The organism is Streptomyces sp. NBC_00224 (assembly GCF_041435195.1).
In the GTDB taxonomy this organism is placed as follows: Bacteria; Actinomycetota; Actinomycetes; order Streptomycetales; family Streptomycetaceae; genus Streptomyces.
On the sequence record NZ_CP108106.1, the window covers coordinates 2,740,180 to 2,855,522 of the forward strand.

93 protein-coding genes, 1 tRNA gene and 1 pseudogene (2 of these 95 only partly in view) are annotated in these 115,343 nt (G+C 71.2%); 38 read left to right on the forward strand and 57 right to left on the reverse strand.

Annotation, left to right across the window (positions count from 1 at the left end; translation table 11 throughout):
- Both sufB and OG965_RS12255 read right to left on the reverse strand, forming a co-directional pair.
- Nucleotides 1–563, reverse strand: partial view of a Fe-S cluster assembly protein SufB gene (gene sufB / locus OG965_RS12250; RefSeq protein WP_371652009.1) — the 5' portion only. The gene continues 859 nt to the left of window position 1, outside the view; the window shows 563 of its 1,422 coding nt (coding positions 1–563); its start codon is at nucleotides 561–563; its stop codon lies beyond the left edge, outside the window.
- Complete coding sequence (locus OG965_RS12255; RefSeq protein ID WP_371652010.1) at nucleotides 560–1,309, reverse strand: helix-turn-helix transcriptional regulator; 750 nt, start codon at nucleotides 1,307–1,309, stop codon at nucleotides 560–562. The genes sufB and OG965_RS12255 overlap by 4 nt, the downstream gene beginning before the upstream one ends.
- A 350-nt stretch (nucleotides 1,310–1,659) precedes the next feature.
- Here OG965_RS12255 and OG965_RS12260 point away from each other — a divergent pair, with 350 nt between their 5' ends.
- The 3 genes from OG965_RS12260 (at nucleotide 1,660) to OG965_RS12270 (ending at nucleotide 4,553) form a co-directional block, all read left to right on the forward strand.
- Nucleotides 1,660–2,586: an ABC transporter ATP-binding protein gene (locus OG965_RS12260; protein ID WP_371652011.1), complete on the forward strand. Its 927-nt coding sequence runs from the start codon at nucleotides 1,660–1,662 to the stop codon at nucleotides 2,584–2,586.
- Between the two features lie 88 nt (nucleotides 2,587–2,674).
- Entirely contained in the window at nucleotides 2,675–3,448 is a 774-nt protein-coding gene (locus tag OG965_RS12265; RefSeq protein WP_371652012.1) for an ABC transporter permease, read from the forward strand.
- Between the two features lie 109 nt (nucleotides 3,449–3,557).
- Nucleotides 3,558–4,553 carry a heme A synthase gene (locus OG965_RS12270; protein WP_371652013.1) on the forward strand — a complete coding sequence of 332 codons (996 nt, stop codon included), beginning with the start codon at nucleotides 3,558–3,560 and terminating at the stop codon, nucleotides 4,551–4,553.
- Here OG965_RS12270 and OG965_RS12275 read toward each other — a convergent pair.
- The 3 genes from OG965_RS12275 to OG965_RS12285 all read right to left on the reverse strand — a co-directional run bounded on the left by OG965_RS12275 (nucleotide 4,527) and on the right by OG965_RS12285 (nucleotide 7,087).
- A complete protein-coding gene (locus OG965_RS12275) occupies nucleotides 4,527–5,630 on the reverse strand; it encodes an amidohydrolase (RefSeq protein ID WP_371652014.1) in 1,104 nt (367 codons plus the stop codon). The genes OG965_RS12270 and OG965_RS12275 overlap by 27 nt on opposite strands.
- A gap of 71 nt (nucleotides 5,631–5,701) precedes the next feature.
- A complete protein-coding gene (locus OG965_RS12280) occupies nucleotides 5,702–6,043 on the reverse strand; it encodes a hypothetical protein (protein ID WP_371652015.1) in 342 nt (113 codons plus the stop codon).
- A 90-nt stretch (nucleotides 6,044–6,133) separates the two neighbouring features.
- Nucleotides 6,134–7,087 carry a heme o synthase gene (locus tag OG965_RS12285; protein WP_371652017.1) on the reverse strand — a complete coding sequence of 318 codons (954 nt, stop codon included), beginning with the start codon at nucleotides 7,085–7,087 and terminating at the stop codon, nucleotides 6,134–6,136.
- Nucleotides 7,088–7,417: 330 nt separating this feature from the next.
- Here OG965_RS12285 and tkt point away from each other — a divergent pair, with 330 nt between their 5' ends.
- From tkt to pgl, 5 genes are read left to right on the forward strand one after another with little or no spacing between them, the layout of a single operon-like run.
- On the forward strand, nucleotides 7,418–9,520 hold the full coding sequence (gene tkt / locus OG965_RS12290) for a transketolase (RefSeq protein WP_371652019.1): 2,103 nt from the start codon (nucleotides 7,418–7,420) through the stop codon (nucleotides 9,518–9,520).
- A gap of 35 nt (nucleotides 9,521–9,555) precedes the next feature.
- Nucleotides 9,556–10,674: a transaldolase gene (gene tal, locus OG965_RS12295; protein WP_371652020.1), complete on the forward strand. Its 1,119-nt coding sequence runs from the start codon at nucleotides 9,556–9,558 to the stop codon at nucleotides 10,672–10,674.
- 12 nt (nucleotides 10,675–10,686) lie between these two features.
- Nucleotides 10,687–12,210, forward strand: coding sequence for a glucose-6-phosphate dehydrogenase (gene zwf / locus OG965_RS12300; protein ID WP_371656924.1), 1,524 nt, complete (start codon nucleotides 10,687–10,689; stop codon nucleotides 12,208–12,210).
- Nucleotides 12,207–13,259 (forward strand): glucose-6-phosphate dehydrogenase assembly protein OpcA, encoded by a 1,053-nt coding sequence (gene opcA, locus OG965_RS12305; protein ID WP_371652023.1) that lies wholly within the window; start codon nucleotides 12,207–12,209, stop codon nucleotides 13,257–13,259. The genes zwf and opcA overlap by 4 nt, the downstream gene beginning before the upstream one ends.
- Entirely contained in the window at nucleotides 13,256–14,038 is a 783-nt protein-coding gene (gene pgl, locus OG965_RS12310) for a 6-phosphogluconolactonase (RefSeq protein WP_371652024.1), read from the forward strand. The genes opcA and pgl overlap by 4 nt, the downstream gene beginning before the upstream one ends.
- Nucleotides 14,039–14,121: 83 nt before the next feature.
- Here the strand turns inward: pgl and OG965_RS12315 are convergent, their stop codons facing one another.
- The 17 genes from OG965_RS12315 to OG965_RS12395 form a co-directional block, all read right to left on the reverse strand.
- Complete coding sequence (locus OG965_RS12315) at nucleotides 14,122–14,961, reverse strand: poly-gamma-glutamate hydrolase family protein (RefSeq protein ID WP_371652025.1); 840 nt, start codon at nucleotides 14,959–14,961, stop codon at nucleotides 14,122–14,124.
- Between the two features lie 59 nt (nucleotides 14,962–15,020).
- Entirely contained in the window at nucleotides 15,021–16,589 is a 1,569-nt protein-coding gene (locus OG965_RS12320) for a PH domain-containing protein (protein WP_371652027.1), read from the reverse strand.
- Nucleotides 16,586–17,083: a PH domain-containing protein gene (locus tag OG965_RS12325; protein WP_371652028.1), complete on the reverse strand. Its 498-nt coding sequence runs from the start codon at nucleotides 17,081–17,083 to the stop codon at nucleotides 16,586–16,588. The genes OG965_RS12320 and OG965_RS12325 overlap by 4 nt, the downstream gene beginning before the upstream one ends.
- Before the next feature lie 4 nt (nucleotides 17,084–17,087).
- On the reverse strand, nucleotides 17,088–18,740 hold the full coding sequence (gene pgi, locus OG965_RS12330; RefSeq protein WP_371656925.1) for a glucose-6-phosphate isomerase: 1,653 nt from the start codon (nucleotides 18,738–18,740) through the stop codon (nucleotides 17,088–17,090).
- A 68-nt stretch (nucleotides 18,741–18,808) separates the two neighbouring features.
- A complete protein-coding gene (locus OG965_RS12335) occupies nucleotides 18,809–20,032 on the reverse strand; it encodes an MFS transporter (protein WP_371652030.1) in 1,224 nt (407 codons plus the stop codon).
- A gap of 122 nt (nucleotides 20,033–20,154) precedes the next feature.
- Nucleotides 20,155–20,490 (reverse strand): RNA polymerase-binding protein RbpA, encoded by a 336-nt coding sequence (locus OG965_RS12340; protein ID WP_003976875.1) that lies wholly within the window; start codon nucleotides 20,488–20,490, stop codon nucleotides 20,155–20,157.
- Between the two features lie 109 nt (nucleotides 20,491–20,599).
- The gene (gene secG, locus OG965_RS12345) at nucleotides 20,600–20,836 is read right to left on the reverse strand and encodes a preprotein translocase subunit SecG (protein ID WP_266978384.1); all 237 of its coding nucleotides are present in this window, start codon (nucleotides 20,834–20,836) and stop codon (nucleotides 20,600–20,602) included.
- Nucleotides 20,837–20,945: 109 nt separating this feature from the next.
- Nucleotides 20,946–21,722: a triose-phosphate isomerase gene (tpiA, locus tag OG965_RS12350; protein ID WP_371652033.1), complete on the reverse strand. Its 777-nt coding sequence runs from the start codon at nucleotides 21,720–21,722 to the stop codon at nucleotides 20,946–20,948.
- Nucleotides 21,723–21,727: 5 nt separating this feature from the next.
- Nucleotides 21,728–22,939, reverse strand: coding sequence for a phosphoglycerate kinase (gene pgk / locus OG965_RS12355; protein ID WP_371652035.1), 1,212 nt, complete (start codon nucleotides 22,937–22,939; stop codon nucleotides 21,728–21,730).
- A gap of 117 nt (nucleotides 22,940–23,056) precedes the next feature.
- Nucleotides 23,057–24,064, reverse strand: coding sequence for a type I glyceraldehyde-3-phosphate dehydrogenase (gene gap / locus OG965_RS12360; RefSeq protein ID WP_371652037.1), 1,008 nt, complete (start codon nucleotides 24,062–24,064; stop codon nucleotides 23,057–23,059).
- A gap of 247 nt (nucleotides 24,065–24,311) precedes the next feature.
- A complete protein-coding gene (locus OG965_RS12365; RefSeq protein WP_371652039.1) occupies nucleotides 24,312–27,260 on the reverse strand; it encodes a M14 family zinc carboxypeptidase in 2,949 nt (982 codons plus the stop codon).
- Between the two features lie 202 nt (nucleotides 27,261–27,462).
- Nucleotides 27,463–28,452, reverse strand: coding sequence for a DNA-binding protein WhiA (gene whiA, locus OG965_RS12370; RefSeq protein WP_371652041.1), 990 nt, complete (start codon nucleotides 28,450–28,452; stop codon nucleotides 27,463–27,465).
- Entirely contained in the window at nucleotides 28,443–29,465 is a 1,023-nt protein-coding gene (gene yvcK, locus OG965_RS12375) for a uridine diphosphate-N-acetylglucosamine-binding protein YvcK (RefSeq protein WP_101387790.1), read from the reverse strand. Before yvcK ends, whiA begins: the two co-directional genes overlap by 10 nt.
- A complete protein-coding gene (gene rapZ, locus OG965_RS12380) occupies nucleotides 29,462–30,406 on the reverse strand; it encodes an RNase adapter RapZ (RefSeq protein WP_371652042.1) in 945 nt (314 codons plus the stop codon). The genes yvcK and rapZ overlap by 4 nt, the downstream gene beginning before the upstream one ends.
- The gene (uvrC, locus tag OG965_RS12385) at nucleotides 30,403–32,448 is read right to left on the reverse strand and encodes an excinuclease ABC subunit UvrC (RefSeq protein ID WP_371652043.1); all 2,046 of its coding nucleotides are present in this window, start codon (nucleotides 32,446–32,448) and stop codon (nucleotides 30,403–30,405) included. Before uvrC ends, rapZ begins: the two co-directional genes overlap by 4 nt.
- Before the next feature lie 126 nt (nucleotides 32,449–32,574).
- Nucleotides 32,575–33,402 (reverse strand): hypothetical protein, encoded by an 828-nt coding sequence (locus tag OG965_RS12390; RefSeq protein WP_371656926.1) that lies wholly within the window; start codon nucleotides 33,400–33,402, stop codon nucleotides 32,575–32,577.
- Between the two features lie 5 nt (nucleotides 33,403–33,407).
- The gene (locus tag OG965_RS12395) at nucleotides 33,408–34,076 is read right to left on the reverse strand and encodes a papain-like cysteine protease family protein (protein WP_371652045.1); all 669 of its coding nucleotides are present in this window, start codon (nucleotides 34,074–34,076) and stop codon (nucleotides 33,408–33,410) included.
- Nucleotides 34,077–34,391: 315 nt separating this feature from the next.
- On the opposite strand from OG965_RS12395, the gene OG965_RS12400 reads away from it, so the two are divergent.
- Nucleotides 34,392–35,315, forward strand: a complete 924-nt coding sequence (locus tag OG965_RS12400) for a hypothetical protein (protein ID WP_371652046.1) — start codon at nucleotides 34,392–34,394, stop codon at nucleotides 35,313–35,315.
- Nucleotides 35,316–35,352: 37 nt separating this feature from the next.
- Here the strand turns inward: OG965_RS12400 and OG965_RS12405 are convergent, their stop codons facing one another.
- Nucleotides 35,353–35,781 carry a Rieske (2Fe-2S) protein gene (locus OG965_RS12405; protein ID WP_371652047.1) on the reverse strand — a complete coding sequence of 143 codons (429 nt, stop codon included), beginning with the start codon at nucleotides 35,779–35,781 and terminating at the stop codon, nucleotides 35,353–35,355.
- A 131-nt stretch (nucleotides 35,782–35,912) separates the two neighbouring features.
- Between OG965_RS12405 and OG965_RS12410 the strand changes: the two genes are divergently transcribed.
- Nucleotides 35,913–36,818 (forward strand): carbohydrate kinase, encoded by a 906-nt coding sequence (locus OG965_RS12410; protein ID WP_371652048.1) that lies wholly within the window; start codon nucleotides 35,913–35,915, stop codon nucleotides 36,816–36,818.
- A 423-nt stretch (nucleotides 36,819–37,241) separates the two neighbouring features.
- Here the strand turns inward: OG965_RS12410 and uvrA are convergent, their stop codons facing one another.
- Nucleotides 37,242–40,199: an excinuclease ABC subunit UvrA gene (gene uvrA, locus OG965_RS12415; protein ID WP_371652049.1), complete on the reverse strand. Its 2,958-nt coding sequence runs from the start codon at nucleotides 40,197–40,199 to the stop codon at nucleotides 37,242–37,244.
- 195 nt (nucleotides 40,200–40,394) lie between these two features.
- Between uvrA and OG965_RS12420 the strand changes: the two genes are divergently transcribed.
- From OG965_RS12420 to OG965_RS12430, 3 genes are all read left to right on the forward strand, one after another.
- Entirely contained in the window at nucleotides 40,395–41,081 is a 687-nt protein-coding gene (locus tag OG965_RS12420; RefSeq protein WP_371652050.1) for a maleylpyruvate isomerase family mycothiol-dependent enzyme, read from the forward strand.
- Nucleotides 41,082–41,102: 21 nt separating this feature from the next.
- Nucleotides 41,103–41,759, forward strand: a complete 657-nt coding sequence (locus OG965_RS12425) for an MBL fold metallo-hydrolase (protein WP_371652052.1) — start codon at nucleotides 41,103–41,105, stop codon at nucleotides 41,757–41,759.
- A gap of 133 nt (nucleotides 41,760–41,892) precedes the next feature.
- Nucleotides 41,893–43,170 (forward strand): MFS transporter, encoded by a 1,278-nt coding sequence (locus tag OG965_RS12430; RefSeq protein ID WP_371652054.1) that lies wholly within the window; start codon nucleotides 41,893–41,895, stop codon nucleotides 43,168–43,170.
- A gap of 39 nt (nucleotides 43,171–43,209) precedes the next feature.
- Here OG965_RS12430 and OG965_RS12435 read toward each other — a convergent pair whose 3' ends face one another.
- From OG965_RS12435 to OG965_RS12460, 6 genes are all read right to left on the reverse strand, one after another.
- Complete coding sequence (locus OG965_RS12435) at nucleotides 43,210–43,515, reverse strand: hypothetical protein (RefSeq protein ID WP_371652055.1); 306 nt, start codon at nucleotides 43,513–43,515, stop codon at nucleotides 43,210–43,212.
- A gap of 139 nt (nucleotides 43,516–43,654) precedes the next feature.
- Nucleotides 43,655–44,635, reverse strand: coding sequence for a TerC family protein (locus OG965_RS12440; RefSeq protein WP_371652056.1), 981 nt, complete (start codon nucleotides 44,633–44,635; stop codon nucleotides 43,655–43,657).
- Nucleotides 44,636–44,911: 276 nt separating this feature from the next.
- Entirely contained in the window at nucleotides 44,912–46,834 is a 1,923-nt protein-coding gene (locus OG965_RS12445) for a TerD family protein (RefSeq protein ID WP_371652058.1), read from the reverse strand.
- Nucleotides 46,835–46,956: 122 nt separating this feature from the next.
- Nucleotides 46,957–47,535 carry a TerD family protein gene (locus OG965_RS12450; RefSeq protein WP_067157856.1) on the reverse strand — a complete coding sequence of 193 codons (579 nt, stop codon included), beginning with the start codon at nucleotides 47,533–47,535 and terminating at the stop codon, nucleotides 46,957–46,959.
- 118 nt (nucleotides 47,536–47,653) lie between these two features.
- A complete protein-coding gene (gene uvrB, locus OG965_RS12455) occupies nucleotides 47,654–49,786 on the reverse strand; it encodes an excinuclease ABC subunit UvrB (protein ID WP_371652060.1) in 2,133 nt (710 codons plus the stop codon).
- Nucleotides 49,787–49,858: 72 nt separating this feature from the next.
- Nucleotides 49,859–50,719, reverse strand: coding sequence for an MHYT domain-containing protein (locus OG965_RS12460; protein WP_371652061.1), 861 nt, complete (start codon nucleotides 50,717–50,719; stop codon nucleotides 49,859–49,861).
- Nucleotides 50,720–50,997: 278 nt separating this feature from the next.
- On the opposite strand from OG965_RS12460, the gene OG965_RS12465 reads away from it, so the two are divergent.
- Nucleotides 50,998–51,576 (forward strand): methylated-DNA--[protein]-cysteine S-methyltransferase, encoded by a 579-nt coding sequence (locus tag OG965_RS12465; RefSeq protein WP_371652062.1) that lies wholly within the window; start codon nucleotides 50,998–51,000, stop codon nucleotides 51,574–51,576.
- Nucleotides 51,577–51,621: 45 nt separating this feature from the next.
- Here OG965_RS12465 and OG965_RS12470 read toward each other — a convergent pair whose 3' ends face one another.
- Nucleotides 51,622–52,011, reverse strand: a complete 390-nt coding sequence (locus OG965_RS12470) for a cupin domain-containing protein (protein ID WP_371652063.1) — start codon at nucleotides 52,009–52,011, stop codon at nucleotides 51,622–51,624.
- A gap of 196 nt (nucleotides 52,012–52,207) precedes the next feature.
- Here OG965_RS12470 and OG965_RS12475 point away from each other — a divergent pair, with 196 nt between their 5' ends.
- Nucleotides 52,208–53,113, forward strand: coding sequence for a pseudouridine-5'-phosphate glycosidase (locus OG965_RS12475; RefSeq protein ID WP_371652064.1), 906 nt, complete (start codon nucleotides 52,208–52,210; stop codon nucleotides 53,111–53,113).
- A complete protein-coding gene (locus OG965_RS12480) occupies nucleotides 53,110–54,069 on the forward strand; it encodes a carbohydrate kinase family protein (RefSeq protein WP_371652065.1) in 960 nt (319 codons plus the stop codon). Before OG965_RS12475 ends, OG965_RS12480 begins: the two co-directional genes overlap by 4 nt.
- Before the next feature lie 22 nt (nucleotides 54,070–54,091).
- Here the strand turns inward: OG965_RS12480 and OG965_RS12485 are convergent, their stop codons facing one another.
- Both OG965_RS12485 and OG965_RS12490 read right to left on the reverse strand, forming a co-directional pair.
- Nucleotides 54,092–54,733 carry a uridine kinase gene (locus OG965_RS12485; protein ID WP_371652066.1) on the reverse strand — a complete coding sequence of 214 codons (642 nt, stop codon included), beginning with the start codon at nucleotides 54,731–54,733 and terminating at the stop codon, nucleotides 54,092–54,094.
- A gap of 90 nt (nucleotides 54,734–54,823) precedes the next feature.
- On the reverse strand, nucleotides 54,824–55,477 hold the full coding sequence (locus OG965_RS12490) for a winged helix-turn-helix transcriptional regulator (protein ID WP_371652068.1): 654 nt from the start codon (nucleotides 55,475–55,477) through the stop codon (nucleotides 54,824–54,826).
- Nucleotides 55,478–55,601: 124 nt separating this feature from the next.
- Between OG965_RS12490 and OG965_RS12495 the strand changes: the two genes are divergently transcribed.
- The 4 genes and pseudogenes from OG965_RS12495 (at nucleotide 55,602) to OG965_RS12510 (ending at nucleotide 60,629) form a co-directional block, all read left to right on the forward strand.
- Nucleotides 55,602–56,813, forward strand: coding sequence for a pyridoxal phosphate-dependent aminotransferase (locus OG965_RS12495; protein ID WP_371652069.1), 1,212 nt, complete (start codon nucleotides 55,602–55,604; stop codon nucleotides 56,811–56,813).
- Nucleotides 56,814–56,899: 86 nt separating this feature from the next.
- Complete coding sequence (locus OG965_RS12500; protein WP_371652070.1) at nucleotides 56,900–57,580, forward strand: DUF2293 domain-containing protein; 681 nt, start codon at nucleotides 56,900–56,902, stop codon at nucleotides 57,578–57,580.
- Nucleotides 57,581–57,774: 194 nt separating this feature from the next.
- Nucleotides 57,775–58,349, forward strand: a pseudogene (locus OG965_RS12505) (DNA/RNA helicase domain-containing protein); the annotation flags it as partial.
- A gap of 201 nt (nucleotides 58,350–58,550) precedes the next feature.
- On the forward strand, nucleotides 58,551–60,629 hold the full coding sequence (locus OG965_RS12510) for a TerD family protein (RefSeq protein ID WP_371656927.1): 2,079 nt from the start codon (nucleotides 58,551–58,553) through the stop codon (nucleotides 60,627–60,629).
- Nucleotides 60,630–60,656: 27 nt separating this feature from the next.
- Here the strand turns inward: OG965_RS12510 and OG965_RS12515 are convergent, their stop codons facing one another.
- The 5 genes from OG965_RS12515 to OG965_RS12535 all read right to left on the reverse strand — a co-directional run bounded on the left by OG965_RS12515 (nucleotide 60,657) and on the right by OG965_RS12535 (nucleotide 68,853).
- Entirely contained in the window at nucleotides 60,657–61,892 is a 1,236-nt protein-coding gene (locus tag OG965_RS12515) for an SWIM zinc finger family protein (RefSeq protein ID WP_371652072.1), read from the reverse strand.
- Between the two features lie 76 nt (nucleotides 61,893–61,968).
- Nucleotides 61,969–64,797: a DEAD/DEAH box helicase gene (locus OG965_RS12520; protein ID WP_371652074.1), complete on the reverse strand. Its 2,829-nt coding sequence runs from the start codon at nucleotides 64,795–64,797 to the stop codon at nucleotides 61,969–61,971.
- 101 nt (nucleotides 64,798–64,898) lie between these two features.
- Nucleotides 64,899–66,410, reverse strand: a complete 1,512-nt coding sequence (locus OG965_RS12525) for a carboxylesterase/lipase family protein (protein ID WP_371652076.1) — start codon at nucleotides 66,408–66,410, stop codon at nucleotides 64,899–64,901.
- A gap of 7 nt (nucleotides 66,411–66,417) precedes the next feature.
- Nucleotides 66,418–67,467, reverse strand: a complete 1,050-nt coding sequence (locus OG965_RS12530) for an alpha/beta fold hydrolase (RefSeq protein WP_371652078.1) — start codon at nucleotides 67,465–67,467, stop codon at nucleotides 66,418–66,420.
- Between the two features lie 99 nt (nucleotides 67,468–67,566).
- Nucleotides 67,567–68,853, reverse strand: coding sequence for an esterase/lipase family protein (locus OG965_RS12535; protein ID WP_371652079.1), 1,287 nt, complete (start codon nucleotides 68,851–68,853; stop codon nucleotides 67,567–67,569).
- A 300-nt stretch (nucleotides 68,854–69,153) separates the two neighbouring features.
- Between OG965_RS12535 and OG965_RS12540 the strand changes: the two genes are divergently transcribed.
- Nucleotides 69,154–69,588, forward strand: coding sequence for a hypothetical protein (locus tag OG965_RS12540; RefSeq protein WP_371652081.1), 435 nt, complete (start codon nucleotides 69,154–69,156; stop codon nucleotides 69,586–69,588).
- Nucleotides 69,589–69,619: 31 nt separating this feature from the next.
- Here OG965_RS12540 and OG965_RS12545 read toward each other — a convergent pair whose 3' ends face one another.
- On the reverse strand, nucleotides 69,620–70,528 hold the full coding sequence (locus tag OG965_RS12545) for an acyltransferase domain-containing protein (RefSeq protein WP_371656928.1): 909 nt from the start codon (nucleotides 70,526–70,528) through the stop codon (nucleotides 69,620–69,622).
- A gap of 138 nt (nucleotides 70,529–70,666) precedes the next feature.
- Between OG965_RS12545 and OG965_RS12550 the strand changes: the two genes are divergently transcribed.
- A complete protein-coding gene (locus OG965_RS12550; RefSeq protein ID WP_371652083.1) occupies nucleotides 70,667–70,927 on the forward strand; it encodes a DUF6343 family protein in 261 nt (86 codons plus the stop codon).
- Here OG965_RS12550 and OG965_RS12555 read toward each other — a convergent pair.
- From OG965_RS12555 to OG965_RS12570, 4 genes are all read right to left on the reverse strand, one after another.
- Nucleotides 70,924–71,295 (reverse strand): tetratricopeptide repeat protein, encoded by a 372-nt coding sequence (locus OG965_RS12555; protein WP_371652084.1) that lies wholly within the window; start codon nucleotides 71,293–71,295, stop codon nucleotides 70,924–70,926. The two genes, OG965_RS12550 and OG965_RS12555, sit on opposite strands and share 4 nt — an antisense overlap.
- Before the next feature lie 93 nt (nucleotides 71,296–71,388).
- The gene (locus tag OG965_RS12560; protein ID WP_371652085.1) at nucleotides 71,389–71,775 is read right to left on the reverse strand and encodes a DUF3592 domain-containing protein; all 387 of its coding nucleotides are present in this window, start codon (nucleotides 71,773–71,775) and stop codon (nucleotides 71,389–71,391) included.
- Nucleotides 71,776–71,841: 66 nt separating this feature from the next.
- Nucleotides 71,842–72,444 (reverse strand): dephospho-CoA kinase, encoded by a 603-nt coding sequence (gene coaE, locus OG965_RS12565; protein WP_371652086.1) that lies wholly within the window; start codon nucleotides 72,442–72,444, stop codon nucleotides 71,842–71,844.
- Nucleotides 72,445–72,522: 78 nt separating this feature from the next.
- On the reverse strand, nucleotides 72,523–73,404 hold the full coding sequence (locus OG965_RS12570; RefSeq protein ID WP_371656929.1) for a PAC2 family protein: 882 nt from the start codon (nucleotides 73,402–73,404) through the stop codon (nucleotides 72,523–72,525).
- Nucleotides 73,405–73,727: 323 nt separating this feature from the next.
- On the opposite strand from OG965_RS12570, the gene OG965_RS12575 reads away from it, so the two are divergent.
- A complete protein-coding gene (locus OG965_RS12575; protein ID WP_371652087.1) occupies nucleotides 73,728–74,693 on the forward strand; it encodes a right-handed parallel beta-helix repeat-containing protein in 966 nt (321 codons plus the stop codon).
- 93 nt (nucleotides 74,694–74,786) lie between these two features.
- On the opposite strand, the gene rpsA is transcribed toward OG965_RS12575, so the two are convergent.
- On the reverse strand, nucleotides 74,787–76,295 hold the full coding sequence (gene rpsA / locus OG965_RS12580; protein ID WP_371652088.1) for a 30S ribosomal protein S1: 1,509 nt from the start codon (nucleotides 76,293–76,295) through the stop codon (nucleotides 74,787–74,789).
- Nucleotides 76,296–76,671: 376 nt separating this feature from the next.
- Here rpsA and OG965_RS12585 point away from each other — a divergent pair, with 376 nt between their 5' ends.
- Together OG965_RS12585 and hrpB are read left to right on the forward strand one after the other, a co-directional pair.
- A complete protein-coding gene (locus tag OG965_RS12585) occupies nucleotides 76,672–77,490 on the forward strand; it encodes a class I SAM-dependent methyltransferase (protein WP_371652089.1) in 819 nt (272 codons plus the stop codon).
- A gap of 142 nt (nucleotides 77,491–77,632) precedes the next feature.
- The gene (hrpB, locus tag OG965_RS12590) at nucleotides 77,633–80,215 is read left to right on the forward strand and encodes an ATP-dependent helicase HrpB (RefSeq protein ID WP_371652090.1); all 2,583 of its coding nucleotides are present in this window, start codon (nucleotides 77,633–77,635) and stop codon (nucleotides 80,213–80,215) included.
- 49 nt (nucleotides 80,216–80,264) lie between these two features.
- Here hrpB and OG965_RS12595 read toward each other — a convergent pair whose 3' ends face one another.
- The 4 genes from OG965_RS12595 to polA form a co-directional block, all read right to left on the reverse strand.
- Entirely contained in the window at nucleotides 80,265–81,254 is a 990-nt protein-coding gene (locus tag OG965_RS12595) for a DUF3068 domain-containing protein (protein WP_371652091.1), read from the reverse strand.
- 15 nt (nucleotides 81,255–81,269) lie between these two features.
- A complete protein-coding gene (locus tag OG965_RS12600) occupies nucleotides 81,270–81,425 on the reverse strand; it encodes an SPW_0924 family protein (RefSeq protein ID WP_371652092.1) in 156 nt (51 codons plus the stop codon).
- A 153-nt stretch (nucleotides 81,426–81,578) separates the two neighbouring features.
- On the reverse strand, nucleotides 81,579–83,270 hold the full coding sequence (locus tag OG965_RS12605) for a lytic murein transglycosylase (RefSeq protein WP_371652093.1): 1,692 nt from the start codon (nucleotides 83,268–83,270) through the stop codon (nucleotides 81,579–81,581).
- A 420-nt stretch (nucleotides 83,271–83,690) separates the two neighbouring features.
- Nucleotides 83,691–86,399, reverse strand: coding sequence for a DNA polymerase I (polA, locus tag OG965_RS12610; RefSeq protein ID WP_371652094.1), 2,709 nt, complete (start codon nucleotides 86,397–86,399; stop codon nucleotides 83,691–83,693).
- A 132-nt stretch (nucleotides 86,400–86,531) separates the two neighbouring features.
- Between polA and OG965_RS12615 the strand changes: the two genes are divergently transcribed.
- The 8 genes from OG965_RS12615 (at nucleotide 86,532) to OG965_RS12650 (ending at nucleotide 96,785) form a co-directional block, all read left to right on the forward strand.
- The gene (locus tag OG965_RS12615; protein WP_371652095.1) at nucleotides 86,532–88,832 is read left to right on the forward strand and encodes an FdhF/YdeP family oxidoreductase; all 2,301 of its coding nucleotides are present in this window, start codon (nucleotides 86,532–86,534) and stop codon (nucleotides 88,830–88,832) included.
- A gap of 83 nt (nucleotides 88,833–88,915) precedes the next feature.
- Nucleotides 88,916–89,383, forward strand: a complete 468-nt coding sequence (locus tag OG965_RS12620; protein ID WP_371652096.1) for a PaaI family thioesterase — start codon at nucleotides 88,916–88,918, stop codon at nucleotides 89,381–89,383.
- Nucleotides 89,384–90,077: 694 nt separating this feature from the next.
- Nucleotides 90,078–90,491 carry a hypothetical protein gene (locus OG965_RS12625; protein WP_371652097.1) on the forward strand — a complete coding sequence of 138 codons (414 nt, stop codon included), beginning with the start codon at nucleotides 90,078–90,080 and terminating at the stop codon, nucleotides 90,489–90,491.
- Between the two features lie 477 nt (nucleotides 90,492–90,968).
- Nucleotides 90,969–92,198, forward strand: coding sequence for a branched-chain amino acid ABC transporter substrate-binding protein (locus OG965_RS12630; RefSeq protein ID WP_371652098.1), 1,230 nt, complete (start codon nucleotides 90,969–90,971; stop codon nucleotides 92,196–92,198).
- A 132-nt stretch (nucleotides 92,199–92,330) separates the two neighbouring features.
- Entirely contained in the window at nucleotides 92,331–93,263 is a 933-nt protein-coding gene (locus OG965_RS12635; RefSeq protein ID WP_371652099.1) for a branched-chain amino acid ABC transporter permease, read from the forward strand.
- A gap of 5 nt (nucleotides 93,264–93,268) precedes the next feature.
- Complete coding sequence (locus OG965_RS12640; protein ID WP_371652100.1) at nucleotides 93,269–95,053, forward strand: branched-chain amino acid ABC transporter permease; 1,785 nt, start codon at nucleotides 93,269–93,271, stop codon at nucleotides 95,051–95,053.
- Nucleotides 95,054–95,058: 5 nt separating this feature from the next.
- Nucleotides 95,059–96,072: an ABC transporter ATP-binding protein gene (locus OG965_RS12645; RefSeq protein WP_371652101.1), complete on the forward strand. Its 1,014-nt coding sequence runs from the start codon at nucleotides 95,059–95,061 to the stop codon at nucleotides 96,070–96,072.
- Nucleotides 96,069–96,785 (forward strand): ABC transporter ATP-binding protein, encoded by a 717-nt coding sequence (locus OG965_RS12650; RefSeq protein ID WP_371652102.1) that lies wholly within the window; start codon nucleotides 96,069–96,071, stop codon nucleotides 96,783–96,785. Before OG965_RS12645 ends, OG965_RS12650 begins: the two co-directional genes overlap by 4 nt.
- A 119-nt stretch (nucleotides 96,786–96,904) precedes the next feature.
- Here the strand turns inward: OG965_RS12650 and OG965_RS12655 are convergent, their stop codons facing one another.
- Complete coding sequence (locus tag OG965_RS12655; protein WP_371652104.1) at nucleotides 96,905–97,555, reverse strand: ANTAR domain-containing response regulator; 651 nt, start codon at nucleotides 97,553–97,555, stop codon at nucleotides 96,905–96,907.
- Between the two features lie 103 nt (nucleotides 97,556–97,658).
- Between OG965_RS12655 and OG965_RS12660 the strand changes: the two genes are divergently transcribed.
- Nucleotides 97,659–97,731: transfer RNA gene (locus OG965_RS12660), tRNA-Leu, on the forward strand.
- A 100-nt stretch (nucleotides 97,732–97,831) separates the two neighbouring features.
- Here the strand turns inward: OG965_RS12660 and OG965_RS12665 are convergent.
- Together OG965_RS12665 and pyk are read right to left on the reverse strand one after the other, a co-directional pair.
- Nucleotides 97,832–98,785 (reverse strand): DUF4331 family protein, encoded by a 954-nt coding sequence (locus OG965_RS12665; protein WP_371652105.1) that lies wholly within the window; start codon nucleotides 98,783–98,785, stop codon nucleotides 97,832–97,834.
- Between the two features lie 153 nt (nucleotides 98,786–98,938).
- On the reverse strand, nucleotides 98,939–100,375 hold the full coding sequence (gene pyk / locus OG965_RS12670) for a pyruvate kinase (protein WP_371652106.1): 1,437 nt from the start codon (nucleotides 100,373–100,375) through the stop codon (nucleotides 98,939–98,941).
- 238 nt (nucleotides 100,376–100,613) lie between these two features.
- Between pyk and OG965_RS12675 the strand changes: the two genes are divergently transcribed.
- Nucleotides 100,614–102,746: an NPCBM/NEW2 domain-containing protein gene (locus OG965_RS12675; protein WP_371652107.1), complete on the forward strand. Its 2,133-nt coding sequence runs from the start codon at nucleotides 100,614–100,616 to the stop codon at nucleotides 102,744–102,746.
- Nucleotides 102,747–103,001: 255 nt separating this feature from the next.
- A complete protein-coding gene (locus OG965_RS12680) occupies nucleotides 103,002–104,807 on the forward strand; it encodes a bifunctional UDP-sugar hydrolase/5'-nucleotidase (RefSeq protein ID WP_371652109.1) in 1,806 nt (601 codons plus the stop codon).
- Between the two features lie 110 nt (nucleotides 104,808–104,917).
- On the opposite strand, the gene OG965_RS12685 is transcribed toward OG965_RS12680, so the two are convergent.
- The 5 genes from OG965_RS12685 to OG965_RS12705 all read right to left on the reverse strand — a co-directional run bounded on the left by OG965_RS12685 (nucleotide 104,918) and on the right by OG965_RS12705 (nucleotide 111,662).
- Complete coding sequence (locus tag OG965_RS12685) at nucleotides 104,918–106,330, reverse strand: lysine N(6)-hydroxylase/L-ornithine N(5)-oxygenase family protein (protein ID WP_371652110.1); 1,413 nt, start codon at nucleotides 106,328–106,330, stop codon at nucleotides 104,918–104,920.
- Nucleotides 106,327–107,691 (reverse strand): aspartate aminotransferase family protein, encoded by a 1,365-nt coding sequence (locus OG965_RS12690; protein WP_371652111.1) that lies wholly within the window; start codon nucleotides 107,689–107,691, stop codon nucleotides 106,327–106,329. The genes OG965_RS12685 and OG965_RS12690 overlap by 4 nt, the downstream gene beginning before the upstream one ends.
- 183 nt (nucleotides 107,692–107,874) lie before the next feature.
- The gene (pepN, locus tag OG965_RS12695) at nucleotides 107,875–110,364 is read right to left on the reverse strand and encodes an aminopeptidase N (protein WP_371652112.1); all 2,490 of its coding nucleotides are present in this window, start codon (nucleotides 110,362–110,364) and stop codon (nucleotides 107,875–107,877) included.
- 96 nt (nucleotides 110,365–110,460) lie between these two features.
- Nucleotides 110,461–110,763 carry a chorismate mutase gene (locus OG965_RS12700; RefSeq protein WP_101387841.1) on the reverse strand — a complete coding sequence of 101 codons (303 nt, stop codon included), beginning with the start codon at nucleotides 110,761–110,763 and terminating at the stop codon, nucleotides 110,461–110,463.
- An 11-nt stretch (nucleotides 110,764–110,774) separates the two neighbouring features.
- Nucleotides 110,775–111,662 (reverse strand): helix-turn-helix domain-containing protein, encoded by an 888-nt coding sequence (locus OG965_RS12705; RefSeq protein WP_371652113.1) that lies wholly within the window; start codon nucleotides 111,660–111,662, stop codon nucleotides 110,775–110,777.
- A 119-nt stretch (nucleotides 111,663–111,781) separates the two neighbouring features.
- Between OG965_RS12705 and OG965_RS12710 the strand changes: the two genes are divergently transcribed.
- Together OG965_RS12710 and OG965_RS12715 are read left to right on the forward strand one after the other, a co-directional pair.
- Nucleotides 111,782–113,533, forward strand: a complete 1,752-nt coding sequence (locus OG965_RS12710; RefSeq protein WP_371652114.1) for a beta-galactosidase — start codon at nucleotides 111,782–111,784, stop codon at nucleotides 113,531–113,533.
- A gap of 59 nt (nucleotides 113,534–113,592) precedes the next feature.
- The gene (locus OG965_RS12715; protein WP_371652116.1) at nucleotides 113,593–114,015 is read left to right on the forward strand and encodes an enediyne antibiotic chromoprotein; all 423 of its coding nucleotides are present in this window, start codon (nucleotides 113,593–113,595) and stop codon (nucleotides 114,013–114,015) included.
- 60 nt (nucleotides 114,016–114,075) lie between these two features.
- Here OG965_RS12715 and OG965_RS12720 read toward each other — a convergent pair whose 3' ends face one another.
- Nucleotides 114,076–115,343 carry the final stretch of an endo-alpha-N-acetylgalactosaminidase family protein gene (locus tag OG965_RS12720; RefSeq protein ID WP_371652117.1) on the reverse strand. 1,801 nt of this gene lie beyond the right edge of the window, so the window shows 1,268 of its 3,069 coding nt (coding positions 1,802–3,069); its start codon lies off the right edge, out of view — the gene reads right to left on this strand; its stop codon occupies nucleotides 114,076–114,078.

Here is a 115,343-nt window from a genome sequence, read left to right on the forward strand (position 1 = left end):
CACACGGCCGTGTTCAGCGACGCGAACTTGTTGTCGCCGACCGGGATGACGGTGCCGAAGTACTCCTGGAAGAGCTCCGGGTGCTCCTTCAGCGCGGTGTCCGTGTCGAGGAAGATGACGCCCTGCTCCTCCAGGTCCTCACGGATCTGGTGGTAGACGACCTCGGACTCGTACTGGGCCGCGACACCGGCGACGAGGCGCTGCTTCTCCGCCTCCGGGATGCCGAGCTTGTCGTACGTGTTCTTGATGTCCTCCGGCAGGTCCTCCCAGGAAGCGGCCTGCTTCTCGGTGGAGCGCACGAAGTACTTGATGTTGTCGAAGTCGATGCCCGAGAGGTCGGAGCCCCAGTTCGGCATGGGCTTCCTGTCGAACAGCCGAAGGCCCTTGAGGCGCAGCTTCAGCATCCACTCGGGCTCGTTCTTCTTCGAGGAGATGTCGCGGACGACGTCCTCGGAGAGCCCGCGCTTGGCAGTGGCGCCCGCCGCGTCGGAGTCGGCCCAGCCGTACTCGTAGTTGCCCAGGCCCTCAAGTTCGGGGTGGGCAGTCTCCGTGGGGAGAGTCATGCGGGGTTCCTCCCGGCCGTGCTTGTGGATGCTGATTCGGTGGTGGTCTGTGGTGCGCTGTGCGGGATGAACGTCGTGCACACCCCGTCGCCGTGGGCGATGGTGGCCAGACGCTGCACATGGGTCCCGAGGAGGCGGGAGAAGAACTCCGTCTCCGCCTCGCACAGCTGCGGGAACTGCTCGGCGGCGTGGGCGACCGGGCAGTGGTGCTGGCAGAGCTGCTCGCCCCGTCCGGGGAGGGGCGCGCTGCGCGCCGTAGCAGCGTACCCGTCGGCGGTCAAGGCCTTGGCCAGCGCCTCGGTGCGCTCCTCGGGCGGTGCCGCCTCGACGGCCTCGCGATAGCCCTCGGACTGGGACTCGATCCGCGCCCGGGCGAAGGCGACGACGGCTTCCTCGCCGGCCGCGCCGCCGCCCGCGGACTTCTCGATCCAGCGGAGCGCGTCCACGGCCAGCTTGTCGTACGACTGGTCGAAGGCGTCCCGCCCGCAGTCCGTGAGGGCGAAGACCTTGGCGGGCCTGCCCCGGGTCCGTGCCCCGTACACCCGCTGTTCGCGGGGGGCCACGACCTCGTCGGCCACCAGGGCGTCGAGGTGGCGGCGGACGGCGGCCTGGGTGAGGCCGAGGCGCTTCGCGAGGTCCGCGACGGTCGAGGGCCCGTGGTCCAGGACGGAGCGCGCGATCCGGTTGCGGGTGGACCGCTCACCGGTCGCGAGTTCCTCCTGCGGAGCCTCGCCAACGTTTTTCACAACACCATTGTTGCGTAATTCCTCAGAGCCTGACAAGCCACCTCTTGATCATTGAACGGTGCGGTGCATCACTTAGGCATACCTAAGCTGACCTGCGGAAACGATCTCTGATCGATCAAATGAGGCACCTCGCAAAAAGACCCCGCCGACCGGTTTGACCTCGGGGTATGGCGTGCGGGGACCCCTTTCGCACACCTCTCCGAACGCCCTTCCGGACGGGTCCGCACAGGGCACCCGGCCGGGCCTGCGGTGGCCGAAAAAGAGAGGTCGCGCGTTCGCGCGTCCGTGCCCCCGTACGACCCCCGCCCCACGGTCCGGGGCGCCGTCCGCCCTGCCTAGACTTGCCGGTCATGAAGAGCGAGTCCGTCGTCCAGGTCAGCGGCCTGGTCAAACGGTACGGATCGAAGACCGCCGTGGACGGCCTCGACCTGCGGGTCGCCGCCGGGACCGTCACCGCTGTCCTCGGCCCCAACGGTGCCGGCAAGACCACCACGATCGAGATCTGCGAGGGCTACCGCAGACCGGACGCCGGCACGGTCCGCGTCCTGGGCCTCGACCCGGTCACCGAGGCCGAGCGGCTCCGCCCGCGCATCGGCGTGATGCTCCAGTCCGGCGGCGTCTACTCCGGCGCCCGCGCCGAGGAGATGCTCCGCCACATGGCCAAGCTGCACGCCCACCCGCTGGACGTGCCCGCGCTCATCGAGCGCCTCGGCCTGGAGAGCTGCGGGCGCACCACCTACCGCCGACTCTCCGGCGGCCAGCAGCAGCGCCTCGCGCTCGCCATGGCCGTGGTCGGCCGCCCCGAGCTGGTCTTCCTGGACGAGCCGACCGCGGGCCTGGACCCGCAGGCCCGCCGCGCCACCTGGGACCTCGTACGGGAACTGCGCGCCGACGGCGTCTCCGTGGTCCTGACCACGCACTTCATGGACGAGGCCGAGGAGCTCGCGGACGACGTGGCGATCGTCGACGCGGGCAAGGTCGTCGCCCAGGGCTCCCCCGAGGCGCTCTGCCGCGGCGGCGCCGAGAACACGCTCCGCTTCACCGGCCGCCCCGGACTCGACCTCGCCTCCCTCCTCAAGGCACTGCCCGACGGCTCGGCCGCGGCGGAGCTCACCTCGGGCGCGTACCGCATCAGCGGCACCGTCGACCCGCAGCTGCTCGCCACCGTCACCTCCTGGTGCGCCCAGCACGGCGTGATGCCCGACGGCATCGCGGTCGAACGCCACACCCTCGAAGACGTCTTTTTGGAACTGACCGGTAGGGAGCTGCGCTCGTGATGCTGGAGGACACCTGGATCGGCCGGGGGTCCGGGGGTTGTCCCCCGGGAAGACACAGCCTGGAACTCACGGGCAGGGAGCTGCGCCGATGAGCGCCGGTACCGGTACGTACACGCCGAACCCGGGGGCCGCGCCCGTCGGCCGGATGATCGGCGCGCAGACCGCCCTTGAGACCCGGATGCTGCTGCGCAACGGCGAGCAGCTGCTGCTCACCGTGGTCATCCCGGCGCTGCTGCTCGTGCTGTTCAGCGCGGTCGACATCATCGACACCGGCGCGGGCGAGTCGGTGGACTTCCTCACCCCCGGGATCCTCGCGCTCGCCGTGATGTCCACCGCCTTCACCGGCCAGGCCATCGCCACCGGCTTCGACCGCCGCTACGGCGTGCTGAAGCGGCTCGGTGCCTCCCCGCTGCCGCGCTGGGCGCTGATGACCGCCAAGACGCTGTCGGTGCTGGTCACCGAGGTCCTCCAGGTCGTCCTGCTGACGGTGATCGCCTTCGCGCTCGGCTGGTCGCCGCACGGCAACCCGTTCGCCGTACTGCTGCTCCTGGTGCTCGGCACGGCCGCGTTCTCCGGGCTCGGGCTGCTGATGGCGGGCACCCTCAAGGCCGAGGCGACGCTCGCCGCGGCCAATCTGGTGTTCCTGCTGCTGCTCGTGGGCGGCGGGGTCATCGTGCCGATGGACAAATTCCCGGACGGCGTGCAGACGGCGCTCGGCCTGCTGCCCGTCTCGGCCCTCTCGGACGGGCTGCGGGACGTCCTTCAGCACGGGGCGTCGATGCCCTGGGGCGACCTGGGGATCCTGGCGGTCTGGACGGTCCTGGGCCTGGGCGCGGCGGCGAAGTTCTTCCGCTGGGAGTAGGCGGCCCACCGGGTGCGCGGACCCCTCGTGCTGTGTTCTCCCGGGGGAGACGACTCCCCCGGACCCCCCTCGTGAAAACGTGCACAAACGGCCCCCTACGATAGGGCGCATGCCGAACGTGACCCGAGCCGATGTGGCTCAGGCGGTGCGCAACCCGCTCGCCTTCATCGCCGAGCGGTGGACACCGTCCCCGCGGACCGTCCAGCGCGCGGCGCTCATCGCCGTCGTCATGGCCGTCGTCATCGTGGTGACCGGCGGCGCGGTCCGGCTCACCGGGTCCGGGCTCGGCTGCCCGACCTGGCCCAAGTGCACCGACCAGAGCCTGACGCCGACCGGCGAGATGGACTTCCACAGCGCCGTCGAGTTCGGCAACCGGATGCTGACGTACGTGCTGTGCGCGGCCGTCGGCTGGGCGATCATCGCGGCCCGGGCCGCGAGCCCGTGGCGGCGCGGTGTCACCCGGCTCGGCTGGATCCAGTTCTGGATCGTCATGGGCAACGCGGTCCTGGGCGGCATCGTCGTCCTGGTCGGCCTCAACCCGTACACCGTCGCGGCGCACTTCCTGCTCTCCACCGCGCTCCTCACGGTCGCGATGACGACCTGGCAGCGCACCCGCGAGGGCGACGGCGAGCCGCGCCCGCTGGTGGGCAAGGCCGTGGTCCAGCTGACCTGGCTGCTCGTGGTCGCGGCGGGCGCGCTGGTCGCGGTCGGCACGGTCGTCACCGGCGCCGGGCGCCACGCGGGCGACTCCAGCGACGTGGAGCGCATCCCGCTGAACTGGACGATGATCAGCCAGCTCCACGCCGACCTCGCCTGGGTCGTGGTGGCCCTGACCGTCGCGCTCTGGTTCGTCCTGAAGGCCGTGGACGCCCCGGTCGGCCCGCGCAACCGGGCCCGTGACCTGTTCCTGGTGCTGATGAGCCAGGGCATCATCGGATACGTCCAGTACTTCACCAAGACCCCCGAGGCCCTGGTCGCGCTGCACATGTTCGGCTCGTGCCTGGTGTGGATCGCCGTGGTGCGGGTGCTGCTCTCGCTGCGCGAGCGGCCGGAGGTCACCGCGCCCGTCCCGGCCCAGTCAGACCCGGCGCTCACCCGCGCCTGACAGCCCGTACACCCGCCGCGCGTTGCCCGCCCCGATCATCGCGGCGACCCGCTCCGCGTCCGTACGGGCCCACGCGCCGTCGGCCACCCAGGCGCCCAGGACGCGGCTCAGCGCGTGGGTGAACAGCCGCGCGCCCACCACGTGCAGTTCGGGCAGCCCGCGCGCGCCGCTGGAGTAGAGCAGCTTCCCGAACGGCGCCAGCTCCAGGAGCTCCGCCAGCACGTCGGCGGCCCTCGCCCCCGTACGCACCAGGGCGGGCCCCACGTCCGCGTACACATGCGGGAAGACGCTCGCCAGATGGGCGGCCTGGCGGTGGTACGGATAGCCGTGCAGCAGCACCAGGTCCGTGCCCAGGCCGTTGGTCGCGGCGGCGAAGGAGGCGAGCCCGGTCGCGTCGTCCATGCCGAGCCTCAGCTGGAGCGGCCGCCCCGAGGCGACCGCGCTCCACAGCAGGTGCCGCAGCAGCACGGGGTCCTCCAGCGGCTCCTGGATGCGGCGCCGGGTGAGCCAGCGGCCCGCCGCCCCGCGCACCTCGCCGGGCCCGGGCGGGTCCGGGTCGAGGCACTGGCGCACGGCCGTGACGGAGATGAAGGCGACGGCCGAGGCGGCCGCGGTGTGCACGGCCTCGGCGAGGTTGGCGAGGAACGCGTCGACGGTGCCCGAGGTGTCGGCGACCTGCTCGGCGAGGAGTTCGAGCCGGACGATCTCATGGGCGTCGGCGGCCCCGGCGGCGGCCAGCTCGCCCGGCCCGGTCAGATCGCCCGGCAGGCCGGTGTCCACCAGATAGGTGGAGACGCCCGAGCCGCGCAGGAGCCTTCTGACGGTCTCCAGGACGCCCAGCTCGCGCCGGCGGGCGAGATAGCGGGCCGGGGCGCAGTGCGCCTCCAGGCCCAGCAGTGGCGGGCACCAGCGGCGGACGGCGAAGCCGGTCTGGGTGTCGAAGAACGTGGTGCCGGGGGCGGGCGGACCGCCGGTCCTGCCGAGCTGGGTCTCGAACGTGCCGAGCCCCAGCTCGGTGCGGAGCACTCCATGGCAGTACTGGTCCACCAGCTCCGGCTGCGGCACGGCGAGGATCATCCGGGGCTCCCTGGGTGGTGTGCTTCCACCTCACTAACGGGTGAGCCCCGGATGAGTGTTGCTGTTGCCGTTCAGCCGTTCTTAGGACCGCCGAGCTGGATCCCGGCCATCCGGGTCCACTCGTAGCGACCGGTCTTCACCTTGGCCGCGAACTCGCCGTCGAAGTCCTCGTGGACGGTGATCCCGGCCTTCTCGACCGCGCTCAGCGCGATCGCGTGGCTGGGGGCCACCAGGTCGCCCCAGCCGCCGTCCTCGCCGACGAGCACGATCCGCGCGCCGCGCTGGCCGATGTACGCCACCTGGCCCTCGGCGCCGCCGTGCTCCTTGGCGAAGTGGCCGATCTGCTTGGCGAGGCGCGCCGCCCGCCGCTCGGCCTTGGCGGCCTGCTTCTCGTCAACCTGGGTTTCTGCCATGTCCAGGATGCTACTCGCGAGTAGATCCACATGCGACGGGAGGGCCCAGTGGTTTCCACCACTGGGCCCTCCCGTCGAAGAGTGGGCCGACTACCGCAGGAACGGGTCCACCGCGACCGCCACGAACAGCAGCGAGACGTATGTGATCGACCAGTGGAACAGGCGCATCTCCTTGAGCTTGCCGCCTGTCACCTCCGCCTTCGCCCGGTTCTGCAGCCCGTGCGCCTCCCACAGCCAGAAGCCGCCGGCCAGCAGCGCCACCAGCGTGTAGAACCAGCCGGTGTAGCCCAGCGGGGTCAGCAGCAGGGAGACGGCGACCATCAGCCAGCTGTAGATCACGATCTGCTTGGCGACCACCTTGTTGGAGGCGACGACCGGCAGCATCGGCACGCCCACGCGCGCGTAGTCCTCCCGGACCTTCATGGACAGCGGCCAGTAGTGCGGCGGCGTCCAGAAGAACATCACGAGGAAGAGGATGACCGGCGCCCACGACATGGAGTTGGTGACGGACGACCAGCCGATGAGCACCGGGAGGCAGCCGGCGATGCCGCCCCACACGATGTTCTGCGAGGTGCGGCGCTTGAGGATCATCGTGTAGACGACGACGTAGAAGAGGAGCGCTCCGAGTGACAGCCAGGCCGACAGCCAGTTGACGGCGAACCCGAACAGCAGCGTGGAGACGACCGCGAGGGTGATGCCGAAGGCGAGGCACTCGCGCGGCGACACCATCCCGGTGACCAGCGGCCGCTGCGAGGTGCGGTCCATCAGGGCGTCGATGTCGCGGTCGATGTACATGTTCAGCGCGTTGGCGCCGCCCGCCGAGAGGAAGCCGCCGACGGTGGTGGTCAACACCAGCCAGAGCGACGGCACCCCCTGCTCGGCCAGGAACATCACCGGAATGGTGGTGATGAGGAGCAGTTCGATGATCCGCGGCTTGGTCAGTGCCACGAACGCCTTGACGCGGGCCCCGAACGGCCGATGGGCCCCCGGGCTGGGAGTCAAGACGACCCCTGCGGGTCGGGACTCGACGGCCGTCACGTACACCCCTGACAGAGAATTCCCAGCAAGTCCCGGGGCAATCGGTCGGATGGGCCCGGACGTTCCGGGCATGAGAGCCCGGTGAAGACTTGCGCGTACCACGCCACTGTAGACGTTGCCCATACGCCGCCCTTCGCGGGGGTGGGCTCGTGTTGGGGCCGGGTCGCGAAGACTACGCCGTGAGGCGGAAGTGACCGGTCTTGGGCACTCTGGAGGTGTGTGTCCCAACCGGTGGGCAGTCGAAAAAATGAGCGTTCCGGCGGGGGTAGGCTCGACAGCGCCCGGTGCGCCCACAGTCACCGGGATCGAACATGTGGAGAGGAGCCCTGACTCAGGGTGAGCACCAAGCCGACCACCACAGACCTTGAGTGGACCGAACTGGACCAGCGGGCCGTAGACACCGGCCGCGTCCTGGCCGCGGATGCCGTACAGAAGGTCGGCAACGGCCATCCTGGTACGGCCATGAGCCTGTCCCCGGCCGCGTACACCCTCTTCCAGAAGGTGATGCGCCACGACCCGGCGGACGCCGACTGGACCGGGCGCGACCGCTTCGTGCTGTCCGCGGGCCACTCGTCCCTCACGCTGTACATCCAGCTCTACCTGGCCGGGTACGGCCTGGAGCTGGACGACCTGAAGGCGTTCCGCACCTGGGGCTCCAAGACCCCGGGCCACCCGGAGTACGGCCACACCACCGGCGTGGAGACCACCACCGGCCCGCTGGGCCAGGGTGTCGCCAACGCGGTGGGCATGGCCATGGCCGCCCGCTACGAGCGCGGCCTGTTCGACCCGGAGGCGGCCCCCGGCACCTCCCCGTTCGACCACTTCGTCTTCGCGATCGCGGGCGACGGCTGCCTCCAGGAGGGCATCTCCGCCGAGGCGTCCTCGATGGCCGGTCACCAGAAGCTGGGCAACCTGGTCCTGCTCTGGGACGACAACCACATCTCGATCGAGGGCGACACCGAGACCGCCGTCTCCGAGGACACCCTGAAGCGGTACGAGGCGTACGGCTGGCACGTCCAGCGCGTGGCGCCGCAGGAGAACGGCGACCTCGACCCGCAGGCGCTGTTCGAGGCGATCGAGGCCGCCAAGGCCGAGACCGAGCGCCCGTCCTTCATCGCGATGCGCTCGATCATCGCCTGGCCCGCCCCGCACGCGCAGAACACCGAGGCCGCGCACGGCTCGGCGCTCGGCGACGACGAGGTCGCGGCCACCAAGCGCGTCCTGGGCTTCGACCCGGAGCAGACCTTCGAGGTCGCCGACGAGGTCATCGCGCACACCCGCGCCGTCCTGGACCGCGGCCGTGAGGCCCGCGGCGAGTGGGAGAAGTCGTTCGCCGCCTGGCGCACCGCCAACCCCCAGCGCGCCGCCGAGTTCGACCGCGTCAACGCGGGCGAGCTGCCCGAGGGCTGGGAGAAGAAGCTCCCGGTCTTCGAGTCCGGCAAGGGCGTCGCCACCCGCGCCGCCTCCGGCAAGGTCCTGCAGGCGCTGGGCGCGGTCATCCCCGAGCTGTGGGGCGGCTCGGCCGACCTCGCGGGCTCGAACAACACGACGATCGACAAGAACTCGTCGTTCCTGCCCGAGGGCAACCCGCTGCCGGAGGCCGACCCGTACGGCCGCACGATCCACTACGGCATCCGCGAGCACTCGATGGCCGCCGAGATGAACGGCATCGCGCTGCACGGCAACACCCGTATCTACGGCGGCACCTTCCTGGTGTTCTCCGACTACATGCGCAACGCGGTGCGTCTGTCGGCCCTGATGCACCTGCCGGTGACGTACGTGTGGACGCACGACTCCATCGGTCTGGGCGAGGACGGCCCGACCCACCAGCCGGTCGAGCACCTGGCCTCGCTGCGCGCCATCCCGGGCCTCAACGTCGTCCGCCCGGCGGACGCCAACGAGACCGCGATCGCCTGGCGCGAGATCCTCAAGCGCTACACCAAGGTGTTCGGCAAGGGCGCCCCGCACGGCCTGGTGCTGACCCGCCAGGGCGTGCCGACGTACGAGGCCAACGAGGCCGCGGCCAAGGGCGGTTACGTGCTGTTCGAGGCCACTGGCCCGTCGGGCGAGACCGCTGACGCCCAGGTCGTTCTGATCGGCACCGGCTCCGAGGTCCAGCTCGCCGTCGAGGCGCGCGAGGCGCTCCAGGCCGAGGGCGTCCCGACCCGCGTGGTCTCGATGCCGTCCGTCGAGTGGTTCGAGGAGCAGGACCAGGCGTACAAGGACAGCGTCCTGCCGCCGTCGGTCAAGGCGCGGGTCGCGGTCGAGGCCGGTATCGGCCTGACCTGGCACCGGTACGTGGGCGACGCGGGCCGCATCGTCTCGCTGGAGCACTTCGGTGCTTCCGCCGACGGCAAGGTGCTCTTCCGCGAGTTCGGCTTCACCGCCGAGAACGTGGCCGCCGCCGCCCGGGAATCTCTCGCCGCCGCCGCGCGCTGACGCCGGTATACGAACTAGTAGGAGATGCATTTCTCATGACAGACGCACTCAAGCGCCTCTCCGACGAAGGCGTCGCGATCTGGCTCGACGACCTGTCGCGCAAGCGGATCACCTCCGGCAACCTCGCCGAGCTGATCGACCAGCAGCACGTCGTGGGCGTCACGACCAACCCGTCGATCTTCCAGAAGGCGATCTCCTCGGGTGACGGCTACGAGCAGCAGCTCGCCGACCTCGCCGCCCGCAAGGTCACCGTCGAAGAGGCCATCCGCATGATCACGACGGCGGACGTGAGGGACGCCGCCGACATCCTGCGCCCGGTCTTCGACGCCACCGAGGGCCAGGACGGCCGGGTCTCCATCGAGGTCGACCCGCGCCTGGCGCACAACACCAAGGCCACCGTCGCCGAGGCCAAGCAGCTGGCCTGGCTGGTGGACCGGCCGAACACGCTCATCAAGATCCCGGCGACCAAGGCGGGCCTGCCCGCGATCACCGAGGTCATCGGCAAGGGCATCAGCGTCAACGTCACGCTGATCTTCTCCCTCGCGCGCTACCGCGAGGTCATGGACGCCTACCTGGCCGGCCTGGAGAAGGCCAAGGAGCGCGGCCTGGACCTGGCGAAGATCCACTCCGTGGCGTCCTTCTTCGTGTCCCGCGTGGACACCGAGATCGACAAGCGCATCGACGCGCTGGGCACGGACGAGGCCAAGGCCGCCCGCGGCAAGGCCGGTCTCGCCAACGCCCGCCTGGCCTACGAGGCGTACGAGGAGGTCTTCTCCTCCGACCGCTGGGCCGCGCTGGACAAGGCGCACGCCAACAAGCAGCGCGCGCTGTGGGCCTCCACCGGCGTCAAGGACAAGGCGTACAAGGACACCCTGTACGTGGACGACCTGGTCGCCCCCAACACGGTGAACACCATGCCGGAGGCCACCCTGGAGGCGGCCGCCGACCACGGGCAGATCACCGGCGACACCGTCTCGGGCACCTACGAGCAGGCGCGCGCCGAGCTCGACGCCGTCGAGAAGCTGGGCATCTCGTACGACGAGGTCGTGCAGCTCCTTGAGGACGAGGGCGTCGAGAAGTTCGAGGCCGCCTGGAACGACCTGCTCAAGTCCACCGAGGCGGAGCTCCAGCGCCTCGCACCCTCGGAGGCGTAAATCTTGACTGCGATTCGCCAAGCGAATCCGCTTCGTGACGCCGCAGACCGACGGCTCCCGCGTATCGCGGGGCCGTCGGGCCTGGTGATCTTTGGCGTCACGGGCGATTTGTCCCGTAAAAAGCTGATGCCCGCTGTCTATGACCTCGCCAACCGGGGTCTGCTTCCGCCGGGCTTCTCCCTGATCGGCTTCGCCCGCCGCGAGTGGCAGGACGAGGACTTCGCGCAGGAGGTCCACGACGCCGTCAAGGCGCACGCGCGGACCCCCTTCCGCGAGGAGGTCTGGCAGCAGCTCATCCAGGGCATGCGCTTCGTCCAGGGCGACTTCGACGACGACGACGCCTTCGAGCAGCTGAAGTCGACGATCGCCGAGCTCGACAAGGCGCAGGGCACCGGCGGCAACTTCGCCTTCTACCTCTCGGTGCCGCCGAAGTTCTTCCCCCAGGTCGTCCAGCAGCTCAAGAAGCACGGGCTCGCCGACCAGAAGGACGGCTCCTGGCGCCGCGCGGTCATCGAGAAGCCCTTCGGCCACGACCTGATCTCCGCCCAGGAGCTCAACAAGGTCGTCCACGAGGTCTTCCCGGCGGACGAGGTCTTCCGGATCGACCACTACCTCGGCAAGGAGACCGTCCAGAACATCCTGGCGCTCCGCTTCGCCAACACCATGTTCGAGCCGCTCTGGAACCGGTCGTACGTCGACCACGTCCAGATCACCATGGCCGAGGACATCGGCATCGGCGGCCGGGCCGGCTACTACGACGGCATCGGCGCGGCCCGTGACGTCATCCAGAACCACCTCCTCCAGCTGCTCGCGCTGACCGCGATGGAGGAGCCCGCCTCCTTCGACGCGGACGCGCTGGCGGCGGAGAAGACCAAGGTCCTGGGCGCCGTGCGGCTGCCGAAGGACCTGGGCGCCAACGCCGTGCGCGGTCAGTACGCGGCGGGGTGGCAGGGCGGCGAGAAGGCCGTCGGCTACCTCCAGGAAGACGGCATCGACCCCAAGTCGAAGACCGACACCTACGCCGCGGTCAAGCTGGAGATCGACAACCGCCGCTGGGCGGGCGTCCCGTTCTACCTGCGCACCGGCAAGCGCCTGGGCCGCCGGGTCACCGAGATCGCGGTGGTCTTCCAGCGCGCCCCGCACTCCCCCTTCGACCACACGGCGACGGAGGAGCTGGGGCAGAACGCGCTGGTCATCCGGGTCCAGCCGGACGAGGGCGTCACCGTCCGGTTCGGCTCCAAGGTGCCGGGCACCTCGATGGAGGTCCGGGACGTGTCGATGGACTTCGCCTACGGCGAGTCCTTCACCGAGTCCAGCCCCGAGGCGTACGAGCGGCTCATCCTCGACGTCCTGCTCGGCGACTCCAACCTCTTCCCGCGCTTGGAGGAGGTCGAGCTGTCCTGGAAGATCCTCGACCCGATCGAGCAGTACTGGGACGCCCACGGCAAGCCCGCGCAGTACGCGTCGGGCACCTGGGGCCCGGTCGAGGCGGACGAAATGCTCGCACGAGACGGACGGAGCTGGCGCCGGCCATGAAGATCGACCTTACGGACACCACGGCCAGCAAGATCAACAAGGCGCTCGTCCAGGGCCGCCGCGCCGTCGGCACACCCGCCGTCGGCATGGTCCTGACCCTGGTCATCGTCACCGACGAGGAGAACGCGTACGACGCGCTCCGCGCCGCGAGCGACGCCTCGCGCGAACACCCCTCGCGCACCCTCGTGGTCATCAAGCGGGTCTCGCGCTCGCCGCGCGACCGCACCCAGTCGCGCCTGGACGCCGAGGTGCGGGTCGGCGCGGACGCGGGCACCGGTGAGACGGTCGTCCTGCGGCTGTACGGCGAGGTGGTCAACCACGCCCAGTCGGTGGTGCTGCCGCTGCTGCTGCCGGACGCGCCGGTCGTCGTCTGGTGGCCGGTGAACTCGCCGATCGACCCGGCCAACGACCCGCTGGGCGCGCTCGCCCAGCGCCGGGTCACCGACACCTACTCGGCCGAGCAGCCCATAGAGGAGCTGACCGGCCGCGCCGAGACCTACACCCCGGGCGACACCGACCTGTCGTGGACCCGCATCACGCCCTGGCGCTCGATGCTGGCCGCGGCGCTCGACCAGGTGTCGTGCAAGGTGACCTCGGTCGAGGTGGAGGGCGAGGAGTTCAACCCGAGCTGCGAGCTGCTGGCCATGTGGCTCGCGGACCGGCTGGACGTGCCGGTGCGGCGCTCGCAGTCCTCGGGCCCGGGCCTGACCGCCGTACGGATGGAGACGGACTGCGGCCCGATCGTCCTGGGCCGCTCCGACGGCTCGCTGGCCACGCTCTCGATCCAGGGCCAGCCGGACCGCGCGGTGGCGCTCAAGCGGCGCGAGACGGCCGAGCTGATCGCCGAGGAGCTGCGGCGCCTCGACCCGGACGACACCTACGCCTCCGCGCTGAGGTTCGGCGTGGACCGGCTCAGCGATCCGACAAACGGGAAGGCAGCGGCCCCGGCCGCGGTCGCGGGTCCCGCTTCCGCCTCCGCTTCCGGTGACTCCTCGGACGCCAAGCCCGCCGCGAAGAAGGCTCCGGCCAAGAAGGCGGCGGCGAAGTGAGTACCCCTCAGCTCGTCGTCCACCGCGACAAGGAGCTGATGGCGCAGGCCGCGGCGGCCCGGCTGATCACGAAGATCGTGGACGCCCAGGCCGCCCGCGGCTCGGCGTCCGTGGTCCTCACCGGCGGCCGCAACGGCAACGGGCTGCTCGCGGCCCTCGCCTCCTCGCCGGCCCGGGACGCGATCGACTGGTCGCGGCTCGACCTGTGGTGGGGCGACGAGCGGTACCTGCCCGAGGGCGACCCGGAGCGCAATGTCACCCAGGCCCGGGCGGCGCTGCTCGACGCGGTGCCGGTCGACCCGAAGCGGGTGCACGCGATGCCCGCCTCGGACGGCCCGTACGGCAGTGACGTGGATGCGGCCGCCGCCGCGTACGCGGAGGAGCTGGCCGCCGCGTCCGGCCCGGAGGACCACGGCGACGTGCCGACGTTCGACGTGCTGATGCTGGGGGTCGGCCCCGACACCCATGTGGCGTCGCTCTTCCCGGAGCTGCCCGCGGTGCGCGAGACCGAGCGGACGGTGGTCGGGGTGCACGGTGCGCCCAAGCCGCCGCCGGTCCGGGTCTCGATGACGCTGCCGGCGATCCGGGCGGCCCGCGAGGTGTGGCTGCTCGCGGCGGGCGAGGACAAGGCGCAGGCCGCGGCCATCGCCCTGTCGGGCGCGGGCGAGGTGCAGGCTCCGGCCGCGGGTGCGTACGGCCGTGGCCGCACCCTGTGGCTGCTCGACTCGGCGGCCGCGTCCCGGCTGCCGCGCGCGCTGTATCCGCCGGCGTCGCCCTGACACCGGCGCCGCCGACGCGGACGGGCCCGGTCCACCTTCAGGTGGGCCGGGCCCGCTGCTTTTCCCCTGGTGCGGCGCGAGCGTCAGAGGATGATCTGCTCGCCGCCGGACGCCTCCAGGCGGGCGACGGCGGTACGGACCGCCGCCACGAAGCCGTCGTAGACGGCGGTGGTGCTGGTCGCCCGGCCCGCGATGGTGTTCACGGTGAACATGGCCTTGCGCAGCTCGGTGGTGATCTCCAGCTGGGCGCCCTTGCCGAGCAGCGTCCTGTTGCAGATGTTGGTCGGATCGACGCCCGCCAGGTCCGGCTCGGTCGAGCCGTCGATGGTCTGGAAGCCCGCGGCGCGCAGCGCGTCGTGCAGATACGTCTTGAGGGTGGCGTTGAGACCGCCGACCACGACGGCCTCCGGGCGCGAGGTGGGCGCCCCGGCCTGGCTCGCGGTGCAGCCGTGCAGGCTCACCACGTTGAGGTTCGCGGCGGCGATGGACAGGGCCACCTTGTCGTCGCAGTTCTTCGACGTGACGTGCAGCTCGGCGTTGTTGCTGCTCCGGATCGCCTCGAACATCCAGTAGTCGTACGCCGGGCCGCCCTTGGGCGCGAGCGTGGCCGGGTCGTATCCGGCGATGCCGAGGCAGAGCTCGGAGGTGCCGCCCTCGATGCCACCGCCGTGCAGCGCGAGGATCGCGGTGCGGCCGTAGGCAACGGCCGTCTTCTGGTCGCTGTCGACCTGCTCGTGCCGCTTGTAGCGTCTGCCGAAGTCGGTGCCCTCCGTGAGCTGGGTGTAGAGGTCGGTGTTGGACGAGTAGAGGTCGTTCGTCCCGGTGGCGTGCGCGGCACTCGCGCCGAGCCCGCCCATCAGCGGACCGGCGACAGTGGCGGTGGCCAGAGCGGTGAGAACCGTACGACGGCTGGTGGAAGTCATGCGCGTAATAATCCATACGCTGTACCTGCGCACGGCACCGGGGTCGGTTTCCGGCCGGATCAGCACGCGTCGGCCGACCCGCCGGGCCCCGGCTCCCGTATCAGGAACGGCTCCAGGAGCCCCGGGACCGCCTCCGCCGCGAAGGCCAGGCCCTCGGCCTCGGCGGCGTCGCGCACCGAGTACGCCCCGGCTCCGGCGGCCGTCGTGGCGGTCAGCGTGAGAAGCCCGGCGCGGCGCTGGAAGACGGACTGCTTCACCGTCCAGCCGATGACGCCCCCGCGCTGGAGGGCCACCGTGGCCCGGCGGACCGTGCCCGAACGGGCCACCAGATACGCCCCGTCGAGGCCGTGCCCCAGGTTCCGGTACGCGTCGAGGGCGAGGGCCACCGCCGGCGGCGCCCCCGCCGCCGCGCACCCGGCCGCCACATAGAGCAGGACCGGTGTCAGCAGCACCCCGAGCAGGGCAAGCACCGCCACCGGGACGAGGACGGCGAGCAGCGCCCACCGCAGCCGCCGGGCCCGCGCCGCACGCGGGTGCGCGGTCAGGGCGGCGCCGGTCGGGGCCGCCGGTTCGCGCAGCACCCGGGCGGCCACCTCGGCCGCGACCGCCCGGGGCGCGGGCGGCAGCAGCGTCTTGTGGTCGGCGTGCTCGTCGTCCTCGCTCTTGGCCAGGCCGGTGGCGATCGCGTCGAGCCGGGCCGCGCCGCACAGCCGGATGCCCAGCGGCTCGACCAGCTCGACGCCCCGCAGCCTGCGCTCCTCGATGGAGATCGAGCGGGAGGTGAGCAGCCCCCGGCGCACCCGCAGGGTGCCGCCGGGCTCCCGCTCCAGGCGGTAGTTCCACCACATCTCGACCCAGAGGCCGAGCGCGCCGCCCACGCCCACGACCAGGGCGGCGACGACGAGGGTGAGGACGATCCAGCCGAGCGGGGTGTCGTGGAAGCGGTCCCCGGCCCAGTGCACCACCTTGCCCTGGACTCCGAACCAGTCGCTGATCTGCATCAGTCCGCCGAACGCGGCCCCGGCGAGCGCGGGGGCCACGAACGACACCGGCGCGTACCGGATCCAGCCGGGGTCGAGCGCCGCCAGCTCGCCCGTGCGGTGGGCGTCTTCGGGCCCGGCCGTCTCACGGGCGAGCAGCACCCGGCGCAGCCGCTCGCCCTCGGCCCGGGTGACCGCGTCGAGTTCGAGCGTGGACTCGCCGCCGCTCTGCTCGCCGGTGCCGATCCTCACGTGGACCAGACCGAGGATGCGCAGCAGCGGGTTGGCGGTGAGGTCGACGCTGCGGATCCGCTCACGGGCCAGCGAGCGGCGCTTCACCAGGAGCAGTCCGGTGTGCAGCTCGGCCCGTTCGGGGCCGATCCGGTACCGGGTGCGGCGCCAGCCGACGTATCCGGCGAGGGCGCCGCCGCCGAGCGGGAGCACGATCCAGCCGAAGAGCACCGCGAAGGCCCACCCGGCCGGTGCCCTGCCCAGCATGGCGAGCGCCGTGGGCAGCCCGGCGCCCAGGGCGAGACCGGCCCCGAGCACCGTGGAGACGAGCACCCGCCGTCGGTCGAGCCGCAGCCAGGCGTCGGCGGGGGCCGGTTCGGGAACGGAGCCGGAGGCGCCCGGGAGGTCGCCGCTCATGTGGCGTCGCCCGGGGTCGCCCCCGTGATCCTGGTCAGCCGTTCGGCCAGTTCGGCCGCCACCTCGTGGTGCAGGCCCTCGATCTTCAGGGCGCCCTTGGCGGAGGCGGTGGTGACGGTGACCGTGGCCAGCCGGAACGACCGCTCCAGCGGGCCGCGTACGGTGTCCACGGTCTGGATGCGGGACATCGGCGCGATCCGCGACTCCCGCCAGAAGTAGCCGGTCCGTACGTACACCGCGTCGTCGGTGACCTCCCAGCGGTGCACCCGGTACCACCACGGGGGCAGCACGGCGGCGCAGAGCGCCCCGAGGACGGCGAGCGCCGCCGCCACCGCGAGCAGCCACGGCCGGGCGGGGGCGATGAGCGCGCCGAGCACGGCCAGGACCACCACCGGCGCCGCGGTGAGAGCCAGCCACTGCGCCCGCCACCAGCCGACGACCGCGGGGTCCAGCTCGTTCTTCGGCGGTCTCAGCACCGCCCCCTCCCCCGTCATGGCCTCAACGGCCCCGCAGCGCCCGGTACTTGGCGACCAGGGCCTTGCTGGACTGGTCCAGGCCCGGCACGTCGGCCCCTTCGCTCAGCGCGGGCTCGACACGCTTGGCGAGGACCTTGCCCAGCTCCACGCCCCACTGGTCGAAGGAGTCGATGTTCCAGATCGCGCCCTGGACGAACACCTTGTGCTCGTACAGCGCGATGAGCTGGCCGAGGACGGACGGCGTCAGCTCGCGCGCCAGGACGGTGGTCGTGGGGTGGTTGCCGCGGAACGTCTTGTGCGGCACCAGCTCCTCGGCCACGCCCTCCGCCCGGACCTCCTCCGGCGTCTTGCCGAAGGCCAGGGCCTGCGTCTGGGCGAAGAAGTTGGCCATCAGCAGGTCGTGCTGGGCGGCCAGGCCGGGCCGGAGGTCGGCGACCGGCTCGGCGAAGCCGATGAAGTCGGCCGGGATGACCTTGGTGCCCTGGTGGATCAACTGGTAGTAGGCGTGCTGCCCGTTGGTGCCCGGGGTGCCCCAGACGACCGGGCCGGTCTGCCACTCGACCGGGTTGCCGTCGCGGTCCACGGACTTGCCGTTGGACTCCATGTCGAGCTGCTGGAGGTAGGCGGTGAACTTCGACAGATAGTGGCTGTAGGGCAGCACGGCGTGCGACTGGGCGTCGAAGAACGCCCCGTACCAGACGCCGAGCAGGCCGAGCAGGAGCGGCGCGTTGGCCTCGGCGGGGGCGGTGCGGAAGTGCTCGTCGACCAGGTGGAAGCCGTCCAGCAGCTCGCGGAAGCGGTCCGGGCCGATGGCGATCATCAGCGAGAGGCCGATCGCCGAGTCGAACGAGTAGCGCCCGCCGACCCAGTCCCAGAACTCGAACATGTTGGCCGTGTCGATGCCGAAGTCCGCGACCTTCTCGGCGTTGGTGGAGAGCGCCACGAAGTGCTTGGCGACCGCGTCCTGACCCGCGCTCAGCCCGGTGAGGAGCCAGTCGCGCGCGGAGGTGGCGTTGGTGATGGTCTCGATGGTGGTGAAGGTCTTGGACGCGATGATGAACAGCGTCTCGGCCGCGTCCAGGTCGCGGACCGCCTCGTGGAGGTCGGCGCCGTCGACGTTGGAGACGAAACGGACCGTCAGACCCCGGTCGGTGAACGAGCGCAGCGCCTCGTACGCCATCGCCGGACCGAGGTCGGATCCGCCGATGCCGATGTTGACGACGTTCTTGATCCGCTTGCCGGTGTGCCCGGTCCACGCGCCCGACCGGACGCGCTCGGAGAAGGCGGCCATCTTGTCGAGCACCGCGTGCACGCCCGGCACCACGTTCTCGCCGTCGACCTCGACGGCCGCGTCGCGCGGGGCGCGCAGCGCGGTGTGCAGCACCGCGCGGTCCTCGGTCGTGTTGATCTTCTCGCCGCGGAACATGGCGTCGCGCAGCCCCGCCACGTCGGCGGCCGCGGCCAGCTCGCGCAGCAGCTCAAGCGTCTCGTCGGTGACGAGGTGCTTCGAGTAGTCGAGATGCAGATCGCCGACCGTCAGGGTGTATCCGGTGCCGCGGCCGGGGTCGGCGGCGAACAGCTCGCGCAGATGGGTGTCCCCCAACTGCTCGCGGTGCTTGCCCAGTGCGGTCCACTCGGGCATCTGGTTGAGCCTGGTACGGCCTTCTGCGTTCATCTCGGACATCAGCCCACTTCCTCGTACTCGCGTACGTACCTGCCCCGCTGCCCTTCCAACCTAGTTGATCAGGACGTAAGGGCAGGAATCAGAGCGGCCACGGCGGCCAGGAACAATCCGGACGCCACCAGGGCGGGGGTGTTGAGCCCCCAGGAGGAGGCCGCCGCGCCGCCCATCAGGGCGCCCAGCGGCGTCCCCGCCACGGCGAGCGTGCGGAAGGCCGCGCTCGTCCGTCCCAGCATGGCCTGCGGGGTGCGCTCCTGCATCAGGGTCACCTGGTTGACGTTCCACACCATTCCCATCACCGCGAACACCGCCATGGCCGCGATCGATACCCACAACTCCCGTATGGACCCCATCGCCGCAAGGCACACCGTCTGGACCGCGCCCGCGAGGAGCACGCTCCCCATCCGGCCCAGCCGGCGGGCCAGCCGGTGGGTGAGCAGACCGCCCGCCACACTGCCCGCCCCGTACGCCGTGATCGCCGCCGCGTAGCCGCCGTGGCCCGCGTGGAGCCAGCCGGTGATGTGCAGGACCAGGGTGGCGATGAGCGCGCCCATGCCGATGTTGCAGAGCGTCGTGGCCACGCAGAGCGCGCGCAGGCTCCGCTCGCCCCACAGCGCGCGCAGCCCCTCGGCCGTCTCGCTCCGCAGGGTGGAGCCGGGCTTGCGGGCGGGCCGCTCCGGGGCGGTCCGGCGCAGCGAGGCCACCAGCGCCGCCGCAAGTCCAAAACTCAGGGCGTCCGCCACGTACGGCACGCCCGCCCCTGCCGTCAGGAGCAGCGGCACCAGCGGCGCGGCGAGGAAGCCGCCGGCTATCTGCTGGCCGGTCATCAGGCGGGCGTTGGCGCGGCCCAGCGCGGGCTGCGGCACCAGCGAGGGCAGCAGGGCGGTGGCCGCGTTGTCGAAGAGCGTCTGGAGCGAGGTGAGCGCGAAGGCGAGCGCGATGAGCAGGGCTATCGAGGCGTGCCCCAGGGCCACGGCCGCGGCGAAGGCGGCCATGAGCGCGCCGCGCACCAGGTCGACGGCCCACATCGCCCGGCGCTGGTCGACCCGGTCCGCGACGGCGCCGCCGAGCAGCCCGAAGAGCAGCCACGGCAGGAAGCCGCACGCCGTGACCAGCGCGACCAGCATCGGATCGCTGGTCAGCGAGGCCGCCAGCAGGGGCAGCGCGGCGGCGCGCAGCGAGTCCCCGAACCGGGACACGACCGCGGCCGTCCAGAGTCTCCCGAACCCCCCGCGCCACGCGGGCACCTCGGCTGCCGCGTCGGCGGCACTCTCCAGCGTTGCCACAACTCCCCCATGCGATCGACTGATTCACACGGTAGGGGGAGCCACTGACAATCCCCTTTGACCTGGGGTGATACCGAAGGGCCCGGCAGACGAACCGAGTTCGTCTGCCGGGCCCTTCGCTGTCAGATCTCGCCGCGGAGCTTGGCGAGCGCCTCCGCGAGGATCGCCTCGCCGTCCGCGTCGCTGCGCCGCTCCCGTACGTACGCGAGGTGGGTCTTGTACGGCTCCGTGCGCGGCGGGTCCGGCGGGTTGTCCCGGTCCTGACCGGCCGGGAAACCGCAGCGCGGGCAGTCCCACGTCTCCGGAACCTGTGCGTCACTGGCGAAGCTCGGCTGCGTCTCGTGCCCGTTCGAGCACCAGAAGGAGATGCGGAGACGCGGCGCGGACTCGCCGCGCTCGGCCTCACCCATCGGCCCCGCTCCGACCCGGCTTCCCCGGATCGCGTTGCCACTTGCCACGGTCGTAACTCCCTGCGTGATGGTGCTCGAAGATGCCCCAGTCTACGTAAGGCCCAACGCGCGTCCAGTGATTGTAGTTACACCCACCCCTGAACGCGGAGACGACAGATCAGCTGTCCAGCTTCATCAGCAGACCAAGTACGACAATGCTCGCGAACCACAGCAGACCGACCACGACGGTGATCCGGTCCAGGTTGCGCTCGGCGACCGAGGAACCGCCGACGGACGACTGCATTCCGCCACCGAACATGTCGGAGAGGCCGCCGCCCTTTCCCTTGTGCATCAGCACCAGCAGCATCAGCAGCAGGCTGAAGACGATCAGGGCAATCGAGAACCCGACAATCACGGCTGGACCAACTTCCTAGGACTGATATGGCGACGGGGGCCGGGGGGACGTCTTCCTGATCCCGAGCCCGACCCCCGCAAGGGTACGACGGATCCGCGCTACCGCATACTCACTGGTCGCGGAAGCGGACGATCTTGACGAACTCCTCGGCGTCCAGCGCCGCGCCGCCCACCAGGGCCCCGTCCACATCCGGCTGCGCCATGATCGCGGCCACGTTCGAGGCCTTGACCGAGCCGCCGTACTGGATGCGGACCTTGTCGGCCAGCTCCTGCGAGTAGAGCTCCGCGAGGCGGCCGCGGATGGCGCCGCACACCTCCTGGGCGTCCTCGGGGGTGGCGACCTCGCCGGTGCCGATGGCCCACACCGGCTCGTACGCGATCACGATGGACTCGGCCTGCTCGGCCGGGACGTCCTGGAGGCCGCCGTCCAGCTGGGCCAGCGTGTACGGAACCTGCTGGCCGGCCTTGCGGACGTCCAGGCCCTCGCCGACGCAGAGGATCGGGGTCAGACCGTGCTTGAACGCGGCCTTCACCTTGGCGTTGCAGAGCTCGTCGCTCTCCTGGTGGTACTGACGGCGCTCGGAGTGGCCCACGGCCACATAGGTGCACTTCAGCTTGGAGAGCATCGGGCCCGAGATCTCGCCGGTGTAGGCACCGGAGTCCTGCGCCGAGATGTCCTGGGCGCCGTACTTGATCTTGAGCTTGTCGCCGTCGACCAGGGTCTGCACCGACCGCAGGTCCACGAAGGGCGGCAGGACCGCGACCTCGACTGCGTCGTAGTCCTTGTCGGCCAGGGCGAAGGCGAGCTTCTGGACGTGCGCGATGGCCTCAAGGTGGTTGAGGTTCATCTTCCAGTTGCCGGCCATCAGCGGGATACGCGTGGTCACGGTGTTCAGTCCTCCAGTGCGGCAAGGCCGGGAAGCGTCTTGCCCTCAAGGTATTCGAGGCTCGCGCCGCCGCCGGTCGAGATGTGACCGAAGGCGTTCTCGTCGAAGCCGAGCGTGCGCACGGCCGCGGCGGAGTCGCCGCCGCCGACGACGGTGAAGCCGTCGCAGTTCAGGAGCGCCCGGGCGATGGCCTGGGTGCCGCCGGCGTAGTCGGGGTGCTCGAAGACGCCGACCGGACCGTTCCAGAACACGGTCTCGGCGTCGGCGATCTTCGACGCGTACAGCTCACGGGTCTTGGGACCGATGTCCAGACCCTCCTTGTCGGCGGGGATCTGGTCCGCGTCGACGGTGACGAAGTCGGCCGGGGCCTTGGTCTTCAGGTCCGGGAAGTCGCCCGAGGCCAGGATGTCCAGCGGCAGGACCAGCTCGACGCCGTTCTTCTCGGCGCGCTCCATGTACTCCGTGACGACCGGGATCTGGTCCTCCTGGAGCAGCGAGATGCCGACCTCGTAGCCCTTGGCCTTGAGGAAGGTGTACGCCATGCCGCCGCCGATGAGGATGCGGTCGGCCTTGCCGAGCAGCTGGTCGATGACGGCGAGCTTGTCGGAGACCTTGGCGCCGCCGAGCACCACCACGTACGGGCGCTTGACGTCGGCGGTGAGCTTCTTCAGGACGCCGACCTCGGTGGCGATGAGGAAGCCGGCCGCGTGCGGCAGCCGCGCGGGCAGGTCGACGACCGAGGCGTGCTTGCGGTGCACCGCGCCGAAGCCGTCGCCCACGTAGACGTCGGCGAGTTCGGCGAGCCGGTCGGCGAAGGCGCCGCGCTCGGCGTCGTCCTTGCTCGTCTCACCGGCGTTGAAGCGCAGGTTCTCCAGGACGGCGACCTGGCCGTCGGCCAGCGCCGCGACGGTCTCCTTGGCGGAGGCGCCCACGGTGTCGGTGGCGAACGCGACGTCCGCGCCCAGCAGTTCACCGAGCCGCGCGGCCGCCGGGGCGAGCGAGAAGGCCGGGTCCGGGGCACCCTTGGGGCGGCCCAGGTGCGAGGCGACGACCACGCGCGCGCCGGCCTCGGCGAGCTTGGCGATCGTCGGCTGGACGGCGCGGATGCGGCCGTCGTCGGTGATGGCGGTGCCGTCGAGCGGCACATTGAGGTCGGCGCGGACGAATACCCGCTTGCCGGAGACGCCCTCGGCGAGAAGTTCGTCGATCGTCTTCATGTGTTTCTGCGACTCCTTGGAGAAGGACGAGGCAAGCGACAGGGCTCGTGCGGCGCATCGTTGCGCTGCCCGAGCCCTGTGCTCACATCGAGATGCCTGCCCTGAGACTTATCAGACTTAGAGCTGGCCGCCGACGAAGACGGTGAGGTCGACGAGGCGGTTCGAGTAGCCCCACTCATTGTCGTACCAGCCGAGGATCTTCACCGACTTGCCCTCCTGGACCATGGTCAGGGAGGAGTCGAAGGTGCAGGAGGCCGGGTCGCCGACGATGTCGGAGGACACGATCTGGTCCTCGGTGTACGCCAGGATGCCCTGCAGCTCGCCCTCGGCGGCCTTCTTGAACGCGGCGTTGACCTCGTCCTTGGTCACCTCGCGCTCCAGCTCCACGACCAGGTCGGTGGCCGAGCCCGTCGGAACCGGGACGCGCATCGCGATGCCGTCGAGCTTGCCCTTGAGCTTGGGGAGCACCAGCGCGGTGGCCTTCGCGGCACCGGTGGTGGTGGGGATGATGTTCTCGGCGGCGGCGCGGGCGCGGCGCAGGTCCGAGTGCGGGAAGTCCAGGATCCGCTGGTCGTTCGTGTACGCGTGGACCGTCGTCATCAGGCCCTTGACGATGCCGAAGTTCTCGTCGAGAACCTTGGCCATCGGCGCCACACAGTTGGTGGTGCAGGAGGCGTTGGAGATGACGTGGTGGTTGGCCGCGTCGTACTTGTCCTGGTTGACGCCCATCACGATGGTGATGTCCTCGTCCTTGGCCGGAGCCGAGATGAGGACCTTCTTGGCGCCACCGGCGATGTGCTTCTCGGCGTCGGCCTTCTTGGTGAAGATGCCGGTCGACTCGATGACGATGTCGACGCCCAGCTGACCCCAGGGGATGTCGGCCGGGTTGCGCTCGGAGAGCACCTTGATGGTGTGGCCGTCGACGCTGATGGTGTCGGCGGTGTGCGTGACCTCGGCCTTGAGACGACCCAGAATCGTGTCGTACTTCAGCAGGTGAGCAGTGGTCGCGGTGTCACCCAGGTCGTTGACAGCCACAATCTCGATGTCAGCACCCTGCTCCAGCAGCGCGCGGAAGTAGTTGCGCCCGATGCGGCCAAAGCCGTTGATGCCTACGCGGATCGTCACGAACCGATCTCCTCGTTAGGTACGCCGGTTTTCGACGCCGGCGAGTTGTATGGGATGTCCCCGACCGCTTATGACCCTACCTCTCCCGGAGCCGTGGAGTGACATCGAGCGCACCCCCATGAGCGGCCACAACACGCCGGACATGGCCGACGGCCCATACCTACCAACGGGTAAGGGCCGCCGGGGGGACCTTCGTCCCGACTACGGAGCGTGATGTCCGGGTGTGGCCCCGGACCGGATCAGTCGATCAGTCCCTCAGCGCGCGGAGGGCCTTGCCGATCACGTTCTTGCGGTCGGCCGCCGACGGCACGTGCTCAAGGCCGAAGCCGAGCAGCACGGTGTCGTGGGTGGTGACGGCCGCCTGGGAGTGGAAGAGCGCCTGGGAGCGGGCCCAGTCGCCGGCGTTGCCGGGGCTGCCGGCCGGCGGTCCCGGCACGCTCCACGGGCCGAGCGCCGTCTCGAAGCCCTCGGCGCCCTGTGCGGTACCGCCGATGACCAGCTTGGTGTCGTCGACGAAGGCGCCCACCCCACCGCTGCCGGGGTCCGACACATAGGAGAGGGAGAGCTCGACCTGCTTGCCCGCGTAGGCGCTGAGGTCGACCGAGACCGGCTGCCAGCCGTTGGAGGAGCCGGTGAAGCGGTTCCACGCGCCCGAGGTGCCGGTCGCCGTGCAGGCGCCGGAGCCGACGGTCAGGTAGTGCGCCAGGAACGGGTGGCCCTGGACGTAGTAGCCCTGCTCGCACTGGGTGGGCACCGCGGTGCTGGTGCCGCCGTTGGCGTCCGGCAGGGTCGTCCAGTCGTCCTGCCCGGCCGTGTGCGCCTCGACGATCACGTTGTCGAAGCCGGGCTCGGTGTCATAGCTGAGCTGGAACTGCAGGCTCGGCTTGGCGGCCGCCGCCGTGCCGCTCAGGTCGACGGACCTGGACAGCCGCATATAGGCGCCGTCCTGGTGCTTGGCCGCAGCGAACCAGTCGCCGACGGCAGGCTCGAACGGGGTGCGGATCCCCGGGTAGCTGCCCGCGGCCGCGCTCTTGAACTGCGGGAACTGGTCGGGCTTGAGCGTGTCCGAGGTGATCGTGTACGCCCCGGCCAGATCCAGCGGGTTGCCGCCCGCGTCGCCGAGGGCAGCCTTGGCGCCCGCCAGGCTCCCGGTGCCCTCGAAGGCCGGCGGGGACTTCAGGCCGACGCGGTTGTAGGCGCCGAGGTAGTACTGGGCGAAGTCGTCGGAGTCGGCGCCGCCGAGGTCGACGGTGCCGCCCGCCTTCTCACCGGCGTTGACGAGCCGGCCGCCCTCGTTGAGGTAGTCGCGCACGGCCACGGTGACCGCGGCGGTGGGCCGCTCGGCGCCCGTGTACCAGACGGCCGTCCGGAAGTGGCTGAGCACGCCGAGCGCGCTCGGGATGCCCTGGGTGGCCACGTCCCAGACCGCGGACTTGCCGCCGTTGTCGGCGAGCGCCTTGGTGTACGCGCCGACGTGCTGGGCGGGCGCGGTGCCGCCCTCCTCCGCGATCACCAGGGTGTCGCCCTTGGGCCGGGCGGCCACGGTGTAGGTGAACGGCGTGCTGGAGGTGCGCTCGCCGGCCCGGGTGCGCCCGGTGAACCAGACCTCCACCTTGGAGCCGGTGTCCGCGCCCTCGACGGTGGCCCGGTACTGGTCGAAGTGGATGTTGTCCTCGCCGCCGTAGACGTCGCCGCCCTCCCAGGCCTTGAGGTCCTCGGTGTGCGTACGGCCGCCGTCGATGCGGTAGTTGAGGGTCTTGTCGCGCACCGACTTGCGTACGGTGACGGCGACTTCCTGGTCCTCGCCGCGGGCGTACGAGGTGGTGAAGGCGTTCGGGGTGAAGTCGGGGGCCTCGATGCCGACCGGGGAGACCGGCTGGTCGGGCCGGCGCGCGGAGTCGGCGACGGCCAGCGCGAACGGAATGTTCTTGGTGAACTCCTGCTGGATCAGCTTCTCGTCGTCCGGGAAGTTGAAGACCGACTGGCAGTCACCGGGCTTCCACTGGTCGCCCGGGTCGATCCGGGAGACGGTCTGGCAGGTCGACATCTCCGGGGTGAACATGTGGATCCCGTTGACGTTCCCCGCGTGGCCGTCGGCCTCGCCGTTGGTCGTGTACAGCTCGGAGGAGAGCTGGGAGTGGTAGCCGGGGATCGCGGGCTTTTCGGGCGTGCCGGCCAGCGACTTGTAGAGGACGTCGTCCGGGGTCGGGCTGGCGACCTGCCAGCCCACGCCGTACAGCAGCAGCTCCGCCGCCGAGTGGTAGTTGATCGCGTAGGAGAAGCCGAGCCGCTTCTCGAAGGAGTCCAGCGCGCGGGTCTCCGGCTCGGAGCCGGCGGAGGGGCCGCGGTAGGTCTCGTCGGCGGGGTCGGGGGACGAACCCTCGTTGTCGTAGCCCCACTTGTACGGGAAGTTGCGGTTGGGGTCGACGCCGTCGCCGGGGGCGGTCTTCCCGTCGCCGTTGTTGTCGCGCAGGTTCTTGCGCCACAGGCGCTGCTGGGTGCCGGTGAAGGTGTAGTCGTACCCGTCGGGGTTGGCGGAGAGCACGAACCACAGCTCGGTGGAGTCCACGATCTTGGTGATCCGCGGGTCCTTGCCGTAGTTGTCGAGGTAGTAGTGCATCAGCCGCCGGGTCATCTCCGGGGTGATCCACTCACGGGCGTGCTGGTTCGACATGTACAGCACGGAGGGCTTGGAGCCGTCGCGGCTCTTGGCCGCGCCCTTGGTGAGCCTGAGGGCGAGGATGTCCTGGCCCTTGACGGTCTTGCCGATCGACTCGACCTTGGTGAGGTCCGGGTGGGCGAGCTGGGTGTCGACGATCTCCTTCCGCAGGCCGTTGTCCCCGCTGTAGGGGCGGAAGACGCCGTCTCCCTGGGCCTTGAGGCGCTTCTCGGTCGCCGTCGAGAGCGTGTGCTCGGTGAGGTCGACGCCCTGCTTCTTCAGCGTGCCGGCCTGCTTCTCGGTGAGGTAGAGCTCGACCTTGGCGGTCCCCCGGTCGGGTACCTGCGCGGTCAGTTCCTGACCGTCCGCGCCCTGGCGGAGCAGCAGTGGCAGCTGCGCCTTGGTGACGTTGGCGTACCAGACGGAGAGTCCTTCGCCTCCGCCGCCGCCCGGGCTGGCGTGGGCGGCTGGTACCGCCACCAGTCCGGCCGTGAGCAGTGAAGCCGCGGCGAGGATCGCTCTCGCTCTGCGTCTCATTGGCCCCCCTTGCTGTTGTGTGCCACGAAAGTGGACAGACGCCAGGCTCATGACACTTCATGATCATGTCAATACCGTGGAAGGGTGGTGAAACCGGAACCGGCGCCCACCAAGTGGGCGCCGGTCACGGCGAGTTGAACTCTAGGGCCTGACAGCGGTACGAGAGGGAAACCGACGCGAAGCGGAGGGAGCGGTCCCCCGATCAGCCGACCAGGCCGTCCGCCATCTCCTCGGTCAGATTGGACTCGGTGCCGGGGATGCCGAGGTCCTGGGCCCGCTTGTCCGCCATCGCGAGCAGCCGACGGATCCGGCCCGCGACCGCGTCCTTGGTCAGCGGCGGGTCGGCGAGCGCGCCCAGCTCCTCCAGGGAGGCCTGCTTGTGCTCCATGCGCAGCCGGCCCGCCGCCGCCAGATGCTCGGGCACCTCGTCGGCGAGGATCTCCAGGGCGCGCTGGACGCGGGCCCCGGCGGCGACGGCGGCCCGCGCCGAGCGGCGCAGATTGGCGTCGTCGAAGTTGGCGAGGCGGTTGGCGGTGGCGCGCACCTCGCGCCGCATCCGCCGCTCCTCCCAGGCCAGCACCGAATCGTGCGCGCCGAGCCGGGTGAGCAGGGCGCCGATCGCGTCCCCGTCCCGCACGACCACCCGGTCCACACCGCGCACCTCGCGGGCCTTGGCCGGGATCTGCAGCCTGCGGGCCGCGCCGACCAGCGCGAGCGCTGCCTCCGGACCCGGGCACGTCACCTCCAGGGAGGAGGAGCGGCCCGGCTCGGTGAGCGAGCCGTGGGCGAGGAAGGCCCCGCGCCAGGCCGCCTCGGCGTCACAGGTGGCCCCCGAGACCACCTGGGGCGGGAGACCCCGGATGGGGCGGCCCCGGCCGTCCACGAGGCCGGTCTGGCGCGCCAGCTGGTCGCCGCCCGCCACCACCCGTACGACGAAGCGCGAACCGCGGCGCAGCCCGCCCGGAGCCATCACGATCAACTCGGAGCTGTGGCCGAAGATCTCCAGGATGTCCCGCTTGAGCCGACGCGCCGCCATCGCGGTGTCCAGCTCCGCCTCGATCACGATGCGGCCGCTGACCAGGTGGAGGCCGCCCGCGAACCGCAGGATCGACGAGACCTCCGCCTTTCTGCAGCAGGTCCGGGTGACGGGGAGCCGGGAGATCTCATCCTTCACCGCTGCCGTCATCGCCATGGGCCGATCCTTCCATGCATCCGAAAAATACGGTCGTACGCGGCGGCCAACAGCTCCCGGTCGTGCTTCGGGGACCCGTCGGGCGCGGCGACCGCCGCCAGCTCGACCACGGCACCGAGCTGCTTGGCGGCATCGGCGAGGGACTCGCGGTCGGGCACGGCGGCCTCGTCGGCCAGCACCACGTCCAGGGCGAGTTTAGGGGCGTGTCGTCCCAAAACCTCCAAATGACGCTGCGGAGAGAAGCCATCGGTTTCGCCGGGCTGGGGCGCCAGGTTCAACGAGAGCACCTTGCGGGCCTTGGTGACCGTGAGCGCGTCGAGCAGCTCGGGCACCAGCAGGTGCGGGATCACCGAGGAGAACCAGGAGCCCGGGCCGAGCACCACCCAGTCGGCGTCCAGGACGGCCTCCACCGCCTCCGGGACCGCCGGCGGGTCGTGCGGAACCAGGTTGACGGACTGCACCTCGCCGGGGGTGAGCGCCACCGTGGCCTGGCCACGGACCGTGTCCACATCGGTGGGGCGGGCCGGGTCGTGGCCCCGGACCAGCGCCTCCAGCTCCAGCGGGACGGCGGACATCGGCAGCACCCTGCCGTGCGCCCCGAGGAGCTTGCCGACCAGGTCGAGCGCCTGGACGTGGTCGCCCAGCTGCTCCCACAGGGCCACGATCAGCAGATTGCCGACCGCGTGCTCGTGCAGCTCGCCCTGGGACTGGAAGCGGTGCTGGATGACCCGGGCCCAGGTCTGACCCCAGTCGTCGTCGCCGCAGAGCGCCGCCAGCGCCTTGCGCAGGTCGCCCGGCGGCAACACGCCCAGCTCCTCCCGGAGCCGGCCGCTGGAACCGCCGTCGTCGGCCACGGTGACGACGGCGGTCAGGTCGCCGGTGATCCGGCGCAGCGCCGCGAGCGACGCGGAGAGACCCATGCCGCCGCCGAGGGCGACGACCTTGGGCTGGGCGCCACGTTTGCGGCCGGTGCGCAGCACCGGTCCGCTCGTGCGCCGTCGGTACACCTTCACTCGCGCCCCATGTCCCGGTGTACGACGACGGTCTCGATCCCCTCGGAGGCGAGGCGGGCGGCCAGCTTCTCGGACATCGCGACGGAGCGGTGCTTGCCGCCGGTGCAGCCCACGGCGACCGTCACGTACCGCTTGCCCTCGCGGCGGTAGCCGGTCGCGATCAGCTGGAGCAGCTCGCTGTACTGGTTGAGGAACTCCTTGGCGCCCGGCTGGTTGAAGACGTAGCCGGACACCTCCTCGTTCAGACCCGTGAACGGGCGGAGCTCCGGCACCCAGTGCGGGTTCGGCAGGAAGCGGCAGTCCACCACCAGGTCGGCGTCGACCGGCAGGCCGTACTTGTAGCCGAACGACATCACCGTGGCGCGCAGCTCCGGCTCCTCGTCCCCGGCGAACTGGGCGTCCATCTTGGCGCGCAGCTCGTGGACGTTGAGGCTGGAGGTGTCGATCACCAGGTCGGCGTCGCCGCGCAGCTCGCGCAGCAGATCGCGCTCGGCCGCGATGCCGTCGACGATCCGGCCGTCGCCCTGGAGCGGGTGCGGGCGGCGGACCGACTCGAAGCGGCGCACCAGCGCGTCGTCGGACGACTCCAGGAAGACGATCCGCCGGGTGACCTGCTTGGAGTCCAGGTCGGCCAGCGACTCGCGGAGGTTGTCGAAGAAACGGCGGCCGCGCACGTCGACGACGACGGCGATGCGGGCCACATTGCCCTGGGACCGGGCGCCGAGCTCCACCATGGTGGGGATCAGCGCGGGCGGCAGGTTGTCGACGACGAACCAGCCGAGGTCCTCCAGGCACTTGGCGGCGGTGCTGCGTCCGGCGCCGGACATCCCGGAGATGATCACCAGCTCGGGGATGGCCGCCTCTGCGGCGGCGTCGTTCGTCGTGCCCGTACTCACGTGTTCGGCTCCAGCTTCTGCTTCTGTTCGGTCGTGCTCAGTCATTTCGCGTCTCCCCCGTCGTCTTCAATGATCTCTCCTGTCGCCGTGTTCACGGCGGGTGCGGCCGGGGCTGTCCGGGCCAGGGCCGCTGCCACGGTCTCGGCCGTCTTGCGGCCTATCCCGGGAACTTCACAGATCTGCTCGATTGTCGCCGACCGGAGCCGTTTCACCGAGCCGAAATGCTTGACCAGAGCCTGTTTGCGGGACTCGCCGAGGCCCGGCACCTCGTCCAGGGGGCTCGCCTTGAACCGCTTCGTCCGCTTGACCCGCTGATAGGTGATGGCGAACCGGTGAGCCTCGTCACGCACGCGCTGGAGCAGATACAGCCCCTCGCTGGAGCGGGGCAGGACGACCGGGTCGTCGTCGTTCGGCAGCCAGACCTCCTCCAGACGCTTGGCCAGCCCGCAGACCGCCACGTCGTCCATCCCCAGCTCGTCCAGGGCCCGCTTGGCGGCCGCCACCTGCGGCTGCCCGCCGTCGACCACCACGAGCTGCGGCGGGTAGGCGAACCGCTTGGGCCGCCCGTCCTCGGTGCGGGGCCCGGCCTCCACGGAGGCCTCGCCGGGCGCCGGGACCTCGCCGGAGGGAGCCGGGCCCGCCTCGGTGCCCTCGCCCTCCTCGCCGTCCGCCCACTCCCCCAGCCGGGCGCTCTCGGCCAGATAGCGCTTGAAGCGGCGGGTGATCACCTCGTGCATGGACCGGACGTCGTCCTGGCCCTCGAAGCCCTTGATCTGGAAGCGCCGGTACTCGCTCTTCCTGGCCAGGCCGTCCTCGAAGACGACCATGGACGCCACCACGTCCTCGCCCTGGAGGTGCGAGATGTCGAAGCACTCGATCCGCAGCGGGGCGCTGTCCAGCTCCAGCGCCTGAGCGATCTCCTCCAGGGCCCGGGAGCGGGTGGTCAGGTCGGAGGCGCGCTTGGTCTTGTGCAGCGCGAGCGCCTGCTGCGCGTTGCGCGCGACCGTCGCCATCAGGTCCTTCTTGTCGCCGCGCTGCGGGATCCGCAGCGACACCTGCGACCCGCGCCGCCCGGCCAGCCAGGCGCCGACCGACTCGGCGTCCTCGGGCAGCGCCGGGACCAGTACCTCCTTCGGTACGGAGTCGCCGGTCTCCTCCCCGTACAGCTGCTGGAGGGCGTGCTCGACCAGGCCCGCCGTGTCGACGGCCTCGACCTTGTCGGTGACCCAGCCGCGCTGGCCCCGCACGCGCCCGCCGCGCACGTGGAAGATCTGGACGGCCGCCTCCAGCTCGTCCTCGGCGACCGCGATCAGGTCCGCGTCGGTGGCGTCGGTGAAGACCACCGCGTTCTTCTCCAGGGCGCGGCGCAGCGCCCCTATGTCGTCGCGCAGCCGCGCGGCCCGCTCGTACTCCATCTCCTCCGCCGCCGCCGTCATGTCCTTCTCCAGGCGGCGGATGTACGTGCCGGTGCGCCCGGCCATGAAGTCGCAGAAGTCGTCGGCCAGTTCGCGGTGCTCCTCGGGCGTCACCCGGCCGACGCAGGGGGCCGCGCACTTGCCGATGTAGCCGAGCAGACAGGGCCGGCCGATCTGGGCGGAGCGCTTGAACACCCCGGCGGAGCACGTCCGTACGGGAAAGACGCGGAGCATCAGGTCCACGGTCTCGCGGATCGCCCACGCGTGTCCGTACGGACCGAAGTAGCGCACGCCCTTCTTCTTGGCGCCGCGCATCACCTGGACCCTCGGGAACTCCTCGTTGAGGGTGACCGCCAGGTACGGATAGCTCTTGTCGTCGCGGTACTTGACGTTGAAGCGGGGGTCGAACTCCTTGATCCACGAATATTCGAGCTGAAGCGCCTCGACCTCGGTGGAGACGACCGTCCACTCCACGGACGCGGCCGTGGTGACCATCGTCGCCGTGCGCGGGTGCAGGCTCGTGAGCGGCTGGAAGTAGTTCGCGAGCCGCTGGCGCAGGGACTTGGCCTTGCCGACGTAGATCACCCGGCGGTGTTCGTCCCGGAACTTGTAGACCCCCGGCGAGTCGGGGATCTGTCCCGGCTTGGGGCGGTAGGTGGAGGGGTCTGCCATGCCCACCACCCTACTGGCGGGGACCGACAACGCGGTTTCACGGGGCTGCGCCCCTTTGCGGGGCGCGGGGAACCGCGCGACCAGCCACGCACGATCCGCGGCTGGTCACACAGTCCGAGGGACGGCTTACGCCTGGCTCACCCGCCGCCTACGGCGACGCAGTAGGGCCCCCGACAGTCCGAGCGCGGCGAGCGCACCCGCACCGGCGGTCACCGAGGTGGCCGTGGCCGTGCCGCCGTGGCCGGCGGAACCGGACGACGTGGCCGCCGCCTGGGCCCGCGCTTCCTCAGGGCTCTGCCCGTACCCCCCGGCCTTGCCGGACTTCGCGTACGCGGAGCCGGGCAGCTTGTCGCCGTAGGCCCGCTGGACGCGCTGCCGGTAGGCGGCCAGGGTGGTGCCCTTGGCGCCGACCGCACGCACCGCGTCCTCGTCCAGGGGGAGCACGGTGGCACCCTTCTGGACGTACCAGGCGTTGATCTGCGGCTCCTGGAAGACGGTGCCGCCCGGCAGCCTGCTCGCGCCCGCCGCGGCATAGCGGGACTCGTCGTCACCGGTGGCTATGTTCACCACCTTCCAGGTGGTGCCCTGCGGAACGGACCACAAGGAGGCCTTCTGCCCGTCCGAGGAGACGGCCGTGGAGGCGAGGTACTCCAGCTTCGCCACGGGAGCACCCGCCCGCCCGGCGACGAACTCCGGGGAGAGCGTGTAGACGGGCACCGCGTCGCCCTGGATGCGCGGGGCGGCGGCGGTCAGGGACACCTTGCCGTCCCGGGCGAAGAAGCGGGAGAGCGTGTCGAGAGTCGCGGGGGCCGCGGCCGCCCGGTGGGCTGCCGCCTTGGAGTCGGCCGTCGCGGTGGGGTTGTCGGCGGCCGACGCGTACGGGGCGCAGAGGCCGGCGAGGCCGGTGAGCAGCGCCGCGACGGCGGCGGCGGAGGACAGACGTCGCTGGGTCATCGTCGTCACGCCCCGATCCGGTAGAGCGAGTGGGTCCAGGAGAACGAGTCGTTGTCGACGTACCAGTCGTGCGAGGCCCAGTTGTAGCGGTTGCTGGAGGGCCAGGGGTCGCCCCAGTAGACCCAGCTGCTGGCGGTGTCGTACCCGTAGATCACATGCATGTGACCGCCGCCGCTGGACCACTGGATCCGGCTTTCCATGGGCCGGTTGGCGTTGATCTCGGTCTGTACGGTCGAGTAGCGCAGCCAGCCGGTGACGTACGAGCCGGAGTTGATCCCGGCCCAGCCCAGGGCGTTCTGCACATTGCCCAGGTCCGCCTGCCAGTTGGGGCAGTCGTAGCCCTGCTGACGCCCGAAGGCGGCGTTGCAGAACTGGTTCTGGCTGTAGTTGCGCCCGAACCAGGTGGCGATGGTGTTTCCGCTGGCGGCCCAGCACCAGTTGTTCTTCTGCTGGGCCTGCATGGTGATGTTGAGCCGCTTCGACGTGGCTGCCGTGGCGGACGGCGAGTCGGCGGCGGTACGGGTGTCGGATGTGCGGGTGTCGGCGGCGGTCGTGGTGGCGGCTGTGGTGGTGCCGTGCTCGTGCGGGGATGCGACGGCGCTCGCCGTGGGGGCGACGAGCAGGGCCGTCACCACGAGGGCGAGGGCCGAAAGCCGTCTCTTGCGGTTGTGCATCGCGTTCCTCCCGAAGCGGGGGGTGTGGGGATTGGAGGAGCGCGTCCGGACGCTTTCGGTGAGCATCGAACGTTGTCGTGGGCTGGTCAACGCGCTTCAATGCGGGGTGAGACGCGGGTGTGAACGGAGTGGCCTCCATGTGAACAGGCCTTCCGGGCCCACCAGGCCGCCCGGGTCCCGCGGCGACCCGTGACCACCCCCCGCCGTGAACGTTCACTGTGCGGCCCGACCCCCCGGACCAGCAGCGCAGTTGAACCAGGCCGCCCTGTACGGCCACCCCCCACCGAGATCCGAGCAGTCCCGAGGGAGTCCCCCATGCTCCACACCGATGCCGATCTGGCACAGGTGCTGCACACCGGCCCGTTCCATCTGGCGCTGCGCGCCGCGCTCGCCGTCCGCGGACTTCCGCTGCAACGCGTCCAGCACCATCTCGCCGGGCGCGGCGTCAAGGTCGGCGTGACCAGCCTGAGTTACTGGCAGCAGGGCGCCCGGCGGCCGCAGCGCGCCGAGTCGCTGCGGGCGGTGCGCGCCCTGGAGGAGGTCCTCGGGCTGCCGGAGCGGTCGCTGCTGCGGCTGCTCGACGACGGCGAGGCGCGCGAGGCGGAACGCCCGGCGGGCCGCTCCTACCGCTCCCTGGTGGAGGCCTCCGGCGTCGTCGAGCGGCTGATAGCGGGCCTGGAGTCGCCGGTGGACGGCGGGCTGCACACCGTCGGCCACCAGGAGCGGGTGAGCATCGGGGCGCACCGGGAGCTGCTGGGCCGCGACTCCCAGCAGGTGGTGCGGGCCCACCGCGACGGCGTCGACCGCTATCTCGCCATCCACCACGGCGATCCGGGCTGCGACCCGTCCCGGGTCCAGGTGCGCGCCGCCGAGAACTGCCGCACCGGCCGGGTGCGCTGGGACACCGAGACCGGCGTCCTGGTGGCCGAGCTGCTCTTCGACGCCCGGCTGCGGGCCGGTGAGACGTACTTCTTCGGCTACGGCTTCGAGGACGGCACGGCGGGGTCGAGCAGCGAGTACGTACGCGGCTTCAGCTTCGCGGGCGGGCAGTACGTGCTCCAGGTCCGCTTCGACGAGCACGCGCTGCCCGCACGGTGCCGCCGCTTCGCGCAGACGTCGGCCGGCTCGACCCGCTCACCCCGCGGCGACCTGACGCTGAGCGGCCGGCACCGGACGGTGCACCTGGTCGAGCAGGGGGTACGGCCGGGGATCCTGGGGATCGACTGGGACTGGGCGTAGCGGTCCGCCTACGTACTACGTACGTAGGCAGCAGAGGCTAGGCGTCCGGACCCGCGACGAGCTTGCCGTCCTTGACCTTCACCGGGACGGAGGGCAGCGGGACGGTCGCCGGGCCGTGGACCGGCTGTCCGGTCATCACGTTGAAGCGGCTGCCGTGGCAGGGGCAGTTCCCGTGCCCGTCCTCGATCTTGTCGAGGACGCAGCCGGCGTGGGTGCACTGGGCGCTGAACGCCTTGTACTCGCCCTTGGCCGGGCAGGACACCATCACGCGCTGCTCGCGGTAGAGCTTGGCCCCGCCGACCGGGATCTCCTCGGGCGCACCCAGGGCGACCGGCTCGGTCGGGGTCGGCGTCTCGGCGTGGCCGAGCTTGGAGTCGGTGGAGCAGGCGGCCACTCCCAGCCCGGCGGCCCCGGCGAGGGCCGCGCCTTTCAGCACGGTACGACGGGCGGCGGGCTGGCCGGACATGGGGTCTCCACAGGTCATGGGGGGTTGGTGACGTATCCGACGATACCGGCGGGAGCTGTGGGGCTGAGGGGTGGGTGGTGGCGGGGCCGGGGCTGGACGGGACCGGTCCGGATGGGTGTACGTTCGGCCGCGTGATCGTCGTCGCCGGAGAAGCCCTCATCGACCTCGTCCCCGAGCGCCCCGGCGACCGGCTGGGTCCCCTGTCGCCCCGGCTCGGGGGCGGCCCGTACAACACGGCGGTGGCCCTCGGGCGGCTCGGCGCCGAGGCCGCGTTCTGCTCCCGGGTGTCGACGGACGGCTTCGGCGAGGCCCTGCTCGACGGCCTGCGCGCCGCCGGTGTCGACACCTCCCTGGTCCAGCGCGGCCCCGAGCCGACGACGCTGGCGGTGGCGGCGGTCGGGGCGGACGGGGCCGCCGGATACGGCTTCTACGCCTCCGGCACCGCGGACCGCCTCTTCGAGCTGCCGCCCGAACTCCCCTCCGGTGTACGGGCGCTGGCGCTCGGCACGTGCTCGCTGGTCCTGGAGCCCGGGGCGAGCGCGTACGAGGCGTTGCTTCGGCGGGAGTCGGGGCGGGGCGTGTTCACCCTGCTCGACCCGAACGTCCGCCCCGGCCTGGTCCCGGACGCGGACGCCTACCGGGCCCGCTTCCGCTCCTGGCTGCCGTACGTGTCCCTCCTGAAGCTGTCCGAGGAGGACGCGGCGTGGCTGGGCGGCGGGGTTCAGGAGTGGCTGGCGGCGGGGCCGGAGGCGGTGGTACTGACGCGGGGCGCGGCGGGGATGACCGTGTGGACCCGGTCCGGCGAGGAGGTCTCCGTCCCGGGCGAGCGGGTCGAGGTGGTCGACACGATCGGGGCGGGCGACACGGTGAACGCGGCGCTGCTGCATGCGGTGGCGGGGCGGGGTCCGCTGCCCGCGTCCGCGTGGTCCGCCGCGCTCGCGTACGCGGCCCACGCGGCGGCCCTGACCTGCGCGAAGCGGGGCGCACAGCCGCCACACGCCGAGTCCCTGAGAACCCCCACCCCGCCCGTTCCCTAAACCCTCCGGGGGTGGGTGGGGGCTGAGGTGGTTCTCCCGGGGGCTACGCCCCCGGACCCCCGAGCGGGGCTACGCCCCTGCACCCGCTTGCGGGGCCTGCGGCCCCTGCACCCCGCTCCCGGGGGCCTTCTCGCCCCCGATACCCCCGCCGGGGCTGTGCCCCGGACCTCCGTTCGTCTGCGGGCCGTATGTGGCTGGTCGCGCAGTTCCCCGCGCCCCTGAAGGGGCGGGGCCTGCGGCCCCTGCCCCGCTCCTCGCACACCGGAGGGGCTGGAGGTGCCTTAAGGGGCGCGGGGAACTGCGCGACCAGCCCCCACCGGGCCCGCAGACAAACACGGGATCCGGGGCACAGCCCCCGCGGGAGCCGGGCCCGCAGCCGGAGAACCGGGGCCCCGGGGGCCGAAACCCCCGGGACCAAGGGGCTCAGGCCTTCCGGGCCCGGGATGCCGTCTTCTTGGCCGGGGCCTTGGCCACCGCCTTCTTCGCCGGCGCCCGCTTCGCCGCCCTCCGCACAGGAGCCGACTCCGCGTCGCTGATCCGGTCCGCGCCCAGAATGTCGCGCAGGAACTTCCCCGTGTGGCTCGCGGCCACCGACGCGACCTGCTCCGGCGTGCCCTCGGCGATCACCAGGCCACCGCCGCTGCCGCCCTCGGGGCCCATGTCCACGACCCAGTCCGCCGTCTTGATGACATCGAGGTTGTGCTCGATGACGATCACCGAGTTCCCCTTGTCGACGAGTCCCGACAAGACCTTGATCAGCTTCGAGATGTCCTCGAAGTGGAGGCCGGTCGTCGGCTCGTCCAGGACGTACACCGTCCGCCCCGTCGACCGCTTCTGCAGCTCCGACGCGAGCTTCACGCGCTGCGCCTCGCCGCCCGACAGCGTCGGGGCCGACTGGCCGAGCCGGACGTAGCCGAGCCCCACCTCGTTCAGCGTCCGCAGGTGACGGGCGATCGTCGGCACCGCCTCGAAGAAGTCCAGCGCCTCCTCGATCGGCATGTCGAGGACCTCGGCGATGGACTTGCCCTTGTAGTGGACCTCCAGCGTCTCCCGGTTGTAGCGCGCCCCGTGGCAGACCTCGCACGGCACGTACACGTCCGGAAGGAAGTTCATCTCGATCTTGATCGTGCCGTCGCCCGAGCAGTTCTCGCAGCGGCCACCCTTGACGTTGAAGGAGAACCGGCCCGGGAGGTACCCCCGCACCTTCGCCTCCATCGTCTCGGCGAACAGCTTGCGCACGTTGTCGAAGACGCCCGTGTACGTCGCCGGGTTCGACCGCGGCGTACGGCCGATCGGCGACTGGTCGACGTGGACGACCTTGTCGACCAGGTCGTCGCCCTCCACGCGCGTGTGCCGCCCGGGCACCGCCCGCGCGCCGTTCAGCTCGCGCGCCAGGTGCGTGTAGAGGATGTCGTTGACCAGGGTCGACTTTCCGGAGCCGGAGACACCGGTAACCGCGGTCAGCACGCCGAGCGGGAACGAGACGTCGATGTCCCGGAGGTTGTTCTCCTTGGCCCCGTGCACGGTGAGCTGGCGCGAGGGGTCCGCGGGGCGCCGTAGGTCCGGCAGCGGGATGGACTTCTTGCCCGACAGATACTGCCCCGTCATCGACTCCTTGTTGGCGAGGAGCTGCTTCAACGGGCCGCTGTGGACGACCTTTCCGCCGTGCTCACCGGCGCCCGGGCCGATGTCGACGACCCAGTCGGCCACCTTGATGGTGTCCTCGTCGTGCTCGACGACGATGAGCGTGTTGCCCATGTCGCGCAGGCGGACCAGCGTCTCGATCAACCGGTGGTTGTCCCGCTGGTGCAGACCGATCGACGGCTCGTCCAGCACGTACAGCACGCCGACCAGGCCCGAGCCGATCTGGGTGGCGAGGCGGATGCGCTGGGCTTCGCCGCCCGACAGCGTCCCGGCGGCGCGGTTGAGCGAGAGGTAGTCGAGGCCGACGTCGACGAGGAAGCGCAGCCGCTCGTTGACCTCCTTCAGGACCCGCTCGGCGATCTTCTTGTCGCGCGCGTTGAGCTTGAGCTCGCCGAGGAAGTCGGCGCAGTCGCTGATCGACATCGCGGAGACCTCGGCGATGGAGCGGTCCATCACGGTGACCGCGAGGACCAGCGGCTTCAGTCGCGAGCCCTCACAGGTCGGGCAGTGGACCTCGCGCATATAGCCCTCGAAGCGCTCGCGCGCCCCGTCGGACTCCGCCTCCGAGTGACGCCGCTTGACGAACGGCACGGCGCCCTCGAAGGAGGTCGTGTACGCGCGCTCCCGCCCGTACCGGTTCCGGTAGCGCACCTCGATCTGCGTCTTGTGGCCGTACAGCAGCGCCTTCTTGGCGCGCTGCGGCAGTCCCGCCCAGGGGATGTCCGTACGGAAGCCGAGCTCTTCGGCGAGCGCGCCGACCAGGCGGGCGAAGTAGTCCTTGGTGTGGCCGAGCGACCACGGGGAGACCGCGCCCTCGTCGAGGGACTTCTCCTCGTCCGGGATGATCAGCTCGGGGTCGACCTCCATGCGCGTACCGATGCCCGTGCAGTCGGGGCAGGCGCCGAAGGGCGAGTTGAAGGAGAAGGAGCGCGGCTCCAGCTCCTCGAAGGACAGGTCGTCGTACGGGCAGTACAGATGCTCCGAGTACATCCGCTCGCGCTCGGGGTCGTCGGCGGCCAGGTCGACGAAGTCGAGCACCACCATGCCGCCGGACAGGCCGAGCGCGGTCTCCACCGAGTCGGTGAGGCGGCGCTTGGCGGAGTCCTTCACGGTGAGGCGGTCGATGACCACCTCGATGGTGTGCTTCTCCTGCTTCTTGAGCTTGGGCGGCTCGGAGAGCTGGATCGTCTCGCCGTCCACGCGCGCGCGGCTGTAGCCCTTGGTCTGGAGGTCGGCGAAGAGGTCGACGAACTCGCCCTTGCGCTCGCGCACCAGCGGCGAGAGCACCTGGAAGCGGCTGCCCTCGGGGAGTTCGAGCACCTTGTCGACGATGGCCTGCGGCGACTGGCGGGTGATCGGCCGGCGGCACTCGGGGCAGTGCGGCTTGCCGATGCGCGCGAAGAGCAGACGCAGGTAGTCGTAGACCTCGGTGATGGTGCCGACCGTCGAGCGCGGGTTGCGCGAGGTCGACTTCTGGTCGATGGAGACCGCGGGCGACAGACCTTCAATGAAGTCGACGTCCGGCTTGTCCATCTGGCCGAGGAACTGGCGGGCGTACGAGGAGAGCGACTCGACGTAACGGCGCTGCCCCTCGGCGAAGATCGTGTCGAACGCGAGGGACGACTTGCCCGACCCCGAGAGCCCGGTGAAGACGATGAGGGAGTCGCGCGGGAGGTCGAGCGAGACGTTCTTGAGATTGTGCTCGCGCGCGCCACGGACGATGAGACGGTCGGCCACGCCGGTCCGCACCTTTCTTGAAGAGAAGCAGGGGGCTGAGCCCCCGTCTCAGACTATGGGGGGCCGCCAGGGCGATGGATCGTTTTACAGCCAAGGATGCCTGATGCCACTGACGAGCCTATAGCACGCGCATTCGATTTACGGACTCGTCCAAGCGGCTTCACCCGAATGAGTGGCGGGACTATCGTCGGCGCCATGATTGATCATGCGCACGACCTGGCATCTGTACGGGAAGCCACCGACCGGCTGCTCACCGCAGCCGCCGAACTGGACAACGCGGCAGTCGCCGAGCCGTCACGGCTGCCGGGCTGGAGCCGCGGGCACGTGCTCGCCCATGTCGCCCGCAACGCGGACGCGCTCGTCAACGTGCTCGCCGGCCGCCCCATGTACGAGAGCGCCGAGGCCCGGGACGCCGACATCGCGCGCGACGCGGCGCGCCCGCTCGACGCCCACCTCGCCGACCTGCGCGAGAGCGCGGCCCGCTTCCAGGAGGAGGGCGCCCGGCCCGCCGACTGGACCCGCACGGTCGAGCTCCGCAACGGCGTCCTCGACCAGGCCGCCCGCATCCCCTTCCGGCGGCTGATCGAGGTCGAGCTGCACCACGTCGACCTGGGGGTCGGCTACGACCTTGAGGACCTGCCGGACGAGTTCGTCCGGCGCGAGATCCAGTTCCTGGCCGACCGCTTCTCGGGGAGCGCCTCGGTTCCGCCGGTCACCCTCACCGGCAACAACGGCCACACCCTGCGCACCGGCGGCACCGAGGGCACCCCGGTGACCGTCGGCGGCCCGGCATGGGACCTGCTGGGCTGGCTCGCGGGCCGCAGGGACGGCGCCGCCCTGGAGGCCTCGGGCGGCCCGCTGCCCGCCCTGCCGCCCCTGTAGGCCCGGCGTTACGCTGAGCCCATGACGTACAGCGGCACGGTGAAGGTCGGCGGTCCGGCGGATGTCCACGAGCTCGGGGATCTGATGATCTCCAAGGTCGCGGTCGGCCCGATGGACAACAACGCGTATTTGCTGCGCTGCCGGGCCACCGGCGAGCAGCTGCTGATCGACGCGGCGGCCGAGCCCTCGACCCTCCTGACGCTGATCGGTGACGACGGCATCAAGTCCGTCGTCACCACCCACCGTCACGGCGACCACTGGCAGGCGCTCGCCGAGGTCGTCGCCGCCACCGGCGCGACGACCTACGCGGGCCGCTACGACGCCGAGGGGATCCCCGTGCCGACCGACGTCCCCGTCGAAGACGGGGACACGATCCGCGTCGGCCGGGTCGAGCTGACCGCCCGCCGCCTGGTCGGCCACACCCCGGGCTCGATCGCGCTGTTCTACGACGACCCGCACGGCCACCCGCACCTGTTCACCGGCGACTGCCTGTTCCCGGGCGGGGTCGGCAACACCCACAAGGACCCGCAGGCCTTCGCCAGCCTCATCCACGACGTGGAGACCAAGCTCTTCGCGGTCCTGCCGGACGAGACCTGGGTCTACCCGGGCCACGGCAACGACACCACGCTCGGCGAGGAACGCCCCAAGCTGCCGGAGTGGCACGCGCGCGGCTGGTAGCCCCATCGGGCCGAGCGCTCGTTCACGGCGCGGGCGTGCTTCCGCACGCCCCCCGTAACCGCCCGTAAGCACGGGTAGTTGGCGCGGCATGCGCTTCTCCCCCGCCTCTCCCCCCACACACGCACCACCGTCGATGACCCGGCTCGCCGCCGCCTCGCTCGCCGGGACGGCGGTCGAGTTCTACGACTTCTTTGTGTACGGGACGGCCGCCGCGCTCGTCCTGGGCCCGCTCTTCTTCCCGACGTTCTCCCCGCTCGCCGGCACCTTGGCCGCTTTCGGCACCTTCGGGATCGGGTTCATCGCCCGTCCGCTCGGTTCTGTCGTCTTCGGTCATATCGGTGACCGGTACGGACGACGACCGGTGCTGTTCCTCTCGCTGCTCCTGACCGGTCTCGCCACGGTCGCCATCGGCTGTGTGCCCTCGTACGCGACGATCGGGGCCGCCGCCCCCGTCCTGCTGCTCGTGCTGCGCTTCCTTCAGGGGCTCGGGCTCGGCGGCGAGTGGGGCGGGGCGGTGCTGCTCACCGTGGAACACGCGCCCGCGCGGCGCCGCGCCCTGTGGTCGTCCATTCCGCAGATGGGCCCGTCCCTGGGGTTCCTGCTGGCCAACGGCGTGATGCTGGCGCTGTCGGCGGGGCTGACGGACGCCGAGTTCCGGGCGTGGGGGTGGCGGATCCCGTTCTGGGGGGCGGGGCTGCTCGCGGCGGGCGGGCTGCTGCTGCGCTCCTCCCTCACCGAGACCCCGCAGTTCCAGGAGCTCGGCGAACGCGCCCGGCTGCCGCTGGCGGAGGTGCTCCGCGACCACTGGCGGCTGGTGCTGCTGACGGCGGGGGCGCTGTCGGTCGGGTACGCCGTCTTCTACGCGGTGACCACCTGGGCCCTGGCGTACGCCACCGAGCGCCTCGGCGTGAGCCGTACGGTCATGCTCGTCTGCGTCATGGCCGCCGTCGCCGTCAAGGGCGCGCTGACCCCGGTCTCGGCCATGCTCGCCGACCGCTACGGGCGGCGGCCGCTCTGTCTGGCGGGGTGCACGGCCTGCGCGCTGTGGATGTTCCCGACGGTCGCGCTGCTCCAGACCGGCGAACCGCTGCTGATGTTCGCCGGGATCCTGGGTGCGCTGCTCGCGTTCATCACCATGTTCGCGGTGATCGCGGCCTATCTGCCGGAGCTCTACGAGCCCCGGGTGCGCTGCACGGGCGCGGCCGTCGGCTACAACCTGGGCGGGGTGCTGGGCGGCGCGCTGACCCCGCTCGTGGCGACCGCGCTGGCACGGGGCGAGGGGCCGCCGTGGGGCGTGGCGGCCTATCTGACCGGGGTCGCGCTGCTGAGCCTCGGCTGTTTCGCTCTCCTGCCGGAGACCCGGCCGGTGCCCGAGCCGGCGGAGACCGGCCCGGAGGCGGCACCCGCCTGACCGCCTGGGGCGCCCGCCGGATCCGGCGGGCGCCGGGCGCTACAGGGACTCCGACTCCGCCACGTCGCAGTCCGTGAAGGCGGGCGGTCGCGTCGACAGCGCCGCGAGCTGCTTGGCGAGCTCGGTCGTCTCCGGCGCGTCGCTGTTGGCCATCGCGTCCTCGTACGAGTCGAACTCGACCACGGCCAGATAGCGGTTCGGATTGGCCCGGTCGCGCAGCAGGGTGCGGTGCGAGGGGCCGAGCTTGCGGCCCTCCGCCCGGGCCCTCTCCTCGTACTGGCGGATGAGCTCGCGCATCTCGTCCGCACGCTCGGTCTCGAAGTCGATGATCTGCGCGAACTTCATGGGGTCCTCCTGGTCCGCGGCGCCCCCGCGGACCGGGAGCTCTCCCCGTCCAAGCAAGCACCGGCCGACGGGCACGGCAACTCCGCGCCCGGCCGACCGGTGCGCGCGCCGGTGCGGTTGCACCGCGCGCCCCCGGGGGTCAGACCCCGACGCTCTTCTTCTCGGACTCCTCGGCCGCCGTCTGCTTCTTGGCGGCCATCAGGCTGGTGATCGTGGTGACGACCAGCACGCCGCAGATGACAGCGAGCGAGACGGGGATGGAGATCTCGGGGACGTCCACCCCGTTCTCGTGCAGGGCGTGCAGCACCAGCTTCACACCGATGAAGCCGAGGATCACCGAGAGGCCGTAGCTGAGGTGGACCAGCTTCTTGAGCAGTCCGCCGATGAGGAAGTACAGCTGGCGCAGGCCCATCAGCGCGAAGGCGTTGGCGGTGAAGACGATGTACGGGTCCTGGGTCAGGCCGAAGATCGCGGGGATCGAGTCCATCGCGAACAGCACGTCGGTCATGCCGATGGCGAGCATGACGACGAGCAGCGGCGTCATGACCTTCTTGCCGTGCTCCTGGATGAAGAGCTTGGTGCCGTGGTACCGGTCGGCGACACCGAACCGCTTCTCGATGGTCTTGAGGAGGCGGTTCTCCTCGAACTCCTCTTCCTCGTCGTCGGAGCGTGCCTCCTGGATGAGCTTCCAGGCGGTGTAGATCAGGAAGGCGCCGAAGAGGTAGAAGACCCAGGAGAAGCTGGCGATGATGGCGGCGCCGGCCGCGATGAATATCGCCCGCAGCACCAGGGCTATCAGCACACCGAAGAGCAGCACGCGCTGCTGGAGGTGGGTCGGCACCGAGAACTTCGCCATGATCAGGATGAAGACGAAGAGGTTGTCGACGGAGAGCGACTTCTCGGTGATGAAGCCCGCGAAGAACTCGCCGGACGCCTTGCTGTCGCCGAAGACCAGCAGGCCGACGCCGAAGAGCGCGGCGAGCACGATCCAGACGACCGTCCAGATTCCGGCTTCCTTGACCGACACGTCATGGGGTTTGCGCCCGATGAAGAAGTCGGCCGCGATCAGGGCGCACAGACCGAGAATGGTCAGCACCCAAAGGGTCAGGGAAACGTCCACAGTGCCTCCGGCTTCGTACCGCTACAGATCAGCGTCGTCGCTGCCGGAGGTCTCCTCCACCCGGGCACATCACGTGCCGTGGGCCGACGCCCCGGAACCGGTCACTTCGGTCCGTACTGACGGGAACGCCGCAGTCGGGAGTACTCCCCTCCGCACCAAGAACCCTACCCCAATCACCAAGAGAAGGTAAAGGGGAGGGTAAAGGATAGCCAAGTCCGTGAATGGGTAAGGGAGTACGGCCGGGCGCGCGCCGGATCGCGCGCGCCCGGCCGGAGGTCAGCGCGGCGAGGCGCGCCGCGCGTCCGCGACCTGGCCGAGCACCTGCCCCAGGATCGCGCTGCCGGACGGGACCAGTGGCGGCTCGTACGTCCACGCGTGCCCCACCCACGGATCGGCGAGATGATCGTCCGGGACCGGTGTGAGCCGCAGCAGCGAGCGCCACAGCGGTTGCAGCACCGGCCCGTACGCGCTGGCGTCCTCGCGGTCCGCGACCATCAGCAGATGGACCCCGACCGACGGGCCCTCGTCCGCGAGATAGCGCAGCTGGTTGACCGCGCGGTCGTCGAAACCGTGCGGGAAGTCATTGACGATCAGGAGCTGCTCGGCGGTGTCCATACCGGGCGGCAGCGCGTCCGCCCCGGCGCCGCCTCGCGCGGCCATCTGGAGCAGGTCGACGCGCTGGGTGAGCCGGGCGAGCACGGCCGCCACTCCCTGGGCACCGGCCGCGGGCGGCTCACCGAGCACCCCCGCCCCCGTGAGGGGCGCGAACGCCCCGGCCGCCGACCCTGCCGGGTCCACGACGTGCACGGCGAACTCGTGCGCCGGGTACACCGCGAGCAGCCGGGCCGCCAGCGCCACCGCGGTCTCCACGGCGAGCCGCTTGACCTGCTCGGCGTCCATGAAGGCGGCGGCCTCGGAGGCCGAACGCCCGGAGTCGATCCACAGCCCGCGCTCCAGCGGCAGCCGCACCAGCATCGGAATCCGCAGCTCCGGCCGCTCCGGCAGCCGCAGGTCCCCGACGCGCAGGGCCATCGGGATCTCCATCGGCACCCGGTAGGCGTGCCAGACGGGGTTGTCCCAGCGGGCGTAGGCGGGCGGCAGGGCGGGCTCGACGACCCCGGACTCGGCGGTCAGCTGCGCGAGGTCCCGGTCGAAGGCCTCGCGCGCGCGCTCGACCAGCTGCTCGCGCCGGGCCGAGGCCTCCTCGCGGGCCCGGTCGCCGGTGGAGCCGATCCGGCTGCGCGGATCCGCGAGGGCCCGGTCGAGCTCCTGCTCCATCCGCGAGTCCGCGAAGTCGACGGCGCTGCGGTACGAGGCGGTGGTGCGGGCCAGGTCCTCGAACATGCCCCACACCTGGTTGTAGAGCCGCTCGTCCATGGACCAGCCGGTGGCGTCGCCCGCCACGGGGGACGGCGGCTCGCCGGGGGCGCCGGGCGGCGCGGTGGGAGGCGGCGGCGGAGGCGCGCTGGTCGTGCGGCGCGGGTGCGCGTAGTCGATCGGCCCGCCGTCCGTCAGGGGCTGCTGGGCGGCCTCCGGCGGGGGTGCGGCGCCCGCCGGACCGGCGTCGCTCCCGCCCGTGCCGGGCGCGCCGGCCCGTACCCGTGCCTCGTCGGACGTACGGGGCGGGGGCGCCGCGACCGAGCGGGAGGCGCCCAGGGCGACCGCGTCCAGGATGACGGCGGCGAGCTCACGGGCCTGCGGCAGGCCCTGGTCGACCAGCATGTCGGCGAGGCCGCCCGCGTAGCCCTGGCCGATCGCGCGGACCTTCCAGGCGCCGCCTCGCAGATAGAGCTCCAGCGCGACGACCGCCGACTCCGCGTCCAGGCCGGTGATCGTGTAGCTGGCGACCTCGCTGCCGTCGAGGCCGGTGACGGCCACGAAGGGCGCGGCGACGGCGGCGAACCGGCTCGGGCCCGCCGCCCCGGGCGGCAGCGCGAGCAGCACGCTCACCCGGTGCACGTCCTGCGGCAGCGCCTCCAGGTCCACGGCGAGGCGGTGGTCGGCGGCGGCCTGCCGGGAGACCTCCAGGCCCGGCAGCGTGGGCGTGCCGGGGTGGGCCACCCACTCCGTACCGCGCACCGTGCCGCTCTCGTCTCCCAGAGTGGCGCCGGCGACGATCGGTGTGCCGGCCGACACCCGGATCTCCAGTCGGGTCCGGGGCAGGGGATGGTTCTGTCCCCGTACCAGCTCGGCCGTCATCGCTCTGTCCCCTCGTCGAGTTGCCGGTGGTGCACGGTGGTGCGGGGCAGCTCCCGGCGGCCTGGCCTCCGGGAGCTGCGGTTACGGCCGTGATGGCCGGTGGTGCCTGCGTACGGCCGCGTCTACAGATGCGGCAGGATCGCCGGCATCAGGTCCTGGAAGGTGCGGCCGTTGGACGGGTTGCCGATGGCGGTCATCTGCCAGCCCGTGCCCGCGCGGTGCACCTTGGCCATGATCTGCGCCGTGTACTGACCGCCGCCGTCCAGCGTGTAGCGCGCCAGCTCCTGGCCGTTGCTCTCGTCGACGATGCGGCAGAACGCGTTCTGCACTTCCTGGAACGTCTGGCCGGTGAACGAGTTCACCGTGAAGACGATCTGGTCGATGTGGACCGGGACGCGCTGGAGGTCGACGAGGATCGACTCGTCGTCGCCGCCCTGGCCCGCGCCGCCCACCAGGTTGTCGCCGGTGTGCCGGACCGAGCCGTCGTCACTGACGAGGTGGCGGAAGAACACCACGTCCACCGGCTGCTTGTCGGCGAAGAGCACCGCCGAGGCGTCCAGGTCGATCTCCCGGGTGCGCGAGCCGAACAGGCCGCGGCGCGGCGCCGCCTGCCAACCGAGCCCCATCCGCACCGCGGTCAGGGTGCCGCCACCCTGCTTCTCCAGGCTGATGGCCTGGCCCTTGGTCAGATTGACCGTCACGCGCTGTCCCCTCTCCGCATTTCTTACGTTCTCGGCCCGACCCTACGCAGTGGCGCGATGTGCGCCACCGCGCAGGGCGGATTTGTGTCGGTCTTGCAACACAGCGAGTGGCGGACCGTCAGGCCTGACCCGCCTCCCGCATCTGCCGCAACTCCTTCTTCAGCTCCCCGACTTCGTCGCGCAATCTGGCGGCGATCTCGAACTGCAACTCGGCGGCGGCGGCCCGCATTCGGTCGGTCATCTCCTCGATCTGCTCGGCGAGTTCGGCGGCCGGGCGGTCGGTGAGGACCTCGCCGCCCTTGCCCGCCTTCGCCTTCGACTTCGCCGCCTTGCCACCGAGCGCGGGGACCGGCGCCTTGGCGCCCTTGCCGTCCTTCGCCTTGCGGTAGCCGGAGCCGAGCAGCTGCTCGGTGTCGACCTCCTCGCGCGCGATGGTCGCGACGATGTCGTTGATCTTCTTCCGCAGCGGCTGCGGGTCGATGCCGCGCTCCTTGTTGTACGCGACCTGCTTCTCCCGGCGGCGGTTGGTCTCCTCGATGGCCTTCTCCATCGACGGGGTGATCCTGTCGGCGTACATGTGGACCTGGCCGGAGACGTTGCGCGCCGCGCGGCCGATGGTCTGGATCAGCGAGGTGCCCGAGCGGAGGAAGCCCTCCTTGTCGGCGTCGAGGATCGCGACCAGCGACACCTCGGGCAGGTCCAGGCCCTCGCGGAGCAGGTTGATGCCGACCAGCACGTCGAACTCGCCCGCCCGCAGCTCCCGCAGCAGCTCGACGCGGCGCAGCGTGTCGACGTCGCTGTGCAGGTACCGCACCTGGATGCCCATCTCCAGGAAGTAGTCGGTCAGGTCCTCGGCCATCTTCTTGGTGAGGGTGGTGACCAGGACGCGCTCGTCCTTCTCGGTGCGCTTGCGGATCTCGTGCACCAGGTCGTCGATCTGCCCCTCGGTGGGCTTGACCACGACCTCCGGGTCGACCAGGCCGGTGGGGCGGATGATCTGCTCCACGAAGCCGTCGCCGCGCGACAGCTCGTACTTGCCGGGCGTCGCCGAGAGGTAGACGGTCTGGTCGACGCGACCCAGGAACTCCTCCCACTTCAGCGGCCGGTTGTCCATCGCGGAGGGCAGCCGGAAGCCGTGGTCGACCAGGGTGCGCTTGCGGGAGGCGTCCCCCTCGTACATCGCGCCGATCTGGGGGACGGTCACGTGCGACTCGTCGAGGACGAGCAGGAAGTCGTCCGGGAAGTAGTCGAGCAGCGTGTTGGGCGCGGTGCCGGGGTCGCGGCCGTCGAAGTGCATCGAGTAGTTCTCGACGCCCGAGCAGCTGCCGATCTGGCGCAGCATCTCGATGTCGTACGTGGTGCGCATCCGCAGCCGCTGGGCCTCCAGGAGCTTGCCCTGCTTGTCCAGCTCGGCCAGGCGCTGCTCCAGCTCCTGCTCGATGCCGGTGACCGCCTTCTCCATGCGCTCCGGCCCTGCCACGTAGTGGCTGGCGGGGAAGACGTAGAGCTCCCGGTCCTCGCTGATGATCTCGCCGGTGAGCGGGTGGAGCGTGGACAGCGCCTCGATCTCGTCGCCGAACATCTCGATCCGGACGGCCAGCTCCTCGTAGACCGGGAAGATCTCGATGGTGTCACCGCGCACCCGGAACGTGCCGCGCGAGAAGGCCACGTCGTTGCGCGTGTACTGGATGTCGACGAAGCGGCGCAGCAGCTGGTCGCGGTCGATCTCCTCGCCGACCTTCAGCGGCACCATCCGGTCGACGTACTCCTGCGGCGTGCCCAGGCCGTAGATGCACGAGACGGAGGCCACGACGATCACGTCGCGGCGGGTCAGCAGCGAGTTCGTCGCCGAGTGGCGCAGCCGCTCGACCTCCTCGTTGATCGAGGAGTCCTTCTCGATGTACGTGTCCGACTGCGGGACGTACGCCTCGGGCTGGTAGTAGTCGTAGTACGACACGAAGTACTCGACGGCGTTGTTGGGCAGGAGCTCGCGGAACTCGTTCGCCAGCTGGGCCGCCAGCGTCTTGTTCGGCGCCATGACGAGCGTGGGGCGCTGGAGCTTCTCGATCATCCAGGCAGTCGTCGCCGACTTTCCGGTGCCGGTCGCGCCCAGCAGGACGACATCCTTCTCACCTGCACGGATGCGCCGCTCCAGCTCGGCGATGGCCGCCGGCTGGTCGCCGCTGGGCTGGTAGGGGCTGACGACCTCGAAAGGCGCCACCGTACGTTCGATCTTGGAAACGGGCCGCATGGAACCACCGTACGACCCCCCACTGACAGTCGGGCGCGATCGGCCCGGACGCGGGCTCGCCCGGCCCCCGGGTCACCAGTCGTGCGGCGACGAAGAGCCCTCGCCCGGCCGGTGCGGGGCGGCCCACTCGGTCCGGTCCGGGAACGAGGGCAGATGGCGGGGGACGGGCGCCGGGCGGGGCGGCCGCTTCTCCCACTCGGGCTTGCCCATCACCACGAGCGGGTCGAACATCACGACGACGCCCGCGAGCACCAGGAACGCGACCGGGCCGATGAGCATCGGCGCGAGCACGGTGGCGGAGGAGTCCCCGGCGGCGGTGCCCGCTCCGTCGTGCAGATGGACGCTGAGCGCGGCCATCCCCGTGTAGTGCATGCCGCTCACGGCGAGGCCCATGACGACGCTGGCGCCGAGGCTGGCCAGGAAGCCGTTGACCGAGACGGCCGCCCAGAGGGCGGCGGTGGCCGCGACGACCGCGATCACCACGGAGAGGCTGACGGTGAGGGTGTTGTACGCGAACTCGCCGTGCAGTCGAATTCCGGCCATCCCGAGGTAGTGCATCGACGCCACGCCGAGCCCGGTGATGGTCCCGCCGGTGACCAGGGCCAGGGGTGTGGCCCCCCGGTAGCCGACGATGAAGATGCCGATGCCGACCATGACGACGGCCAGGCCCAGGCTGGCGAACGTGATCGGCCGGTCGTAGCTCAGCACCTCCTGGCGGACCGTGAAGCCCATCATCGCGATGAAGTGCATGGTCCATATGCCGGAGCCTATGGAGGTGGCGCCGAGCGCCAGCCAGAGCGCTCTGAAGGGCCGGTCGGCCCGCAGTGACCTGGCCGTGCAGCGCAGCCCGAGCGCACCGCCCAGACAGGCCATGAGGAACGCCACGACTGGCGTGACGAGGCCATAGGTGAAGCCGTCGACCGTCCCGTGCATATGCGTGTGCCCTTCACCCCGTACCGACTACCGACTGAAGAGGCCGACTGCTGTCGCGGAGGCCCTGGTTCGGGGCGACATTAAGGCTCGCCGAGCGACAGGCAAACATTTTCACGCCAATTTGTCGACACCCCGGACCCGGGGGGTCCGTTTCCGGCGGTTCGGAGAGCGTGGCCGGGCCCGTCCGATGGGCGGCGACCGGCCCTCCGGTGACCGGACGGACCGGCGCCCTCGGCCGGCCCGCGGGCGTTGTCAGTGGCGGGTCGTACGGTGGCGACATGAACAGCGACGAGCAGTTCGAGCGGGCCTCGCGGGGGCCGGAGCGGGTGGTGTGGGCGGTCGTCGGCAGCGACATCGGCCCCCTGCTGCTCGCCGCGACCGACCAGGGGCTGGTGAACGTGGCCTTCCACGCCCGGGAGGCGGTCCGGGACAGGGCGCTGCGCGGCCTGGCGGCCCGGCTGGGGGCCGAGCCGGTCCCGGCCGGCCCCGGCGGGACGGGCCCGCTGGCCGAGCCCATACGCCAGCTGGAGGCGTACTTCGCGGGTGACCTGCGCGCGTTCGAGCTGCCGCTGGACTGGTCGCTGTCCTCCGGGTTCAACCGCCAGGTGCTCCGCGAGCTGGAGGCGACCGTTCCATACGGGACGGTGGTGGGGTACGGCGACCTCGCCGACCGGGTCGGCCAGCCCCGGGCGGCGCAGGCGGTGGGCGCCGCGATGGGGTCCAACCCGCTGCCGGTCGTGGTGCCCTGCCACCGGGTGGTGGAGAGCGACGGCGGGCTCGGCGGGTTCGGCGGCGGCCTGGAGACCAAGCGGCAGCTGCTCGCCCTGGAAGGGGTGCTTCCGCAGCCTCTGTTCTGAGCGCTCCAGGCCGGGCCGGGCACCGCGAAGGCACTGGGGGGGGTGCTAGAGGCTGATGTGGTACGCCTTGCGCAGCGTCTCGTGCACGGTCCACGTCGTCCGGTCGCCCTCGCGCAGCACGCACGCGTCGCCGGGGCCGAGCTCCAGGGTGTCGCCGCCCGCCACCTCGACGGTCGCGCGCCCGCTGACCACCACGAAGAGCTCATTGGCCTCGGTGTCGGTCACCACGCCGGGAGTGATCTGCCAGATGCCGCGCACCTGCTTGCCGTCGGGCGACTCCCAGAGCACCTTGCCGGTGACCTCGGGGGAGCCCGAGACGATCTGGCCGGGGTCCAGGGGCTCCGGCTCCAGCTCGGCGTCCGGGATGTGGACAACGAACGAGGCCGGTGCGGCCGCGACAACGGAAGGGGTCTCGATGTGATCATTGGTCGTCATGGCGCGCCAATCTAGCCATGTCCTTCGACGTCCTCGACGCCGCCTCTGGCCGGAACCGCCGACCGGGAGCAGACTCCCCGTGAGTGGGTCGCGGGGGCGGGCCCCGTAGGCCTCGCGGCCGCCGCCTCCGCGCGCCTCGCACAGGTGATCGCAGGAGAGACGTTTACACGGTGCGCGGGCGCGCCAGGGATGGTGCATGTCCTACGACGACGTACTCAAGGTGTCCGAAGAGGTGCGCGACGCCCTCGCCGAGGGCCGTCCCGTGGTCGCTCTGGAGTCCACGATCATCGCGCACGGACTGCCGCGCCCGCGCAATCTGCGGGTGGCGACGGAGCTGGAGGAGCTGGTACGGGCCGGGGGCGCCGTCCCCGCCACGATCGCGGTCCTGGACGGGCGGCCCTATGCCGGCCTGGACAAGGACCAGTTGGAGCGGGTCGCGGGCGGCGGGCTGCGCAAGCTCGGCCACCGCGATCTGCCGATGGCGCTGGCCACGGGCGCGAGCGGGGCCACCACCGTCTCCGCGACCGCGTATCTGGCCCACTGGGCGGACATCCGCGTCTTCGCCACCGGCGGGCTCGGCGGCGTCCACCGAGGCTGGACCGAGACCCAGGACGAGTCGGCGGACCTGCGGCTCCTCGCCCGGACGCCGGTCGCGGTGGTGTGCGCGGGGGTGAAGTCGATCCTCGACGTACCGGCGACGCTGCAACGGCTGGAGACACTGGGCATCGGGGTGGTCGGCTACGGAACGGACCGCTTCCCGGGGTTCTATCTGGCCGACTCCGGCGAGCCGGTCGACTGGACGGTGCGGACCCCCGAGGAGGCCGCCGACGTACTGCGGTCCCATGACGCGATCGGCCCCGACTCGGCGCTGATCGTGGCCAATCCGGTGCCGGAGGCCGAACAGCTCGATCCCGAACTGCACGACCGGGTGCTGGCCCAGGCCCTGGCCGCGTGCCGGGAGCAGGGGATCACGGGCCAGGCCGTCACCCCGTTCCTGCTCGACCATCTGGTGCGGCACACCGGCGGGGCCTCCCTGAAGGCGAACGTGGCGGCGGTGCGCGGCAACGTACGGCTCGCGGCGGCGATCGCGGCGGCGCTGTGACCGATGCGCCCGCCGGGACGGGGCAGGGCGCGGCGGCCCCCGGCGGCGGCGCGCCCCGCGGCCTCCTGGTCGTCGGGGACGTGGTGACCGACGTCGTCGCCCGGCACCGGGGGCCGCTGGCGCCCGCCACGGACACGGCGGCCGAGATCCGTACGGTCCCGGGCGGAGCAGGAGCCAACGCGGCCTGCTGGGCCGCCCGTTCGGGCTGCGCGGACGTACGCGTCCTGGGCCGGGTCGGGAGCGACGCGCTGGCCTGGCACAAGCGCCGGCTGCGGCGCGCGGGCGTACGGCCGCTGCTGATCCCGGACCCGGCGGCGCCCACCGCCACCGTCGTCTCGCTGGTCGACACCGCGACCGCCGAGCGCACCTTCCTCACCGACAGCGGCGCCGTGCTGCGCATATCCCCCGCCGACTGGAACCCCGCGTTCCTGGACGGCGTCGGCCGGCTGCACCTCTCCGGCTATCTGTTCTTCGCCGACACGAGCCGCGAACTGGCCCTCACCGCCTGCCGGTCGGCGCTGGACGCCGGGATTCCGGTGAGCCTGGACCCCGCGTCGGCGGGGTTCCTGGCCGAGCTGGGCGTCGAGCGGTTCCTGGCGGCGGCCAAGGGCGTGGAGGTGCTGCTGCCCAACGCCGACGAGGCGCGGCTGCTCACCGGGCTAGCCGAACCGGCGGGAGCCGCCGCGGAGTTGAGCCGTAGGTTCCCGCTGGTCGCGGTCACGCTCGGGGCGGCCGGGGCGCTGGTGGCGGTGGCCGGCGAGGTCGTCGCCCGGGTGGCGGCCCCGCCGCCGGACGCGGCCGCCGTCGACTCGACGGGCGCGGGCGACGCCTTCACCGGCGGCTTCCTCGCCGCCCTCCTCGCGGGCGCGGGCCCGGCCGAGGCGGCGGCGGCCGGCTGCCGGGCGGGCGCGGAGGCGGTGACGGTAGTGGGCGGACGGCCGCCCGTACCCGACTGATCGCCCGTACCCGACCGATCCGCTAGCGGGCCGTGCCGTTCCATGCCGGATGCCTGGGGTCGTCGGCGCGCACGACCACGTCGGCGGCCTCGGCGGGCCGCACCTCCTCCTCGTACCGCTCGAACGCGGACAGCGTCCACCGGGCGCCGTCCTCCGTGCGCCGCCGCAGCGCGCCCGGCGAGAGACGAACGTGGACGGTGAGGTCGAAGGGGAACCAGCGCCCCAGGAGCAACGGCCCGTGCACCAGCAGCACTCCTCCCTTCGGGAGGAGCCGGTACTCGCTCCGGGTCGCTCGGTCCGTCACCGGGTCCCAGAGGTCGGGCAGCACCCGACCGCTGCCCCCGGCCTCCAGCGGATCGAACACCTCCCGCCAGAGCGCGGCGGTGTCGAACCAGCCGTCGAAGTACGTGTCCGGGTCCTCGCGGCCGTACTCGTAGCGCAGCGAGGCGGGCCGCAGGAAGCCCTCCGTGGACAGGGCGAGCACCGACCGCCCCCGTACGCGCAGCGCCTCGGCGAGCGACTGCGCCAGCTCACCGGGACGGGCCGCGGGCGCCCCGTCGACGCCGACGCGCAGCCAGGGGACGTCGCCCTCGGCCTGCGCGTCCACGGCCCGTTCCGCCAGGGCCTCGGTCAGCCGTTCCCATGTGATCGCTTCGAGTCGCACGCCTCCATGATGCGGGCTGCTCCGACGGGTGCGGCTGCGGCCCCGGAGTGCACAGAGACGTTGCGTACGGCCATGCCGTACGGCGGGCGGTCACTCGCCCCGCAGTGCCGCCGCGACGGGCCCCTCGCCCGTCACCTCGATCCGCCCGGTCTTGACGCCCTCCTCGACCGTCAGCGTGCCTTCCGCGAGCGCGCGGCAGGTGTCGGCGTCCATGGCGAGCCGGGCGTCGGCGTCCGGCGCCGACCCGTCCCCGTACACCGCGCCGCCGTCGCCCTCGTCCCCGCCGGTCCGGACGTGGAACTCGCCCTCGTCCAGGCGTACGTCGAGGACCGCCGGGGCGTACGGCAGGCGCCGCAGCAGGGGGATCAGCGGGATCGCGAACCAGTGCGCGCGCACTGCGTCGGTGGGCCGCCGCTCGGCGAGTTCCGGCGCGCCCCACGCCGCGAGGGCGGTCAGTACGGGCAGCAACTCTCGTCCGCGCGGGGTCAGTTCGTACACCGTCGCGGCCGCGGGCGGGGGCAGCTTGCGGCGGGTCGCCAGCTCCTCGCGCTCCATGTCCTTGAGCCGGGAGGCGAGCACGTCCGTGGAGACGCCCGGCAGATCTGCGTGCAGATCTGTATAACGACGCGGTCCGGCGAGGAGTTCCCGGACGATCAGCAGCGTCCACCGGTCCCCGACGGCGTCGAGGGCGCGGGCAGCGGCGCAGTACTGGTCGTAACTTCGACGGCGTGGCTGACGTGGCATACAACGCAGTCTAGACAACATGTTGGACTTTCCAAGCTCTAACTTGGTAAAACCAAGTGACGCAGAACAGGCGAGTCACGCCAGAGGGACCAGAGGGATCTGGGCAACGCGGGAGGGCCACGGCATGGAGTTCCGGCAGTCGAGCAAGCTGAGCGAGGTCTGTTACGAGATCCGCGGCCCGGTGATCGAGCACGCCAACGCGCTGGAGGAGGCGGGCCACAGCGTGCTGCGCCTGAACACCGGCAACCCGGCGCTCTTCGGCTTCGAGGCGCCGGAGGAGATCCTCCAGGACATGATCCGGATGCTCCCGCAGGCCCACGGCTACACGGATTCGCGCGGCATCCTCTCGGCCCGCCGCGCCGTCGCCCAGCGTTACCAGGCGATGGGCCTGCCGGACGTCTCCGTCGACGACGTCTTCCTCGGCAACGGTGTCTCCGAGCTGGTCTCCATGGCTGTGCAGGCACTGCTCGAAGACGGCGACGAAGTCCTCATCCCCGCGCCCGACTTCCCCCTCTGGACCGCCGTCACCACGCTCGCCGGCGGAAAGGCCGTCCACTACATCTGCGACGAGTCGGCCGACTGGTACCCCGACCTCGACGACATGGCGTCGAAGATCACCGACCGCACCAGGGCCGTCGTCATCATCAACCCCAACAACCCCACGGGCGCGGTGTATCCGAAGGAGATCCTGGAGGGCATCCTCGATCTGGCCCGCCGCCACCAGCTGATGGTGTTCGCGGACGAGATCTACGACCAGATCGTCTACGACGACGCCGTCGCCCACACCGCCGCCGCGCTCGCCCCCGACCTGGTCGTCCTCACCTTCAGCGGGCTGTCGAAGACGTACCGCGTGGCCGGATTCCGCTCCGGCTGGCTGGTCGTCAGCGGCCCCCAGCAGCACGCCAAGAACTATCTGGAGGGGCTGACCATGCTCGCCTCCATGCGACTGTGCCCCAACGCGCCCGCCCAATACGCCATCCAGGCCGCGCTCGGCGGGCGCCAGTCCATCAAGGAGCTGACCGCGCCGGGCGGGCGGCTGTACGAGCAGCGCAACCGGGCCTGGGAGAAGCTGAACGAGATCCCGGGCGTGTCCTGCGTGAAGCCGAAGGGCGCGCTGTACGCGTTCCCCCGGATCGACCCCAAGGTTCACCCGATCGAAGACGACGAGCGGTTCGTACTTGACCTGCTGCTGCGCGAGAAGATCCAGGTGGTCCAGGGCACGGGCTTCAACTGGCCGCGCCCGGACCACTTCCGGATCCTGACGCTGCCGCACGCGGACGACCTGGACGCGGCGATCAGCCGGATCGGGCGGTTCTTGAGCGGGTACCGGCAGTAGTCCGGAACCGGGTGTGCAGTCCGGGCGCCCCAGGTCCGTAGCCCGCGCACGCGGTTTACCCGAACGCGCATCGCGGGATCGGGAGGGTGGGGGGAAGCGGGAGAGGGAGGCGCCCCATTCTCGTCATCGAACCCAGACGCCATCACCGCTGCGCCGAGTGCGACCGAGGTCCCCTCCCCCGGCTGGTCCTGGACACGGGCGCCCCGCGCTGTCTGGACTGCGCGGATCTCGGCCATCTCGTGTTCCTGCCGCGCGGTGACACGGCCCTGACGCGCCGCGCCCGCGAGGAGAGCACGCTCTCGGCCGTCGTGATCCGTTTCCACCGCCGTCGGCGCCGGTACGAACGCCAGGGCGTGCTAGTCGAGGAGGCGGCGCTCACCTACGCCGAGGAACGCTGTCTGGCCGACGCGGAGGCCCGCGCGCGCCGCCGCGCCCGCGACGCACTCCGGCGGGCCGCCGAGGACATCCGTTTCACCGCGGCACTGGAGGCCGAGATCCTGCGCCTGTTCCCGGGCTGCCCGCCCGAACGGGCCCATGACGTCGCGGTCCACGCCTCGTTACGCGGCAGCGGGCGCGTGGGCCGCAGCGCGGCGGGCCGAGCCCTGGACGAGGACGCGGTGACGGCGGCGGTCCGCGCGTCCGTACGCCACCTGGACACGCCCTACGACGAGCTCCTGATGGCCCGGGTGCCACGCAACCGTGCGCGGGCGCGGGTGGCGGCGCGGATCGAGGGGGTGCTGGCGGCGTGGGCGGCGGACGGGGCGTAGCGCAACGGGCCGGGGAGAGGCCGCGACAGCAGCGGGCGAGCGGCGCGGGGAATTCATGCCTCTCCTCCGCCGGCGGCTGGCTCCCGCGCCGGGCGGGGACGCGGCGGACGCGCTGCTGCAGGGAGAGGCGGGGCCGTTCCAAACAGCTGATGGCCCTCGCAGCGGAGGAGGTACGCGAGCGTGAGCAGTTCGTCCTCCTTGACGATCAACAGGTAGTGCGTCCCGGCGAGATGGGCACGGTGGCGGAGATCCAAGCAACCGCGACGGACAAGGGGCTCGCATGCCGGGTCGTACCGCTGGACAGTCAGTTCCGGTGCGATGGCAGTGATGCCTACGTCCGCTGGGTGGTGCGACTGCTCGGACTGGAACCGGAGGGCCTTTCCCCTGGGATCCCGACGGCCTGATGGAGTTGCTGGTCGCCGACGCTCCCGAGGAAATGGAGGCGTTCCTCGACGGCCGCCGCGAGCGAGGGAATTCGGCGAGGATGTCAGCCGGGTACAGCTGGCCATGGACCAAGGAAGTCCCACCCGGGCAGACGCTGCCGCCGGACGTCGTGATCGGACGGTGGGCTCGACCGTGGAACGTGTTCGGCGACCGCGCGGTTGCCGGAGCACCTTCGGCTGCGCTCTGGGTAACCGATCCCGCTGGATTCGGCTAGATCGGATGCGTTTGCAGCACACAGGGCTTCGAATGTGACTGGAGCGGCGTGATCACCGGACCCGAGCTCGTGTGGCGTGGTGACCGCCGAGTCACCGACCGTACGGCGTCGCCTGTGGAGCCACGGCAGGCAGGTCCAGGCCATACGAAACAAGACTTGACGTCTTTTCTCATACGGCTCGGCCTGCAGGTTCCAGGTGAGTAAGCTGCACTTCAGGCTCTTGGGGAGAGCCTCAACATCCGTGAAAAAGAGGGCAGTTCGGCCATGCCCGTGCAGCCCTCCCATCCCGTGGGGGGATCTCGCGTGCACGAAATGGTCAAGGGTTCAAACGTCAGCCTGTCCTCGCTCAGCGAGCACGCCGACTCCGCCATGGTGAGCCTGAGTTGGAGCAGCCCCAGTGGTGAAGGCGATGCCGATGTCTCCGTACTCCTGATCGACGCCAGCGGGAAGGTCCGCAGCAACAGCGACTTCTACTTCTACAACAACCCCACCGCGGCCGACGGCAGTGTGCAGCTCCTGGGATTGACTCCGACCGAGAACGGCAATGAGGATCGCATCCGGCTCGATCTCACCGCACTTCCCGCCGACGTAGACCGCGCCGTAATCGCAGCGAGCCGCCATCAGCGGGCCCATTTCGGCGAGTTGGAGAACATCCGGCTCACTCTCACAGATGGATCCGGCGACGGCGTTCTGGGATTCTCCATCGCCGACGCGACCGTGGAGAGCGCCTTCGTCTTCGGCGAGATCTACCGGCGTAACGACGAGTGGAAGTTCCGGGCCGTCGGTCAGGGTTACGAAACCGGGCTGGCGGGGCTGGCCACCGACTACGGTATCGAGATCGACGAAGACGACGAGGCGGATGACGAGTCGGGCGGTATCACCGACGCCCCTGAGCACGACGTACCGGGCGCCGAAGAGAACGGGGCCGCCGACCCCTCGGGCGGGGAAGAGTCAGGTCCAGTCGAGCTGGCGGTCGTTGCAGAGCCAACTGCCGCGCCCCTGCCCGTCCCGACGCCGCGTGAACCGGAGTCGACCGCCCCCGCCCCGCCGCGCCGAGTGCGTACGGCCAAGAAGAAGGTCATTCTCCCCCGAACGGCAAAAGTCTCCCTGGCCGAGAACGACAGCTGGCGGACCGCCCGTCTCTTCCCCGCCTCTTCGCTCAAGAGCGACCGGGAGCGTGAAGTGCGAGCGACATCCATCCTGTTGTCAGTGATGGCCCAGGTTCCCGAATTCGGGCGCCGGCTCACCGCCGCCTTCGGCGCGCCCGCCGGGCGCATGGAGACCTTCACCGAGGTTTCGCTTCCCCACGGCGAGAACCCGAAGCGGCCGGACGGGATCCTTCGTGTCGAGCGTGCCGGAAAACTATGGACGGCTCTCGTAGAGACAAAGACGAACGGCAACGCGCTCAAGCCCGAGCAGGTCCAGGACTACATGGACATCGCCGCCCGGCGCGGTTACGAGGCCGTCATCACGCTCTCCAACGACGTGGCCCTCGAAGGAAGCCCGCTGGTCGATGTGAAGGTCGACGGGCGGCGCAAGCACAAAGTGACGCTGTGGCACCTCTCCTGGGCTGAGGTGACCCAGCAGGCGCAGATGCTGCTCCGCCACGAGGGCGTACGCCAGGAGTCGCACGCCTGGCTGCTGCAGGAACTTCTCCACTATCTCCAGCACGAGAACTCTGGCTGCCACGGCTTCCAGAACATGGGCTCGGCCTGGGTCCCGGTGCGCAACGGGATCGACGAAGAGACTTTGTGCCCCGGCGATCCTCGGACAGTGCAGGTCGTGGAGAGCTGGGAACGGCTGGTACGCCAAGTCTGTCTCCGGCTCGGCGGAGAACTCGGCACCAAGGTCGTGCCGGTTCAGCGCGCCAAGCGCGGGACCGACCCGCAGTCGCGCCGCGTCGAGGTGGCGGACCGGTTCTGCGTGGACGGAAGACTGGACGCCGAGATCCGGATCGACGGCGTACCCGGCATTCTCGGCATCGGCGCTGATCTGCGCACGGGGAAGCTGCGGACGTCCATCGAGGTGCCCGCCCCTGAGCAGGGCTACCCGCTTTCATGGGTGAAGCGGCTCATGAAGCAGCTCAGCGAGGCACCGGCGGATCTGCATGTACAAACGCTGCTGGATGGCGCAGCCGTCGGCCCGCGCGGGACGTTGGAGAAGCTTCGGCCGGAGCCGGGCGACCTCCTTCCGAAGGGACCGGAGCGCATCACCGGATTCCGGCTGTCGCTCTCCAAGAGCGTGGGTAATACGCGCGGCAACTCCGAGAACGGATTCATCCGCAGCGTGGACGCCGCGGTCGACCGCTTCCACACCACGGTGGTGGCCAAGCTGGAGCAGCGTGCCGTACGGCGCCCCAAGTCCGCCGCCGCTCCGGACGCCGCTGCCTGATCCCCCCTCCCCTCCCCCGCCCGGCCCTCAGCGGTCCGACCAGGCCTTGAGTACCCCCACCGGATCCGGGCCCGGTATCCCCCGCGGCCACCAGTCCTCGCGCCCAGGGTCGGACTCGTACGCGTACCAGAGGCCGTCGCGGCCGTAGCGGAGTTGGGTGGTGGGGGTGGAGAGGTGGTTGCGCCAGGGGCGGAAGCCGGGGTGGCCTGCTGCTGTCAGGGCGGGGCGGGCGCGGTCGAAGGGGCCCGCCGGAGGGTCCCAGGGGGCTTCCAGGACGGCGAGCGCCGCGAGGCCGCCCTGGCGCCAGGCGGCCACCGCTCGGGCCAGATCGGTGGGGGTGCGGCCGGTGGCCCGGGAGAGGGCGGCGTACAGCGCCCTGGTCGTGGAGGTCACGCCGGAGCCCGGGTGGGCCGCCGCCAGGCGGACCGCGTCCTGCCACGTCGACAGGGACGCGATCGGGTCCTCCCCGGTGGTCAGCAGGGCGTGCGCCCGGGCCGCCGCCTCGGTGGCCAGCAGATCGAGCGCGAGCGGGTCGGGGGCGCCCTGGAGCGTGGGGAAGGCCGGCGGATGGCCCGCGCGCGGCGGGGGCGGGAACGGGGGCGGCAGCTCGGGCCGCGAGGCGGCCCGGACGGCCTCGCGGGCGGCGACCGTGGGGAGTTCGGGCGCGGCGGTCTCCCGTTCCACCGCCATCCGGGCGGTGTTGCGGCGGGTGAGCGCGGCGAGCGTCTCCTGCTCGCCGCGGCCGCGCATCAGCAGGAGGACGAACGGGTCCTCGTCGAGCAGCCGGGCCGTCTGGTAGCAGAGCGCCGCGGCGTGCTTGCACGGGTAACCGTCGTCGGGGCAGGAGCAGTCGGGGACCAGGTCGCCGGAGGCGGGGAGCAGGTCCACCCGGTCGGCGAGGGTGTGCGGCAGGTCCTTGTCGAGCAGCGCCGCGATGTGGGAGGGGTCCTGGGCCGCCGTGTCCAGGAAGTCCTCCCACGCCTGGTCGGGCAGGGTGCGAAGGCGCAGTTCCGTGCGGTAGGGGCGGGGGCGGGAGCCGTGTACGTACGCGGTGATCCGGCCGGGCGTGACGGTGATGGCGTCGACATGGCCCGCCTCCGCGTACTTTCGACCGCGGGCCAGCCGGGCCGGGTCCAGGGCCAGGTCCTCCAGCGCCTCGACCCAGGCCCCACCCCACCACGTGCCGGTCCGCTCCGAACGGGCGCCCAGGGCCGGGAAGGTGCGGCGGCGGTCGTCGTACCGGGTGGTCGGGAGCGGACTCATACGGGCCTCCTCTCGGGGGCGGAACGGGGGGCGGCAAGCCCTGTCGGGGGCGCGGGCGTGGGGAGCCGGTGGGCGTTCATGCTCCCCTCCGCAGGGAGATGAGGTCCGCGAGCTCGCGGTCGGTGAGTTCGGTCAGGGCGCTCTCGCCGGAGCCGAGGACCGCGTCGGCCAGGGCGCGCTTCGCCGCGAGCATCTCCGCGATGCGGTCCTCCACGGTGCCTTCCGCGATCAGCCGGTGGACCTGCACCGGCTGGGTCTGGCCGATGCGGTACGCGCGGTCGGTGGCCTGCTCCTCCACGGCCGGGTTCCACCAGCGGTCGTAGTGGACGACGTGGCCCGCCCGGGTGAGGTTGAGGCCGGTGCCGGCCGCCTTCAGGGAGAGCAGGAAGACGGGGACCTCGCCGGACTGGAACGCGTCCACCAGCCGGTCCCGCTCCGCCACCGGCGTTCCGCCGTGCAGGAGTTGGGAGGGGACTCCGCGCGCGGTGAGGTGCGCGGAGAGCAGCCGGGCCATCGACACGTACTGGGTGAAGACGAGGACCGAGCCGTCCTCCGCCAGGATCGTGTCGAGCAGTTCGTCGAGGAGGGTGAGCTTGCCGGAGCGGGCGTGCAGCCGGGGCGCGGTCTCCTTCAGATACTGCGCCGGATGGTTGCAGATCTGCTTCAGGGCCGTCAGCAGCTTCATGATCAGGGCGCGGCGGGCGATGCCCTCGGCGGCCTCGACCCCGGCCATGGCCTCCCGGACGACCGCCTCGTAGAGCGAGGCCTGTTCGCGGGTGAGCGGGACCGGGTGGTCGGTCTCCGTCTTGGGCGGCAGCTCGGGCACGATGCCCGGGTCGGACTTCTTCCTCCGAAGGAGGAAGGGGCGGACCAGCCGGGCCAGGCGCTCGGCCGCCTGTGCGTCCTCACCGTTCTCCACGGCCCGCGCGTGCCGGGCGCGGAACGACTTGAGCGGACCGAGCAGCCCGGGCGTCGTCCAGTCGAGCAGGGCCCACAGCTCGGAGAGGTTGTTCTCGACCGGGGTGCCGGTGAGCGCGATCCGCGCGGGCGCGGGGACGGTGCGCAGGGCCTTCGCCGTCGCCGAGAACGGGTTCTTGACGTGCTGCGCCTCGTCCGCGACGACCATCCCCCAGGTGTGCGCGGCCAGTTGGGGGGCGCTGCCGCGCATCGTGCCGTACGTGGTGAGGACGAAGCCGCCCGCCATGTCCGCCAGGCTGCGGTCGCTGCCGTGGAAGCGCCGCACGGGAACGCCGGGCGCGAACCGGGCGATCTCGCGCTGCCAGTTGCCGAGCAGCGAGGCCGGGCAGACCACCAGCGTCGGCTCGGGGCGCGCGCGCCGCAGATGGAGGGCGATCACGGTGATCGTCTTGCCCAGACCCATGTCGTCCGCGAGGCAGCCACCGAGGCCGAGCGAGGTCATCAGGTCCAGCCAGGCGAGGCCGCGCAGCTGGTAGTCGCGCAGGGTGGCGTCCAGGCCCGGGGGCTGGACGCCACCCTGCGGGCCCTCGGTGAGGCGGTCGCGCAAAACGGCCAGCGCGCCGGCGGGGATCGCCTCGACCGTCTCGCCGTCGACCTCGGCGGTTCCGGTGAGCGCGACGGAGAGCGCGTCCACGGGGTCGAGCAGCCCCAGGTCCCGCTTCCTGGCCTTGCGTACGAGCTCGGGGTCGGCCACCACCCACTGGCCGCGCAGCCGCACGATCGGGCGGTGGGCCTCGGCCAGGGTGTCCATCTCGGACTGGCTGAGCGGCTCGCCGCCGAGCGCCAGCTCCCAGTTGAAGGCGAGCAGTTCCCCGGCGTCGAAGAACGCCGTGCCGTCGGTCGCCGAGCCCGGCGCGGGCCGTACGACGGCGGTGGCGCTCAGGGTGCGGGCCAGCTCGCGCGGCCAGTGCACGGCGACCCCAGCCGCGTCCAGGCGGGTCGCAGCCGAGCCGAGCAGGTCATACAGCTCGCTCTCGGTGAGCGGCAGCACATCCGGCACCGACCGTTCGAGCAGCAGGCTCAGGGGCGGCCAGACCCGGGCGGCCCGGCGCAGCGCGAGCAGGGCGTCGATCCGCGCGCGCGGGCCGAACGCGTCGGACCGCTCGCCCGCCCACAGGCCCGCCGCGTCGATGACCAGGGTGGGGTCGGCGAGGCTGTGGACCTGGACGACCGCCGAGCCCGCGCGCCGCGCGTCCTCCTCGTCGTCGCTGTCGAACATCCCGTATCCGGACAGGTCCAGGCGCAGGGACACCCGTACGCCCGCGTCCATGCCTGCCGCCGCCTCCGCCGCCCACACGCGCGCGCCGGGCAGGTGCTGGGGCGCGGCCGCCGCGAACGCCGGGCCGACGGCGTGGGCGGCGGCCGGGGTGCGCGGCAGGCTGTCCGCGACAGCGTCCAGGAAGGCCCGCACCAGCGCCTCGGGGTCGGGCAGCCGCAGCGGGCCACGGCCCGGCGCCGGGACTCCGTACGCCTCGTACGGCATGGCGGCGGCGATGGCCCGGAGCTGGGCGATGTCGTCGGCGTCCAGCGGGCCCGCCCGCCAGGCGTCGTGATCGGTCCCGGTCAGCCCGGGCAGCAGCCTGCCGCGCGCGACCAGGTGCAGGGCGTGCAGCGCGGCTGCGCCCCAGCAGGCGGCCGCGGGGTGCGCGGCGGGGTGGTGCCGGGCCCGGACCAGCAGGGGCAGGGCCTCGGTGACGGGCAGCAGGCGGGCCGCGACGGTGCGCCGCCCGGCGCCGCTGCCGTGGCGCCGCACCACGGTCAGCTCGGTGACCTCGCCCGCGCCGGGATCGCCCTGGGGCAGCGGGCCGCCCGCCGGGTCCCAGAAGGCGACCTTGCCCTCGCGGGGCAGCCCTGCGGGCAGGAACACCGCGGCCGCGGACACGCCGGGCAGCGGCGCGAGCGCCGTCGTCCACTCGGACCGCGTCATGTCAGGTCACCTCCCCTCGTGCGTAGGGCCGTGGATCAGCACGCGATCCACGACTGCTCTACGACCTTACGGGCGGGGTCTGACAATCGGGCACCACGGCCTCAGCGCACCCCCTCCCACAAGGCACGTTCCGCCGCCCGCGGGTCCCGGACCAGCTCGGTCGGGGCGTCCGGGGACGCGCCGAAGACCATCGTCGTACGGGTCTCCCGGTCGTAGACGTCCCAGCCCGGGTCGCCGGTCGCCGCGAAGGCCACCCAGGCGCCGTGCATCGCGTCCGCGAGGTCCTGCGGCGGGCGGTCGCCGAGCATCGGGGCGTACACGGGGTCGCGCAGGTTGTCGAAGACGAAGCCGAGCTCCGCGCTGTGACAGGCGCCCAGCAGACCGCCGTACTGGGGCGAGCGCCAGGCGAACTCGTACACGCGCGTGCCGGGCACGGACTCGGCGACGCGGAGGGCCGGGATCCGGTAGAACCAGTCGGTCGCGACGGCGTCGAAGAGCTCGCCCGGGTCCGCGCCGGGGCGGCTCTCGGCGTAGACGGGCAACGCCTTGTCGGGGTCGAGCCCGTAGGCCTCGGTCGTCGCGCGCAGCTTCCGCTCGCTCAGGAGGTGCAGCCGTTCGGTGGGGACCAGGAAGAGGCGGTACTCCTCGCGGTTGCTGCCGACGAGCAGGTCCACCCCGCAGTCGGCAGCGGGCAGCGGCAGCGCGTCCAGGACCGGTTCGAAGGGCATCATGTTGAGCATCGCCTCACCCCACAGCGCCGGGTCCGGGCGGGCGCCCATCTCGGCCCGCAGCCCGGCCTGGGCGGGCAGCAGGTCCCCGAAGGCGACACGGGCGAACGCGTCGGTCAGCTCGGTCCCCGTGGCCTCGATGCCCAGCCCGGCCGCGAGGTGCGCGGTGATCAGGTCGGCCGTGGCGGGCCGCAGGAAGTGGTGGGCGGCGCCGCTCTGCAGGACCGCCCGGCGGAACAGCCCACGCGCGCGTGGCTGCGCGAGCAGGACGCCGATGCTCATCCCGCCCGCCGACTCGCCGAACACGGTCACTTGGTCCGGGTCGCCGCCGAAGCCCTCGATGTTGTCGCGCACCCACTCCAGGGCGGCGATCTGGTCGAGCAGCCCGCGGTTGTCCGGCCTGCCCGGCAGCCGCAGGAAACCGTCCGTACCGAGGCGGTAGTTGACGTTCACGCAGACGACGCCGTCGCGCGCGAAGGCGGTGCCGTCGTACGCCGGACCCACCCCCGAGCCGTTGGAGAACGCCCCGCCGTGCAGCCAGACCATCACCGGCAGGCCGCCGCCCGATCCGGGGTGCGGGGTCCACACGCTGAGGTTGAGGCAGTCCTCGCCCTGCCCGCCGTCGGCGTCGGGGATCAGGGCGTCCATGGGCGGGGCGTACGGGGCCCGGGGCGCCGACGGGCCGTGCGTGAAGGCGTCCCGTACGCCTTCCCAGGAGGCCGCCGGGGCCGGCTCACGGAACCGCAGCGGGCCGAACGGCGGTGCCGCGTACGGGATGCCGAGGAAGGACGTCACCGCGTCGCTCCCGGTCCGGCCGCGCACCGCGCCCTGCCGGGTCGTGCACACACGCGTCACGGTCGGTTCCACCCGCTTGATCGGTTCCATCTACGCCTCAGACTCCTTCGGCCAGCGTCTCCAACAGGGCTTCGCCGAACTCCTTGGGGCGTTCGACGTGCACCGCGTGCCCTGCTCCGGGCACCGTCACCTCTCGTACCCTGCCGCCCACGCGCGCGTAAAGGGCGAGAACGTGCCGTGTCTGGGCGACCATCGGCTGCGCCGGGGTGCCGTCCCAGCCGGGCACCGCGCCGATCGCGCCCAGGTGGGCGAGGTCGAAGAGCGAGGTGTCGGAGACGATCACGTCGTCCTCGCCGCGCACCCAGGTCACCGGCGGCTTTGCGGGGAGCGCGGCGAGGACGGTGTGCAGGTCGTCGAGGCGGAAGTGGGTCGGAGCGAGGCAGTTGAGCACCCCGCGCGTGCCCGGGGCGGTGCCGGGCCAGACCTCGCAGGGCCTGCTGTCACCCGGGTAGTGATCATCGCCGAGCCGGGTGCTGAGCATCGACTCGACGTACTCGTCCTCCCGTTCGAGCCGCAGCGGGGGCTTGACGTAGCAGAGGGCGAGCACGCGGCGGGGCGAGAGCGGGGACTCCTCGCCGCGGTCGCCCTCGGCCAGCAGCCGCACGAAGTCGGGGTTGGCGGTGCCGCCGCCCGAGCCCGCGCCGTCCGGCGAGTTGAGCCGCCCGTCCACGCCTTTGGTGCCGCCGAAGCCGTACGGGGAAACCGGGTTGACCAGTGTCAGCGAGCGCACCATGGCGGGCCGGTCCCGCATGTGTTGCAGCACCACACCACCTCCCATGGACCAGCCGACGAAGTGTGCGCGCTCCATATGCAGCGCATCGAGGAGCGCGACCAAGTCGTCGGCGTAGTCGCGCAGTCCACGGGTCGCGTCGACCGGCAGCGGGTCGGTGCCGCCGAAGCCGCGCAGGTCGACGGCGATCGGCCGGTAGCGCTCGGGCAGGGCGAGCATCGCGTCCTGCCAGAAGGCGGAGGAGGAGACGTTGCCGTGGACGAAGACGACCGGTTCGCCCGAGCCCCTGGAGGCGTCCTCCAGGATCTGCTGGGTGAGCCGGGCGGTCGGTACCCGGCGTGCGGTGAGCGTGGACATACGGGCCGTCCTTCGACTTCAGGGTTCGACTTCAGGGGGCTTCAGGACCTCGGCCCTCGGCTCCGGCAGGCCGCCGGAGCCGAGGGCCGGGCGACGGGCTCAGGCGGCCAGCCAGGAGGCGACCTGGGCCTGCGAGGCGCTGTTCCAGCCGAGTTCGAGGTGGTTGGCGCCGCTCACGGTGACCGTGCCGCCGACCTTGGCCACGCCGGTCGTGTCGAGCGCGCTGGAGACGAAGACGACCCCGTCGCTCGGGCCGCGGTTCTCGTTGAAGATGCCGATGACGTCCGGCGAGCCGCCCGCCAGCAGGTACGTGGTGACGGAGGACGGGATTCCGGCCCGCTGCAGCGGGGCGACCAGCGAGCCCGCGTCGATGGCCGGCTGGATGCCGTCACCGGCCGTGTAGAAGCCCTGGCCTCCGTAGTACGTCGTGTACCAGTCCTGGGCCGTCTGATCGACGCCGTACACGCCGTCCCAGCGGGCCAGCATCTGCCGCTGGCCGGGGTAGTCGTCGTAGCCGCCGGACGGCGTCATGGAGAACTCGGGGTGCGCCGTGTACGTCCCGTAGCAGGTCATCCGGGAGTGCGGGGAGGGCGCGTTGATCTTGCCGCCGCACTCCGGCCAGATCGAGAAGTCGTGGGCCCAGCCGTGGGCGTACGGGTAGTCGAAGCCGCCGTTGGGGCCGCCGAGCGTGAGCAGCTTCCGTACGTCACCGGCGTACGCACGGCCCCACGAAGGCTTCAGGGACGACACGTACGCGCGCGTGGAGAGCTCTCCCTTGCTCCAGCCGACCAGGTCCACCTGACCGACGCCCAGCTTCGCCTTGATGAGGGCGACGGCGTCGCCGACGGCCTGCGCCTGCATCAGGTTGTCGCCCTGCTTGTGGGCGAAGCCGATGGCGAAGACGCGGTGGCCGCGGGCCGTGAGGTACTGCATCATGCCGGTCGAGGGGCACGACAGGGCGCCGCAACCGTAGCCGCCGGACTCGCCCGGGTTGGCCCAGGCCCGGTCGGCGGTGTCGTTGGCGCCGTGCACCAGGAGGACGGGGGTGGTCTTGGCGCCCGTGTTCCAGCCAGGGGCCGAGTAGAGCAGGAAGCGGTCGGAGGTGGGGCGGGCGACGCCACCGAAATAGGTGACGCGGACGCCGTCCTGGTTGCCGCGCCCGTCCGGCGGGTAGCCCTCGGCGGCGGCCGCCTGGAAGCCCGGGGTGGTGTCGCGGTAGCGCTCGACCTTCTCCCAGCCATTGGTGACGGTGCCGGAGCCGTAGGCGGCTTCCTGGGTGAGGTACGGGGGTGGGGCGGCGGCGGTCGTGGGGCTGCCCTCTGTGGCGGTGCTCCCGGCGGTGGCGGTGCCGCCCGCCGACAGGAGCGCGCCGAGTGCCGCTGTCACGGCCAGCGCCGCTCTCCATCCCCCACGGTGTCTGCTGCGCACGTCTTGGGCCCCCTTGCCTAGGCTGATCTGGCTGCGACCAAGACGCTAGGCAGGCGGTGCACGGGTGGGGGATGTGTGCGCGCCACATAAGCGGGCTAGTGGATGTGGGGCTGAGCGTGCGCGGGCCACCAGCCGGGGGCTCGTGGGAGTGGTGTCGCCCGGCCGGCCGCGCACGGGATGCCCGGGTGGCGTGCACCGGGCAGGGTGACGGTACTGACCGCCGTACCACCGCCGTACACGTACAGACGAGGACCGCTCATGTCCGTGCCTGTGTCCCAGCTCGCGCCGCGCCCGTCCGAGCCGTCCCCGTCCACACCGTCCCCGTCCACGTCGGGTCGCTCCATGTGGGGGCGGTCGGCGTCCGCCAGGCGGCGACTCGGCTTCGCCGCCGGGGCGGCACTGCTCACGCTCGCCACCGCGGCCTGCTCCGCCCTCGGCCGTACGGCGGTCGGCACCTTCTCGTACTCGACCACGGCGGAGCGGATCGTCAAGATCAGCAGCCCGCCGGTCAAGGGCTGCCACCGGATGGCCCCATCGGGCGCCACGGCCGTCCTCAACAACACGCTGGCGGACGTCCGCGTGTACCGGACACTGAACTGCCGCGGCAAGGAGATGGCGTACATCCCGAGCCGTCTCGGGGACAACATCGCGCCGAACACACTGCCCTGGCGCAGCTACGCGTTCGTGCACTGACGCCGGGCGGGGCGCGTGCCGGGCGCCCGGATCACAGCTCGAACCACCCGTGTCCGCGGTACCAGTGCTCGCCCGCGAGCAGATGGGTGGCGACGGCGCGCTCCACCGCGGTCCGCTGGAGCAACGACTCCACGGGCAGGTCCGGGTCTCCGAAGACGAAGAAGACCGGAAGCTGATCGTCCGCCTCGGTCTCCCAATAGGGAGTACGGAACCGGCGCTGGAAGCGGACGATGTTGGATTCATCGGGCAGGTACTTCTGCAGCTGCGTGTCGAGCAGCCATGAGTGGCAGACGGCGACCCGGTAGGCCTCGTCGGGGTAGTGGAGCGCGAAGAAGTCCCTGGCCAGCGCGAGCGAGGCATCGCACGCCTGCGGGGTCAACGGCCCTCGGAAGTCCGGGATGTGGATGCTGAGGCAGGCGTCGCCGGGCCCGAGCGGCAACCCGGCGGCCCGCACCGCCTCACCGGTGCGCCCGCCCAGCCGAGCCCGCTGGAACTGCAACCGTCCCAACTGGTAGAGCTCACCGCGAAAGTGCGGCCACAGCCAGCGTGGCTCGTCCAGACCGGCGTTCCCGTAGCGCCTGCGGTGAACGGCCATGTGGCGTCCGAGGTCGGCCAGGGTGCGGCGGGCGATGTCGGCGGGCACGGCGCGTTCGTCGTGGTACGCGCGCGTATGCGACAGTGCGGCGAGCAGGACGAGGATGGGAAAGAGGCGTTGGACAGCTGCGGCTCCCCCCAACCCCTCGGGAACCTCCGGCATTTCAGGCTGAAATCCCACGCCTCCGATGTCCCGCACGAGCGCCCGAACGGACTCCTCCAGAAGCCCGCCGACCTCCGGATCGCGCACCAACCTCCTTGCCGTCCCCACCAGTTCGTTGATGTCCTCGTGCGGTACGGCGAGGTCGAGCAGCACCTCGGGCAGCTCGTCCCCCACCGGCAACAGCGCATCCTCGTCCACCATGCGCGTCACCCTATGCGGGACCGGGGCACGGGACGCGGGGGTTGCCGGACAACCGAGCTTCGCCGGACAGCGCTATCCAGCCACCCAGTGGGTAAAATTCCCCTGGAAGAGGCGATGGCCATGCGCACTGGGAGTGAACCCACGACTGCGCGCAGTCCCCTGCGGATGCGGTTCTGGCTGAGCGTATGGGGGCTGATCTGGGCCCTCGCCGGCACAGCGGGCTTCGCCTGGGAGGGCCGCCCCGGCTGGACGGCCGCATGCGCGGCACTCGCCCTGGTGATCACGATCGACCTCTGCATGATCATCCACCACATTCACCAGGGCCCGCACTACCAGCCGGGCCCGAACATCCCGCCGTACGAGCCGCCTCGGCGGCGTTAGGCGTCGTCCGCGTCGAACCGCGCCGCCTCCAGATACTCCGGCTTCGGGTCCAGGGCCGCCGCGAGGCGGAAGTGGCGGACCGCCTGGTCGGGGCGGGCCGTGCGCTCGTAGGTGCGGGCCAGGGCGAAGTGGGCGAAGGCGTTGTCCGGTTCGCGTTCCAGGACCAGCTGGAACTCCAGTTCCGCCGCCCGGAGTTGGGCCGAGGCGAAGAACGCGCGGGCGCGCAGGAGGCGGGCCGCGGTGTTCTCAGGGTGGGCCGCGACGACCGAGTCGAGGAGCTTCACCGCACCGCGAGGGTCACGGGCAGCCAGCAGCTGCTCCGCCGCGCGAAAGTCGATGACGTGTGTTTCCGGCGTGCTCTCGGCCACGGTCGAGTCCTTTCCCTCGCTGCGCGTTGACAACGCACTGCCCAGTTCCCGTATTCCGTATTCATTCCGCCCGTCACGGAGTGCGAGGCCCGTTCACAGCGCGGCCATCGCCAGGACCAGACCCACGGCCAGTACGGCGGCTCCTGCCGCTACAAACGTACGGTCCAGGCCCGTTCGTTCCCGGCCGAGCAGAATGACTTCGCGCGGGTCGGCCGGGTCGTAGGAGAGGCGGACGCGCGCGCCCGGGGTCAGTGGCTCGCGGCGCGTGGGCGGTACGGGGGACGGCAGCTCCATGACTTGGCCGTCGGCCGTCTCGTACTGGAGGAGCGGGCGCCCGGACCCGGGCGGGGCGGGCTTGACCAGCGCCCAGGCGGCGCCGCCCGCCGCCGCGACGCGCCGGGTCTCGCGCAGCCCGTACGCACCGGCCAGCAGCGCCACCAGCCCGCCGAAGACCGTGAAACCCGCCAGTACGAAGAGCACATCGGGATCGTAATCCCGGGAGGCGAAGTGGTGCGGGGATTTCAGACTTCCGGCCGGGAGGTCGGCCTAGCGCGCGGCCGCCCGCTCCAGGAGCTCGCCCCACACCTTCCTGACCTGGGGTTCCAGCGCTTCCAGCGAGCCGTCGTTGTCGATGACCAGGTCCGCCACGGCCAGCCGCTGCTCGCGGGTCGCCTGGGCCGCCATCCGGGCCTCGGCCTCGGGCTTCGCCATGCCGCGCAGCCGCGTCAGCCGGTCCAGCTGCGTGGCGGGCGCGGCGTCGACGACCACCACCAGGTCGTAGAGGGGGGCCAGACCGTTCTCGGTCAGCAGCGGAACGTCGTGGATCACCACCGAGTCCGGGCCCGCGGCCGCCTCCAGCTCCGCCGAGCGCGCGCCGACCAGCGGGTGGACGATGCCGTTCAGGACCGCGAGCTTCGCGGGGTCGGCGAAGACGATCGCGCCCAGGGCCGGGCGGTCCAGGGTGCCGTCCGCCGCGAGGATCCCGGCGCCGAATGCCTCGACCACCGCCGCCAGCCCCTCGGTTCCGGGCTCGACCACCTCGCGGGCAATCTTGTCGGCGTCGATCAGCACCGCCCCGTACGAGACGAGCATGCGCGACACTTCGCTCTTGCCGGCGCCGATTCCGCCGGTCAGACCCACCTTCAGCATGAGCGGCAGCCTAGGGGATGCCGCTCATGCCGTCGGTTCCAGGGCCTGCGGGCCATTACAGCGGCCGCCGCCCCACCGTCACAGATCTCCCTCGCGCTCCGCGAGGAACCGCTCGAACTCCCGGCCCAGTTCGTCCGCCGAAGGCAGGTCCGCCGGTTCGGCCACCAGGTTGCCCCGGGTCTCGGCGCCGGCGACCGCGTCGTACTGGTGCTCAAGTCCCTGCACCAGCGTGACGAGTTCCTCGTCGCCCTCGCCGATCTGGCGCTCGATCTCCGTCTGGGTGCGCTGCGCCTCGGTCCGCAGGCCGTGGGCGATGGTCGGCAGCACCAGACCCGTGGCCGCCGTGATCGCCTCCAGGGCGGTCAGCGCGGCATCCGGGTAGGCCGACCGCGCCACGTAGTGCGGGACGTGCGTGGCCACGCCGAGGACGTCGTACCCGGCCTCCATCAGCCGGTACTCGATCAACGACTCGGCGCTGCCGGGCACTTGCGCCTCGTCGAAGGGCGAGCGGTGACCCGGCATCAGATCCGTGCGGTTGCCGTGCGGGGTGATGCCGACGGGGCGGGTGTGCGGAACGCCCATCGGGATGCCGTGGAAGTTGACCGAAAGGCGTACGCCGAGGCGCTCGACGATCTGCCGTACGGCAACGGCGAAACGCTCCCACTCCACGTCCGGCTCGGGACCGGACATCAGCAGGAACGGCGCGCCCGTGGCGTCCTGCACCAGGCGCACCTCGATCGCGGGGGTCTCGAATTCCGTCCAGCGGTCCCGCTTGAAGGTCAGCAGCGGTCGGCGGGCGCGGTAGTCGACGAGTCTGTCGTGGTCGAAGCGGGCCACCACCTGGTGGGGCAGGCTGTCCAGCAGCTTCCCGACGATCTGCTCGCCGGTCTCACCCGCATCGATGTATCCGTCGAAGTGGTACAGCATGACCAGGCCGGCCGACTCCTGCGCGAGCGCCATGTCGACGACTGCGAGGCCCTTCGGCTCCCATTCGTACAAACCCTGCGGATCAAGCACGATTACCGCTCCTCCTCGTGTTCGTAGGGAAGAACGCCCCATGGGACAGCGGCATTCCCGCGCGCGTCCGTTTCACATGCTGTTCTCACAGCGGCCGGTACGGGGTCCAGTCCGCGATTTCCGGCCGCTGGTCCAGACCTTGACATGCCCACACACCCTCCCTACCGTCACCTGACGGCACGAAGTTCAGAAACACATCCAGCGTTCAGGTAAGAGAACTTCCCGCGTACGAGAACGGTTACCCCACCTCGCCCCGGAGGACCCCCATGCGTAACCGCCCGCTGCTCACCTCCCTGCTCACCGGCGCCCTCGCCGCCGGTGGACTCGGTCTCGCCGCCGCATCCGCCGACGCGTCCGCCGCCGTCATCGACGTGTCCACGGCCGCCCAGTTGAAGGCCGCGCTCACCACCGCCGAACCCGGCGACACCATCCGGCTCGCGGACGGCACGTACACCGGCAACTTCAAGACGACCGCCGCCGGCACCTCGTCCGCGCGGATCACCCTCACTGGCTCGTCGAAAGCCGTACTCAAGGCGAGCGGCGGCTACGGCCTGTACCTCAACGGGGCCTCGTACTGGACGGTCCAGGGCCTCAGCGTCACCGGCGGCCAGAAGGGGATCATGATGGACGCGGCGAGCGGCGTCGTCATCGACTCCGTGACCGTGCACGGCCTCGCCATGGAGGGCGTCCACTTCCGCAAGTCCAGCAAGAACGGCGTCATCAAGAACTCGCGCATCTACGACACCGGCCGGGACGGCTCGGGCATGGGCGAGGGCGTGTACGTCGGCACAGCCGGCGACCTCTCCGACAGGAGCGACCAGGTCCAGATACTCACCAACACCATCGGCCCCGGGGTCGGCGGCGAGAACGTCGACGTAAAAGAGGGCACCACCGGGACCCGGATCACCGGCAACCACTTCGACGGCAGCGGGCTGACCAACGCCAACTACGACGACTCATGGGTCGACGTGAAGGGCAACAAGGTCGTGGTCGAGGGCAACACCGGCGTCCACACCCTGAACAACGGCTACGAGACGCACACCCAGCAGTCCGGCTGGGGCTGCGGCACCGTCTTCGGCTCCAACAAGTCGGATCTGAGCGACTCCCCCGGCTCGCTGCGACTCGCCGTCAACGTGACCAACTACAGCGCGAGCGGCTGCCCGACGACCGTCTACAGCAGCAACACCGTCACCGGCGGAAAGGGGCTGACCAACATCCCGGTCACCCCGTGACGGCCGTCCGCCCCTGGAGAACGATGTAAGGCCCGCCCCCCAATGGGGAGCGGGCCTTACATTTTCGGCTATCTACCGACCGGGGTCAGAGCGTCAGCTCTGGCCGCCCGCCAGCTTCTCGCGCAGGGCAGCAAGAGCCTCGTCCGACGCCAGGGCGCCGGAGTTGTCGTCCGACTCCGAGGAGTACGAACCACCCGAGATGCCGGCGCTGGCGGTGCCACCGGCGGCCGGGGCGGCAGCGCCCTCGGCAGCGGCGGCCTCGTCGGCCTCGCGGGACTTGATGACCTGGGCCTGGTGCTGCTCGAAGCGCTGCTGCGCCTCGGCGTACTGGCCCTCCCACGCCTCGCGCTGGGTCTCGTAGCCCTCGAGCCAGTCGTTGGTCTCGGGGTCGAAGCCCTCGGGGTAGATGTAGTTGCCCTGGTCGTCGTAGGACGCGGCCATGCCGTACAGGGTCGGGTCGAACTCGACCGACGCCGGGTCGGCACCGAAGGACTCGTTGGCCTGCTTCAGGGACAGCGAGATCCGGCGACGCTCAAGGTCGATGTCGATGACCTTGACGAAGATCTCGTCGTTGACCTGGACGACCTGCTCCGGGATCTCCACGTGGCGCTCGGCCAGCTCGGAGATGTGGACCAGGCCCTCGATGCCCTCGTCGACGCGCACGAACGCACCGAACGGAACGAGCTTGGTGACCTTACCCGGGACGACCTGACCGATCTGGTGCGTACGGGCGAACTGCTGCCACGGGTCCTCCTGCGTCGCCTTCAGCGACAGGGAGACACGCTCGCGGTCCATGTCCACGTCGAGAACCTCGACGGTGACTTCCTGGCCGACCTCGACAACCTCGGACGGGTGGTCGATGTGCTTCCAGGACAGCTCGGAGACGTGCACGAGACCGTCGACGCCACCCAGGTCCACGAAGGCACCGAAGTTGACGATCGAGGAAACGACGCCGGAGCGGACCTGACCCTTCTGCAGGGTGGTGAGGAACGTCTGGCGAACCTCGGACTGGGTCTGCTCAAGCCAGGCGCGGCGGGACAGGACCACGTTGTTGCGGTTCTTGTCCAGCTCGATGATCTTCGCCTCGAGCTCCTTGCCCACGTAGGGCTGGAGGTCGCGGACACGACGCATCTCGACGAGAGAGGCCGGCAGGAAGCCACGGAGGCCGATGTCGAGGATGAGACCACCCTTGACGACCTCGATGACGGTACCGGTGACGATGCCGTCTTCTTCCTTGATCTTCTCGATCGTGCCCCAGGCACGCTCGTACTGAGCGCGCTTCTTGGACAGGATCAGACGGCCTTCCTTGTCCTCCTTCTGGAGAACCAGGGCCTCGATCTCGTCGCCAACCTTGACGACCTCGTTCGGGTCGACATCGTGCTTGATCGAGAGCTCACGGCTCGGGATCACGCCTTCGGTCTTGTAACCGATGTCGAGCAGGACCTCGTCCCGGTCGACCTTCACGATGACGCCGTCGACGATGTCGCCGTCGTTGAAGTACTTGATCGTCTCGTCGATCGCGGCGAGGAATGCTTCCTCGTCACCGATGTCGTTGACCGCAACCTGCGGGGTGGTGGCGGTGGTCTCGGTGCTGCTCGTCATGTGGGTAAGGGCTCCGGTTACGGACAGAAAGTCGTAGGTACTGCTACGCCGAAAGCCCTCATCGCCCTCTGCAGAAGCCGGACAGCCTGGGAAGCGCCACTCCGGGTCGGTCCGGTGGGCGCCTCGAGAACCGAGGGGACATGCAACAGATGGAAGCGCGCCTGCTACGTCTGAGGTGCGCAGGCTCGCAGCGCAACTTGTAGCATACGGGGGCAGCCGGACACGGTCAATGCGCGAAGGCGCACACCGGGGGCGGATCCCCGCAATCCCGGCAGAATTAAGGTTCCCCGAGGCCACACTGGCCCATGCCGGACCAAGCAGAAAGCGACGGCTCAGCCGCGCTCGTGCTTCTGCGCAAACTACAACGACGGGCACGATGATCCAAGAGTACGAGGCCGAATACGAGCCCGATGCGACGCGGCGTGACGCAGGCGACGCGGAGAGCAGCCGGGCCAGCCGCGGCTGGTGGGACCGGAACGCCGACGAGTACCAGACCGACCACGGAGCGTTCCTGGGGGACGACCGTTTCGTCTGGGGCCCCGAGGGGCTCGACGAGGCGGACGCGGCACTGCTCGGCCCCGTGGAGTCCCTGAAGGGACTGGACGTCCTGGAGATCGGCGCCGGGGCGGCCCAGTGCTCGCGCTGGCTGGCCGCCCAGGGCGCCCGTCCGGTCGCCCTGGACCTCTCGCACCGCCAGCTCCAGCACGCGCTGCGCATCGACGGCGGTGCGGTTCCGCTGGTGGAGGCGGACGCGGGGGCGCTCCCGTTCGCGGACGGCTCTTTCGACCTCGCGTGTTCGGCTTACGGGGCGGTCCCGTTCGTGGCCGAGCCGGTGCGGGTCTTCCGCGAGGTGCGCCGGGTGCTGCGGCCCGGCGGGCGCTGGGTCTTCAGCGTCACCCACCCCATCCGCTGGGCGTTCCCGGACGAGCCGGGCCCGGAGGGGCTGAGCGTGGCCGCGTCCTACTTCGACCGCACGCCTTATGTGGAGCAGGACGAGGCCGGGCACGCGGTCTACGTCGAGCACCACCGGACGCTGGGCGACCGGGTGCGCGACGTGGTGGCCGGGGGCTTCCGGCTGGTGGACCTGGTCGAGCCGGAGTGGCCGGCCTGGAACACGCAGGAGTGGGGCGGCTGGTCCCCGCTGCGGGGCAATCTGATTCCGGGCACGGCGATCTTCGTGTGCGAGCGGGATTAGTTCGTGCGCGGCGGGGCTCGCGCCGGGTTCGACTGTCCCGGCGGAGGCCCCGCCGCACCCCATTAGTAATACGAACCCACAAACCAGCTGGTCTGTGGACGACCGGAAACGGGTCCGGGCCGGGACGTACGAAACTGTGGTCGTGATCCGAACCGACGCGATCGAGCGTCTTCCCGTACGCCACGCCGTGCCCGAGCTGCTGAGCGCACTCGACGGGCACGGCACGGCGGTCCTGTCCGCGCCCCCGGGCACCGGCAAGACCACGCTGGTGCCACTGGCGCTGGCCGGGCTGACCGGGGCCGGTCCACGGCGGCGGGTGCTGGTGGCCGAGCCGCGGCGGATGGCGGTCCGGGCCGCCGCCCGCCGAATGGCCTGGCTGCTCGGCCAGGAGGTCGGGGACGCGGTCGGTTTCTCCGTGCGCGGCGAGCGCCGCACCGGCCCCCGCACGGTCGTCGAAGTGGTGACCACCGGCGTCCTGCTGCAACGGCTGCAACGCGACCCCGAGCTCGCGGGGGTGGACGTGGTGCTGCTCGACGAGTGCCACGAGCGCCATCTGGACGCGGATACCGCGATCGCCTTCCTGGTGGACGTACGGGCCGCCCTGCGACCGGAGCTCCAGCTGATCGCGGCGTCCGCCACCAGCGACGCGGAGGCCTGGTCACAGCTCCTCACAGTGGCCGACGGCTCGGGCCCGGCCCCGGTGGTGCGGAGTACGGGACAGGGCCACGGGGCGGCAATCCACTACGCCCCGCCGCCCGCCGGGATCCGCCCGGCCCACGGCACCTGGGTGGACCAGCAGCTGCTGCGCCACGTCGCGGCGACGGTCCGGCTGGCCCTGGAGGCGCACGAAGGGGATCTGCTCTGCTTCCTGCCGGGCACCGGCGAGATCGCCCGGACGGCCGGAATGCTGGACGGGGTGGACGCCGAGGTCCTCCAGTTGCACGGGCGGGCTCCGGCGGCGGTCCAGGACGCGGTGCTGCGGGGAGGCGAGGGGCGTCGACGGGTGGTCCTCGCGACCTCCGTGGCCGAGTCCAGCCTGACCGTGCCGGGCGTGCGGATCGTCGTCGACTCGGGGCTGGCCCGCGAGCCGCGCGTCGACCACGCACGCGGGCTCGGCTCGCTGGCGACCGTGACGGTGTCGGACGCCGGGGCGACCCAGCGGCTGGGCCGCGCGGGCCGGGAGGCGTTCGGCGCGGTGTACCGGTGCTGGGCGCCGGCCGACGACGCACGGCGCCCGCGCTTCCCGTCTCCCGAAATCAAGATCGCGGATCTGGCGTCCTTCGCCCTGCGGGCCGCGTGCTGGGGCGATCCGACCGCACGGGGACTGGCGCTGCTCGACGCCCCGCCCACCGGGGCGATGGCGGCGGCCCGCTCCGTCCTGACCGCGATCGGCGCGGTGGACGAGGACGGCCGGGCCACCGAGCGGGGCGCGCGGATGGCCCGGCTCGGGGTGCACCCCCGGCTGGCCCGGGCGCTCCTGGACGGCGCGGCCGAGGTGGGCGCGCGCCGGGCGGCCGAGGTGGTGGCGCTGCTGAGCGAGGAGCCGCCGAGGGAGTACGGGGACGACCTGGCGGCGGCGTGGCGCACGGCCCGCCGGGGCGGCGACGGATACGCGGCGCGTTGGCGCCAGGAGGTGCGGCGGCTGACGTCGGCGGCGACGGGAGCGGGTTCCGTGTCCACGGCGACGGGAGCGGGCCCGGTGTCCACCTCTCCCTCGGGCTCCGGGCCGGAACACTCCCCGGGTTCGGGGTCGGACGATGCCGTTGCCGGGCTGGTCACCGCGCTGGCGTTTCCGGAGCGGGTGGCGCGGGCTCGGGGTGAGGGCTCGTTCCTGATGGTGTCCGGTACCCGTGCCGAGCTGGGGAAGGGGTCCGGGCTGAGGAATGCCGGGTGGCTCGCGGTGGCCGTGGCGGACCGGCCGGTGCAGGCCGCTTCGGCGCGGGTGCGGCTGGCCGCCGTCGTAGACGAGGGCATCGCCCGCGTGGCGGCCGGGCCGCTGGGGGCCGAGGGCGAGGAGGTGCACTGGGAGGACGGCGATGTGGTCGCCCGGGAGGTGGAGCGACTGGGCGCGGTGGAGCTGTCCGTGCGTCCGCTGAAGCAGCCCGACCCCGCTCTGGTGCGGCGGGCGCTCCTGGACGGGCTGGCGAGGGATGGCATAGGGCTGCTGCGGTGGTCGCGGGAGTCCGGGGGGTTGCGGGAGCGGCTGGCGTTTCTGCACCGGACGCTGGGCGAGCCTTGGCCGGACATGTCGGACGGGGCGCTGCTCGCGCGGGCCGAGGAGTGGCTGGAGCCGGAGCTGTCCCGGGCGCGGCGCCGGGCCGATCTGGGGAGGCTGGACGCGGGGCAGGCGCTGACCCGGCTGCTGCCGTGGGCGAGCGGCGAGGCGGCGCGCCTGGACGAGCTGGCACCGGAGCGCATCGAGGTGCCGAGCGGGTCGCGGATCAGGGTGGAGTACGGGGGCGCGCAGCCGGTGCTCGCGGTGAAGCTCCAGGAGATGTTCGGGCTGGAGGGAACGCCGGAGGTCGCCGGGGTGCCGGTGCTCATACATCTGCTCTCCCCGGCCGGGCGGCCCGCCGCAGTCACCGCCGACCTGGCGAACTTCTGGCGGGAGGGGTACCGGGCGGTCCGCGCCGAGCTGCGCGGGCGCTACCCCAAGCACCCCTGGCCGGAGGACCCTTCACGGGCCCAACCGACGCGCCACACCAACGCCCGGCTCAAACGGTGACCTGCGGGAAAGGCGACCTGCGGAAATCCGACCCGCTCTCGCGCCGAGGTCACGCGTTGACCGGCTCCGGTTCCGTACGGGCCGTCGGGGCCGGGGTGCCGGGGCGGCGGCTGCGGGCCTCCAGCCACAGGGAGAGGGCGAGCAGTGCGGTGCCGAGTCCGAGGAAGGCCCAGGGGAAGTAGGAGGTGAGCAGCAGGACCAGGGTGCGGTTCTTCTTGATCAGCGCGACCGTGTGGTCGACGTAGTCCTCGCGCATCTTCACATGACCGGAGAAGGCGGTGATCTTGTCTTGGCCGAACAGAGCCGTGGCGTTGCGGAGTTCCTCCTGGTGGATCTCCTCGCCGTTGACCGGTCCGCCGGTCACCGGGTCGACCCAGAACATCCGCTTGGTGCTGTACCACCGGGTCAGGCCGGTCTGCTTGGCGACCTCGGGGGTGACGCCGAGGGGCATCGCCTTGGGGAAGGGGACCCGGGTCCAGGGGATGGTCTGCTCGAAGTAGTAGACCCTCAGGCCGTGGAAGGCGATCGTGCCCTTGTAGTGGATGGGGGCGCTGGTGCGGCTCTGGGCGTCGAAGTACTCGTAGTCCCGCTTCTCGGTGAGGAACGGCCACTTGAACTCGATGCCCTCGCGCTTGACCGGGTCGCCGTCGACCATCTCGCCGGTGGCGTGGACCGGGGCCTGGCTGTGGGCGTCGAAGATATAGCGCTCGGGGTTCTTGGAGACGAACTGGCCCTTGTCGTCGAGGACATACGTCAGGGAGTCCCAGACGACGACGTCCTTGCCCGAGGTCTTCTCGATCTTCCGGGACTCCTCGACGTTGCCCTTGAGGGTCTGCACGATGGTCACCTTGGGGACCGTCACGGACTTGAACCGCTTGTAGTCGAGGAGGGTGGCGTCCTTCGCCTCCAGGACCGTCTCCTGGTACTGGCTGGGCGGGACCTTGGCGAGCCGGGGGAAGGCGTACCAGCGCAGCAGCGGGGAGAGCGCCGCGAAGAAGACGGCGAGGGCGAGCAGGATCAGGCTGGCTTTGCGTCGCATGCGGCCGGCTCTCCTCTACTTCCCGGGCGGGATGGCCCCGGGGGCGGTGGGGACGGTGGTGAGCAGGGGCTTGGGCGAGGTGGTGCCCTCGGGTGCGCCGATCGCCGAGACGGTCAGGACGATGGCGAGGGCGGCGGCGAGCCCGATGGCCGCGGCGACGAGGGCGCGCATGCTCGGCCTCCCGGAACTGATGGGTCGTCAGGGTTGGGGCACCGTAGCAACGCGGGAGTGAGATGAGAACACGTGGGACCGCCCCCGCTGCACTTGCGGCAGCGGGGGCGGTCCGGAGACGACGGCGGCGGGTTGCCGCGGGAGGGGAGGCGGTCAGGCGACCTTGAGCTGGATGTCGAGGGTGGCGCCGCCCGGGGTGGTGAGGCGGAGCACGAAGGTGCCGGTCTGGCCGTCCGCGTAGATCTTGGGAAGACGCAGCACACCGTGGGCGTCGGTCTTCAGATCCTTCAGGGACCGGATCGGGTTGCCCTTGTCGTCCTTGAAGTAGGGGCCCTTGTCGTTGACCTTGGGGTCGGCGGCCGCGGTGCCGGTGGCGGGCGCCTCCGGGGTGACGATCATCGCGGCGGCGACGGCGATGCCGGGGACGACGGCTCCCTTGTACGTGGCCTTGACCTCCACGTAGTTGGCGAACTCGGCGCCGGGGGCGGCCGTCAGCTCCTTGGTGTCGGTGCGCGCCAGGGCGTCCGCCTGGCGGGCGTTGACGGTGGCGGTCCACTTGATCTCGGGCAGGGTGGTGCCGACGACGGTGGCCCGGACGGTGAAGTTGCCGGTCTGCTCGCCCGCCAGCAGTGCGGGGGCGGTGGCGCGGCCGTCGGCGCCGGTGGTGACCGTGACCTGGGTGGCGCCGCCCGGGAAGCGGGCGTCGGTGGCGCCGATGACCTGGAAGCGGACGGTCGCCTTGCCCATCGGCCGGCCGAACTGGTCCTTGACGCGCACCTTGGGCTGCCCGGCGAACGAGGAGCCCGCGGTGGCCGTCAGGGGCGCGGTGGCCGCGTCCTCGAACGTGCTCGCCTTCTTCGACGGCAGCGGCCTGGGCGAGCCGGGGTCGCTCGGGGTGGGCTTGGAGGGCTCCGGGCGCGTCGGCGTCGGGCCCGGCTTGGACGGGGTGGGCTTCGGCGTCGGGCCGGGGGTCGACGGGTGCGGGGTCGGGACCGTGCCGGAGGGCCGGCGGCCGGGGGTGTCGCTGCGGTTGCCCGGCAGCACGCCCGTACCGTTCGGGACCTCGTGCGAGCCGCGCTTGTAGTAGGCGAACCACGACAGGACCGTGCTCAGGTACTCCTGCGAGTGGTTGTAGCTGAGCACCGCCTTGTCCAGGTCGGACTGGACGGCGAGGTCGCGGCTGCCGCAGAGGTAGTAGGCGGCGGCGAGCGAGGCGTCGTAGACGTTGTTGGGGTCCTTGCGGCCGTCGCCGTTGCCGTCGCGGCCGGAGCTCGCCCAGGTGGAGGGGATGAACTGCATGGGGCCGACGGCGCGGTCGTGGACCCTGTCGCCGTCGTAGGAGCCGCCGTCGGTGTCGGTGATGTTCTCGAAGCCGACGCCGTTGAGGACCGGGCCCAGGATCGGGGTGAGGGTCGTGCCGTTGGCGTCGACGCGGCCGCCGTTGGCCTGGCCGGACTCGACCTTGCCGATGGCCGCGAGTATCTGCCAGGGGAGGTGGCAGGAGGCCCGGTCGCGGGCGACCTCGGCCTCGGCCTTCTTGTACGCGTCGAGGAGGGTAGCGGGTATGCCCTGCAGGTCCGCGCCGATGACGGGCGAGCCGGTGGTCGGGGCGCCCGGCGGCGGGTTCGGGGAGACGAGGGGCGGGAGGTCCGTGTAGTACGGCGAGTTGCCGCTGGCGGGGGCTCCGGGGGGAGGCGTCGGGGTGCCGGACGCCGCGTGTTCACCCGCCGGGCCGTTGGCCAGGACGCCCGGTCCCTGGGAGGCGGAGAGCGCCGCCACCGCCACCGCGGCCACAGCGGTCGTGGTCGCTCCCCTGCGCAGCCGTCGCCCGATCTGCGGTGCCATACGTCCAGCCCCTCCCCATGGTCAGCAGTTCACGCTCCCCAGCGCAGGTCCGGTCGTCAAGGTGCCGTCGTTCGCCCGAAGGGCGTGCCGCGCGGCGTCTGGTGCGTGCGATCGCAAGGCGCCGGAAGGCCCTTGTAGCGGAGCTACCAGAGCGTTTCGGCAACGCCGCGAGCGTGCGTGCCGGACGCCGCGCGGCAGGCGGCACCTTGACGACCGGACCTGGGCCTCAGGTGACCCTAACGGACCTACCGGGTGCGGCGACACCGTCCCCTGACCCTTATTCACCTTTTCACCGCTTCGTCACCCGGCGGCTTCCCAGATATGGCGGAGAATCGGCTCCCCCTACCGCACAAGGGTCTGCCCGCCGGGTATGGCACTCGGCGGGCAGGTCCTCGTGGGCCCGGTGGTCCGGGCCGGTGGTCAGTGCGCGGCGGACTCCCAGTCCGCGCCCGCGCCCACCGACACGTCCAGCGGGGCGCGCAGGGACACCGCCGAGGCCATCTCCCGGCGGACCAGGGCCTCGACCTTCTCGCGCTCGCCCGGCGCGATCTCCAGGACGATTTCGTCGTGGACCTGGAGCAGCAGACGGGAGCCCAGGCCCGCCTCGGCCAGGGCGCGGTCCACCTTGAGCATGGCGACCTTGACGATGTCCGCCGCCGTGCCCTGGATCGGGGCGTTGAGCGCCATCCGCTCGGCCATCTCGCGGCGCTGGCGGTTGTCGCTGTTGAGGTCCGGCAGATAGCGGCGGCGGCCGAGCATCGTCTCCGTGTAACCGGTCGCCCTGGCCTCCTCCACCACGCGCTGGAGGTAGTCCCGTACGCCGCCGAAGCGTTCGAAGAACGTGTCCATCAGGCCGCGCGCCTCGGCTGCCTCGATGTTCAGCTGCTGGGAGAGGCCGAACGCCGAGAGGCCGTAGGCCAGGCCGTACGACATGGCCTTGATCTTGCGGCGCATCTCCGGGTCGACCTGGGTCTTGTCGACGCCGAAGACCTGGGACGCCACCGTCGTGTGCAGGTCCTCGCCCGAGGCGAAGGCCTCGATCAGGCCCTCGTCCTCCGAGAGGTGGGCCATCACCCGGAGCTCGATCTGGCTGTAGTCGGCGGTGAGCAGCGACTCGAAGCCCTCGCCGACCACGAAGCCGCGGCGGATGGCGCGGCCCTCGTCCGTACGCACCGGGATGTTCTGGAGGTTGGGGTCGGTCGACGAGAGGCGGCCGGTCGCCGCGACCGTCTGGTTGAAGGTGGTGTGGATACGGCCGTCCGCCGCGACGGTCTTGATCAGACCCTCGACGGTGACCCGCAGCTTCGCCTGCTCGCGGTGGCGCAGCATGATGACCGGCAGCTCGTGCTCGGTCTGGGCGGCCAGCCACGCCAGCGCGTCCGCGTCCGTCGTGTAGCCCGTCTTGGTCTTCTTGGTCTTGGGCAGGGCGAGCTCGCCGAAGAGGACTTCCTGGAGCTGCTTGGGCGAGCCGAGGTTGAACTCGTGGCCCACCGAGGCGTGCGCCTCCTTCACCGCCTGCTGCACCGCGCCCGCGAACTGCTGCTCCATCGCCTCCAGATGGGGGCGGTCGGCCGCGATGCCGTACCGCTCCATCTTGGCGAGGAGGGTCGAGGTGGGCAGCTCCACGTCGTGGAGCAGGTCGGTCGCACCGACCTCCTTGAGGCGCTCGGTGAAGGCGTCGCCCAGGTCCAGGACCGCGCGCGCCTGGGTCATCAGGGCCTCGGCCTCGGCCTGGTCGTCGGCGCCGAAGGCGAGCTGGCCGTCGGCGGCCGCCGGGGCGAGCTCGCGGCCCAGGTACTCCACGGACAGCGCGTCCAGGGCGAAGGAGCGGCGGCCGGGCTTGACCAGGTACGCGGCGAGCGCCGTGTCCATGGCGACGCCGTCGACGCTCCAGCCGTGCTCGGGGAAGACCCGCATCGTGGCCTTCGCGTTGTGCAGGACCTTCGGCTTGGCGGCGTCCGCGATCCAGGCGGCGAAGGCGCGCTCGTCCGCCTCGTCGAGTTCGGAGGGGTCGAACCAGGCCGCGGGGCCGTCGGCGGTGGCCAGCGCGATCTCGCTGACGCTGCCCGTGCCGAGCGCCCAGGCGTCGACGGTGGCCAGGCCCAGCGGCCCGGAGCCGTGCTCGGCGAGCCAGGGGGCGAGCTCGCCCGCGCTCAGCACCGCGCCGTCCAGCTCCACGCCGGCGGCGGGGGCCGGGGCCTCCTCCTCGCCCGCGCCCGGGTCGACCGCGAGCAGCCGCTCGCGCAGCGACGCGTTGCGGATCTCCAGCACGTCCAGGACGCCGATCAGCGCCGTCCTGTCGTACGGCGCGCGCTCCAGGTCGGCCGGGGTCTTGGCCAGTTCCACGTCGCGCACCATCTCGGTGAGGCGGCGGTTGAGGCTGACGGACTCCAGATGGTCCCTGAAGTTCTGCCCGGCCTTGCCCTTGACCTCGTCGGCGCGCGCGACCAGCTGCTCGAAGGAGCCGAACTGGTTGATCCACTTCGCGGCGGTCTTCTCGCCCACGCCGGGAATGCCGGGCAGGTTGTCGGACGGGTCGCCGCGCAGGGCCGCGAAGTCCGGGTACTGCTGCGGGGTCAGGCCGTACTTCTCCTCGACCTTCTCCGGGGTGAAGCGGGTCAGCTCGGAGACGCCCTTGGTGGGGTAGAGCACCGTCACGCTCGGGGAGACGAGCTGGAAGGAGTCGCGGTCGCCGGTGACGATGAGGACCTCGAAGCCCTCGGCCTCGGCCTGGGTGGCGAGCGTCGCGATGATGTCGTCGGCCTCGAAGCCCTCGGTCGCGAAGCGCGGTGCGTTCATCGCGTCCAGGAGCTCGCCGATCAGCTCGACCTGGCCCTTGAACTCGTCGGGGGTCTTGGAGCGGTTCGCCTTGTATTCCGGGAACTCCTCGGAGCGCCAGGTCTTGCGCGACACGTCGAACGCCACCGCGAAGTGCGTGGGCGCCTCGTCACGCAGCGTGTTCGCCAGCATCGACGCGAAGCCGTACACGGCGTTGGTCGGCTGACCTGCGCCGGTCGTGAAGTTCTCCGCGGGCAGCGCGAAGAACGCCCGGTACGCCAGGGAGTGCCCGTCCATGAGGAGCAGGCGCGGTCGGTTGTCTGGGGTCTTCTTCGATGCTGTCTCAGCCACGTCCCCGATCCTGCCACGCCCCACTGACAATCCCGGCCAGTGTGCGGCGGGGACCGCGCCGGGACGGCTGTCAGTGGTCCGTGACAGGATCGGAACCGTACGTATCGCACACGTCGCTCGAAGGGGAGCGCCATGGCCACCAAGCCGCCCGATGGGGACCCGGTTCAGGACGCGCCGCAGGTCGCGCCGCCCAAGCACGCCGCCGCCGGGCTCACCGCCATCGGGTACACGGCGCTGGTGGCCCAGCAGCAGATGGGCGTGGCCCGGGCCACGCGGACGCTGCTGAAGGTCAACCAGAAGGACGGCTTCGACTGTCCGGGGTGCGCCTGGCCGGAGGGCGACAAGCGGCACGTCGCGGAGTTCTGTGAGAACGGGGCGAAGGCGGTCGCCGAGGAGGCGACGCTGCGCCGCGTCACCCCCGACTTCTTCGCCGCGCACCCCCTCGCCGACCTCGCGGGCCGCAGTGGGTACTGGCTGGGCCAGCAGGGCCGGATCACCCAGCCCATGTATCTGCCGGAGGGCGCCGACCGGTACGAGGCGGTGACCTGGGAGCGGGCGTTCGAGATCATCGCGGCCGAGCTGAAGGCGCTGGACTCACCCGACGAGGCGCTCTTCTACACATCGGGACGCACCAGCAACGAGGCCGCGTTCCTGCTCCAGCTCTTCGCGCGCGAGTTCGGCACCAACAATCTGCCGGACTGCTCCAACATGTGCCACGAGTCGTCCGGCTCGGCGCTCACCGAGACCATCGGCATCGGCAAGGGCAGCGTCTCCCTGGAAGACATGCACCAGGCCGACCTGATCATCGTCGCCGGGCAGAACCCGGGCACGAACCACCCCCGGATGCTCTCGGCCCTGGAGCAGGCCAAGGCGGCGGGCGCGAAGATCATCTCGGTGAACCCGCTGCCCGAGGCGGGCATGGAGCGCTTCAAGAACCCGCAGACCGCCAAGGGCCTCGCGCTCGGCGGCCAAGCGCTCAACGACCTGTTCCTCCAGATCCGCATCGGCGGCGACCAGGCCCTGTTCCGCCTGCTCAACAAGCTGATCGTGGAGACCGAGGGGGGTGTCGACGAGCTGTTCGTCCGCGAACACACCCATGGGTACGAGGAGTTCGCCGCGGCGGCCCGGGCGGCCGACTGGGACGAGACGCTGGCCGCGACCGGGCTCACGCGCGCGGAGATCGAGCAGGCGCTGTCCATGGCGCTCGCCTCCAGGCGCACCATCGTCTGCTGGGCGATGGGCCTGACCCAGCACAAGCACGCGGTGGCGACGATCCGGGAAGTGGTCAACTTCCTTCTGCTGCGCGGCAACATCGGCCGCACCGGCGCGGGGGTCTGCCCGGTGCGCGGCCATTCGAACGTGCAGGGCGACCGCACCATGGGCATCTTCGAGCGGCCCGCGCCCGCGTTCCTCGACGCCCTGGAGAAGGAGTTCGGCTTCGCGCCGCCGCGCCACCACGGCTATGACGTGGTCCGCTCCATCGAGGCGCTGCGCGACGGCAAGGCGAAGGTGTTCTTCGCGATGGGCGGCAACTTCGTGGGGGCCACGCCCGACACCGAGGTCACCGAGGCCGCGATGCGCCGCGCCTCGCTCACCGTCCATGTGTCGACCAAGCTCAACCGTTCGCATGCGGTCACCGGCCGCCGTGCGCTGATCCTGCCGACGCTCGGGCGCACCGACAAGGACGTCCGCAAGAGCACACTCGGCAAAAAGGACACAGTGCAGTTCGTGACCGTCGAGGACTCGATGGGGCTGGTGCACTCCTCGCGCGGCAACCTCAAGCCCGCGAGCCCGCATCTGCTCTCCGAGCCCGCCATCGTCGCCCGCCTCGCGCGCGCCACGCTCGGCACCGACTCCACGGTGGACTGGGAGGAGTTCGAGAAGGACTACGCGACGATCCGCGACCGCATCGCGCGCGTGGTCCCCGGCTTCGAGGACTTCAACGCGCGCGTGGCGAAGCCCGGCGGCTTCCGGCTGCCGCACGCGCCGCGCGACGAGCGCCGCTTCCCCACCGCGACCGGCAAGGCCAACTTCACGGCCGCGCCGGTGGAGTATCCGACGGTGCCCGAGGGCCGACTGCTGCTCCAGACCCTGCGCTCGCACGACCAGTACAACACCACGATCTACGGCCTGGACGACCGGTACCGGGGCATCAAGGGCGGCCGCCGGGTGGTGCTCGTGAACCCCGAGGACGCGCGCGAGCTGGGGTTCGCGGACGGTTCGTACACGGATCTGGTGAGCGAGTGGAAGGACGGCGTGGACCGGCGGGCGCCCGGTTTCCGCGTCGTGTACTACCCGACGACCCGGGGGTGCGCGGCGGCGTACTACCCGGAGACCAACGTCCTGGTGCCGCTGGACTCCACGGCGGACACCAGCAACACCCCTGCCAGCAAGTCCGTGATCGTACGTCTGGAACAATCGGCGACCGTCTAAGCGTTCGCTCAGACAGGTCGGCCGCGCGGGCCGTCGCCGGCCGAACAGCCAGATGGAACCGGACCACGATCGGAGTCCCACCCATGGGTGAGCAGAGCAAGGTGAAGTTCCCGCAGGAGGTCATCGACGAGTACGCGGCGCTGGGCATCGACCTGCCCGCGCTGTTCTCCGCGGGGCACCTCGGCATCCGGATGGGCGTGCAGATCCTGGAGGCGTCGGCGGAGCGCGTCGTCGGCACGATGCCGGTCGAGGGGAACACCCAGCCGTACGGGCTGCTGCACGGGGGTGCGTCGGCGGTGCTCGCCGAGACGCTCGGGTCGATCGGGTCGATGCTGCACGGGGGGATCTCCAAGATCGCGGTGGGGGTCGATCTGAACTGCACGCATCACCGGGGGGTGCGCAGTGGGCTGGTCACCGGGGTGGCCACGCCTGTGCATCGGGGGCGCTCTACGGCGACGTACGAGGTCGTGATCACGGATGAGCAGGACAAGCGGGTCTGTACTGCGCGGCTGACGTGTCTGCTGCGGGACGCGGAGGCGCCGAAGGGCTGATGGGGCCCCACCCCGCCCCTTCCCTAAACCCTCCGGGGGTGGGAGGGGGTGAAGGTGGGGTTTCCCGGGGGCTGCGCCCCCGGACCCCGGGCGGGGGCTCCGCCCCCTGCACCCCTCTCGCGGGGCCTGCGGCCCCTGCACCCCGCCCACGGGGGCTCCGCCCCCCGTACCCCCCGCTGGGGCTCCGCCCCTGCCCCCGCTGCCGGGTGGGTGGGTTGCTGCGGGCGAAGCCCGCTGCCCTGCGCGGGGGCTCCGCCCCCGATACCCCCGCCGGGGCTGCGCCCCCGCCCCCGCTACGGGGCTCCGCCCCGGACCCCGGCTCGGGGGTGGGTGGGCTACCTGGGGACGCGGCCCCAGGTCCCCGCTCTCGGGGCTCCGCCCCGAACCCCGCTCCTCAAACGCCGGAGGGGCTGAATTTGCCCGGGCCCCGGCTCCAAGCCGGAGGGGCTGAATTTCCCGCCGCCGGGCCTCGCATCGTGGCCGCACCCCATCCCCCTAAGGGGCGCGGGGAACTGCGCGGCCAGCCCCCACCGGCCCGCAGACAAACACCGGGCCAAAAAGGCGCGTGGGGAACTGCGCGACCAGCCACAGACGACCCGCAGCCGAACACGGGCCCGGGCCCGGGCCAACCCCCCAACCCCCTTCCCCCTCACCCCAGTTGTGTCACCGATCGTGACCCCCTACCGTTCCCGTCATGGCCAGCCCATCGGGAACCGGTCACCGTGCCGCGGCGCGGTACCGCTCGCTCCGGATCGTTGCCTGCGCGCTGATCGTCGCCGTGGCGGTCGTCGGGTGTGGCGGTGGCAAGCGCGCCGCATCCCACGCCACCCCTGTCCCGGCGCCCTCGACCACCACTCCGGAGGAGGACTGCCGGCGGCTGGTCGAGTACTGGGGGCGGGCCATGATCCAGGGCAACCCCTGGTCGGGCCTCGACTGGGAGCAGAAGGGGTTCTCGATCGACCAGCACTCCATCCACGACCGGGTCGTCGCGGCCGCCCGCGCCGAGCAGCGTGCGCGCGGCACCGAGGCCGCGCTCCAGCTGATAGGTCGTCAGGCCCGGCAGGAGTGCACCGCACGGCGCGGAGCGATGGGAGGTGGTCGGCACTAGGTCCGTACCGGGTCCATACCAACCTTCCGGCCACTCCCGATCGTAACGCTCCGTAACTCGGGCGAAATGGATAAACGGGATCCGCGCCTCCGGTCCGCATTCACAAGATCATCACCGAAATCCCCTCCACGGACATCACCGCAGGTGGGGCCGCTACCCCCGACAGACCCCTCTGTCAGTAGCAAGATCAGCTCAAGCCCCTTAGCGGAACTGGGAATTCTCAGCATGTGGGCGCTCTTCGGGCTCACCAATGCCCCCATCTGTCCACAGAGCTCCCCTCGGCGTGTCCGCTCGTCATAACAAGAAAGTCACATCCTGACCTTCCCTGGTCCCGGACTCAGCAACCGCGCCTAGAGTCACGGCCAGTCACCGCGCCGCCGGGCGCGTCTGCTGCACGGCACCTGCACCACCCCCAGTACGGCCCGGCGAGTCACACGGCGCCTCAGCGGAGGCGTCGCGCCAGGGAGAGGACATATCGTGCGACACCGTTCCTTGCTCATACTCACCACCGTGCTCACCACGGGGGCGCTCACCCTCACCGCGTGCGGTTCGCGCGACAAGAAGGACGACGGCGACAGCGGCGGCAAGAAGACGACCGTGGTCATCGGTGTGGACGCACCCCTGACCGGCCAGAACTCCGCCACCGGCCTCGGCATCCAGTACGGCGTGCAGATCGCCGTCGACGACGCCAACGCGAAGAACCTGGTCCCGGGCGTCAAATTCGTGGTCAAGGCGCTCGACGACAAGGCGCTGCCGCCGAGCGGCCAGCAGAACGCCACCGCGCTCGTCGCCAACAAGGACGTCCTCGGTGTGGTCGGCCCGCTGAACTCCGGCGTCGCCCAGACGATGCAGCAGGTCTTCGCGACGGCCAACCTCGTCGAGATCTCCCCCTCGAACACCAACCCCACCCTGACCCAGGGCAAGGACTGGGCGGCCGGGAACAAGACCCGCCCGTTCAAGACCTACTTCCGTACCGCCACCACCGACGCCATCCAGGGCGGTTTCGCCGCGGACTACGCGTTCAACACCCTGAAGAAGAAGAGCGTCTTCGTCGTCGACGACAAGCAGACCTACGGCGCCGGTCTCGCCGCGCTCTTCAAGCAGGGCTTCACCAAGGCGGGCGGCAAGGTCGCCGGCGAGGACCACGTCAACGTGGGCGACAAGGACTTCGCCACCCTCGTCACCAAGATCAAGAACTCGGGTGCCGACCTCGTCTACTACGGCGGTCAGTACGACGAGGCGCAGATCGTCACCAAGCAGCTCAAGGACTCGGGCGCCAAGCTCCCGCTCTTCGGCGGTGACGGCATCTACAGCGACACCTTCATCACCACCGCCGGCAAGGCGGGCGAGGGCGACCTCGCCACCTCGGTCGGCGTGCCGGTCGACACCCTGGACGCCGCCAAGGACTTCATCCAGAAGTACAAGGACAAGAAGTACCCGGGCGACTACGGCACCTACGGCGGCTACTCGTACGACGCGGCCACCGCGATCATCAAGGCCGTCGGCAACGTGGTGAAGGACGGCAAGGTCCCGGCCGACGCCCGCCAGCAGATCGTCGCCGAGGTCCAGAAGGCCCAGTTCGACGGCATCGCCGGCAAGGTCGCCTTCGACGAGTTCGGTGACACCACCAACAAGCAGCTGACCGTCTACCAGGTCACCAACGGCAAGTGGAAGGCCGTCAAGAGCGGCACGTACAACGCCGGCTGATCCAGCCCCGTACCACCCGTTCCACCGCACCACCGCACGACAACAGGGCCGCGCGGCCACGACAACCGTCCGACCGCGCGGCCCGACGTCTACTCCCCTGCACTCACTCCCCATCCACATGGAGGCCATGCGGTGCACACTCTGCCGCAACAGCTGGCCAACGGGCTGCTCCTCGGCTCGATGTACGGGCTGATCGCCATCGGCTACACGATGGTGTACGGCATCGTCCAGCTCATCAACTTCGCCCACGGCGAGATCTTCATGACCGGCGCCTTCGGCGGACTCACGGTCTACCTCTACGTGCTGCCCGACGGCATATCCATGTGGATAGCCCTCCCCCTGATGCTCATCGGCGGCGCACTCGTCTCCGTGCTCATCGCACTGGGAGCGGAACGCTTCGCCTACCGACCACTGCGCGGCGCGCCACGCCTGGCGCCACTGATCACCGCGATCGGCCTCTCGCTCGCGCTCCAGCAGGCGGTCTTCAACTGGTACCCGAACGCCAAGAACGACGAGGTCTTCCCGCAGCTCCCCGGCGGACCCTTCAGCATCGGTTCGGTCTCCTTCGGCAGCGGCGACATCTTCCTGATCACCGCCGCCCCGCTCTGTATGGCCGCGCTCGCCCTGTTCGTCCGCTCCTCGCGCACCGGCCGCGCCATGCAGGCCACCGCGCAGGACCCGGACACCGCGCAGCTGATGGGCATCGACACCAACCGCATCATCATGATCGCCTTCGCCATCGGCGGCCTCTTCGCCGCCGTCGCGGGCATCGCCTGGGGCCTGAAGTACGGCTCCATCAAGTACGAGATGGGCTTCCAGGCCGGTCTCAAGGCGTTCACCGCCGCCGTCCTCGGCGGCATCGGCAACATCTACGGCGCCATGATCGGCGGTGTGGTCCTCGGCCTCGCCGAGACCATGGCCAGCGCGTACATCGCCGACGTCCCCGGGATGCAGCAGCTCGGCGGCTCGGGCTGGGCCAACGTCTGGGCGTTCGTCCTCCTCATCCTCGTCCTGCTCTTCAGGCCACAAGGCCTGGTGGGCGAACGCGTCGCGGACAGGGCGTGATCGACATGACCACCAGCACCACCAAGACCGTCGCCCCCGCGGCCGAGCCGCGCGGCATCGTCCCGCTGCCGGCGCCCGTCGCCCGGCTGCTCATCGCGGTCGGCGCCGTCGCCACCATCGCCTCCACCTTCCTCGCCTGGACCTGGGACTCCGAGTTCCCCGGTGACCTCACCGTCACCGGCTACCCGGCCGGGCTCCAGACCCTCGCCCTGGTCGCCGGAGCGCTCACCCTGCTCTACGCCCTCGCGGGCCAGGGCATCCGCGGCCTGGGCTGGCTCAACCCGGGCGGCACCAACAACCCGGTGCTCCTCGCCGCGTTCTCCGCGTTCGCGGTCGTCTGGTACACCGCGATCGCCATCTCGTACGACCTGGGCGGCCTGGCCAACCTGGAGCCGGGCGCGTTCGTCGCGGCCGTCTCGTCCCTGCTGCCGGTCGTCGGCGCGCTCGCGCTGCCCCACCCGGGCCGCTCGCTGCGCGACCACATCTCCAAGCCCGACGGCATCCCGGCGGCCGCGCCGCTGCCCAGCTGGGCCCAGCGTCTGATCATCTCGCTGGCCACCGCGCTCGGCCTGGTCGTCTTCACGTACGGCATCGGCGTCAACGACGACGAGAGCGAGACCTTCATCGGTCTGCTGCTCCTGGTCCTGTTCGGTTCGATGGCGCTGTTCGCCGCCGGGCTCTTCGAGCGGTTCACCGAACTCAACGTCCAGCACAAGGGGTTCGCGACCACCGCGGTCTTCCTGGCGGCCGTGATCTTCCCCTTCACCCAGAGCGAGGACCACAACGCCAACCTCGGCGCCAACATCCTCATCTTCGGCACCGTCGCCCTCGGCCTCAACATCGTCGTCGGCCTCACCGGTCTGCTCGACCTCGGTTACGTGGCCTTCCTCGGCGTCGGCGCCTACGGGGCCGCGCTGGTCTCCGGCTCCGAGTTCTCCCGCTTCTCCGGTGTGCAGGTCCCGTTCTGGGCCGCCGCGCTGATCGGCATGGGAGCGTCGCTAGTCTTCGGCGTCATCATCGGCGCACCGACCCTGCGACTGCGCGGCGACTACCTCGCCATCGTCACCCTCGGCTTCGGAGAGATCTTCCGGATCACCGTCAACAACCTCGACGGCGCCTCCGGCCCCAACCTCACCAACGGCCCCAACGGCATCTCCCAGATCCCCGACCTGGAGATCTTCGGGTTCAACCTCGGCGCCGCGCACGACATCGCCGGACGCACCATCGGCCGCTTCGGCAACTACCTGTTCCTGATGCTGCTGATCACGGCACTCATCGTGCTCGTCTTCAACCGCGCCGCGAACTCCCGCATCGGCCGCTCCTGGATCGCCATCCGCGAGGACGAGACCGCCGCGACCGCCATGGGCATCAACGGCTTCCGGGTCAAGCTCATCGCCTTCGCCCTGGGTGCCTCGCTCGCCGGTCTCGCGGGCACGGTCTTCGCCCACGTCAACTACAGCGTGGTGCCGAGCCCCTTCCAGTTCGCCGGCGCCGCTCCGCCCAACTCGGCCTTCCTGCTCGCGGCCGTGGTCCTCGGCGGCATGGGCACGGTGAGCGGTCCGCTGCTGGGCGCCTCGCTGCTCTACCTCATCCCCGAGAAGCTGGGCTTCCTCAAGGAGTACGAGCTCTTCGGCTTCGGCGTCGCCCTCATCCTGCTGATGCGGTTCCGCCCCGAGGGCATCGTCGCCAACCGGCGCAGCCAGCTCGAATTCCACGAGACCGGCCAACTGGACGTGCCCGAAAAGGGGCTTCCGGACACCACCGTCGGCGTCACCAAGGCGGAGGCGTAACCATCATGACCACCACCATCGCCCCCAGCCCGGTGCTCGAAGCGTCCGGCGTCACCATGCGGTTCGGCGGTCTGACCGCCGTACGCAATGTCGACCTCACCGTCAACAGCGGCGAGATCGTCGGTCTCATCGGCCCCAACGGCGCCGGCAAGACCACCTTCTTCAACTGCCTCACGGGGCTCTACGTCCCCACCGAGGGCAAGGTCTCGTACAAGGGGACCGTGCTCCCGCCCAAGCCGCACCTGGTCACCCAGGCCGGCATCGCGCGCACCTTCCAGAACATCCGGCTCTTCGCCAATATGACCGTTCTGGAGAACGTGCTGGTCGGGCGGCACACCCGCACCAAGGAGGGCCTCTGGTCCGCCCTGCTGCGCGGCCCCGGCTTCAAGAAGGCCGAGGCGAAGTCCCGCGAACGGGCCATGGAACTCCTGGAGTTCATCGGCCTGGAGCACAAGGCGGACCACCTCGCCCGCAATCTGCCCTACGGCGAGCAGCGCAAGCTGGAGATCGCCCGGGCGCTGGCGAGCGAGCCGGGGCTGCTGCTCCTGGACGAGCCGACCGCCGGTATGAACCCGCAGGAGACCCGGACCACCGAGGAACTGGTCTTCGCCATCCGGGACATGGGCATCGCCGTCCTCGTCATCGAGCACGACATGCGCTTCATCTTCAACCTGTGCGACCGGGTGACCGTGCTGCTCCAGGGCGAGAAGCTCGTCGAGGGCACGTCCGAGGTGGTGCAGGGCGACGAGCGCGTCGTCGCGGCGTACCTCGGCACCCCGTTCGAGGGGGCGCCCGGGGGCGAGGAGGTCGCGGAGGTGGAGGCGGCGGCAGCGGCTGCCGCGGACGCGGCGGCCGGGGACGCCCCGGTCGCTCCGGCCGACGAGGCTCCGGCGGCCGCCGAGGAGGCGGAGGCCGAGGCCACCCCGGCGCCCGAGGCCGAGGCTTCCGCCGAAGCCGACACCGCCTCCCCCGAGGCCGACGCTCCAGGAAAGACCCGTACCGAAGGAGACTCCCAGTGACCGCTCTTCTGGAAGTCGAAGACCTCCGCGTCGCCTACGGCAAGATCGAGGCCGTCAAGGGGATCTCCTTCAGCGTCGAGGCGGGCCAGGTCGTCACGCTCATCGGCACCAACGGCGCCGGCAAGACCACGACCCTGCGGACCCTGTCGGGGCTCCTCAAGCCCTCCGGCGGCCGGATCACCTTCGACGGGAAGCCCCTGTCGAACATCCCCGCGCACAAGATCGTCGCGCTGGGGCTTGCCCACTCCCCCGAGGGCCGGCATATCTTCCCGCGGCTGAGCATCGCCGAGAACCTCCAGCTCGGAGCGTTTCTGCGGAGCGACAAGGCGGGCATCGAGAAGGACATCGAGCGCGCCTACGAGCTGTTCCCCATCCTGGGCGAACGGCGCAAGCAGGCGGCCGGCACCCTCTCCGGCGGTGAGCAGCAGATGCTCGCGATGGGCCGGGCGCTGATGTCCCAGCCCAAGCTGCTGATGCTGGACGAGCCGTCGATGGGCCTCTCCCCGATCATGATGCAGAAGATCATGGAGACCATCGTCGAGCTCAAGGCCCAGGGCACCACGATTCTGCTCGTCGAGCAGAACGCCCAGGCCGCACTCTCCCTGGCGGACCACGCCCATGTGATGGAGGTCGGCGAGATCAAGCTCTCCGGCTCCGGGCAGGACCTCCTCCACGACGAGAACGTCCGCAAGACGTACCTCGGCGAGGACTAGCAGGGGTTACGGATACGGGCCGCGCCACGAAATGTGGCGCGGCCCGTACGGCATTTAGGGGCGCGGGGAACTGCGCGAGCAACCCACCACCGGCCCGCAGACAAAGACCGGGCCTACCCTTACCCCTTCGCCGCCTTCTTCTCCTCCGCGTCCTCGATGACCGCCTCCGCGACCTGCTGCATCGACAGGCGCCGGTCCATCGACGTCTTCTGGATCCAGCGGAACGCGGCGGGCTCGGACAGCCCGTACTGCGTCTGGAGGATCGACTTGGCGCGGTCGACGAGCTTGCGCGTCTCCAGGCGCTGGGAGAGGTCCGCGACCTCCTGCTCCAGCGCCTTCAGCTCGGTGAACCGGGACACCGCCATCTCGATCGCGGGCACGACGTCGCTCTTGGAGAACGGCTTCACCAGGTACGCCATCGCCCCGGCGTCCCGGGCCCGCTCCACCAGGTCGCGCTGCGAGAACGCGGTGAGCATCAGGACGGGCGCGATGGAGTCCTTGGCGATCTGCTCGGCGGCCGAGATGCCGTCCAGGACCGGCATCTTCACATCGAGGATGACCAGGTCGGGGCGGTGCTCCCGGGCCAGCTCGACGGCCCTCTGCCCGTCCCCGGCCTCGCCGACGACCGCGTAGCCCTCTTCTTCGAGCATCTCTTTGAGGTCGAGGCGGATGAGGGCCTCGTCCTCGGCGATGACGACGCGGGTCGTCAGCGGCGGGACGTGCGACTGGTCGTCGTCGGCGACGGGCTGGGGCGACTCGGGGGCGGTCACGGGGGCTCCTTGTTGCGGGGCAAAGTACTGCTTCCCAAGAGCGTACCCAGCTGCGGTAAGGTGTGGTCACGGCGGGTAGCCGCCTACCTTTGGTTCCAAGGATGCCCCGGTAGCCCAGCGGTAGAGGCAATGGTCTCAAACACCATCCAGCGTCGGTTCGAATCCGACCCGGGGTACTTTTCGTGCGAATCCATGGTCACGCACCGTTGAGGTTCGCGTCACCCCCTACCCCTTCTCGAAGCAGGGCCCCCGCCCGTACGACAGGGGCCCGGGGCCTCAGTGCGGCGTGCCGAGGTAGGGGAACTCCAGGAGCAGGTCCGTATGCGGACCGATGTGGTCCGTGGAGATCTTCCCGCCGGAGACCATGGCCAGCCGGGCCGAAGTGACGTCGTCCGTGAGCGTGCGGCCGTTGGGGTACGCGGCGGGCCTGCTCCGGTCGTAGCGCAGGACGTCGGGGAGCACCGTGCGCAGGGCCGCTTCGGCCGACTCCTCCGTGTAGCCGCCGGTGTGCTGGAGGACCGCTGTCCAAGGGGCCAGATAGGTGTCCCGGTCGTCGGCCGGTTCGCCCGCGTTGTAGGCGTCCTTGACCTCCTCCGCGTTGAAGTACGCCGTGAGGGAGGGGTGGGCGCCCCGGTCGACCGACTTCAGCGTCCCGTTCTGGTGGACGCTGACGCGGGCCCAGACGCCGATCGTGGGGTCGGCGCCGAGTTCGGAGTCGGGCACTTCCAGGACGATGCCGAAGACGTTCTTGTCGGCGCCCCAGTCGGTGCCGGTCCACTGGAACTCCTTGACGATGCCGTCGAGGTCCGCGAAGAACGGGTCGCTGCGCAGCCCGGCCGAGACGAGGTACTGGCCCGCCTCGGTGACCTGCGGATGGGGGCCGAAGCTGACGGGCGCGTCGGTGAAGAGCGGGGTGCCGGCGGCCTCGTGGGCGCGGGCCTCGGCGCCGGTGGCCCGGTGGACGGTGAGGGTCTGCTCCCCGTCGTCGGCGGGGTCGGAGAAGGTGAAGCTGTAGGCGACGTCGGCCCGGTGGTCGCCGTCGGTGTCGATGTTGAGGCGGTAGACGGCGTCCGGGTGGAAGGCCCGGCCGCCGGTGGGGGCGATCGGGTTGACGTTCATGATGAGGACGGTGCGGCCGCCCGGGACCGTGAAGGCGAACACGTCGGTGAGGTCGAGGCGCGCGTCGCCCATGGGCGAGCGGAGGTTCGGCCCGCTGAGGTGATGTGACATGGCGTCAGCGTGGCGGCGGACCCCGGTCCCGGCCCCCGAGGCCGGGCCGTCGGGTCATCCCTTCGGCCCGGCCCCGTACCGGTGTGGGCGACGCGTGCCGGTGCGGGCGACGCGTGCCGGTGCGGGCGACGCGTGCCGGTGCGGGCGACGCGCTCAGCTCTTGGGGAGGTCGTCCTCGCCGATGTGGTGGACGCGGACGAGGTTGGTCGAGCCGGGCACTCCGGGCGGGGAGCCCGCCGTGATGACCACGATGTCGCCCCGCTCGCAGCGGCCGATCTTCAAGAGTTGTTCGTCGACCTGGGCGACCATCGCGTCCGTCGACTCCACGTGCGGCCCGAGGAAGGCCTCCACGCCCCAGGTGAGGTTGAGCTGGGAGCGGGTGGCCGGGTCGGGCGTGAAGGCGAGCAGCGGGATCGGCGAGCGGTAGCGGGACAGGCGCTTGACGGTGTCGCCGGACTGGGTGAAGGCGACGAGGTACTTGGCGTTCAGGAAGTCGCCCATCTCGGCCGCCGCGCGGGCCACCGCGCCGCCCTGGGTGCGGGGCTTGCTGCGCTCGGTGAGCGGCGGCAGGCCCTTGGCCAGGACGTCCTCCTCGGCCGCCTCGACGATGCGGCTCATCGTACGGACGGTCTCGACGGGGTACTTGCCCACGCTCGTCTCGCCGGAGAGCATCACCGCGTCCGTGCCGTCGATGACCGCGTTGGCCACGTCGCTCGCCTCGGCCCTGGTGGGGCGGGAGTTGTCGATCATCGAGTCGAGCATCTGGGTGGCCACGATGACCGGCTTGGCGTTCCGCTTGGCGAGCTTGATCGCTCGCTTCTGCACGATCGGGACCAGTTCGAGGGGCATTTCGACACCCAGGTCGCCGCGCGCCACCATGATTCCGTCGAAGGCCGCGACGATGTCGTCAATGCTGTCGACGGCCTGCGGCTTCTCGATCTTGGCGATCACCGGGACGCGGCGGCCCTCCTCGTCCATGACGCGGTGGACGTCGTCGATGTCGCGGCCGCTGCGGACGAAGGAGAGCGCGACGACGTCGGCGCCGGTGCGCAGGGCCCAGCGCAGGTCCTCGACGTCCTTCTCGGAGAGCGCGGGCACGGAGACGGCGACGCCGGGGAGGTTGAGCCCCTTATGGTCGGAGACCATGCCGCCCTCGACGACGCGGGTACGCACGCGCGGGCCGTCGACGCCGACGACCTCCAGGGCCACCTTGCCGTCGTCGACGAGGACGCGTTCGCCGACGGTGACGTCGTCCGCCAGGCCCGAGTAGGTGGTGCCGCAGGTGTGGCGGTCGCCCTCGACGTCCTCGACGGTGATGGTGAACTCGTCGCCGCGTTCAAGCAGTACGGGACCTTCGCGAAAACGTCCGAGACGGATCTTCGGGCCTTGAAGGTCGGCGAGCACTCCGACACTGCGGCCCGTTTCGTCGGACGCCTTGCGCACGCGCTGATAGCGCTCCTCGTGGTCGGCGTACGTGCCGTGGCTGAGGTTGAAGCGGGCGACGTCCATTCCGGCCTCGACCAGTGCCTTGATCTGGTCGTACGTGTCGGTGGCGGGCCCCAGGGTACAGACGATCTTTGCTCGACGCATGCTTCGAGCCTAGGCCTTACCGGCCGGTAGAGAATTGGCCCCGCGTGACTACTCAACAACCTTTACATGAAGGGGTATTGACAACTGTTGAATTGGGCGCGGGCGTGCTCCGATGAGCGCGGAGCATCGGCCAGCGCCCCCGCGCAAACCCTTGACATGTTCAGGCCCCAGCGCTGAGATATGTTCGTTTTCGTTCGACCTCGTTGAATTGCGTGCTACTACACCGACGGAGCCGCACATGTCATCGTTCAGAACGCCGTTCAGAAAACGGGCCGGGGCCGCACTCGCCTCGCTCCCCCTCCTCGCCGGCGGGCTCGTCGCCCTCGCCACCACGGCCGCCGCCCCCGCCGCGGCCGTCGACAACGGCCTCGCCCGGACCCCGCAGATGGGGTTCAACAACTGGAACTCCACGCACTGCCGGGCCGAGTTCAACGAGGCGATGGTCAAGGGGATCGCCGACACCTTCGTCTCGCAGGGCCTCAAGGACGCCGGGTACACCTACGTCAACCTCGACGACTGCTGGGCGCTGCCCGACCGGGACGCGAGCGGCAACCTCGTCCCCGACCCGGTGCGCTTCCCCCACGGCATCAAGGCCGTCGCCGACTATGTGCACTCCAAGGGCCTGAAGTTCGGCCTCTACTCCAGCGCGGGCACCAAGACGTGCGACGTCCTGGGCTTCCCCGGCGGGCTCGGCCACGAGCAGCAGGACGCCAACCTGTGGGCCTCCTGGGGCGTCGACTACCTCAAGTACGACAACTGCAACAACAGCGGCGTCGACGCCAAGCAGCGCTACAAGGCGATGGGCGACGCGCTCACGGCGGCCACGCGCTCGACCGGCCGCCCGATCCTCTACAGCATCTGCGAGTGGGGCTCCAACCAGCCCTGGACCTGGGCCCCGGCCGTCGGCAACTCCTGGCGGACCACCGGCGACATCAGCGACTCCTGGTCGAGCATGATCTCCATCGCGCACCAGAACCAGTCGCTCGCGCCGTACGCCGGGCCGGGCGCCTGGAACGACCCCGACATGCTGGAGGTCGGCAACGGCGGGATGACCGACACCGAGTACCGCACCCACTTCAGCCTCTGGTCGCAGATGGCCGCGCCGCTGCTGATCGGCAGCGATCTGCGCACCGCGAGCGCCTCGACGCTCGCCATCCTCAAGAACACCGATGTGATCGCGGTGGACCAGGACCCGCTCGGCAAGCAGGGCACGGTCGTCTCCAGCTCCGGCGGCCTGGTCGTGATGTCCAAGCCCCTCGCCGACGGCGGCCGTTCGGTGACGCTGACGAACGAGAACACCTCGACGAAGACGGTCTCCACGACCGTGAAGGACATCGGGATCGGCGGGGCGTCGTCGTACGCGCTCAAGGACCTGTGGTCCAAGGCGACGAGCACGACCACCAGCGCCATCAGCGCGTCGGTGCCCGCGCACGGCACGGTCATGTTCCGGGTGACGCCGGGCAGCCCGGTGCCGCCGCCGACCGGCCTGAACCAGCTGAGCGATCTGCCGTGGACGTCGGCGGTGGGCGGCTGGGGCCCGGTGGAGCGCGACCGCAGCAACGGCGAGCAGACGGCCGGCGACGGCCGCACGCTCACCATCGGCGGCACGGCCTACGCCAAGGGCCTCGGCACGCACGCGCCCAGCGACATCTCCTACTACCTGGGCGGCGCCTGCTCCTCGCTCGGGGTCGACGTGGGCGTCGACGACGAGTCAACGAAGGGCGGGTCCGTACGGTTCCAGATCTGGCGCGACGGGACGATGGTCGCCGACAGCGGAGTACGGACCGCCGCCGATCCGGCGAAGCACTTGAGTGTCGATCTCAAGGGCGGGACGAAGCTGCGGCTCGTCGTCACGGACGGCGGCGACGGCATCAACTACGACCACGCCGACTGGGCCGACGCGAAGCTGGCCTGTGGGGCCGGGCCCTCGGCCGGTACGCATGAGTTGAGTGACCTGACCTGGTCGTCGGCCACGAACGGGTGGGGGCCGGTCGAGCGCGACCGCAGCAACGCCGAGCAGGCTGCGGGGGACGGTACGCCGCTCACCGTCAACGGCACGGTGTACGCGAAGGGGCTCGGTACGCATGCGGCGAGCTCCGTCGCCTATTACCTGGGCGGGAGTTGCTCCTCCCTGACCACGGCGGTCGGCGTGGACGACGAGGTCACCACGAAGGGGTCTGTGGTGTTCCAGGTCTGGCGGGACAGCTCGCTTGTCGCGGACAGCGGGAAGATGACGTCGGCGGACCCTGCGAAGCAGTTGTCTGTCGATCTGACGGGGGCGCTTGATGTGCGGCTCGTCGTCACCGACGCGGGTGATGGTGTCGACTATGACCACGGTGACTGGGGTGGGCCCCGGCTTGTTTGCGCGTAGTCGCTGCGCGGCGGGTCGGGTTTTCGACTGCGAGTCCGCTGTGGCTGGGCGCGCAGTTCCCCGCGCCCCTTAAACGCAGGGGGTACAGCGGTCCCGGGTGGCGATGTCGCCCGGGGCCGTGCGTCTTCTCGTGGTCATCGGATTGAAACCCGCGAAGGGTGTTGCGGATGGACTGTTCTGCGCCAAAATCCTCTCGACCTTCTACGCGCGTCGCGTACGTCTACGCGCGTAACACACCGTCAGGGAGTGCATCACATGCCGCTGAACCGTAGGACGTTCCTGGGCACCACGGCCGCCGCCGGAGCCGGTGCGGCCATAGTCGGGGGTGTCGCGGCCCCCGCCGAGGCCCATGAGCACGGGCACGGCCACGGGCGTGCGCCGAAGCGGTACTCGTTCAGCGTCATGGGCACCACCGACCTGCACGGCAACGTCTTCAACTGGGACTACTTCACGGACAAGGAGTTCGACGACAAGGCGCACAACGACATCGGCCTCGCCAAGATCTCCACGCTCGTCGAGCAGGTCCGCAAGGAGAAGGGCCGCCACAACACCCTGATGATCGACGCGGGTGACACCATCCAGGGCACCCAGCTGTCGTACTACTACGCCAAGGTCGACCCGATCACGGCCAAGCACGGCCCGGTGCACCCGATGGCGCAGGCCATGAACGCGATCGGCTACCACGCCGCCGCCCTCGGCAACCACGAGTTCAACTACGGCATCCCGGTGCTGCGCAAGTTCGAGGAGCAGTGCCACTTCCCGCTGCTCGGCGCCAACGCGCTGGACGCCAAGACGCTGAAGCCGGCCTTCCAGCCGTACGTCATCAAGCGGCTGTGCACCCCGCACGGGCGGGACGTCCGGGTCGCGATCCTCGGTCTCACCAACCCCGGCATCGCCATCTGGGACAAGGCCAACGTCAGCGGCAAGATGGTCTTCCCCGGCCTTGAGGAGCAGGCCGCGAAGTGGGTGCCCAAGCTGCGCTCGATGGGCGCGGACGTGGTGATCGTGGCCGCCCACTCGGGCTCCTCCGGCACCTCGTCGTACGGCGACCAGCTGCCGTACATCGAGAACGCGGCCGCGCTGGTGGCCGAGCAGGTGCCGGGGATCGACGCGATCCTGGTCGGGCACGCGCACACGGAGATTCCCGAGTACCGGGTGAAGAACAAGCAGACCGGCAAGGACGTCGTGCTGTCCGAGCCGCTGAAGTGGGGGCAGCGGCTGACCGTGTTCGACTTCGACCTGGTGTGGGAGAAGGGCCACTGGGCGGTCGAGAAGGCCGGATCCAAGGTCCTCAACTCCAGTGCCGTTGTCGAGGACCCGAAGATCGTCCGGCTGCTCTCCGACGAGCACAGGAAGGTCGTGGCGTACGTCAACCAGGTCATCGGCACGTCGAAGGCGGCGATGACCACCGCCGAGGCGGCCTGGAAGGACGAGCCGATCATCGACCTGATCAACGCGGTCCAGGTGGACACCGTGAAGGCGGCGCTCGCGGGTGGCGCCTACGCGGCCCTGCCGGTGCTGTCGCAGGCGTCCTGCTTCTCGCGCACGGCCGTCATCCCGTCAGGCCAGGTCACCATCAAGGACGCGGCCGGGCTCTACCCGTTCGAGAACACGCTGGAGGCGCGGCTTCTGACCGGCGCCCAGATCAAGGACTATCTGGAGTTCTCGGCGCGGTACTACGTCCAGACGGCTGCCGGGGCGCCCGTCGACACGTCGAAGCTGACGAACGCCGGCAACACGCCCGACTACAACTACGACGCGGTGTCGGGGCTGACGTACGACATCGACATCGCGAAGGCGGCGGGGGCGCGGATCTCGAACCTTTCGTTCCAGGGCAAGCCGTTGGATCCTGCGGCTCAGTTTGTACTGGCGGTCAACAATTACCGGGCCAATGGTGGGGGCAACTTCCCGCATGTCGCGGGCGCGAAGCAGCTTTGGGCGAACTCCGAGGAGATTCGCAACACGATCATCTCGTGGGTGAAGGTGAAGGGGGTTGTCGACCCCGCCGCGTTTGCTTCCGTGGACTGGAAGCTGGTCCGGGACGGGGTCGCCGTGTTCTAAGCCTTCGTCTGCGGGCCGGTGGGGGCTGGTCGCGCAGTTCCCCGCGCCCCTAAAGGCAAGGGGGGGGCGGGGCGGCCCTCCAGCGAGAGCGGGCCAAACCCACTCCTAGGTCACCCCTCCAGCGGGATCAAGCCGCCCGGTGCCCTCTGTGCCGGGCGGGTCTCCTGTGGCTTGGTCAGGCCGAACGTCGTGAATGCCGTGCGCGTCGGTAGCGGGTACGGCTCCTTGCCCGTCAGGGAGTTCAGGATCGCCGCGCTGCGCCAGGCCGCCAGGCCCAGGTCGGGGGCGCCCACCCCGTGTGTGTGCTTCTCGGCGTTCTGGACGTACACCGCGCCCGTGACCGAGCTGTCCAGGACCAGGCGGAAGTCGGCGTCGATGCGCGGGCGTTCGGAGGAGTCCAGGCGCATATAGGGGTCGAGGCCGGACAGCATGCGGGCCAGGGGGCGCTCCCGGTAGCCGGTGGCGAGGATCACCGCGTCGGTGGTGAGCCGGGAGCGCACGCCCTGCTGGGCGTGTTCCAGGTGCAGCTCGACCTTGGTGGTGGCGACGCGGCCCGCCGTGCGGACGCTGACCCCGGGCGTGAGGGTCGCGTCGGGCCAGCCGCCGTGCTGGGTGCGGCGGTAGAGCTCGTCGTGGATGGCGGCGATGGTGTCCGCGTCGATGCCCTTGTGGAGCTGCCACTGGCGGGGCACCAGCTCGTCGCGGACGGGCTCGGTCAGGGCGTGGAAGTAGCGCGTGTAGTCGGGGGTGAAGTGCTCCAGGCCCAGCTTGGAGTACTCCATCGGCGCGAAGGTCTCGGTGCGGGCGAGCCAGGTGATCCGCTCGCGGCCCGCCGGGCGGTTGCGGAGCAGGTCGAGGAAGACCTCGGCGCCGGACTGGCCGGAGCCGACGACGGTGATGTGGTCGGCGGCGAGGAACCGCTCGCGGTGGTCGAGGTAGTCGGCCGAGTGGATCACCGGCACCGCGGGCGCGTCCGCGAGCGGCTTGAGCGGCTCCGGCACATACGGTTCGGTGCCGACGCCGAGGACCAGGTTGCGGGCGAAGGCGCGGCCGAGGGCCTCGGCCTGGCCGTGGATGTCGAGCTGGGTGAAGTCGACCTCGAACACCTCCCGTTCGGGGTTCCAGCGCACCGCGTCCACCTGGTGTCCGAAGTGCATCCCGGGCAGGCTCTCGCTGACCCAGCGGCAGTACGCGTCGTACTCGGTGCGCTGGATGTGGAAGCGCTCGGCGAAGTAGAACGGGAAGAGCCGCTCCCGGTGGCGCAGGTAGTTGAGGAACGACCAGGGGCTGGCGGGGTCGGCGAGGGTCACCAGGTCGGCCAGGAACGGGACTTGGAGGGTGGCGCCCTCGATGAGCAGGCCGGGGTGCCAGTGGAAGGCGCGGCGCTGTTCGTAGAAGGCGGTCGAGAGTCCGCCGGGCACACCGTGGGCGAGGGCGGCGAGCGAGAGGTTGAACGGGCCCACCCCGATGCCCACCAGGTCGTGCGGACGGTCGATGTCTTGGACGGGTGCCGGTGCGGTCATCGCGGGATGCTGCCTTCCACGGTCTTGAGGAGCTGTGCCAGGTCGCCGGTGGTGGTGTGGGGGTTGAGCAGGGTGGCCTTGAGCCAGAGGCGCCCGTCGGCGCGGGCCCTGCCGAGGACGGCCCGGCCTTCGGTGAGCAGGGCGCGGCGGATCCCGGCGACCTCGTCGTCGGGGGCGTCCGTCGGGCGGAACAGGACGGTGGAGATCGCGGGGCGCTCGTACAGGTCGAGGCGTGGGTGTTCCTCGACGAGGTCCGCGAAGGTCCGCGCGAGGGCGAGCGTGCGGTCGACGAGCTCGGCGAGGCCGGTGCGGCCGAGGGCGCGGAGCGTGACGGCGATCTTCAGTACGTCCGGTCTGCGGGTGGTGCGCAGGGAGCGGCCGAGGAGGTCGGGCAGGCCCGCTTCGGTGTCGTCGTCGGCGTTGAGGTAGTCGGCGGTGTGCGCGAGCGGGGCGAGGCGGGCCGGGTCGGGGACCGCGAGCAGCCCGGCGGCGACCGGCTGCCAGCCGAGTTTGTGCAGGTCGAGCGTGACGGAGTGGGCGTGTTCCAGGCCGCGCAGCTTGGTGCGGTGGGTGTCGCTGAAGATCAGCGGCCCGCCGTACGCGGCGTCGACGTGCAGTTCGGCGCCGTGCCGGGCGCACAGGGCGGCGATCTCGGGGAGCGGGTCGACGGCGCCCGTGTCGGTGGTGCCGGCCGTGGCGGTGACCAGGACCTGGTGGTGCGGGTCGGTGAGCGCCTCGTCGAGGGCGGCGAGGTCGAGGGTGCCGGAGGGGGCGGGGACGGTGACCGGCTCGGGGAGGCCGAGCAGCCAGGCGGCGCGGGAGACCGAGTGGTGGGCGTTGGCGCCCTGGACGACCTGGACGGCGCCGTGCCGTTCGCGGGCGAGCAGGAGGGCGAGCTGGTTGGACTCGGTGCCGCCGCTGGTGACCAGCGCGTCGCCGCCGGGCCAGAACTCGGCGGCCAGCGCCCGGGTGACGAGGGCTTCGAGCTCGGCGGCGGCGGGGGCCTGGTCCCAGGAGTCGAGCGACGGGTTGAGGGCGGAGGCGGCGAGGTCGGCGGCCGCGGCGAGGGCCAGCGGCGGGGTGTGCAGATGGGCGGCGCAGCGGGGGTCGGCGGGGTCGGCCGCGCCTTCCGCCAGTGCCCGCACGAGCGTGGTCAGCGCCTCCTCGGCACTGGTGCCCCGTAACGGGAACGCCTCCCCGACCGCGGCTCCGACCCGCACGGCCACCGCCTCCGGCCCGCCGCCCGGCAGCGGTCCGCCCCGGGCCACCGCGCCCTGGTGCAGCGCGTCGAGGACGACGCCGAGGAGGGGGTGCAGGGCGGTGGGGCCAGTGGGGCCGCCGGCGAGGGGCGGGGTGTGCATGGGGGGAGTCCTTCGGGTGCGCGAACGACGGCCTCACCAGCCTGGAGCGTCCCGGCGCGATGGGGCTGCCCTGCACAACGATCTCAACCCGAAAGTGGTACTGGCCCCCGGAGGTGGGGTGTTGGGGGGTGGCGCGCTGGTATGAGCACGCCACCCCCCAAGGCCGTCGTACGGCGGCCCGGGTCAGGCGTTCCGTACCGCCAGCGCCCTGCGCAGGTCGTCGACCTGGTCGGTCAGCTTGCGCCGCAGGGCCGGGAGAAGGTCGCCCTGGGACAGGCACTCCTCGCCCAGGGCCACCGCCTCCGCGTCGACCGCGAAGTCCGGGAAGGCGTAGCGGCCCGCCGCCTCCGCGATCGCGGGGCCGCGCCGGGCGGCCAGCGGGACCGCGTCCACGTAGTAGCGCGTCACGTACTCCCGTACGAGCTCGGCCTGTTCGGGCTGCCAGAAGCCCTGGGCGGTCGCCGTGAACAGGTAGTTGGAGAGCGCGTCGCCCTCGAACATCGCGGCCCACGCGGCCGCCTTCGCGGGCGCGTCCGGCAGCGCGGCGCGGCAGCGGGCCGCGCCCTCCTCGCCGGTCGCGCTGGGGTCGCGCGCCAGCTCGGCGGCGATCTCCGCCTCGGAGGTCGCGCCCAGCACCGCGAGCCGGTACAGGACGCGCCAGCGCAGCTCCGGGTCGAGCTCGGGGCCGCCGGGGACGCTGCCGTCGGCCAGCCACTCCTGGATGGTGTGGGGCTGGGCGGCGCAGTCGATGAAGTGGCGGACGGCGGTGAGGCGCAGGCCCGGGTTGTCGCCGTCCTCGGTGCGCCGGATCAGGTCCCGGGTCAGCTCGCCGAGGAGCGCGAGCGCGGCGGGGCGCGCGCCGTCCGCGAGGTAGCGGTCGACCACCTGCCCGTGGGCGAAGGTGAGGACGCCCTGCACGATGGCCAGGTCCGACTCGTGCGGGAGGTGGGCGCGGGCCGCCTCCAGATAGGCGGCGGGCGGGAGCTGGCCGTCGCGGACCATGTCGCGGGCGGCGTTCCAGACGACCGCGCGGGCGAGGGGGTCGGGCAGTCCGGAGAGGGAGCGCAGGGCCGTCTGCCACGATTCGGCGTCCAGGCGCACCTTGGCGTAGCTGAAGTCGCCGTCGTTGAGGAGCACCAGCGCGGGGCGCGCGCCGGCGCGGGTCACCGGCTCGGCGGCGGGCACGTCGGTCTCGAAGCGCTCGCGCAGCACCAGCTGTCCGGGGCGCGCCGGGTCGATGTCGTACGCGCCGACGGCGATCCGGTGCGGCCGGTCCCCGTCCTGCTCCACGGCGAGCGTCCAGGAGCCCCCGTCCTCCCCGACCACCGGCGTCAGCGTGTCCACGCCGGTCGTGCGCAGCCACTTGTCGGCCCAGGCGTGCACATCGCGGTCGGTGGCGGAGGCCAGGTTGTCGATGAAGTCGGCGAGCGTGGCGTTGCCGAACTTGTGCCGCTTGAAGTGGGTGTTGATGCCCGCGAGGAAGTCCTTCTCGCCCAGCCAGGTCACCAGCTGGCGCAGTGCGGACGCGCCCTTGGCGTAGGAGATGCCGTCGAAGTTGAGCATCGCGGAGGCGGTGTCGGGCACGGCGGCCGGGTCGGGGGCGACGGGGTGGGTGGAGGGCCGCTGGTCGGCGTCGTACCCCCAGGCCTTGCGGACGATCCCGAAGTCCACCCAGGTGTCGGTGAAGCGGGTGGCCTCGGTGAGGGTCTGGTAGCCCATGTACTCGGCGAACGACTCGTTCAGCCAGATGTCGTCCCACCAGCGCAGGGTGACCAGGTCGCCGAACCACATGTGGGCCATCTCGTGCGCGACGACCATGGCGCGGGTCTGGCGCTCGGTGTCGGTGACGGCGGAGCGGTAGATGAACTCGTCGCGGAAGGTGACCAGGCCCGGGTTCTCCATCGCGCCCGCGTTGAACTCGGGCACGAAGGCCTGGTCGTACGAGTCGAACGGGTACGGCTCGTCGAACTTCTCGTGGTAGCGGTCGAAGCACTGCCGGGTGATCTCGAAGAGTTCCTCGGCGTCGGCGTCCAGATACGGCGCGAGCGAGCGGCGGCAGTGCAGACCGAAGGGCAGGCCCGCGTGCTCGGTGGTCACCGAGTGCCAGGGGCCGGCGGCGAGCGCCACGAAGTAGGTGGAGAGCAGCGGGGTGGTGGCGGCCTTCCAGCGGCCGTCGCCCTGCTGCTCGGTGATGCCGTTGGCCAGCACGGTGCAGCCTTCGGGCGCGGTGACCGTGAAGTCGAAGGCGGCCTTCAGGTCGGGCTGGTCGAAGGCGGCGAAGACGCGCTGCACGTCCTCCATGAAGAGCTGGGTGTACGTGTAGGTCTCGCCGTCGACCGGGTCGGTGAAGCGGTGCAGCCCCTCACCGGTGTGCGAGTACGTCATCTCCGCCTCGACGCGCAGCTCGTGCGGGCCCTCGGCGAGACCGGTGAGCGCCAGGCGGTTCTCGACCAGGGCGGCGGGGTCCAGCGGCTGTCCGTCGAGGCTGACCGAGCGCAGGGTGGCGGGCTTGACCTCGACGAACGTGTCCCCGGCCGCGCGTGCGGTGAAGTGGATGACGGTCTGGGAGTCGAAGGTCTCCTCGCCGGTGGTGAGATCGAGCTCGATCTCGTACCGCTGGACGTCGAGGAGCCGGGCACGGGTCTGCGCTTCGTCGCGCGTCAGTACGGACATGGAGGCCATGCTGCCCGATGCGCCCCGGTCCGCACACGGGGATTGCGTTGCGCTCTCAGCGCAGGGCGCTCGGACAGACGGCGGCTCACGACGACATCACGACGACTTGGCGATCGTCTCGTGGTGCCTGATCACCTCCGCGATGATGAAGTTCAGGAGCTTCTCGGCGAAGGCCGGGTCCAGTTTGGCGTTCTCCGCCAGGCGGCGCAGCCGGTCGATCTGCTCGGCCTCGCGGGCCGGGTCGGCCGGCGGCAGCTTGTGCTCGGCCTTCAGATGGCCGACCTGCTGGGTGCACTTGAAGCGCTCGGCGAGCATGTGGACGACGGCCGCGTCGATGTTGTCGATGCTGTCCCGGAGCCGGGCGAGCTCCGCCTGCACGGAGGGGTCGATCGTGGTCATGGTCGTCGAGCTTACGTGGCCGGGCCCGGGATCGTCGGAGGGTGTTCAGGATCCGGGATCCTGCTGCTCCAGCCGCCGGGGACGGCTCGGCCCTGCTGCTCGCGGAAGCGGACCGGGGCGGTGCCGACACGTCGGGTGAACAGGCGCGAGAAGTACGCGGGGTCGTCGTAGCCCACCCGGCGGGCCACGGCGGCGACCGGCAGCTCGGTGGCCGCGAGGAGCTCCTTGGCGCGGCCGAGCCGGATGCCCAGGAGGTAGTCCTTGGGGCTGCACCCCGCGCCCCGGCGCACCGCCGTGCGCAGCTCCGCGGGGGTCATGCCGTGCCGGGCGGCGTGCTCGGCCACCGACAGCGGCTGGAAGGCGTCGCGCGCGAGCGCCTGCAGAACGGGGTCGCCGTCGGGCGCGAGGTCGGCGCGGGCGCGGCGCAGGGCGACGAGGAGTTCGTGGACGGCGGCGCCCGTCTCGACCTCCAGGAGCGGGTTGCCCCGGCGGGCCGCCCGGGCGATCCGGCCGACGGCGGCCCGGGCGCCCGCCGTGTCGGCGAGCGGCACGACGGGCCGCTCGGGTTCGATGTAGCCGAGCTCGGTGTACGTGGCGGTGGCGGGCCCGGTGAAGTCGACGAACGACTCGTCCCAGCCGGTGGCCGGGTCGGGCCCGTAGTGGTGCGGCACGCCCGGGGTGAGCCAGATCAGCGCGGGCGCGGTCACGGTGAGGCGCTCCCCGTCCGCGCCCCGGAACCAGCCGCCGCCCGCGCCGATCACCACGGCGACGTGGTGGTCCAGGGTGCGCGGCCCGACGGTGGGCAGCGTGCCGTGCTGCATCCCGACGCCGAGACAGACCAGGCCGAGCCGGTGGTGGACCGGGCTCGGCGTGAAATAGCGCATCCAGGTGTGGTACATGCCGGTTCCGCCGCCTCCCGTCCCCCTTTGCGTCCAATCAGCGCCGATCTTTGTCCATGGACCGGCGCCCGCGCCAGGGGTGAGGCTGACCCCGGAAGATCGAGAGACGGGCGGGGCCGGTGGCTGACTTCACCGTGGGTGACGAGGACTTTCTGCTGGACGGGCGGCCGGTGCGGCTGCTCTCGGGGGCGCTGCACTACTTCCGGGTGCACGAGTCCCAGTGGGGCCACCGCCTCGCGATGCTGCGGGCGATGGGGCTGAACTGCGTCGAGACGTATGTGCCGTGGAACCTGCACGAGCCGACCCCGGGCCGCTACCGGGACCCGGACGCGCTGGGCCGGTTCCTGGACGCGGCCCGCGCCGCCGGGCTGTGGGCGATCGTGCGCCCCGGCCCGTACATCTGCGCCGAGTGGGAGAACGGCGGCCTGCCGCACTGGCTGACGGGCGCGCTCGGGCGGCGGGTGCGCACCCGGGACCCGGAGTATCTGCGGCACGTGGAGCGCTGGTTCGAGGCGCTGCTGCCGCAGGTGGTGGCCCGCCAGGCCGACCGGGGCGGCCCGGTGGTCATGGTGCAGGTGGAGAACGAGTACGGCAGCTACGGCTCGGACCGGGTGTATCTGCGGGCGCTCGCGGACCTCCTCGCCGAACTGGGCGTGACCGTCCCGCTGTTCACCTCCGACGGCCCCGAGGACCACATGCTGACCGGCGGCTGTCTGCCGGGTGTGCTCGCCACCGCGAACTTCGGCTCGGGCGCCCTCGAAGCCTTCGAGGTGCTGCGCCGCCACCGCCCCAAGGGGCCGCTGATGTGCATGGAGTTCTGGTGCGGCTGGTTCGAGCACTGGGGCGCGGAGCCGGTGGTGCGGGACGCGCGCGAGGCGGCCGGGGCGCTGCGCGAGATCCTGGAGTGCGGCGCCTCCGTCAACCTCTACATGGCGCACGGCGGCACCAGCTTCGCCGGGTGGGCGGGCGCCAACCGGGACGGCGAGGCCCATCTGGGCACGCTGCGGCCGGACGTCACGTCGTACGACTACGACGCGCCCATCGACGAGTACGGCCGCCCGACGCCGAAGTTCTGGGCGTTCCGCGAGGTGCTCGCCGAGTACGCGCGGGACCCGCTTCCCGAACTTCCGCCCGCGCCCCCGGTGTTGGGCGCCCCGGTCACCGTGGCGCTGACGGAGTGGGTGGCGGCCGAGGACGTACTGGAGGCGCTGGGGTCGGCGGAGGGTGTGTACGGGACGCCGCCGACGTTCGAGGAGCTGGACGTGGACCGGGGCGTGGTGCGCTACCGGTTCGAGGTGCCCGGGCCCCGGCAGCCGTATCCGCTGCGGGTGCTCGGTCTGCGGGACCGGGCGGTCGTATACGTCGACGGGGTGCGGGCCGGGGTGCTCACCGAGGACGACGCGGTGCTGCCGGAGCCGGTGGCGGGGCCCGCCGTGGTCGAGCTGTGGGTGGAGTCGTTGGGGCGCGTCAACTACGGGCCGACGCTCGCCGAACCCAAGGGGATCACCGTCGGGGTGCTGCACGAACGGCAGTTCCTGCACGGTGTGAGGGTGCGGGGGCTGGGGCTGGACGCGTTCGAGGACGCCGAGCGGGTGCGGCGGTTGCCGTTCCGTTCAACTGCGGAGGCGGGCAGGGGGCTGTTTCGCGGCACCTTCGACGCCCCCATTCCGGGTGACGCGCGGCTCGAACTCCACGGCCTGGTCCGAGGTTTCGTGTGGGTTAACGGCTTCAACCTCGGGCGTTATTGGAATACCGGTCCGCAGCATTTTTTTCACGTCCCCGGAGCGGTGCTGCGGGATCAAGCCAACGAGGTATGGGTGTGGGAGCTCGAAGTTGAGGACGCAACGGGTCCGGAAGTGAGGCTCCACTAACCTCGAAGAGCGCCCAAGAAAGCGCATTCCACCTTTCCGACGCACACTTTGAGGTTGACATGAAGGATCTCATCACCCGGTCCCGCATCGCCAAGTTGGCCGCCTCTGGAGCCGCCGTGGCAGCGACCGTGCTGCTCGCCACTCCCGCGTCCGCCGCGACCGCGATCTCGGTCACCCCGAGCAGCGGTCTCTCCGACGGCCAGACGGTTTCGATCTCCGGTTCCGGCTACACGCCCGGCGCCGCCGTGAACGTGGGCGAGTGCGCCTCCTCCACCCTCTGTTCCAACGATGTCAAGAACCTCACGGCCGACGCCAACGGCGCCATATCGGTGACGCTCGACGTCAAGAAGGCCTTCGTCGCCAAGGACTGGTCCACGGGCCAGGACGTCAATGTGGACTGCTCCGCAGCGGGCACGCAGTGCAACATCACCGCCTGGGAGCAGACCACCGGCAACACGGTCCAGAACATCTCCTTCAGCTGAGCACGTGAGTGAATGACCGCCCGGCGGCCTCCCTCCGGCCGCCGGACGGTCCGCCTCTGCCTACAACTCCGTCACCTCGAAGGCGTCCAGCGTGAACTCCGCCGTGCCGTCGTCACCGGTCTTGCGCAGTCCGACCCACGCCTCGCCGGTCGCGGGGGCCGTGAACTCGTAGACCAAGGCGGTCGGTCCGGTAGCCGCCCCGAACACCTCGCGGCTCAGTTCGCGCGTTTCGGCGCCCTCGTCGACGGCCGTGATCCACGCGTACTGGCCGGCCTTCTCGCTCTCGTAACGGAAGCCGACGCGGTAGCGCTTACTGGGGAGGAACCGGACAGTGAAGGGCACGGTCCGGTAGACCAGTCCGTCGTTCTCGCCGCGTGACTTCAGCGACTGGCCGCCGTCGATCACGTCGTCGATCGCCTTCCCGTTCCAGCCGCGCCGGGTGTACGGGGCGTGCCGCTGCGCGAGGTGGGTGCGGGGGTCGGTGGCGCCGCCCGCGTCGCCCTTGACGAAGACGCCCCAGCCCTGCGGCACGTTCTCGAAGTCCTCGAAGGCCAGCGCGCCCTCCTTGGCGGTGGGCCGGGCCGCCACGACCCGTACGTTGTCGAACCGCACCCGGGCCTCCCCCGCCTCCGCGCACAGGGCCAGTTCGACCGGGCCGCCGCCCTCGGGGACCGCGAAGTGGGTGAACATCCGCTGGAAGCGGGTGCCGTGCTTGCGGTCGGCGGCGACGTGGTTGCCCGCCGTGGAGGTCGCCGTCCAGTTGCGCGCGGCCACACCGTCGGCGGTGCGCACCTCCAGGGCCGCGACGCGCCGCTCCCCCGCCCGCTCGCCCACCTCGACCTGCACGGACGCGGCGTACGTACCGGGCGCGAGGCGGGTCAGGCGCTGGCTCGCCGAGGCCGCCGCGCCCGCGCCGATCACCAGCTCGTAGTCACCGAGTGCGCTGCGGCGTACGGACGCGGGGCCGCTGACCGTCCAGCCCTTCAGGGAGCCGGAGTGGAAGCCGGGGTCGTAGAGGCCGGTGCCCTGGCCCCAGCGCGGGTCCCGGTTCCGGGCGCGCTCGCGCAGGACGACATAGGGCTGTCCGGCCGCCGCGCCCTCGATGGTGACCGTGCCGGAGCGCACGGGCAGCTCGCGCTCGTACGCCCGGCCCTGGTCGGTGAGCCGGTACAGGACCACCGTGCGGGCCCCGGACCAGCCGCGCGGCAGCCGCCAACTGGTCGTGCCACCGGCCGGGTTGTAGTGGTAGAGCTTGGCCGGGTCGGCCGCGCGACGGGGCTCCCAGGGCAGCAGATAGGCGCCGCCGTCGTACACCACGCGCGCGTCCG

Excerpts from the sequence above, each read along its gene's own strand:
- OG965_RS12425 (WP_371652052.1), top strand. The coding sequence starts at position 41,103 with ATGACGTACAGCGGCACGGTGAAGGTCGGCGGTCCGGCGGATGTCCAC.
- OG965_RS12575 (WP_371652087.1), top strand. The coding sequence starts at position 73,728 with ATGCGTAACCGCCCGCTGCTCACCTCCCTGCTCACCGGCGCCCTCGCC.
- OG965_RS12460 (WP_371652061.1), bottom strand. The coding sequence starts at position 50,719 with ATGCACGGGACGGTCGACGGCTTCACCTATGGCCTCGTCACGCCAGTC.
- OG965_RS12400 (WP_371652046.1), top strand. The coding sequence starts at position 34,392 with ATGCTCCACACCGATGCCGATCTGGCACAGGTGCTGCACACCGGCCCG.
- OG965_RS12680 (WP_371652109.1), top strand. The coding sequence starts at position 103,002 with ATGCCGCTGAACCGTAGGACGTTCCTGGGCACCACGGCCGCCGCCGGA.
- OG965_RS12585 (WP_371652089.1), top strand. The coding sequence starts at position 76,672 with ATGATCCAAGAGTACGAGGCCGAATACGAGCCCGATGCGACGCGGCGT.
- OG965_RS12715 (WP_371652116.1), top strand. The coding sequence starts at position 113,593 with ATGAAGGATCTCATCACCCGGTCCCGCATCGCCAAGTTGGCCGCCTCT.
- OG965_RS12665 (WP_371652105.1), bottom strand. The coding sequence starts at position 98,785 with ATGTCACATCACCTCAGCGGGCCGAACCTCCGCTCGCCCATGGGCGAC.
- uvrB (WP_371652060.1), bottom strand. The coding sequence starts at position 49,786 with ATGCGGCCCGTTTCCAAGATCGAACGTACGGTGGCGCCTTTCGAGGTC.
- tal (WP_371652020.1), top strand. The coding sequence starts at position 9,556 with ATGACAGACGCACTCAAGCGCCTCTCCGACGAAGGCGTCGCGATCTGG.
- pgi (WP_371656925.1), bottom strand. The coding sequence starts at position 18,740 with ATGAACGCAGAAGGCCGTACCAGGCTCAACCAGATGCCCGAGTGGACC.
- OG965_RS12475 (WP_371652064.1), top strand. The coding sequence starts at position 52,208 with ATGTCCTACGACGACGTACTCAAGGTGTCCGAAGAGGTGCGCGACGCC.
- OG965_RS12325 (WP_371652028.1), bottom strand. The coding sequence starts at position 17,083 with ATGACGGGGGAGGGGGCGGTGCTGAGACCGCCGAAGAACGAGCTGGAC.
- whiA (WP_371652041.1), bottom strand. The coding sequence starts at position 28,452 with ATGGCGATGACGGCAGCGGTGAAGGATGAGATCTCCCGGCTCCCCGTC.
- OG965_RS12390 (WP_371656926.1), bottom strand. The coding sequence starts at position 33,402 with ATGACCCAGCGACGTCTGTCCTCCGCCGCCGCCGTCGCGGCGCTGCTC.
- coaE (WP_371652086.1), bottom strand. The coding sequence starts at position 72,444 with ATGCTGAAGGTGGGTCTGACCGGCGGAATCGGCGCCGGCAAGAGCGAA.
- OG965_RS12465 (WP_371652062.1), top strand. The coding sequence starts at position 50,998 with ATGAACAGCGACGAGCAGTTCGAGCGGGCCTCGCGGGGGCCGGAGCGG.
- OG965_RS12275 (WP_371652014.1), bottom strand. The coding sequence starts at position 5,630 with ATGATCCTCGCCGTGCCGCAGCCGGAGCTGGTGGACCAGTACTGCCAT.
- OG965_RS12690 (WP_371652111.1), bottom strand. The coding sequence starts at position 107,691 with ATGCACACCCCGCCCCTCGCCGGCGGCCCCACTGGCCCCACCGCCCTG.
- OG965_RS12315 (WP_371652025.1), bottom strand. The coding sequence starts at position 14,961 with ATGACTTCCACCAGCCGTCGTACGGTTCTCACCGCTCTGGCCACCGCC.
- OG965_RS12520 (WP_371652074.1), bottom strand. The coding sequence starts at position 64,797 with ATGACGCGGTCCGAGTGGACGACGGCGCTCGCGCCGCTGCCCGGCGTG.
- OG965_RS12615 (WP_371652095.1), top strand. The coding sequence starts at position 86,532 with ATGGCCACCAAGCCGCCCGATGGGGACCCGGTTCAGGACGCGCCGCAG.
- OG965_RS12540 (WP_371652081.1), top strand. The coding sequence starts at position 69,154 with ATGTCCGTGCCTGTGTCCCAGCTCGCGCCGCGCCCGTCCGAGCCGTCC.
- OG965_RS12525 (WP_371652076.1), bottom strand. The coding sequence starts at position 66,410 with ATGGAACCGATCAAGCGGGTGGAACCGACCGTGACGCGTGTGTGCACG.
- OG965_RS12530 (WP_371652078.1), bottom strand. The coding sequence starts at position 67,467 with ATGTCCACGCTCACCGCACGCCGGGTACCGACCGCCCGGCTCACCCAG.
- OG965_RS12365 (WP_371652039.1), bottom strand. The coding sequence starts at position 27,260 with ATGAGACGCAGAGCGAGAGCGATCCTCGCCGCGGCTTCACTGCTCACG.
- OG965_RS12645 (WP_371652101.1), top strand. The coding sequence starts at position 95,059 with ATGACCACCACCATCGCCCCCAGCCCGGTGCTCGAAGCGTCCGGCGTC.
- uvrC (WP_371652043.1), bottom strand. The coding sequence starts at position 32,448 with ATGGCAGACCCCTCCACCTACCGCCCCAAGCCGGGACAGATCCCCGAC.
- OG965_RS12705 (WP_371652113.1), bottom strand. The coding sequence starts at position 111,662 with ATGTACCACACCTGGATGCGCTATTTCACGCCGAGCCCGGTCCACCAC.
- rpsA (WP_371652088.1), bottom strand. The coding sequence starts at position 76,295 with ATGACGAGCAGCACCGAGACCACCGCCACCACCCCGCAGGTTGCGGTC.
- OG965_RS12685 (WP_371652110.1), bottom strand. The coding sequence starts at position 106,330 with ATGACCGCACCGGCACCCGTCCAAGACATCGACCGTCCGCACGACCTG.
- OG965_RS12490 (WP_371652068.1), bottom strand. The coding sequence starts at position 55,477 with ATGCCACGTCAGCCACGCCGTCGAAGTTACGACCAGTACTGCGCCGCT.
- OG965_RS12430 (WP_371652054.1), top strand. The coding sequence starts at position 41,893 with ATGACCCGGCTCGCCGCCGCCTCGCTCGCCGGGACGGCGGTCGAGTTC.
- OG965_RS12470 (WP_371652063.1), bottom strand. The coding sequence starts at position 52,011 with ATGACGACCAATGATCACATCGAGACCCCTTCCGTTGTCGCGGCCGCA.
- OG965_RS12605 (WP_371652093.1), bottom strand. The coding sequence starts at position 83,270 with ATGGCACCGCAGATCGGGCGACGGCTGCGCAGGGGAGCGACCACGACC.
- OG965_RS12620 (WP_371652096.1), top strand. The coding sequence starts at position 88,916 with ATGGGTGAGCAGAGCAAGGTGAAGTTCCCGCAGGAGGTCATCGACGAG.
- OG965_RS12570 (WP_371656929.1), bottom strand. The coding sequence starts at position 73,404 with ATGGCGCTCGCGCAGGAGTCGGCCGGCCTGGTCATGCTGTACCACTTC.
- OG965_RS12265 (WP_371652012.1), top strand. The coding sequence starts at position 2,675 with ATGAGCGCCGGTACCGGTACGTACACGCCGAACCCGGGGGCCGCGCCC.
- OG965_RS12280 (WP_371652015.1), bottom strand. The coding sequence starts at position 6,043 with ATGGCAGAAACCCAGGTTGACGAGAAGCAGGCCGCCAAGGCCGAGCGG.
- OG965_RS12435 (WP_371652055.1), bottom strand. The coding sequence starts at position 43,515 with ATGAAGTTCGCGCAGATCATCGACTTCGAGACCGAGCGTGCGGACGAG.
- OG965_RS12260 (WP_371652011.1), top strand. The coding sequence starts at position 1,660 with ATGAAGAGCGAGTCCGTCGTCCAGGTCAGCGGCCTGGTCAAACGGTAC.
- OG965_RS12625 (WP_371652097.1), top strand. The coding sequence starts at position 90,078 with ATGGCCAGCCCATCGGGAACCGGTCACCGTGCCGCGGCGCGGTACCGC.
- pgk (WP_371652035.1), bottom strand. The coding sequence starts at position 22,939 with ATGAAGACGATCGACGAACTTCTCGCCGAGGGCGTCTCCGGCAAGCGG.
- OG965_RS12700 (WP_101387841.1), bottom strand. The coding sequence starts at position 110,763 with ATGACCACGATCGACCCCTCCGTGCAGGCGGAGCTCGCCCGGCTCCGG.
- OG965_RS12600 (WP_371652092.1), bottom strand. The coding sequence starts at position 81,425 with ATGCGCGCCCTCGTCGCCGCGGCCATCGGGCTCGCCGCCGCCCTCGCC.
- OG965_RS12675 (WP_371652107.1), top strand. The coding sequence starts at position 100,614 with ATGTCATCGTTCAGAACGCCGTTCAGAAAACGGGCCGGGGCCGCACTC.
- OG965_RS12420 (WP_371652050.1), top strand. The coding sequence starts at position 40,395 with ATGATTGATCATGCGCACGACCTGGCATCTGTACGGGAAGCCACCGAC.
- OG965_RS12595 (WP_371652091.1), bottom strand. The coding sequence starts at position 81,254 with ATGCGACGCAAAGCCAGCCTGATCCTGCTCGCCCTCGCCGTCTTCTTC.
- OG965_RS12515 (WP_371652072.1), bottom strand. The coding sequence starts at position 61,892 with ATGAGTCCGCTCCCGACCACCCGGTACGACGACCGCCGCCGCACCTTC.
- rapZ (WP_371652042.1), bottom strand. The coding sequence starts at position 30,406 with ATGACTGAGCACGACCGAACAGAAGCAGAAGCTGGAGCCGAACACGTG.
- pyk (WP_371652106.1), bottom strand. The coding sequence starts at position 100,375 with ATGCGTCGAGCAAAGATCGTCTGTACCCTGGGGCCCGCCACCGACACG.
- OG965_RS12395 (WP_371652045.1), bottom strand. The coding sequence starts at position 34,076 with ATGCACAACCGCAAGAGACGGCTTTCGGCCCTCGCCCTCGTGGTGACG.
- OG965_RS12320 (WP_371652027.1), bottom strand. The coding sequence starts at position 16,589 with ATGAGCGGCGACCTCCCGGGCGCCTCCGGCTCCGTTCCCGAACCGGCC.
- OG965_RS12445 (WP_371652058.1), bottom strand. The coding sequence starts at position 46,834 with ATGACGGCCGAGCTGGTACGGGGACAGAACCATCCCCTGCCCCGGACC.
- OG965_RS12550 (WP_371652083.1), top strand. The coding sequence starts at position 70,667 with ATGCGCACTGGGAGTGAACCCACGACTGCGCGCAGTCCCCTGCGGATG.
- pepN (WP_371652112.1), bottom strand. The coding sequence starts at position 110,364 with ATGTCCGTACTGACGCGCGACGAAGCGCAGACCCGTGCCCGGCTCCTC.
- OG965_RS12405 (WP_371652047.1), bottom strand. The coding sequence starts at position 35,781 with ATGTCCGGCCAGCCCGCCGCCCGTCGTACCGTGCTGAAAGGCGCGGCC.
- OG965_RS12270 (WP_371652013.1), top strand. The coding sequence starts at position 3,558 with ATGCCGAACGTGACCCGAGCCGATGTGGCTCAGGCGGTGCGCAACCCG.
- opcA (WP_371652023.1), top strand. The coding sequence starts at position 12,207 with ATGAAGATCGACCTTACGGACACCACGGCCAGCAAGATCAACAAGGCG.
- OG965_RS12495 (WP_371652069.1), top strand. The coding sequence starts at position 55,602 with ATGGAGTTCCGGCAGTCGAGCAAGCTGAGCGAGGTCTGTTACGAGATC.
- OG965_RS12510 (WP_371656927.1), top strand. The coding sequence starts at position 58,551 with ATGGTCAAGGGTTCAAACGTCAGCCTGTCCTCGCTCAGCGAGCACGCC.
- OG965_RS12640 (WP_371652100.1), top strand. The coding sequence starts at position 93,269 with ATGACCACCAGCACCACCAAGACCGTCGCCCCCGCGGCCGAGCCGCGC.